Source organism: Pseudomonas sp. SB113, from assembly GCF_040754745.1.
Lineage (GTDB): Bacteria > Pseudomonadota > Gammaproteobacteria > Pseudomonadales > Pseudomonadaceae > Aquipseudomonas > Aquipseudomonas grimontii.
This window is the reverse complement of the sequence record NZ_JBFMHW010000021.1, coordinates 1-115,343: the sequence shown is the minus strand read 5'-3', so window position 1 is coordinate 115,343 and position 115,343 is coordinate 1. Positions and strand designations below refer to the sequence as shown.

Below are 115,343 nucleotides of genomic sequence, written 5' to 3'. Positions count from 1 at the left end.
CCTGATGTAAGGAAGCCCGATGCCTGATCCTGTTGCTGCCAGCTTGCGTCTAGCGCCCGAAGCGCTGACTCGCCCTTTCTCCGCTGAACAGTTCAGCTTCTCGACCACCAATGATTTGGAGCCCTTTCGCGGTGTGCTTGGCCAGGAACGCGCGGTTGAAGCGTTGCAGTTCGGTGTGGCCATGCCACGCCCCGGTTACAACGTGTTTGTCATGGGCGAGCCGGGTACCGGCCGCTTTTCATTCGTCAAACGCTACCTGAAGGCCGAAGGCAAACGCCTGCAGACCCCGGCGGACTGGGTCTATGTGAATAACTTTGACGAGCCTCGCGAACCCCGCGCCCTGGAATTGCCAGGCGGTGCCGCAGCGGCGTTCATTGCCGACATCAATGGCCTGGTCGACAACCTCGTCGCGACCTTCCCGGCGGTGTTCGAGCACCCGACTTATCAACAGCGCAAAAGTGCCATCGACCGCGCCTTCAACCAGCGTTACGACAAGGCCCTGGACGTGATCGAGCGTCTGGCGTTGGAAAAGGACGTGGCGCTGTACCGCGACAGCTCCAACATCGCCTTCACGCCGATGCTCGACGGCAAGGCGCTGGATGAGGCCGAGTTCTCGCAACTGCCGGAAGTGGATCGCGAGCGCTTCCATACGGATATTTCCGAGCTGGAAGAACGCCTCAACGAGGAGTTGGCCAGCCTGCCCCAATGGAAGCGCGAGTCCAACAACCAACTGCGTCAGTTCAACGAAGAAACCATCACCCTGGCCCTGCAGCCGTTGCTCGCACCGCTGTCGGAAAAATACGCCGAGAACGCCGGCGTCTGCGGTTACCTGCAGGCCATGCAGGTGTACCTGCTGAAAACCGTGGTGGAACAATTGGTGGACGACGCCAAGACCGACGCCCAGGCCCGCAAGCTGCTCGAAGAGCAATACTGCCCGAGCCTGGTGGTCGGCCATCCGGTCAACGGCGGCGCGCCGGTGGTATTCGAGCCGCACCCGACCTACGACAACCTGTTCGGCCGTATCGAATACAGCACCGACCAGGGCGCGCTGTACACCACCTATCGCCAGTTACGCCCGGGCGCTTTGCACCGTGCCAACGGCGGTTTCCTGATTCTCGAAGCCGAGAAGATGCTCAGCGAGCCGTTTGTCTGGGACGCCCTCAAGCGGTCCTTGCAGTCGCGCAAGCTGAAGATGGAATCGCCCCTGGGCGAACTGGGCCGCCTGGCCACCGTGACCCTCAACCCGCAGATGATCCCGTTGCAGGTCAAGGTCATCATCATCGGTTCGCGCCAGTTGTATTACGCGTTGCAGGATGCCGATCCGGACTTCCAGGAGATGTTCCGGGTATTGGTGGATTTCGACGAAGACATCCCGATGGTCGACGAGAGCCTGGAGCAGTTCGCCCAGTTGCTTAAAACCCGCACGTCGGAAGAAGGCATGGCGCCGCTGACCTCGGACGCGGTGGCGCGCCTGGCCACCTACAGCGCGCGGCTGGCGGAACACCAGGGGCGTTTGTCGGCGCGCATTGGAGACTTGTTCCAGCTGGTGAGCGAGGCGGACTTTATCCGTCACCTGGCAGGCGATGAAATGACCGATTCCGGCCATATCGAGCGTGCACTGAAGGCCAAGGCCACGCGTACCGGGCGTGTGTCGGCGCGGATTCTCGACGACATGCTCGCCGGGGTCATCCTGATCGACACCGCCGGCGCGGCAGTCGGCAAGTGCAACGGGCTGACGGTGCTGGAGGTGGGTGACTCGGCGTTCGGTGTGCCGGCACGGATTTCCGCCACGGTGTACCCGGGCGGCAGCGGCATTGTCGACATTGAGCGTGAAGTTAACCTCGGGCAGCCGATTCACTCCAAGGGCGTGATGATCCTCACCGGTTACCTGGGCAGCCGCTATGCCCAGGAATTCCCGCTGGCGATCTCGGCGAGTATCGCGTTGGAACAGTCCTACGGTTATGTGGACGGTGACAGCGCGTCCCTGGGCGAGGCGTGCACCTTGATTTCGGCCTTGTCGAAGACGCCACTCAAGCAGTGTTTTGCCATCACCGGATCGATCAACCAGTTTGGTGAAGTGCAGGCCGTGGGCGGGGTCAACGAGAAGATCGAAGGCTTCTTCCGCCTGTGCGAGGCCCGCGGTTTGACCGGTGAGCAAGGGGCGATCATTCCCCAGGCCAACGTTGCCACGTTGATGCTGGATGAGAAGGTGCTGCAGGCCGTGCGCGCCGGGCAATTCCACATCTATGCCGTGCGTCAGGCGGATGAGGCGTTGAGCCTGCTGGTGGGCGAGGATGCCGGTGAGCCGGACGCCGAGGGGCAGTTCCCGGAAGGCACCGTCAATGCCCGCGTGGTCGAGCGCTTGCGCGCGATTGCCGAGATGATCAGCGAGGAAGACCTGAAGGAAGCGGAGAAGGAGCTGGCGCAGCAGGCGCTGGCCGAAGCCAAGCCCACCTGAGTTCTGAGGCCAAACCGGATCAAACATGTGGGAGGGGGCTTGCTCCCGATTGCGACAGGTCAGTCATGTAGATGTCGACTGACACACTGCATCGGGAGTAAGCCCCCTCCCACATTTGGATCTGGTTGCGTCACTAAATTGACTTCCTTCTGAGGGACTAATGTCCGTTGGTCCCTACAGCCTTGGTTTGTCGTGTTTTTCTTCTATTCTGAGCGTAGGGATATCCACAGGAGTCGCTGGATAGAAACAGCCTCGCCATAGGCTGAGGTTGAACACCGATCTACCGAGGGTCGCCGCCATGCCGCGCAACCTCTGCCTCACCCGCCAGTGCTTCGGCCTGGTTACCCGAATCGAATGTTCCGTTCGCCCGCTTGCGGGGGATAACGGGATGTGGACCTTGTTGTTTGCCGCTGGAATGACCGGCGAACAGCCTTCCACGATCAAGTCCCAGGGCCCGTTTCATGGGCCCTTCGTGGCAGAAACCATTCTGCAATCGATCGTCGAAAGCCTGACCCTGCACGGCTATGAGCTGGCAGGTGACCCGCAGATCTGGTGCCTGCACATGCAGGCCCATCTCCGGCAGCTCAATGGCAGTCATGAGCAACTGGCGCTGTAGGCGCGTTTATTTGCTCTCGGGCTTGTCCAACTTGACCTCAAAGCCGTATTGCACGGTACTGAGGTCGGTGCGCTGGTAGCTTTCCAGGGCCGTCGGCTGGCCGTAGAAATAATGCACGTCAAACAATGCCGTGCCGTATTCCTCGGCACGGTGGCTGACGCCGAGGATTTCCTTGAGGTAGTTGCCGCTGGCGTCCTTGGCGTAGAAGCGCCAGCTGTCGGCGGGGAATTCCTTTTGGTCGACGATCAGCGCGTTGTCCTTGAGTGACAACCCTTTGGGCAGCTTGGCCACGTCTATCTCGGTTTTCTCGATCGTGGCCAGGAACAGCGGGATCGAACCCACCACAAACGCCGGGTTTTCCGGAAACAGGTTGAGGTCGTAGGTGAGGGTGCCCCGCGCCGGGTTCAGTTCGAAGGCTTCGGTCGGCAATTCGATAGGCTCGCCGCGTTCACCTTTCTCGTCGGCGGTGAAGAACGTCACCGGTGACTCGCTGCTGTTGCGCTCGCTGCCCACCAGGTCGTCATTGAAGGTGAAGGGGTGGTCGAACACGATATGGGCGGCGCTGGCATCTTCGACGGACTGGCTGATGGTGACGCTGTTCTTCAGTTGCTCCTCGGTCATTGTCGCGTCCTTGAGCCAGCTGGCGGCGCCGTCGTCATACACGGTGACCGGCATGGGCAAGGCTTGTACGGTCTTTTCCAGGCTGTTCTTGTCGAAGCGCAGGACCGGCAGGTCGAGCTCTTTGCGGGTGCGCGTGGCCGTGGAAAAATCCAGCACGTTGATCTGCAGGTTATCGATCAGGCCATTGAAATACACCTTGGCGTAATGGCTGCCCTGCTTGTGTTCGAAGGCTTTCTGCTCATCGACCAGTTGCTTTTCAAAGGCGTCGGACCAGGCCTTCTGTTTTTGCATCTCGGCCAGTTGCTTCTGGTAGAACTCGACTTGCGCGCTGCTTTCGTTGATCGAACCCGAGCGTGTGAGGAATTGCCCGGTGCTGTCCCGCGCCTGTACCAGCAAGGGGTTAGGCGATTCGTCACCCACTTCAGGTGCCAGCGGTTGGCTGTTGGTCAGTTCGATTTCGGCGTAGTTCTTTTCCAGAAGCAGCAGGTTGACGGTGATATTGCCTTCGGTGCGTTTGTGGCCCACGTCCTTTTTCGACAAATCGAAGGTCAGCACGTTGCCCGGCGCGATCACTTCCACTGCGCCTTTGAGGCGGACGGGTTGCGGCTGGCTTTTGTTTTCCGTCTCGATGCCATCGATGAAAGGGTAGGTGACCGTCAGGTCATCCGGGTTGGTCAGGTTGGAGCTGCTGGGGCTCAACTGGATGCCGGGATCGGTCTCCGACCATTCCGGCTGGAACGGCACGACCTTGTTGTTGCTCAAGGTCACGGACTGCCACTCCAGGCCGTGGGGGAAGGGGAACTGGTCTGGCACATTGAAGTTGAACGGGAAGACCGGCTGCAGATCGGTCAGGTAGTCGGAATGTGAGGCTTTGCGCAGCACGAACAGGCCATTGATGTAGGTGTCCACCAGCCCCTGAGGCGTGGGGTAGTGCTTGAGCAGGGCGAGGGTGTCTTCGCCGTATTCGGCTTCGATGGGCTTGGTGTCGAGCTTGACCCGTGCCCGTTCCAGCAGCAGCAGCGAACCGCCGAGGTCGGCAATGGCGTCGCGCAGTTTTGGGTCCTGGATGCTGTCGAGGGATTGTTCGAACTTTGCGGTTTTCTCTTCGAGGGTGGTCTGTTTCTGCTCATCGCTTGGGGAGCAGCCGCCGGCTAGCAACAATGCCGCGCACAGTCCAACGCCGGCCAAAGGGGATCGCACATCCATCATCTGAGTTTTTCCTGTCCGACGTCATCGAGCCGAGTTATTGGGCTCGACACTAGCAGAAAAATTATCTTACAGATGCCGCTCAGGTCAGTTTTCTCGTGGTTACAGGTGTCTTATAGCGGCTGGTATACTCGCCGCCATTTCTAGCCATGCTGTGTGAGATCCAATGGAACGCTTTATCGAAAATGCTATGTACGCCTCGCGCTGGCTGCTGGCGCCTATCTATTTCGGCCTGTCCCTCGGGTTGCTGGCGCTGGCGCTGAAATTTTTCCAGGAAGTGATTCACCTGCTGCCGAGCGTGTTCTCGATGGCCGAGTCGGAGTTGATCCTGGTGCTGCTGTCGTTGATCGACATGGCCCTGGTCGGCGGCTTGCTGGTGATGGTGATGATTTCCGGCTACGAGAACTTCGTCTCGCAGTTGGACATCGACGAAAGCAAGGAAAAGCTCAACTGGCTGGGCACCATGGACTCTTCGTCGCTGAAGATGAAAGTGGCGGCCTCCATCGTGGCGATTTCCTCCATCCACTTGCTGCGCATCTTCATGGACGCCAAGAACGTCGATCCGCAACACTTGATGTGGTACGTGATCATTCACATGACCTTCGTGATCTCGGCGTTCGCCATGGGTTACCTGGACAAGGTCACCAAGCACTGATGCCCCGCGCTGGCCTTACTGCTCGATGAAGTAGTAGGGCTGGCGGTTGATCGCCATCTCCTTGATCACCGTGACCTTGGTGGTCAAGTCGTTGGTATGGTCCAGCAGCGCAACGTTGCCGGGCTTGGCGGCGAGGTAGCTGTGCAGTTCGGGCTCCGTCTGCAGGATCCTCAGGTAACCCTTCATATAGAACACGCCGGCCCCCGCGATACGCTCGTTGGGCTGGAACAGCGCGACTTCCTTGCCTTGCGCCTGCAGTGCCTGGACCTGACTGATCACCGGTACGAATGACTGGCGCGCATCAGCTTTTGGCGCGAACCAGAATGCGGTCACCAGATAGCAGGCGATGAGCAGGCTGAAAACACCGCCGATCGCACGCCGGTGGTGGCGGTACAGCGCCGGCTTATGATCCTTGAGCCATTCCAGCAACACCCGGGCATATTCTGCGGCCAGTACGGCGGCGGCGGGGGTCAGTGCCATCAAGTAAACCGTGCGCTTGCTTGAGGCCAGCGTCAGCAGGGTGAATTGCGCCACCAGCCATACACTGAAAAACAGGCGATAGCGGTTACGCACCAGGCTTTTACGGAAATGCCACAGGCCCAGGTACACCAGGATGTTCCACGGCAGGAAGGCCTCGGGCAGCTTGGCGATGTAGTAGTAGAACGGTTCGTAATGCCCGGCCTCCACAAATGAGCCGCTGAAGCGCCCGACGCTGTTGGTCCACAGCACTTCGCCCACGGCCTGCATCCCGCCGCGCTGGAACAGGAAGCCCAGCCAGATCATCAGCGGCACCAATGCCAGTAGGGTGAACAGCGCTGGCTTGAGCCAGTCGGTGATGCGCAGGCGCTTGTCCATCAGGCTGGTGCTGGCCAGGTACACAAAGATCACGATGCCCGGCATTGCCAGGCCCAGTACGCCTTTGCTCAAGGTGGCGATCACCATGCCGGCGGTAAACAGCGCCCAGGCCCAGGCCGTCGAGCCTTGGCGCTCGGACTCAGGCCGCATCGCCTGGTAGAACGCCAGCAGTGCGGTGGTCACGCCCAGGCTGAGCAGTGAGTCTTCCCCCACGCCGCGCACATTGCTCCAGTAGCTGGCCATGGTCGCCAGGATCAGTGCCGCGCTGAAGGCCAATGTTTTCGGGCGCCCGAACCTGCGCAGCATTGCGTAGAACAGCATCACGCTGAACAGACCGGCAAATGCCGAGGCCAGGCGGACCGCCCCAGGCGTGCCGCCAAACAGGCGAATCGCTCCGGCGTCCAGCCACAGGCTCAGGGGTGGTTTTTCCAGGAAGGGTTCACGAAACAGTTGCGGTACGACCCAGTCATTGTCCAGGTGCATGGCCATGGCGATCCCCGCGACGCGGGCCTCGGTGGAGCCTTGCAGTTGATGGTTTCCCAGGGCAAAGAAGAACAACAGACCAGCAAGCAGGAGCAGCAGGGGAACGGGACGCGTCATGGAGTCTGGCTACCGAGGCAGGCGGCCGTTCGGGGGAACGGCTCGCAATCGGTGAGTATAGGGAGACGATTCTTAATATTTCATGAATGGGAGTGGGTTATGTCGCTGGGCCAGGAGGTTGACGTCCCCCTGGCTTCGCGTGAGGTATTACGAGGCTTTGACTTTGAACCGGCTCAGGCCCTGTTGCATCGAGTTGGCCCGCTCCGACAGGTTCTTGGCCGCCTCCGCGCATTGTTGGGAATTGACCTGATTCTGCTGGGTGACTTCGTCGATCTGCTCCAGGCCGATGCTCGCCTGCTGCAGGCCGGAAGCCTGTTCGCTGGAGGCTTGGTAGATCAACGACACCAGGCTGGACACCGTGCTGGTGCCGGTGACGATATTTCTCAACGAGTCGGCCGTGCGGCCGGCGATGATCATGCCGCGTTGCGTCTTGGTCGAAGAGTCGGCAATCAGCGCGGCGGTTTGCTGGGCGGCTTCGGCGCTGCGGGCGGCGAGGCTCCTGACTTCATCGGCGACCACCGCAAAACCGCGACCCAGTTCGCCGGCACGTGCCGCCTCGATGGCCGCGTTCAGCGCCAGCAGGTTGGTTTGAGCGGCGATGTTGTCGATGGTGGTGATAATGGCGGTGATGTCTTTGCCTGAGTTGTCGATTTCCGCCATGGCCGCGATCAATTCACTCATCAGCTTGTCGCTTTCCCCGGCGTCGGCGCGCGAGGCCTGGGATTGCTCGTCGGCCTTTTTCGCATTGGCGGCGTTGTCGGTGGTTTGCGCCGCCATCTGGGTCATCACTGCACTGATTTCGGTGATGGACGATGCAGAATTCGACGCGCCGTCGGACAGCGACTGGCTCAATTCGGTGACCTGCGCGGAGCTGCCGGTGATTTGCGTGGCGCTGGCCTGCACCTGGGAAATCAAGCTGTTCAGGTTGCCGACCATTTTTTCCAGCGACTTGCCCAGGGTGTCGTTGGGCGAGGACAGGCGTACTTCCAGATCCAGATCCCCTTCGGAAATGCGCTCGGCCACGCGCACCTGGCGTTGCAGGCTTTCCGACATATCATTCAAGGCAAAGGACAGCTGGCCGACTTCATCTTCGGATTTTTGCACCAGCCGACGAGAGAAATCACCCAGGCTGATGTTGGCGGCCAGGGCGGCGGCTTCACGAATCGGGCCGACGATTTTCGCCGTGGCGAACCACAGCGCCAGCAATGCCAGCAGGGAGATGCCCACGCCGACCGAGACTTGCCAGATGCTGCTCTTGACGCCGCGTGACTGCAGTTCCTGCTCCAGGGCCATGGCCTGGCTCATGACCACCGCCTTGGGCAGGTGGATCACGATCGCCCAGGGCTTGCCGGTGCGACCCAGGTTGATCGGCATCTGCACTTCGATTTCCTGGGAGTCCGGGTTGAGCCGGCTGTCTCCCTGGCCCTTCTGCACATTGGCCAACACTTTTTCCCACGTGCCGGGCAGCAAGGCTTTCAGTGACTGGCCGATGAGTTCCGGGTGTTTACTGTCGGCCACCACCAACCCCTGATTGCTCAGGATCGACACGGAGCCTTTGCCGCTATACAGGTCGGCGGACATTTGCTCGCTGAGTTTCTGGATAAACGAGATGTCGAAGTCAGCACCGACCACGCCGTAGAACTTGCCATTGGCGGTGATGGGGACCGATAGCGTGGTCAGCCACACATTTTTGCCTTGCACCACGTAGGGAAGCGGGTCCAGTACGCTTTCCTTCTGGGTGTCCCGTGGGCCTGAATACCAGCCGCCCTTCAACACGCCATTGGGGTGGCGGGCATCGGAGTCGTACTCAACCAGCGGCTGCACGGCGATATGGCCATCTGAACTGCGTGTCCAGTAGGGGGTGAAGCGGCCCGTCAACGGATTGTTACCGCCCTCGTTGATACGAAAGGCTTGATCCTGGCCGTCCAGCGCATCCGGTTCCCAGCATGAATAGGTGCCGTTGAAGTCGGGGTTGTCCTTGAGCACGCTGAGCAGCATCGTATTGATCTGCTCACGGCCCAGGGTCAGCGGGCTCTGGGCACTTTTACTCGCCCCCAGCGTATTGGCCATTGTGCGTGCCGAATCCAGAGCGTTTTGCAGTTTCGCCTGGATGGCATTGGCACGCGACTCGGCGAGGTTTTGCACTTCGCGGATGGTGGCGCTTTCAACCAGGGTTGAAACTTCAGTGCCCACATAGGTTTGATTGGCCGATGAGGAGTACAGGCCATATAAGACCAGGCTTGCACACGAGATAAACAGGCAGAGTCCGGCGGTGAAGCAAATTCGAGTCTGCAATGAGTTGAATTTCATGATATTTCCTGCCCATGCTAATAATCGCCAACATCATCGAATGTCGACATTCCGGTACTTTTTTTGCACAAGGCATAATGTTTATCATTGGCTGCTTAGGCATATACATGCGGTACAGCGCTGGGGATTGCTTAATGCTCTTTGGGCATCTCTTCATCAAGCCATAAACGTTCGGTATTTTTAAAACCGTAACGCTGTGACGGTACCCGCGCGACAATTCGGTCGGGTTGGGCGGGATCACTCAGGTCTATTATTTTCGGTGTTACATAGATATTTAGAACGGGCAGGAAGAACACTTTGATTTTTGGCGTCAATAAAGAGTCGGGATGTTGTTCTATCACTACGCCGATACTGCCACTTTTCAATTGAACGATGGAGCCGACCGGGTAAATACCCACGGACTTTAAAAAGGCGCGGAATACTTCGTCATCAAAATGCCCGTCCCATGTGGACATTTGCTGGATGGCGACGGCGGGGTCCCAGCCTTGGTTGTAGGAGCGGTCCGAGGTGACTGCATCGTAGACGTCGCACACCGCAGCCATCCGGGCCACCAGGCTGATCTGGTCCCCCACCAACTGATGGGGGTAGCCGGTGCCGTCGACTTTTTCGTGGTGATGCAGGCACACATCCACAACCATTTCGCACATCTGCGAGGCTGACAGCAGGGTTTTTTCCCCCTCCAGTGGATGGGTGCGCACCAGCTGCAATTCGTCACTGCTCAGGCGGCCCGGCTTGTTGAGAACGGCGCCCGGTATGGCCATTTTGCCGATGTCGTGCAGCAGCCCGGCCATCCCGACGCGCCGAATCATTGCGGGGGACAGGCCTAATTGATTACCCAGGGCAATCATCAACGCACACACGGCGACCGAATGCATGTAGGTGTAGTCGTCGATGCTTTTCAGGCGTGCCAGGCTGATAAGGGCGTTGGGATGGCGGGCGATCGAGCTGGAAATGTCGTCCACCAGTGCGCTGACGTTTTCAAGCTCCAGGGCCCGGCCCATGCGGGCATGCCCAAACATTTCGACAACGGCGGTCTTGGCGCGGCTACAGATTTCCTGTGCGGCGACCAATTCGTCTTGCATGGATGTGGGGATGATGGGGATGGCTGGCGCAACTGTTTGGGCGGGAGTGGCCGGCTCAGCACCGCAGCCCAAGGCGCACGGCCCCTCTGAAGGTGCGCCGTCCCGCCAGAAGGGCTTTGCCTCACCGTCAGGCGCCTGAAGATTGAGTTCATTGCACTTCAACATGGTATGCCCTCTGTTGATGTTCTTCTTATACGTTTCTCATCAGCCTCCTTGGCTTGAGCTGTTTCGTTTTGCCTTTCAGATAGGGATCGCGGCCTTGATTCGCGCGACTACGCGACCTGCCAGGTCATCCGGGCGAAACTTCGCCAGGAAGTCATCGGCCCCGACTTTCTTGACCATGGCCTGGTTGAAACCGCCCGACAGGGAGGTGTGCAGCACGATATGCAACTTGGCCATGCGCGGATCGCTGCGGATTTCGGCGGTCAGGGTATAACCGTCCATTTCCGGCATTTCGATGTCTGAAATCATCATCAGAAACTCCTCTTGCGGGTTGCGCCCCTCGTCGAGCATGGCCCGAAGGTAATCCAGCGCCTGGCGCCCATCGTTCAAGGCGACCACCTCGACGCCTACCGTCTCCAGGCAGCGGGTCACCTGTTTACGTGCCACCATCGAGTCGTCCACGGTCAGCACACGCAGGTGCCTGGCCTGTTGGGTGACCGTGTCATCCACCACGCCAATGGATATTTCTTCGGATGAGGGCGAGATTTCCGTCAGCACCTTTTCCACATCGATGATTTCGACCAGGCGATCATCGGTACGGGTAACGGCCGTCAGGTAATTGTTGTCACCGCTGCCCTTGGGGGGCGGATGAATGTCTTCCCAGTTCAAATTGACGATGTGCTCAACCGCATAGACCAGGAAGCCTTGAACGCGGTTGTTGTACTCCGTAAGTATAATAAAGGCGCTTTCTTTATCCGTGATGCCGGGCAGCCCTGTTGCCATCGCGAGGTCTAGAATAGGGATGCAAGCGCCGCGTATATTGGCAACGCCACAGATGTTGTTATTAGACTTTGGTAGTAGAGATAACTTGGGGCAGCGAATAACTTCCCTGACTTTAAAGACGTTGATGCCATACAGCTGTTGGTCGTTGAAGCGGAATAGCAATAATTCCAGCCTGTTCTGGCCGACCAGTTGTGTACGACTGTTAACGGATGCCATTACACCTGCCATACGCACCCCTTTAGTTTGATTGAACAGCGTTGATGTCGTAATGACATTAGCATATGTGTGGGAATGTAAAATATATGTGAAGGCAAAATAATTTTGAGGTTTATCGTTAAAGCAATGGCAGCGCGGATGATTAGCTATTCAGGCGGATGTTTGAAATTAGTTAGTTGGCTAACTTGCTAGTTTGAGTGTTGAGAATGATTAAGGTTGGAAAGCCGTTTGCTGAGGAGCAGCGGCTTGGGGAAGTTAGCGTTGTGGCGAGGTGCGCGCCAGTTCAGCAAGATCGCGACATCTTGCAGGAAACTCCGAAGGCTCGTGCTGCGCCTCCCAATCCCACAAACAACCCTACCGACCCCGGCGCGGCCTGCTCACGTGCCTACCTGTATGAGCGGCCATCCTCGACTTAACGGCTCGACGCCTGGGTTGCACGCGGCTCACGGCGTCAATCTGTGAACGAACATTCAATCATGCATGAGCCACGGCCGCAGCTCCTTGATATTGCTGACCACGATCTGCTGGGCTTCCGGGTTGGTCGCCTGGTTTCTCGGGTCTACCTGATAGCGGCGCAATACGTACTTCACCAGTGCTTTGCGGCTGGCGACCACCAACTGCCCATCCGTCATGCCGAAGTCGATCTCGATGATTGCCTGTTGCGCAGCGTTCAAGCGGCCATCGGGGGTAAAGATGATGGGTACTTCGGTATTCCAGTCTTCGTCCAGCTCCCGGGTGTTCTGTGATGCGTCAAGCAGGTCCGGCTCACCTCGCAGGCGACTCAGCACAAAATCCCGGTACTGGCGGTTCTTCTCGCAATAGGCGCGCACATGCCAGCGCATGCCGGTGTACACCAGGGTGTGCGGGGCAATCAGGCGGACTTCCACGTTTGGGGTGTTGAGCGAAACGTACTCGGTTTCCAGGCGCAAACCGTCGCGACAGGCTGCGAGCAATGGGCGCAAGACTTCGGGCCGAATTGGCCGGTCCGGCACTTCGAGTACCTTGGTATGCGCATAGGCCAGGGCCAGCCCGTCGATGTGCGGCGCCCGTTCGTTGTTCTGGTAAAGCAGGTGCAGGTAGGCGCTGGCGCTGTCATCAATGAACAGCGGTTTGAACTGTTTGCTGGGGACGTAGCCTTTGCGCTGCTTGTCATATGTCAAGTTTCGGGGCGCATGTTCGTTGATGTAGGTGTTGATGTCCTTGGAGGCTTGCTGGCGACTGATGCCGAAGCTCTGGATCAAGTGGCCCGTGGTCAGCCGGCCTTCCCACCAGGCGACTGTCTCGATCAAGCGATAGCGAAGTGCCAGGTCCCAGCGCACTTGCTCGATGGATTGCTTGCGTTTCATACCCGCTCCATGTGTGTGAATACTTTACCTGTATAAGTCTACATTCTAGACCTGTCGTGAATCACTACATATCGTGTCTCTGTCAGCGGAATTCATCGAAGACAGTAAAGGACGTAAACATGAGTATGTCGGAAGTGGTTTCGACGGGGGCACTGGTGGTGATGGGCGTCATCCTGCTGGTGTTGATACAGCACTGTTTAAAGTTGAGCGAGCTTTGGAAAATGGTCGCCCATTATCAGAAGGATTTGCGTTGGGCACAGATCTGGGAGGTGGAAAACCGCGAGCTGCGCTCGGCGTTGCGGGCGGAGCGGGAGCATGTCGCGCAGTTGCAGCGAAAGCTGGAATTGCTGCAAGCGCTGATTCCGATCGCAGAATAGTTCGCGGCATTATTATCAGGAGAACACATCCATGCCGATAAAACCCAGACCCTTCACGTTTGTGTGTGAAGACTGCAATTGGAAGAAAACCATCGCACCGCGCAGCGATGCATTGATGCCCGGCGATTGGTTGGCCACCTGTCCGAAGTGTGGCAACACAGCTCTGAAAATGCGCGCGGCAGGGTGGTTTGAAACGGTGGCGGCGCAGTTCAGGGCGCCGCCCCTCTGACCGGCTAAAGTTTTCCCACGCGCTGCGGATAAGTTAGGGATAAATAGGCCGCTGATTGCGGCTTGCATGAACGGACTCCAGGGGATGGTTGATGGAAAGCGAGATTGATATCAATGGGGACAGCGATCTGCTGCAGATGCTTATCGATGCAGATCCAGTCGATGTAATCGTGCTGGTCGATTTCCTGACCGACTCTGGCAAGGGACGGCTGGCGATGGCCAGCGAGGTACGCGAAGCACTGGAGTCGGCAAAGAAGAAGAACAAGTTCTCCAGGGGTGTGTTGCTCCTGCTGATTCGCGAGCTGCAACATTTTGGCGGTAATAGCTTCGTCAACCTGTTCCGCCGCAACGGTGTGCCCTATGCTGAGATCGTCGCCGATGTGCTCAGCCATGTGGGCGGTACTGGTGGCAAGAATGAACCGGTTGCGAGCATGGAGCTCAAGGTGTTGGAGAAGCTGCTGTCCGATGCCTGGGAGAAAATGTCGGCCCAGGAACAGGCCGACTTTTCCAAGGGCTTTCAAAATGAAACGGGCCCCTTGGGCGTGTCATACGCTGCTATTCAAGCCGCCATACGCCGCGGTGGCCCTGCTGCCATACAGGCTGCTCTTCTGGCCACCGGTGCGTTCGCCCGGCTGGCAATGGGGGGCGCATTGGCCACCGGCACCAGCCTGATAGCGGGTCGAGCAGCGGGGTTGGCCTTCGGCCCGATTGGCGTAGCGCTGTCGGGTATCGCCGGCGCTCACACCCTGACGAGTCAGGCCTATCGGGTGACGGTGCCTTGCGTTGTGCAGATCGCCTACATTCGGCAAAAAAGCGCGTTGGTTACTTGCCCGTCCTGTGAGGTTCCCACCCCTAAAACCAGTAAATTCTGCAGCGAATGCGGGGCAGGCCTGGCGCAATGAACCCTCTCATTTGAATCTGGAGCCTGTCATGGAAAACACCCTCACGCTGCCGAGCTCTGGAAGCAACGACCGGCCAACCTGGTTGATCGGTAAGTCCGCCGAAAAGCCGTTGATGAGCGTTACGTTGGCGGCGCAGCAGATCATTCCTGCCGGCGTTGAAAAGGTTGATGCCGCTCGTTTGGGCATCGACCGTTTGGGCCCGTTGCTGCAAACACTCCCCAATCTGATCGTCGCGAACGATGTTGCCCAGTCCCGATACATGCAAGTGGTGATCGACGGTCCTCTCGCGGCGGCCGCAGATGGCCACGGCTTTCGAGCCTTCTCGATACAAGGCGGACATATCAAGGAACATGCGAGGTTGTTTGAGCCTGAAAAGCTTCAGCAACTGGTCAGTTCTGCAGCAATGTTCCAGATCGCGTCTGCTGTGGTGGCTCAAAAGCACCTGGCCGACATCAGCGCCAAGTTGAGCGAGATTCAGGCGGGCGTCGAGGGTATCTCGACGTTCTTGGTCGAGGGGCGCAAGTCCATTGTCAAAGGCGCTCTGAATTACCTGACGCAGGTTGCACCGCTGGTTCTGGCCGGTGAGTTGAGCCCGGCGATCAGGCAGAAGCTGGAGGACATCGAGTTGGATCTGGGCTCGATCCACAATCAGTTGGAAGGCGAACTGGTCACACTGGCCAAGGAAGCGACGGAGCATAAAGCGCCCGGCATGTTTGAAACCACGGCTGGATTGACCGCTGCATTGAAAGTGATGCAGAGCAAATCGGACGCCCGCGCAGAAGAGTGGAAACTGTGTATGGGAACCCGGTTAGCGGCGTGCCGATTGCTGGCCTCATTTCCTGGCGAAAGCGCTCTGGTTCAGCGACGTCAAACGACGCTGAGCCGTGTGACGAGTCAGTTTCTGGGAGAGAACGGGCACTTGTCCGGCTTCAAGGACGCCGTAGAGACGCGGGCGAAAAATCTTTCTTCTTATCTGGATTCTCAATCCACGATCCAGGCGAATCGCTTGTCGTTAAGAGAGTGGGAGGAGGAGACGCTACCGTTGTTTATGGCAGGTGCAATCAGCGAGATCGGACAGATGCAGCAATTGCTGGTTGAACAGCAATCGCCGGTCGTGTTGACGGTAGAGATGCGGGGCAATGAGTTTATCGGCGCCTATCAGCCCCGTACCGCTTAGCCTTCCTGATCACCGGTGTGCCACGTCGCCGACAGGGAGTGTCTGTCGGCGGTGCGGCGGCCGATTCAAATGCGCTTGTTCGAATCCCGGCGATTCACAAACTGCACTTCTACGCGCCGATTGTGTTCGTCCGCCGGATCAAGCTCTGGCAGCGGTTGCGAATCCCCATAGCCGGCAACGATGACGCGCTTGGCCTGGCCTGGTTCAAGGAGTTCGATGATCAACTTGCGCGCCTCTCTGGCCCTTGCGGCAGACAGTGTGAAGTTGTCGTCGTAGACCGTGCAGAACTTGACGAAGTCAGTCACCGGGCGTGCGACCTGTGTATTGTCGGTATGCCCCTCCACCAGTATCTGGGCGTCACCCGAACTGCCAAAGAAGGTGGCGATGCGTGGGCTGACGAGGCGAAGTTCGCGCTTGGCCTCATCCGTCAGGCATGCGCTGCCCCGGGCGAACATCTTGTCCCCCAGGGTCATCTTGTTACCGGCGAGGTCGAACGAAACCAACCCGGAGTCGCCCTGTGCATCCAGGGCGGCTTTCATCTCCTGCAATAGACCGGTGACCTTTTCCTGCTCGGTCACCCCCGCTTGGTTTTGCTCTTCCTGGCGCTTGAGTTCGGCAAATTGATTCTGCAATACCGACATTACCAACAGCAGCATCACCACGGCCATTACGCCTGCCATCAGGTCAGAGATGGATACCCACTCGCTTGGTTTCTCTTTCATGAGGGCGCTCAGGCTTTCACGGCTTTTCGGGCCGTGACTGATTTATTGATGCTGTTGGCAACACCCGTCAACTGATTCACGGATTGCAGTAGGGGTTGCAGGTCCACAGGCGCGCGCGTGACAACGCTCGCCAGAGCGTCGAGGGACTCGGGGACCTTGATCAGCATTTCCGAGACTTTGCCGTAACGTTGATCCAGCGAGACCATGCGCTGGCCGCTTTCGGATACGGCTTTAAGGCCGCTGAGAATGTCCTTGGACAGTTTCTGCACCACGCCCTGGATCGCCAGGATGTTCGTATTCAGGTTCTCACTCACCATCTCGAACTCCAACGTGGTCTTTTCCTGCGCGATAGCAGTTTTCTGCATGTTGGTGGCGACTTCTTCCATGGCCTGGCTGACGGTGCCGGACATGCTGTCGATAGCCTTGGAAATATTCCCGGTCGCCTGTCCCAGGCTGGTGGTCATGTTGACCAGGTTGGTGCCGAAGTCGTGGTTCATGGTCTTGATGTTCGAACCCAGGTCAGTCTTGACGGCCTCCATCACGTCACCCAGTTTTGTGGTGGCGCTTTCCAGTTGCGCGCCCATGCCGTGCAGGTTGTCGCTGAAGTCCTTGTTCATGGTGGCCAGCGTGCTGTTCAAATCCGCTTTGACGCCATTCATGACCTCTGCCATCTGACCCTTCAAGGCACTCACCACGACTTGCAGTTCAGCAGCGGACTGGCCCACCTTGCCGGCCGCGTCGCCCATCGTTTCTCCTGCCGTTTGCAACGCTTGCAGGTTGTCGCGGCTGTTGTCGGTAAACGTGGTCATCGCCTGTTCAGTGCGTTTGCCTGACGTGGCGATTTGGCTGAGAACATCTTGCGTGTCGCGATGCACCTGCAAACTCTCGGTGTGGCGTTGCAGCAGCGTACCGATGCCCTCGGTGACGTTGGCAATACGAGTGTCGAGCCCCGCAAAACCTGTTTGCAGATGTTGCTTGTTGCTGTCGGCCAAAGCGCTCAGGGCTAGTTCGGTGCGTTGAGCTGTGTCTGCGGCTTCGCGGACGATCGCCTGCCCTTCGCGGGCGATCTGCTGGCTGTTGCTCTCACTTTGCAGTAAGGCGTTGATGCCGTTCGCCAGACCACTGATGTGGGTACTGACGCTGTCGAAGCCGGTTTGCAATAACTGCCGTTGTTCGGCGTCAGTGCCGTGGCGCCGATTGGCCTGTTGCTGCATCAGTTCACTGAAGGTGTCGACCTGTTTGCCGAGCGCGCCGGTCATGTACTTGGCCGCACTGGATATGCAGTTTTGGAGGAAGGCGTCGTGAGCGGCGCGGGCGCTGTCGCGTTGCTGCTCAGAGGTCGACATTTGCGTCTTGACTTGTGTGATGCACCAAGCCAGGCGGCGACCCTCATAGCCCAGGAGCAAGTCCCATACCTTCAGTAAAATGAAGGCCATGATGCCCCAGGTGGAGGTTTTGAACTTGGTCCCCAGCCCTTGCATCATCGCGGTCATGTCCTGCATCGCGCCGCCCATGGCGCCCACGGAGGCATTGCCGCTTTTCTGCAAAATAGTCGATGCGTGATCGAGTGCCATGCCCAGACCCAGGAAGGTGCCCAGCAAGCCGACCACCAAGAGCATCCCGGGCATGATGCCGGCGATTTTCTCGGCAGTGGTCGAGACGGCTTCACTCAGGTCGTGGATCGAACCATGATCCGCGCGCAGCCCCGAGGCGCCCAACTTGCCCCCTTGCCACTTCTTTTCCCAGTGGTGCTCGTTCGCTCGCAGAGCCACCATCAATCCCGTCAGGAGGGTTGCACCGGTGATGAACAGGAAGAAGAACATCTGCAAGGGTTCAAACCGAGGCAGTAAAAAACTCACTAATTCGTTATTCACACGCCTACCTCAACTTCTTGAAGAGCGGCTTCGGTCCGAGCAAGGCAGTCATTTTCGAAAATGTTACCGAAGTCGATCAGCAGCGCTTGTTCGCTTTCGCTCAGGGAGGCCCATTTCAGGTTTTGTTGAGCGCATCGGGCGATCAGTGAACCGACTTCCTCGCTGCGGTCGAGCAGATACTCCTGGTCGTCGGCAATCAACTGTTGCTCATCTTTTTCCAGCAGCTGGAGAAAGCCTTCCGATGCATACACGTAGTAGCGTTTTTCTCGAATGCTGACGTCGAGGTTTTCAAGTCGCTGGGTGTCTCGACTCACAATGCGCTCAAGGTCGTTGAGGACGACTTGTTCTTCTGCGCTCAATGCTTCGGTGCGGCTGGCCATGGACATCCGTTTGGCCAGCACTTTGTCGCGGGCCAGGTCCTGGTTGAGTTTTTGCCACTGGACCTCAAGGCGGCGCAGATCTGCGCCCCATGCGAGGGTCATCTCCTCGAAGACGAACGGCACGACTGGCTTGCCGAAGTGCAGGGTGGTGAGTTCGTTCAGGGTTTGAGTTTGTTCGAGGGTGAGGGTCGGTGTCTCATCGAGCAAGCTGGTAGAGATGTCCATCAGCGCGATCATGTCGGCATCGACGTCGGTCAGGTTTTCGATGGACGTCATGCGCCTTTCGTAGAAATTCAGCAGCTTTTGGGCGGCACGCACACGCAGGTAGTGGTTGAAATCAGCAAACTGCTCGCTGTTGACCACACGCTGGATCTTGGCCTTGGTCAACATGTAAGCGTTGATGAGTTCAGCGATTTTCACTACGCCGCGCTCGGCGGCGGGCACCTGCGGGGCGCCCTCCTTGAATACTTGCGCCCGGGCTTCGGCTTCTTTGATCTCAATATCGTTCAGCACCTTCTCCCGGATATTCCTGGCGGATTGTATGACCCAGTCGATGGCCTGTTTGAGCTTGGTCATCAACGGATGGCTTTCAATGTTTTCGAGGAAACCCAGGACCTTCTCCAGACCCAGCGCCATCCACTTGACGATCGGCCATGGCGCGAGGTTCGCCAGCGTCGTCAGGGCAACACGTGCATGCGCCAGATAAGGCTTTACCGATTGCCAGATGTTTTTCACATCGCCGACAAACGTTTCCGCCTTGTCGGCCAGCCAATTGACCGTAGCAACGGCTTTCTCCTTCACCGTTTCGTAAATAGAGGACGCGGTTGATTTGACCCAGTTCCATAGACCCATGATTCGCTCCTCAGCGCACGCCCAATAACGTGCGGGCTGCTTCCAATGTTGGTGTGTTGGTTTTGCCGCCATGTGCCTGCATCTGTGCCATGGCACTGCCGACCTGTTTGATGGCGTCCTGCAAATGTGCTTGCGCCAGCGCAGGCTGATCCGGGATACGGACTGCCTTGGCCAGCGCCAGGCGCATGCAGGTACGCATCTCGCGCCCTGACAGCCCTGCCGACAGGTGCGTTGCTGAATTCAGTAGCGTCTCCCGCGCGTCAGCCAGCGGAATACCGGGCACCAACAGCTTCGCCCAGATAGCCAGCCGCTCCGGCTCGCCCGGCAGTTCGAAACCAACGTGTTGAGAGATACGGCTGACGAAGGCAGCGTCGTAGTTTTTCGCAAAGTTAGTCGCAAAGATGACCACGCCTTCGTGCCGCTCCAACTCAATCAGCAGGGTCGAGCGCATGGCGTTCACTTCGTTATCGATACCTTGGGTGACAGAGGACAAACGCTTGCCCAGCAAGGTGTCGGCTTCATCAAAAAACAACACCGCGTCTTCGGCTTGGGCACTGCGGAACACGCTTGCAATGTTCTTGGCGGTATCGCCCATGAACTTGCTTTCCAGGTCGGCGATGCTCACCAGCATGATCTTCTTGCCCAGGCTGCCGGCAAACGCCTCGGCGGTGAGGGTTTTTCCTGTGCCGGGAGGGCCATAGAAGTTGAGGATCGTACCCTTGCCGGCCGGGTCTGCGGCGGCGAAACCCCATTCGATATAAATCGTGCGGTAGTGCTCGATCTTTGCAACAGCCTCCGCCAACTGCTGTTTGAGCTCGGTGGACATCACAACATCGCGCTCCAGCGTAAAACGCGGTTCGACACACCGAAATTCCGTCTTGGCGGGCGTAGCCGCTGGCGCTGGCTCGGCATCCAGACCTTCAAGAAAGCTGGGGCGTATCTTGTTGCGCAGATAATCATTCGCTGCCATAGGTTCGAGCCTTTGATCGATCAGGAATATTGGGGGCGGATAGGTGTTCCAGGCGCGGAAGGCGTGCCGAACAACCGGGCGACATAATGCGTGGCAACCAGCTGTGCTTGAGTGCTGAAGGGTGGGGAAGGGCGTTTGGCTAAGGGCAAGAGACACGTCCGTGTGTGAGATAGGGCTGCACTCCGTTATCGGCGTGGGGTGGGTAAGCTTTAGCAAGGCCACCTGGGGAACTTCAAGAATAGACGGACCGACGTGGAAATCTTTTCAGTGAATAAATCCGCTATCTGACGTTTTTTTTTGTTTTCCTTAATAAATAAGGCGGTGCTTAATTGTCGCCTTAAAAATCTATATAAACTAATTAAAATAGATGAATATTTAATTTGTCTGGGGGTGTTTAGTATCTAATCTATAAGCTCAAATGCGGAGGGGTATTATGTTCATCTTTATGAAGTCAATGATCGTTGGGCTGTGCATAGCCGCTCCAGTTGGTCCAATAGGCTTTTTATGTATACAGCGGAGCCTTATGCGTGGCTGGCGGTCAGGCTTTGCAACGGGATTAGGAGCAGCAACCGCCGACGCAATGTATGGTTTTATAGGCGCGCTAGGGATCACCGCAATTATCACAACATTGATTACGTTAAAACCCTGGTTGTGCATTTTCGGCGGACTTTTCCTGGCATACATCGGCTACCAGACGATAAGGTCGAAGGAGCCCGCCACCGCTTTGTCAGGCGAAAAGGCCGGTATTATGAAGGCTTATTCGACGACCTTGCTGTTGACCTTATCGAACCCGATGACTATTTTGTCGTTCATCGCCCTATTCGCGTCAATGAGCGATGGCATGGTCGGCGACCAAGGCCAATATTCTATGTGGTCAATGGTGACCGGTATATTTCTAGGCTCCGCGGTGTGGTGGCTTGGGTTAAGCGGTTTTTCTTCTGCATTCAAGACGAGGATGTCCGAGTCAAAACTCAAGCTGATCAACTACTTTTCCGGCTCTACCATAACCGTTCTTGCTGCGTATCAAGTGGTGGTCGGTATCATGCTTGTCATAGAAGTATAAGTTTCATGTGAAGCTGTCCATGATTGTATATTGCAGTTATTCATTATTTAAGTAATAGCTGCGGAAGAGCTGAAAGTGTAGTCGGTTTTGTTTAGCAGGGAGTATGCGCTGGAAAATAGGCAGGTGTACCCTGTTTTTAATGCGTTATTTTTTTGTTGATGATATAGGATTCTCGTTAAAGTACTCATCTGTTTCAGGGCGCGCCTTCATGGATCGTATAGACATAAAAATCTTGAGTGTGGTGCAGGATTCGGGGCGAATCTCCATTACCGAATTGTCAAAGCACGCAGGTCTTTCCATCCCCGCCACAACGGACCGGCTGCGAAAGCTCGAAGATGCCGGAGTCATTTCTGGCTATGGTGCTCAGGTTGATCCAGCGAAGCTCGGGTTTGGAATATCGGCAGTTGTCGGCATGACGACCTTTAAGCCATCAAAAAATAAGTTGATCGCAACCCTCAACGACATACCTGAAGTCGTTGAGTGCCTGCACGTCACCGGTGATGACTCGTACCTTATCAGGATCTATGCCAAGTCAATGTCAGACCTTGAGAGCATTATCGGGAAGGTTAATAACTACGGCGAAACGCGCACCAGCATCGTCTTATCGGTTCCTATCGAAAGAAGAAAACTGGTATTTTTCGACAAATAGGGACCGGATTCAGAGGAGATACTTCCCCTGCCGGATTGAGTGAAAAAGTGAGTCTTTTGATGTGATTCGTCGACTGTTGGACTTGGGACGAGTCAAGGACACGCCGTATTGGGGGCTGGGGGGTACGTTCACGATTACTCAGCAGTGAACAGGGGGGGAGATTACCGATGGCCAGCTCAGCTTTGCGAATATGGTGTGCAGTCAGTGTGCTGTGTATGGCTTCTTTCACGATGGTGACGTCCGAGTTCGCCCCCATTGGTTTGTTGTCGCAGATATCATCCGACCTGGGTCAAGCCCCATCTACCGTCGGGCTGACGGTGACGTTGTACGCATGGATCGGGGCTGCCAGCGGCTTGCTATCCAGTTGGCTGAATCGCTGGATCTCCCGCAAGACGCTGCTGATCGCGTTGATGCTCATGCTGGCCGTATCCAACGGACTGGCGGCGTTATCCGCCGAGTTTTCGATGCTGCTTGGCGCCCGCGCCGTCGGCGCATTGGCTCACGGCGTGTTCTGGGCAATCGTGGCCGCCAGTGCCGCGCATATTGTGCCGCTGCATCGCATGGGGCTAGCCACCTCGATTGTGTTGGGCGGTATTACGATCGCCACGGTCATGGGGGTTCCGTTGATCAATCTGGTGGGCCAATACGATGGTTGGCGCACAGCCTTTATGTGCCTGGCGTTGATGTGTGTCGCCAGCGCCGGTGCGATAGCACTGGTGCTTCCCCCCCTGCAGATTGATTCGCTTGCCAAGGGGGTTGGCTTTTCAACGGTGTTGCGGCGCAAGGATCTGTTGATCACTTATGTGATCACCGGGCTGACAGCGGCGGCTCATTTTGGTGCCTACACCTTCGTTGAACCTTTTATTGGACAGGTGCCCGGTATCACTTCATATCTAATTGCCGTGCTGCTGTTCGCCTTCGGTGCCGCCGGGTTTCTGGGCAACCTGCTGAGTGCGCTCTTTATTGATCGCTACTTGAACGCTTTCATTCTGATAGCGTTGATTTCGATGGCATTGGCCTTGGCCACCTTGGGCATTTATGGTCCTCTGCTGGGTATCACGCCGGTGGTTATCTTGCTGGTGATCTGGGGTGTGGCCATTTCCGCTTTATTTACCGGCCTGCAGACCTGGGTCTTGAGGATTGCCGGTGATCACACCGTACCGGCCACGGCAATCCATACAGCTGTGCTGAATAGCGCGATCGGGCTGGGTGTGATGATCGGCGCAGGAGCGCTGAATGTGGCCGGGTTCAATGGGGCGATGCTATCGGCCAGTGTGGTGATTGTCCCGGCCATCATCCTGATGATTTCCGCCGGCGTTCGCGCTCGGACAGAGCCCGCTTTCTTGTAACGTGGGAGGTCTTGGACTTCTTTGGTTCAGTTGCAAAGGCTTAGGCGGATCGCTGCGCCTTCACGGCCTCTCCGTCTTGAGCTGACGGTCGGAGAGGCGGGGACACCCTTTGGAATATCCTGGCGGCTGGAACTCAAAAAAACTCTGCGGAGCCAAGTAGTGCTGAAGCTCCTGTATTTGCTGGATTTCAGGCACGAAAAAAGACGTCCGTGGGCGTCTTTAGATGATGAAGTGCCGGGGTAATCTGAATTGACATCCTATGGCATTGATTATTTAAGATAAATTTATTTTTTATTTTTGATTGGAATACCAACTGGAATACCCCACGAGATATCCACGCTCTGGCCTGGCGCTTGTAATCGATTTTACGCCTTTGCTTCTCATCTTTGATTTGGGGGTGATCTTCCTGCGGCTCTCGGGATACAGGTTGCGCTTGATAGGAGGCTGAAGGTGGTGAACGGCAGAACCCGGCCAATAGTAGCCGGTCAGCGATCAGGCTCTAAATAATTTTTCGCCTATGAGGTAAGATCTGCGTCCCTACAGAAAACACGTAACCATCGCGTCTTAGAGAGTTAATTTAAATGGATTTATTCAAGCTTGAAGTTGAAGAGAGAAATTTACACCCAGATGTCAAAAATATAATCGATCAGGCCTGTTACGCACAGGCCAGAGATAATATAAATGAATGGTCTGCCGGTCTCAGTCAGCGCAGAAAAGAGTGGAAAAAATTTGTTAAAGAATTTCAGTTGTCATTCAACTCCAGCTTTTGGGAATTATATCTAAATAAAGCTTTCGCTGATCTTGGGTTTAAGGTTGACTACTCAAAGGAAAGCCCGGATTTTTGTTTAATTCATTCGTCGGGTAGGATTTTAAATATTGAGGCGGTCACCTCTAATCATAGATCTAATGGAGCGATCGAATATCACAGTGCAAAAGGGCGAGTTGCTGAAAATAGATTGGATGATGAACGATTCTATGATCTAAGTGCAATAAAGCTGGTGGGCAAAATAAGGGATAAGCGCGAATTATTCTTGGCAGGAAAAAAGAAGCACCCATATTCGTCACTAGATCACGTCAAGGGCAATCCATTTGTGTTAGCGGTAGCTCCTTTTGATACTCACTTGTCATTTTCTCAAAATAATATCGCAATTAATCGTGCACTATACGGTGTCGACAGCAAAACAGGTAATGGCAGACCGGTCATTCATCGAGCACTAAACGAAAATAGTAAGCCAGTCGAGTTCGGAATATTCACAAACGATAGCTACAAGGAAATTAGCGCGATAATTTTCTCAACCGTAGGAATGTTTAGCAAAGCTCTAATAGGTACGAATGTTGATGGCTTTGTGAAGTCCACAAGATACCGAGAAATGGGTGTCGTAGAGTTTATGGTAAAAGAGGGTTTGGACAGGATAGGTAAGCATCATGTAGAAATTGAATCCGGTCACGATATATTTTCCCATAGATACTTTAACGGCCATTTAGTCTGTGGTTCAGACGTTACGCTATGCAAGCCCTCGAATCACCGAGAAACTCATCTAGATGGTCTACACCTATACTACAATCCGTTCGCAGAGACACCATTGCCTAAAGACTTATTTTTAGCAAAAGAGATAACTCAGAATGATTTCGACCCTTTAAGTATGTCAATGACATCAAAACATAGTGATAAATCATTGGTGTCTCGGCAATTTATTACTTCAATCGATGCAGACGCCGTCTGATTTAAACTGGCACAATTTTCTTCAGGGTTTTAGCCGCGAGGGAGAAGGTGATATCGATCAGCAAGACGTAGAAGGTGGATTAATAACTCAGTTCCCCTTGTAGCTTCCGGCCAAAAGCGGACAGTCTGCATAATCAATATTTCCCATTTTTTTCTTAAGCAAATCCCCCGATCTGTCGCGAATCAACCGCGGCTGGCGAGGGGGGCTACTGAAGCTATTGCTTACCAATGAAGTGCAACGTGCCCAATTCGGCCGGTCAACGATCCTTGCTGATCTCAGTGAGAAGGCTGGAGAAAATAGACAAGGTTATGAGCGCGGCTGTCATGCCAAAATGATAGCGTTGATATAGTAAGTAGACATCCTACAACTTTTGATTAAAAGTTTATTGGCTTAAATTAATGTACGAGCGTGTCTTCTTCGATCCACAAGGAAAGATAATATGTTAGCAAGTAGTAAGCAGTACACAGAAAATATTGAGCTTGCGCCAAGTGACTGGTTGTTCTGGAAGGATGAAGACTTTAATAATTGGAGGCGACAGCATGACTTCCCTAGGATTGTCGCATTCTTGTTTGATAGTTTACCTTATTTTTCCTTATGGCTTTCTGAACAGGTTGGATTGACTGAAGCAGATTTGTTGTTTCACGGCCCGTCCAGATTCATAAAATCCTACGGAGAAAATGCAACGTATATCGAACACGACGTGGGAGTCTCAATTTTTAAAGAATTCCCCGCCAATGAAGTTGTAAGATATGAGTTTTTTGGAAAAAACGAATCTGGAAATACAGCTCGCTTTAAGATTTTGAGACAGGTTTTTTTTATAAGCTATATTGATTGGGCCTATTCCAGGATGGAATGGGCTTTTCCTAACAAGCTAAAAGACATCAGGGGTATCGCTCTGTTCTTTACGCCTTCAGGAAGAACATCAAAATCCTCAGACTATTTGAACAGTAATTCAAACATACAACTCAACATACCATTATTCATGCCAAGCTTTACCGCGGACTCATTAAAGTTAATGCCTTTTGTAAAGGCTCCACCGAGGCTCGAACTGCTCAAGCTTGGTGGAGGCGGAGTAGAAATAGCAGACGGTGTAGTGGGAGAAAAGAATCTCGAATTTACAAACATTGACAACCTGACGCTTATCTCTCCAATCATCACCAGCTTTCAAATTATCGCATTTTCCACATTGAGAAACTTCAAAGTTTTTGGTTCGATTCACGCGATAACGTTTCATCAATGTTCAGTTGAAATTACCGTAAAAAACGGCGGTTTATCTTCCTGTCAGTTTGAGCATGGCGATCACAAGATTGAGCTGAGCAACTCAAAGCTTGACATGTCTTCGATAAGGTCGCGGCGACTTGATCTGAAGCTGTCTGCTACCGAGCTTTTAGATTGTCGCTTAGAATATTCTGATATATTCAATTCCTCACCCAATGAAAAGAAAAACTTCCACAAGTCTGCAAAAATGATTTTTTCACACTTAGGGTATCCTGATTTGGCTGGAAAGCATTTTTTGACAGAGAAGAAATCAGACCGAAAACACAGGTGGGAAACTTTCTCAAGTGCTAAGTCTACCACCGGAATAGGGGGCAGATTATATGCGCTGATTGGTTACTTATGGATGTCTATACAAGAATTATATTGGGGGTATGGGGAGAGACCTTTTAATATAATACTATTTTCAATAGCTATTATTTCTATAACTTCGTCACTCGGTTATTTCAAGCAAGACTCTAGCACCTATAGCGATGCGTTAAGATCGATTACATTTTCCTTTCAGTCTTATACGAATGTCTCGATACTGGAAATAAATCAGGCCAGTGAAGCACTTAATATGATCGGGGCAGCCATGTCATTTTTTGGTTTGATATCAGTAGGCCTGCTGGTGGCTTCGTTGGCATCTAAGGCAAAAAACTATAACTAATGGAATATACAGAAAGAGGACAGATCTAGTGGGCACTTTCCGCTATTGGCCGACTCCCGCCTGGCGTGGCAGACAGAAATCGGCCAGGAGCGGACGTCGAGCATCTACAAAAGCGAATGCTATTTACTTCCTGCTCGAATGCATAGGCCAGCGCCTAAGCTGTCGCCCTGATGGAGCTACAGGGGCTGGTGCGGCACCTAACCCATACAGTTGTGTGCGGAACCAGTAGCTCACCGATGGCAGTCGTTAGCCTAGTAGTTTGAGTGATAGTTAAAAATTAGCTTTTCGTCTTTTTCGATCGCCAACCCACTAGCCAAAAACAGCGGTCTCAACCGATCTTGAAGCTCTGAGTCGACAAATTTTTCGATAAAATCTAATGGGAAATCACCAAGGGTTATCATTTCTTTTTTATAGAAGGATAGCCAGGATTTTTTCAATGCGCTCAAAACAGTATCTGCGGTGGTTATGGAGAACCGGCGATTAACAGGGTCTCCAGAAAATTCAAACGTATGCTTGAAGGAATATCCAGTTTCGTCACCTCCACTTTCCTTGCAGCGGGAGCACCTGCATTCACCTTCTCCAAATGCATCTTCTAAATATTTGTTGAATTGCCTGACTGGGGACGGGATGATTTCCGCGCGAGTATATTTTTTTATGGTTAAGTTACATAGCAGTAGGGAGGCTTGAATCTTAAGGTCCGGATTTTGAGCGGGCTTCAATAAGAATTCTATATAGTCTTTTCCTTTCGCGTTACCACCATAGCATGGGTGCGTGATAAGGGTTTGCAGCGCTTTGTCGCAGGCATCTTTAAAATCTGTTCTAACAAACATTATTACAGAAGCGTGTATGTCATTAGGAGTTGTGTAGCCGCAAACCTGTGATATCGCGTCGAACAGTACCATCGGACCATCCCAGAATTTGCACTCCGAAACTAATAAATTTCCAATTTCCTCTGATCCTTGAGGGTGGCTGATTACAATATCGCAATGCCCCAAAAAAGCATGGGTTTCAGCGGTGGCATTGAATCCTTTTTCTCGTAGCTCTGAGACAAGATGAGATCTTAAATTGGTTTCGCTAGCATTCACGTGAAGTTGGGCGTTCTGCTCCCAGTGCTTCACGCGTGTTCGAATGACCTGCATAGGGTCAAGCATACGCAGCGGTTGATAATTTGAAAGCCCTTTAAGTTCATTGATGAATTGCTGCGCTCGCTGTATGTCCGCCCACTGTTGCTCATACTGCCTGAGCATGTATTTGACAGTGTAGTTTGTTGGGTACTTACTATTTGCTTCATCCTCTGCGTGCTTGCGTATATTTTTGTAGTAGCCTTCTTCTGGCGTGGCGGATATCACCTGTGAAATGTATTCATCAAGTAGTACCGAGGAGTTTTTGAGGTCATTGGTGTTCAAACCACCAGCCAAGTAATGAGCACAGCTGCAACCTTCTTCATAAAGTTTTGCAATCTTGAAGTTCATACCTGCATCGAATTGAAATTCATGATGACTTTTAAGATACTTCCACTCTCTTTCGTGCGCCTGAAACCTCACCTCGAGAGTTTGTAGGTCATTCAAAATACTTTCCAGAGTCCTCACGTGATCTCCAATTCAGCGATAGGTCTTTCAGTTAACTTACGAAGCGTATTATGATGTTTCGATTTTTACACATGCGGTTTAGTTTTCGGTAGAGTTATGGGTGCTCAATCTGAGGGCGACAAATAAATCTATCTGGATTGCTCTTAAATCATTCAGTTATACTTATATCAATAATGGCGGCTGGCCTTTATCGCGATCAAGGTCGAATCATATACAATTTCCCCAGGGAAGCCAACTCACTACGAGATTTGACTATGGGGGCTATGTTTCGGGTCGCATTTGACCGGCGGTTTCTGGCCGACTTTTGTCGGTCGTCACAGCTCAGCCTCGGCCGTTCAGATCGCACAAGAGACTGCCGCTATTATTAGCGACAGTCTCAACTGATCTACTCAACTGACTTAGATAGCGCTTTGAATTTTTTTCCCTTTCAGTTGGATGGTCAGGTGAGGGGCACCGGACACGCTACCCTGCAATTCAAGGGTTCCATTTTCGTAGTTGACGTGTCCCTTTGCGTCAAGGGTGTAATTATCAACCCCAACCACATTTGTATTACCATCGCGCCACTTTCTCACAATGAATTGAGATTCAAACGAGCCCGATTCGGTAGGTACTTTCCCTTGATATAAGTAGTGAGGATCACCTCCATTTACTGTGCCATCTTTTACAACCACCAACCCATCACCGTAGTCACCAGTGCTTGCGCGAAAATCAACGTGAAAAATTCCATTTGTCATAACGAAACCTCAGTGGTCTAGGATCACTGAGCGTAGTCGTACCCTGAAAAATACTGAGAAGGTATTTTGTAACAGCGTGAATCGTACTTCTTTGCTGGGAGCATCCGACTGACTGCTATTGGCCGACTCTGTTGAAAAAGTCGGTTTGCACAAAACGCTCGAATACTGATGGGTGAAAACACCTGTTTTGCACGTCGTTACGAGAAATCCGAGTCCTGAACCTACTGCGAAAAATTCAGATTTCAATCTCAGGCGCGTATTTTTCTGCCGTGGAATTCGAAGCCGACTTTTTCAACAGAATCGGCCGATTGCTGCCCTTCAGGTGTTTTAATATTGCCCTTCAAGAAGCTTGCTTGGGCCAAGCTTGAGGCGTCTATGGCCGAGGACTTATGAACGCTTTATCAATGCAGCAACGAGTTCGAGGAAAAGATCATGAGCAGTGGCAAAAACGAACACAAAATCACTCTGCCCCCCGGCTCTCGATTGCGGCGACAGGCTGGTCCGTATGACTTAGATACCGGCCGTCCGTGTTACGCCGTCCAGGTAATCGCGCCGGATGAGCAGGCGAGACGCCAGGTCGAGGACAACTCACAGATCATGGGCGCTCCTGGCAAGCACTTTTATGTGTGGGATATCAAGAACGGCTCGACTTGGCCTGTTTTCCTGACCCTGACAGTGGATGGAGTGACGGTAGGCAAGGACAACGACTGACAAACTGTTCGAGGAAACCGAAGCATGGAGCCCCGTCATACGCTGATAGCTTTAGGTTTGATTATCGCCGCGATAATTGCGGCGAATACTTCAGCCTGCAATCCACCGGCACATACAGCATCCTCGACGCAGCAAGCGAAGCAGATCTGCGATGAAGTTTACGATGACAGCGAGGACGCTAGCGGATACGGCGATTGCGTCAACTCAGCAAAACGAAGTCTCGAAAATACTAATTGACGGAAAAAGGAAACTCCGCATTGAAATATCTCATCGTTTTAAGCGTCACCGTGCTCTTGGCCGGCTGTGGTCAGGAATCCAAGCCAGCAACTGTACTTCACCTTGCTCCGATCACACCCGGCGCCATTCCCGAAAAGATCGGCGGCTGCGGGGAAGGTTGTAAGAAACTGGACAAGTTTGCTAAGTGGCAACCGCTGCTCGCTCCGCTGGTTGAAATGCACCGCAGGCAGGAGAAGTGCTCCTCAGTTGAGTATGCGATGCCCGATACCGACTCTGACCCAGTGGACCCGAAGTTTTATGTACAGTGCAAAGAAGTGAGAAGCGGCCAGCTTTACAACACCTTCTACACTCGGACACAGATCGAGATGGGCACGCCGGCTACGAGTGATCCGGTTTCCCGTGCGTATGCGGAACCTCGTTGTGCAGGCCAATTGGCTGAGAAACTTCCCGGCGCTACAATTGCCAACCAAGGCTTTTACGAAGCTCCGAACGGCTCAGTACGTCTAACCTATGACTTAAAATTAAATGGCGTCGACAAGAAGGCGGCTTGTCTAGCTAGCCACGAGTCTGTTGAGTTCAACGTCGTCCGGTAGCTCAGTAATCAAGGAAAAATGACTCTCGCAATAAACGTGATTCTTGGCCTATCTCCGCAGCTGCAGGCACTGATTGACCAGGTGAAAGCCGAGGAAATTCGCTCAGTCCCCTCAAAGGGACGTGTCATGTAAAGTTGAGCCGTAAGACAAGAATTTTAAGGCCGTTAGAGGCGCTACATGGGGTCTGGAGATATTCCGATGAATTTTTTGAAAGTAATATTGGCTGTCACTTTTTTTGCTGCTGCTCCCTCATGGGCTGGAGATTTGACTGGACCTCAAAATAATGCAGTCAGATCAGCGAAGCAGTATCTCAGCATGACGGGCTTCTCACGGAATGGGCTTATTCATCAGCTTTCATCTGATGCTGGAGAGGGTTTCGACGTTTCTGACGCTACGATAGCAGTGGACAGCATGAATATTGATTGGAATCAGCAGGCGGTTAGGTCTGCGAAGCAGTATCTCAATATGATGGGCTTCTCGTGCAAAGGCCTCATTAAGCAACTTTCCTCGAGTGCTGGAGAAAAATACACTGTGGACCAAGCAACCTACGGGGCAAAACATGCAGATGGTTGCTGAAAAACGGCGTGATGAGTTCGCTCCGGTAATAAAGGAGGGTGTTCGTTGCGCAGAGACTTGGCTTGAGGGCTCATCATTACCGTTATGGTGGGCGCTGTCTCAGAACCGAAAACGTCATCGTCCAGGTGATCCGCAAGAGGCATTTGAAGCAGGTTTTTGCTGCGGTTGCAGCAGACGCTGATCATGCGACGTGAGGCAGTCACCTCCCAATCATCCAGCTTTGATGCCTGAGTCTGTAATTGATATTTGAGATTTGCTTTTCTCGCCAAAACCCTCCGATCAAGCGATCTTTGATCGCGCCGATCAGAGGGTTCACTCGCTTTTTCTCTCCGCCGCCGCGCTCTACCCCTCCATGTTCAAACTTCATGAACGCCACGCCTGCTTTCACTCGTCAGTAATTGCCCGCGATTTCCATCAAGCGCAGCGCCATTCAATGTGCGCGAATATTTTCGTTGGGCATGGATGTATGTGTGGCGACAGCGGCGACGCCGGCGACAACCCACGTAGAACGTGGTCTGGAGCATTGCGACAAAAGCGGCGACAGTCGCCACTTATTGCACGCGTTGACTATTACGCTTGACCGCTATTTCGAGTGAGTATAAAAATTGGCGCACGGATAGCGGTCGTTGACAGCACCTGCCCAGGTAGCCAGAACCTTAAAGGCTACGCCATTAGCGTGGTGGTTCTCCCAAAGTGCGATTAGCGTCCGGCGGCTCGCACGGTCACTCCCCAGGAGTGATGGATGCCTAATCGACTGTTCTGCCCACTGCGGCAGACGATGGACTTTCCTCGCTGCGCTGCAGCAACTTCATCTCTCGGCACACTTAGCTGCGCCAATCCGCGCCCGTCTCTTTCTCCTGGAAAGAGACGGGCGCTCGTACCGCTGCTGCAAGCCACGTCGTACAAGGCATTGCCGCAACTCTCCTCGTGACAATCGGCCTGACAAATCCGATTCGTCGCCATCCGCAATAACACAGGCACCAGTGCCGCAGCCCATGGAAAGGCTGCACCTGACTGACAGTCAGGCATGCCCCAGGTGCCGATGTTGTTGCCTTCTCCCGCTCAGGATCTCCAGGTGCCGAACTCGTCAGTCGGCACAGCCTCCACCCGCCCGCATCTTCGGATGCGTCTAAGGAGGCCAGATTCATGGGGTCATGCCCTTGCTCCCGGTCGTAAGGAGCCGTTCGTTCCACGTCAGTGAACACCTCACAGGCCGCAGGGGCCTTGATCCCTGATAACACTCAACAGCCGTGGCGGGACTACGTGAGGACAACCAGCAATGAACGAGGAGAGGGCCCATGCAGCAGTTAGATCCGAAGCTTGAGCTACCGCGACCACCTCGACCGCTGATTGAGTCGAATCCCGTGGCCCAGCCTTATCCAGTGCAGGCACTGGGTGGGATTCTTGGGCCTGCGGTAGAACGAATGGCCGGGGTCATCGGCGTGCCCCAGGCATTGGCCGCGCAATCAGTGTTGGCTGCCTCGGCGCTGGCCACTCAAGGTCATGCGGGCTTACAGCTCGACGGGAGAAATTATCCCCTGTCGCTGTACCTGATCACGGTGGCCGCGTCAGGTGATCGCAAGACCGCCGCAGACCGATGTGCGTTGCTGCCGGCACGGCAATGGGAGCGTGAACAGTGGCAGCGCTACCGCGAACAACTCGCCCTGTACCGTGCCGCACAGCGGCAGGCGCCGCTTATCAAGCCTGCCGATCTCTCCCCCGCAAACAGCGTACCGCTCGAGGCGGGGCCTTCCGCCCCTAGGCTGATCACCACGGATCCGACTATCGAGGCCCTGATCAAGGGACTCTGCCATGACTTGCCGAGCATGGGCCTGTTCTGTGACGAGGGCGGACAATTCCTCGGCAGCAGCACCATGAGTCGGGACAACCGTTTGAAAGCGGTCACGACCTTATCGTCACTCTGGGACGGTAGCCCGATTGATCGTGCTCGCTCTATGGCAGGCGAAAGCCTACGAGCATATGACCGACGCCTGAGCCTGCACCTGATGCTGCAACCGTATCTAGCCACGCAGTTACTCAGTGACCCGTTGCTGCAGGGGCAAGGCATTCTAGGGCGCTGCTTGATGACCTGGCCAACCAGTCTAGCCGGGCAACGTAGCTACCAGGCTGTCGACTTGTCCAAAGACGCCGCCCTCAAGCGCTATCATCACCGCCTTTCGGCTCTGTTTTATCAGCCTTGGTCACTTTCCGCTGACGGAGCCTTGCAGCTGTCAAAGCTGAGTCTCAGTCCGCTGGCGCGTCGTCGCTGGATTGACTTGCATGATGCTATCGAAGCTCAGCTGGGGGAGTTTGGCGAGCTGGCCAGCGTACGGCCCAGCGGATCAAAGGCCGCAGATAACCTGCTGCGTGTCGCCGGCATTCTTGCAGTTGTGGAGGAGAGCAGCGTCGTGGAGGTCGACCATATCCAACGGGCCTCCGCTTTAGTCGGCTACTACCTCAACGAGATCCAGCGCCTGACTGAGCAGGAGCCGGTGTGTCGAGTAAAAGAGGAGGCAGACCGGCTGCTGCGATGGCTACAGGTCAAAGATTGGAAGCGTTTCAGTATTCGTGAATTGAATCGCAACGGTCCCCGCTTTGCCCGCAAGAGCAGTCGTCATGCCGCCAAGCTGCTGGTCGAGTTGATTGATCATCAGTGGTTGATCACTGATGGCCACACCTTCGAGGTGCGCCATGTTTAATCTTGATGAAGCGCTGCGCAACCATCTGGCTCAGCGTCAAAAGGAGCCCAAAGCGCGATTTGTCGCCGCTACTGTCGCCACTTTGTCGCCACGCTCAAAACAAGGCAGGACAAGGGTTGTCGCCGCTGTCGCCAGTGTCGCCATCACCCATAAAGCTATCGCCTCTACGACAGCCATTATTCAATGGTTGAAAGAGGAGGGTGCGCATCTTTACGTCACCGACAACACGCTGTGTTTTCGCCCGACTGATTGGGCTCAGTTCGCGATTGTAAGTGCGCACTGGCGAGCCCTTTTGCATGATCTCGCGGCAGTCGATCAGGAACAGAAAAATGGCTCGGGTCGGTAAGCGAGTGGGGCGCAATTTCGGCTTCGGTCGCCAGCTCAGCTATGCCGGACCGCAAGCCTTGAAAGACCTGTTTGGCGACGGCCATTTTGCTACCGTTAAAGCCCATAGTGATCGCTGGCAGGCGTTCGTGCATTGGTGTCGATCCGATGAAGGACCGAGGGTCAACGACGCGCGCCAGATAGACCGCGAGATCCTCATGCGGTACGCCGTCCACGTGCGGGAGCAGGTTGATCAGGGCAACGTCGGCATTGCCACCGCGCAGAACCGACTGTCCAGCGTGAACCGAACGATGGCCGCGCTACGCGGTGATCAGTACGTCAAAATCCCGAGTCCGAGTAAGGCGCTGGGCTTGCAGCGCTCAAGCGTGCGTAGTGAGGCTCCGCAAGGCCAAGACCGTGCGCAGGTCGAGTTGATCGCGCGGGCGCTGTCAGATCGTCAGCAATCGAGGGTAAGTGCCATTTTGCTCCTCGCCCGTGAGACTGGTATGCGCCTGCGCGAAGCGATCCTGGCCGATCTGCCCCGACTGCAACGTGAGGTTCGGCAACTGGGCAAGATCAACATCCAGGATGGCACCAAAGGTGGTCGATCAGGGGCCTCGGCACCGCGCTGGATTACGGCAACGGATCAAGTTCGCGATGCCCTGGGTTGGGCCAGCGCGACCTTACCGAATGGCAGCCGGAATTTGTTGGCGCCCGACGAAAGCTATAAAGACTTTATGCAGGCAGTTGTGCGACCGGCACGGGACATCCTGCATGAGTATGGATTGAAAGGTTTTCATGACCTGCGGGCGGCCTACGCCTGTGAGCGCTATGAGCAGCTAATCGGCTTTCCTGCACCCGTTAATGGTGGCCGTGTTCATCAAGAGGATCGAGCACTTGATCAACGAGCCCGTAAGCAGATCAGCCACGAGTTGGGACATAACCGCATCGATGTGGTGAGTGCCTACATCGGAGGTCGGCGATGACGTCTGAGTTCGACATAGCGTTGTTTCTGAGCCCTGTGCTCAAAGGTGCGCATGCCACGCGGCAGCGGCACATCAGGCAAGCAGAAAGGATGCACGAGGTGATTCGTGAACGCTGGGGTTGCGCGACTCCCTGGTCCTGGAGAGAAAAGCACGTGAGATGGTTTCTGGAGCACTACCTGCGATGCTCAGCTCCAGCTACCGTCTACTACTACGAGTTAACAGCAGGGTTGATCCGCCTTAGAAAGGCAAAAGCCGTGGTTGCCTGATAGACCTTTAAGCGTGAGCCCCTGAGTATGGGAATGCGGAGCCTTCCCATACTCAGGGGCTTGGCCGAAGAAGCGCTGGCAAGCTCCACTACACGGATGGCATGAACTGTCGCCGTGATGTCAGCGTATCGGCACCACCTTGCGGTCCCTGGTTTGATTGATGGCCGACGCTGACAGGCTGCCGGTAGCCGCTTTCTGGATATGTTCACTCCACCAGGCCATCATCGGGCGCCGACGTTCGATGTAATCCGCCCGGTTGTAGGCGCTCCGAACTTCGTCCTTGTCGACATGCGCCAGCGCGACTTCGATCAGTTCCGGATCCCATCCATGCTCGTTCAGGATTGTGCTGGCCATGGAGCGCATGCCGTGGCTGACCAAGCGGTCCTGGAAACCCATCCGCTTCAACGCCATGTTGGCTGTTTGGCTATTCGCGTGGGTGCGCGGGTTTCTATCTGACGGGAACACATATTCCCTGTGGCCGCTATGGGGTTTAAGCGTCTCCAATAATGAGAGTGCATGTTCGGTCAACGGGATTGTATGCGGACGCCGCTTTTTCATTCGCTCCGGAGGGATGGTCCAGATGCGTTTGTCGAAGTCGATATCTGCCCATCGGGTGGTCGCCGCTTCGGAGGGGCGGGTCATGGTGTGCAGCTGCCATTCGATCAGGCAGCGGGTCGTCCGCTTGATGCTGGCGTTCGCGATTTCCATCATGAGCTCGGGAAGCTCATCAGCTGGTAGCGCGGCCATGTTCTCTTTTTTGGGTTTCTTGAAGACCGCTCGAATGCCGCTGAGAGGGTTAGCAAAGATCATTCCGGAATTGACCCCGTAGGTCATGATCTCGTTAAGGCGCTGACTCACTCGCTTAACTGTCTCGAGGCTGCCTTTGGCTTCAATCGGACGAAGGAGCTTGATGACCATTGGGGCGCTGACTTCCGAGAGAGGCGTTGATTTCATGCTCGGAAAAACATGCAGTGTCAGGGAGCGCCAAATGTCTTCGGCATACGCCGGCGTGACGGAATCCTTCTTCAGCTCGAACCAGGCGGTGGCCACGTTCTCGAAGGTGTGTTCCGTTTCCGCTCGTTTGGCTTCCTGAAGCTCATTGCGCTGAGCTTTTGGGTCGATGCCCTGTGCAAGCAGCTCTCTGGCCTCAACGGTTTTCTTTCTGGCTTGTGCAAGAGAAACCTCAGGATAAGAGCCGAGCGCCATGTTGATTCGATTTTTGGTGACGGGGTGCCGGTAGTTGAAATTCCATTGCATCGAGCGATTGACCCTGACTCGTAGCTGGAGCCCGTCGCCATCGGTGAGGACGTAATCCTTGTCTTTCGGTTTGACCGCCTTGAGCTGGCGGTCGGAGAGGCGGGTGGTTTGAGCGCACATGAGAAGTACTCCATGACACCTTTTGGTATTCCCAAGATTAGCGCCGGGTAGCCGGGAATACCATTGGGAATACCAAACCGTCTGGAACTCAAAAAACCTGGAGAGCCCCCCGCAGCCCTGAAACCCCCCGTATTCACTGGATTTCAGGCACAAAAAAAGACGTCCGTGGACGTCTTTAGATGATGAAGTGGTGGAGCCGGGGGGATTTGAACCCCCGTCCGCCAGTACTCCGCTGTCGGTACTACATGCGTAGCCGTTTCTATTAAGTTAACCCTCAGCGACCCGAAGGGCAGGGTGCTTTGGGCGAGTTGTGTAAGTTTTAGCCGCTTCGTCCACAACGTACTGCACGGCGATTCTGTTCTATATGACAATCACTTTGGGTTTACAGACATCCCCTGGTGATTGCTGGACCCGAAGGTACCAGAAGCTCAGGCTCTAAGGCTGCTTACGCAGCGATGGAGTTGTCCCAGCTTGGATTGGCGTCATTGGCAACTATAAGTAGTTGCAACAGTGGATTTACGAGTTCTGTTACCAACTCGGCATGCACCTAAAGTTTCGCGACCGGCGTCGAATCCTAAACGGCCCCGTGCTTGTAACTCGTTGTTTCATAGTGAGTGACAAGCCTGTGCAGTGTACGCCAAACCGTCACGGAAGGCCAACCCGAAGGTTGGCCCTGTCGTTTACTGGCCGCCTTTATCGAGGTTCTGTAGGTCTTGCAGGGCCTTGGAGGTGATTTCGATGCACTTCTTGTCATCACCGGCCGCGTGGGCCGCCTTGGCCTGGGAGACGGCCGTGTCGATTTCGCCGCTTTTGCCACTGGTGTCGGTGGCGAGCAGCGCTTTACCGTTGTTGATTTTGTCCAGGTTGATCTTGCACAGATCGGGCTCGCCAGCAGCGAAAGCAGGGGACGCCAGCATCGCAGCGGTAATGAACAAGCCAGCAAGAGCGGAACGCTTCATAGGGTATCTCCTTGCGCAAAAAGGCTCGACGCTGCTGGCGTTCAAGGGCTGCCAGCGACATCACTGATGGGCCTCGTTTGCCGAGGCCTATGCAGATGACTACACCGGTGCGCAGGGGTTCTGTTTTTTTTGCGGGATTAGTGGGCGCGAGCCTGGGTCACGCGATCCACGAGGTACACCAATCCGTGATAGTCGATGCCGCCATGCTGGCTCAGGCCTATCTCGCAGGTGCGGCTGGTGGAGATCCCTTCACTGCAAAACTGCACTGCATCCTTGAGGGAGCGCAGCGAGTGGGCGTTGAGTTCCGGCGTGGTGAAACCCTTGTCGCCGGCAAACCCGCAGCAGTGGATGCCTTCCGGGATCACCACGGTTTTCGCGCAACGACGGGCCAGGTCGATCAGCGCCTGGCTTTCCCCCAAGTGTTGCGTGCTGCAGGTGATGTGTACAGCGATCGGCGCCTCTTGCGGTGTGAAATCGAGACGGTCCATCAGGTGCGTACGGATGAAACGTACGGGGTCGTAGAGGTCCAGGCGCGTTTCGTCGAGGTCTTGCACCAGGCGTAGGGTGCAGGGGCTGGTGTCGCAATAAATTGGGTCCAGGCCGCCGCGGCTGGCATGGAGCAGGGCGCCGATCAGCTCCTGGCGTTTGTGTTCTGCCTGTTCGGCATAGCCTTTGGAAGCGAAAGGCTGACCGCAGCACAGGCTGTCCTGATTGTCGGGAAACACGACCTGGTAACCGGCTTTTTCCAGCAGGCCCTGGGTTTTTTCGTACAGCGACATCTGCTCTTTATCACCGGCCGCCGGCCCCATGGCGCGTGAGACGCAGGCCGCGAGGTAGACCACGCGTGGCCGCTCATCCGTCACCACCGGGCTGAAGCGAATGGCTTTTTCCGGTTGTGGCATGGCGTTGCTCCACTGCGGGATTTGCCCCTTGGAGAGCTTGGTCACGGTGGCCGACAGTTTCGCCAGGCGAGGCGCCCCCAGCAGCATGCGTGCGCCATTGGCTACATGCAGGGTAAAGCGCGCGCCTTGCAGGGCGGTGGCGAAATGGGTGGCCAGCCACTCGGCGGTTTTCGTACGGTTGGCGTCACGGCTTCGCAGTTTTTTCACGAGGTCGCCGGTATTGATTCCTACTGGGCAGCGCTGAGCGCATAAGCCCGTAGCGGCGCACGTGTCGATGCCCTGGTAGTGGTAGGCCGCTTCCAATTCGGTGGTGTCGACACCGGCGCGTTTTTTCGCCTGTATATCTCGCCAGATCACGATGCGCTGGCGCGGGCTCAACGTCAGGCCTTTCGATGGGCACACCGGTTCACAGAAGCCGCACTCAATGCACTTATCCACAAGCTCGTCGGCCGCCGGCAGGGGTTTGAGGTGCTTGAGGTGAATCTGCGGGTCTTCGCTGAGCACTACGTCCGGGTTGAGAATGCCGTTGGGGTCGAGCAGGCGTTTGAGTTGCCACATCAGTTGATAGGCATCGCTGCCCCATTCCAGCTCGACGAACGGTGCCATATTACGACCGGTGCCGTGCTCGGCTTTCAGTGAACCGCCGAACTCCACGGCCACCAATTGCGCGACGTCATCCATGAACGCTTGATAGCGTGTGACTTCATCCGCGCTGTTGAAGCCTTGGGTGAACACAAAGTGCAGATTACCTTCGAGGGCATGTCCGAAAAGGATGGCTTCGTCGTAGTGATGCTTGTCGAACAGTTCGATCAAGCGGTTCACGCCAATGGCCAGTTGCTCGACCGGGAAGGTGACGTCTTCGATGATTACCGTGGTGCCGGTTTTGCGTACAGCACCTACGGCGGGAAAGGTGTCCTTGCGGATTGCCCACAGGCGTGCGTTTTCCACCGGGTCTTCGGTGAAGTCGACCTGTTTCTCTACTGGGAAACCGTCCAGCGACGCCATGATCAGCGCCAGTTGCTCATGCAGCAATGACGGCGACGCGGCACGGGATTCAATCAGCAGGGCGCAGGCATTTTCTGACAAGTGCTGTACGAATGCGGGCATGCCCGGTTTGTTCTGCACGGAGCGCATGCTGCGTCGGTCCAGCAGCTCTACGGCCGATACCGGTTGGGTTTTCAGGACGGTGACTGCGTTGCAGCAGGTCTCCACATCCGGAAACACAATTAACGCCGACGCCTTGTTGGGATGATCGATCACGGTGTCGTAGGTGACTGCGCTGATAAATCCGAGCGTACCTTCGGAACCCACCAATAAATGGCTGAGAATATCCAGCGGATCATCAAAGTCCACCAGGGCGTTGAGTGACAGGCCGGTGGTATTTTTCAGACGGTATTTGTGGCGTATTTTGGCTGCCAATTCGGCGTTTGCCCGCGTCTCACGACCGAGTGTCGCCAAGCGCTCGAGCAGTGCGCCGTGCTGTTCACGAAACGCGGTAACGCTGGTTGTGTCTTCTGTATCGAGGCGACTGCCATCAGCCAGGACCAGACGAATTCCGGCCAGGGTGTGGTAGGTGTTCTGCGCCGTACCGCAGCACATGCCACTGGCGTTGTTGGCGACGATTCCGCCGATCTTGCAGGCATTGATCGACGCCGGGTCTGGGCCGATCTTGCGTCCGAATGGCGCCAGCCAGGCGTTAGCCTGTGCGCCGATCACACCGGGTTGCAGGCGGATCTGAGTGCCTTGCCCGCGAATCTCACGGCCGTTCCAATTGTCCCCCAGCACGATCAGCACCGAGTCGCTTATCGCCTGCCCGGACAGGCTGGTGCCGGCTGCGCGGAAGGTTACCGGCACACGTTCACGCTGGGCCAGTTTCAGCAGCGCCACCACTTCGTCTTCCGACTCGACGCGGATCACCAGTTGTGGGACCAATCGGTAAAAGCTGGCGTCGGTACCGAATGCGAGGGTGGAAAGTGGATCGTCGAAACGCCGACTTTTTGGGATCAACTGTGCGACGTCAGCAAGGAAAGCGGCAGGCAGACTCATTGGTCCTCCAGGATCAGCACCCCCTGGGCGCCGTATTGACACGATTGCGCAAAGCCGACACCGAGGTTACAGCCCGGCGTCGGTTATTACCCTATTGCTTGCGGCTTTAGTGCACGAGCATGCCGGTAAACCAGTAAGCCTGGGCCAGGGTGATCAGCCCGACGATCGTGGCGAAGAACAGGCTGTGCTTGAGCGTGAAGCGGAACAGGTCGGATTCCTTGCCCACCAATCCGGTAGCCGCGCAGGCCACGGCGATCGATTGCGGCGAGATCATTTTGCCGGTCACGCCGCCGCTAGTGTTTGCAGCTACCAGAAGCGTGTCATTGACGCCGATCTGGTGCGCCGTGGTGGCTTGCAGCGAGCTGAACAGGGCATTGGACGAAGTGTCGGAGCCTGTCAGGAAAACCCCCAGCCAGCCGAGGAAAGGCGAGAAGAACGGGAAGGCTGCGCCGGTGCCGGCCAATACCAGTGCCATGGTCGAAGACATGCCGGAGTAATTGGTGACGAAGGCGAATGCCAGCACCATGCCGATGGACAGGATCGGCCAACGCAGTTCGTAGAAAGTCTCTTTTAAAGTGGTAAGACCAATCTTGATGTTGATCTTCAGTACCAGCATCGAAATCAGTGCGGAGAAGAAAATCGCGGTGCCAGTCGCCGAGATCGGGTCCAGCTTGAATATTGCCGGAACTGCAGTCGGGTTGGTCACAATTGGTGCAACCTTGATCACCATTTGATCCAGGTGCGGGATCGCGAAGTTGAATACCCAGCTGTACATCGAACCGCCAGCGGCGAACATCGCCTTGAACGGTTTGAGAGTCCAGATGGTGACCAGCACGGTGAGGATCAGGAACGGTGACCAGGCCTTGAAGATCTGCCCCAGGCTGTAAGGCGAGGCAACGGTGCTGCGCGGCAGGCCGAAACCGCCGGCACTGGCGGTAATCGCTACGTCGGACGTGGCGCCGGCAATCTGCGCACCCGCAGTGCGTTTGGGTTGCCAGACTTTCAGGAACAGGGTCAGGGAGATCAGGCTGGCTAAGGCAGAGGTGATGTCCGGCAGTTCCGGGCCGATGAAATTGGACGTGAAGTATTGGGTAATGGCAAAGCTCAAGCCTGCGACCAGCGCAGCCGGCCAGGTTTCGCGAACACCACGCAGGCCATCCATCATGAATATCAGCCAGAACGGTACGAACAGCGACAGCAGTGGCAACTGCCGGCCGGTCATGGCGCCGATCTTGAAGGCATCGATACCGGTCACCTGCCCGGCAACGATGATCGGAATCCCCAGGGCGCCGAAGGCGACGGGGGCGGTGTTGGCAATCAGGCACAGGCCGGCCGCGTACAGCGGGTTGAAGCCCAGGCCTACCAGCAGTGCGGCAGTAATCGCCACGGGCGCGCCGAAACCGGCAGCACCTTCCAGGAATGCGCCGAAGCAGAAACCGATCAGCAGTACCTGTAGGCGTTGGTCATCGGTGATCGACAGGACAGAGCTGCGGATGATCTCGAACTGGCCGCTCTTGACGGTGAGTTTGTAGAGAAACACCGCCGCGACAATGATCCAGGCGATAGGCCACAGGCCATAGGCAAAACCGTAACCGGCGGCGGCCAGCGCCATGTCCACCGGCATGTGAAAGGCAAAGATCGCCACCAGTATCGATAAAGCCAGGGTGATGCTGCCGGCCACGTGGCCTTTGAGGCGAAACACGGCCAGAGCCAGGAAGAAGAACACGATCGGAATGACGGCGGCCAATGCGGACAGGCCGAGGCTGCCGAGCGGGCTGTAGAGCTGTTGCCAGGTTTGCATATGGGGTGGCCCCTAATTGTTGTTGGTCAGGCACTTTTCAGTCGACTTGGATAATTGGTAATACCAATTTACAATCGCTGGAGGCTAGGTTAAAAGTCTTCGGGGGATGTGTCAATTTGCCGCTCGCGAAACTTTGGTCGTAGCTCGGCAGGCGAGGTGGCCTGATTGGGTGAATCGAAGCGGTTCTGATAGGTGCTGGAAGGGCGGTGATAGGCCAGAATAGAGGCCCCGGCGAGTGGTCGGGATGGTGGAGAGTGAGTTATGGGGTTTGATCAGGTGCGTCAGCGCCGTTTGTCTGACGATATTGTCGAGCAGCTTGAGGGGATGATCCTCGAGGGCACGCTGAAGTCGGGTGAACGCTTGCCGGCCGAGCGCGCTTTGGCTGAGCAGTTTGGTGTGTCGCGTCCGTCGTTGCGGGAGGCGATTCAGAAACTGGCGGCCAAGGGCTTGTTGGTGAGCCGTCAGGGTGGGGGCAATTATGTTGCCGAGTCACTGGGCTCGACGTTCAGCGATCCGCTGTTGCACCTGTTGGAAAACAATCCCGAGGCCCAGCGTGACCTGCTGGAGTTTCGCCAGACCCTTGAAGCGTCCTGTGCTTATTACGCAGCATTGCGCGCGACTGAGGTCGACCGTGAGCGGCTGACCGCTGCATTCGAGGCGTTGCAGGATTGCTACGCCCGCGTTGATGAAGTGAGCCGGGTCGAGGAGGGTGCTGCGGATGCAAGGTTCCACCTGGCCATTGCGGAGGCCAGCCATAACGCGGTGTTGCTGCACACCATTCGCGGCTTGTTCGACCTGCTCAAGCGTAACGTGGTGACCAACATTGGTGGCATGTATCAGCAACGTACGGAGACGCGCGACATGCTGATCAGTCAGCACCGGGAACTGTACCTGGCGATTATCGAGGGGCGGGCCGAGCAGGCGCGGGAAGTCTCGACTCGTCACCTGGAATACGTGCAGGAAGTGTTGGAGGAAGTGCGTCAAGAGGTTCAGCGCGTGGCGCGTGCGGAGCGACGCAAGGGGATGTAGCCGAGGGAAGTCCCGAGGCTACATCGACACAAGGATTATTCTTCCTTGCCCTTGTTGCGAACGGCGCGATGCAGTTCGCGGTTGGAATCGCGTTCGCGTTCAGTATCACGCTTATCGTATTCCTTCTTGCCCTTGCCCAGTGCAATCTCGCACTTGACCAGATGCTTGCTCCAATACCAGGACAGGCAGATACAGGCGTAGCCTTTCTGCTGTACGGCTGCGGCGAGCTTTTCCAGTTCACGGGCATTGAGCAATAGTTTGCGCGTGCGCACCGGATCGGCAATCACGTGGGTGCTCGCGGTGGTCAGCGGGGTGATATGACTGCCGAGCAGCCATGCCTCGCCATCCTTGAGCAATACGTAGCTGTCGACCAGTTGCAACTTGCTGGCACGCAGACTCTTTACTTCCCAGCCGGCCAGGACCAGACCAGCCTCGAACCGATGTTCGATGAAGTAATCGTGTCGCGCTTTTTTATTTTGCGCGATGGTCCCTGTGGGGTGTTTCTTTTGTTTAGCCATAGGGGCGGCATTATAGGGAGTTGCGAGCGTGTCGGCTACGGTCAACCTGCGTGCTTGAGCGTGTTGGTCGAATCCCGGACAATACGGGCAGTTCTTTGGTTTTTTTCTTTCGCGGATCGGACTGTTCTTTCGCGATGTTTGCCGCTCAGCTGTGGAAATCACGCACACATGACGACGCATATTCAACGTTCGGCCCTGCTGCCCTATCCGGCGCAGGCGCTCTATGACCTGGTCAACGACGTGGCGCGTTACCCGGAATTCCTGCCTTGGTGTTCAACTGCCGAGGTGCTGGAAAGCAGTGATGAACATATGGTTGCCAGTTTGGGGGTGGCGAAAGGCGGACTCAGTCAGCACTTTGTTACGCGTAATGTGCTGGTGCCGGGCAAGTCCATTGAAATGAATCTGCAGGAAGGGCCGTTTACCCAACTGCATGGTGTCTGGGTTTTCAAGGCGCTTACCGAAAAGGCCTGCAAGATCAGCCTGGACCTGTCGTTTGATTACGCTGGGCCGATTGTGCGGGCGACATTGGGGCCGTTGTTCAATCAGGCGGCCAATACCCTGGTGGATGCATTCTGCCAACGAGCCAAGCAGCAGCATGGTTGAGATTGAGGTGGTATATGCCGCCGAGGATCGCCAGGTTTTGCTGGCGTTGACGGTGGCTTCGGGAACCAGTTTGCGCGCGGCGGTGCAGTTGTCAGGCATGGCTGCGCAGTTTCCTGAACTGTATCTGGCTGATTGCCCTTTGGGGGTATTCGGTAAGGTCGTTACGGATGCTGAGGTGCGCCCTGTGCAATCGGGCGATCGCATTGAAATCTATCGGCCCTTGCTGTTAGACCCTAAAGAAGTGCGCAGGCTGCGTGCGGCCAAGGCGGCGCTGGCAAAGCGGCAGAATCCATAATCTGGCTAAACGACAGGTAACAAAAAGCCCGGCATGCCGGGCTTTTTTATGTGTGCGCCAGGCATGGCGCGTTGCGCGAAGCGCAACCAGCTTGGCTGTGGTGGCCTCGCTGGTGACTTGGAGGTGAAAGTCCTCTACACACCCGGCAAGGGGAAGTGTTAGCCAGAGGCAAGGGTGTCGCGGGCGACTGCGAATCTGAAGGAAGCCCGAGGCAAAATGCTGGCCTGACGAACAGGAAGCGGATAGAGGCGGCGTAGCGGGGTAAGACGGCACAAATCGTTAAAGCCCAATACTTGCGCGGAACGCTACGACGTATATCCGACAGGCATAAGCAGGAAGGTCGCGCGAATTACCCTGGGAGATCTGCAGGTTTGCCACTGTGCTACCGAGCGTCGAGAGGCGGCGGGATGAACCTGCAGAAGTCAGCCGAGGCCGTAGTAAGTGGCGAAAAAAAAAACCACGCCACCAAGGGCCGAACAGGTTATGCCGCCAGTAGGCGTCAGAGTCTCGTCGAATGTCGATAAAGCAGAAATCTCTCAACACGAGAGCTGTAACCCCAAGTCCCGGACGGAATCCGAGGCTTGCGGCTGGCAGTGCGCAGACATCGGCGGCGTCTGTGACGTGGACGAACGCGGAGCCGGACACGCTGATGGAGCGGGTGCTTGCACCCGCCAACCTCAAGCGTGCGTATCAACGCGTAGTCAGCAACAAGGGCGCACCGGGTGCCGATGGCATGACGGTCGACCAGTTGGCGGGCTATGTGAAACAGTATTGGCCGATCCTCAAAGCTCGGTTGCTGGCCGGTGAGTATCACCCGCAAGGTGTACGCGCTGTCGAAATCCCCAAACCCAAGGGTGGAACACGCCAATTGGGTATTCCCAATGTCGTGGATCGCCTGATCCAGCAGGCGCTGCTGCAACAGCTCACGCCGATCTTCGACTCTCTGTTCTCGGACTACAGCTACGGCTTTCGTCCGGGCAGAAGCGCCCATCAAGCCATCGAAACAGCTCGCGACCATGTGGCGGCGGGTCACCGCTGGTGCGTGGAACTTGATCTTGAGAAGTTCTTTGATCGAGTGAATCACGACGTGTTGATGGCCAAAGTTGAGCGTCATGTCGAAGACAAACGCGTACTCAGACTGATCCGCCGCTACCTTGAAGCGGGAGTTATGTCGGGCGGTATCGCCAGCCGACGGCAGGAAGGGACGCCGCAAGGCGGCCCGCTCTCGCCGTTGCTGTCGAACATCCTGCTCAACGAACTGGACTGCGAATTGGAGCGGCGGGGCCATCGCTTTGTGCGCTATGCCGATGATGCGAACATTTATGTACGCAGTCGTCGTGCTGGCGATCGAGTGCTGGCTGGGGTCGAACGCTTCCTGAGTCAGCGACTGAAACTGACGCTGAATCGGGAAAAGAGCCACGTGGCACGGCCTTGGGTTTGCGATTACCTGGGCTACGGGATGAGCAGGCATCACCAGCCGAGGCTAAGAGTGGCGACGATGAGCTTGGGCCGTTTGCGGGATCGACTCAGAGTCCTCCTGCGCGGAGCGCGTGGTTGCAAGATGGTCAGGACTATCGAGCGAATAAACCCTGTTTTGCGCGGTTGGGCGGGCTACTTCAAGCTGAGTCAGGGCAAAAGGGCCCTCGAAAAGTTAGACGGTTGGGTGCGGCACAAACTTCGGTGTGTCTTGTGGCGCCAATGGAAACGGCCCTCTACGAGGGCGCGTAACCTAATACGCTTGGGGCTCACTGAAGATCGCGCCTGTAAATCTGCCTTTAACGGTCGAGGCCCATGGTGGAACTCGGCAGCGCCACACATGAATCAGGCGCTGCCGAGGAAGGGGTGGGACCAGCTTGGCTTGGTCTCGATACTGGATACGATAAACCGGTTTAACCGCATAACCTGAACCGCCGTATACGGAACCGTACGTACGGTGGTGTGAGAGGACGGCGGATGTAAATCCGCCTCCTACTCGATGCGCCGCAACGTTACTGCGGGCTGGTGTCCAGAGGCTGAGGCGTCGGGACGGGGACTGTTTCGACCCCGTCGACGTCTTTCTGGATCTTGTCGAGCAAGGAGCCTGGTTTGGCCGGCACTTCGGACTTCGGTTTCTCGCTTCCCTGCACAGGTGCAGTCACGTTCGTGCCGTTATCGTTGCCGAGCAGTGCTTGATCCCGGCTTACGCCTGGCATGAAATCACCCGACAGGCTGACAAGCTGGTCATTACCATTGAAAATGACGCTGACGCGCTCCTGTTGGCGTTCACCGCCACCAGGCTGCAGGCTGTAGAGATAATCCCAGCGATCGGCGTGGAAAGTGTCGGTCAGCAGGGGGTTGCCCATAATAAACCGTACTTGCCGTCGGGTCATTCCCGGGCGTAACTGGTCTATCATGTCCTGCGTGACGACATTGCCCTGCTGGATGTCGATTTTGTAAACCCCGGGGAATGAACAACCGGCGAGTGCGAGCAGTCCCACAAAGGTGAAACTGGTTAGCAAGAGCTTGGTGTTTTGCATCGGTGGGCGACTTCCACTATCTTGGCTGGGACAACGTAAACGCCGATCATACCCGTATTAAGAGAAGCTGCGAAGCAGCATCCGCGAGAAAGCTAACCATGGTTGAAAATAGCGAACTACGCAAAGCCGGTCTTAAAGTGACTCTGCCACGAGTCAAGATTCTACAAATGCTCGATTCTGCTGAGCAGCGCCACATGAGTGCCGAGGATGTTTACAAGGCGCTGATGGAGTCTAACGAGGACGTCGGCCTGGCCACGGTTTACCGTGTACTGACCCAGTTTGAAGCCGCAGGGCTGGTGGTTCGTCATAATTTCGACGGCGGTCACGCAGTGTTCGAATTGGCTGACGGTGGTCATCACGATCACATGGTTGACCTGGATACCAATGAGGTTATCGAGTTCACCAGCCCGGAGATCGAAGCGCTGCAGCATAAGATTGCTGAGGAGCATGGATTCGATTTGGTTGACCACAATCTCGTGTTGTACATCCGTAAGAAAAAGTAAAAAAGACGCAGAATTGCTCAGCGAAACGATCGAAGGCGACCCTAGGGTCGCCTTCGTGCTTTCTATAATAAGGAAAAGTCCGGCTCAAGCCTTGGCGGCTACGACCATTTTCTTCGCGTGCGCCAAAGACTCTTTGGTCAAGTCGATCCCTCCGAGCATCCGTGCCACTTCTTCCACGCGCTCCGACTTGTTCAGTTTGGATACCGCTGTGCGTGTCGCATCGCTGCCTCTCACCTTGTGCACAAACAAGTGTTGATGCCCCTGGGCCGCGACTTGTGGCAAGTGAGTGACGGTCAGTACCTGGCCGCGATCCCCCAGGCGGCGCAGTAGCTGACCAACGATTTCCGCGGTGGGGCCACCGATACCTACGTCTACTTCATCGAACACCAGCGTCGGTACCCGGGAGGTTTGCGCGGTAATTACTTGGATGGCCAGGCTTATTCGCGACAGCTCACCACCAGACGCCACTTTTGCCAGTGCCTTGAGCGGTTGCCCAGGGTTGGCGCTGACCAGTAGCTCTACCTGTTCCAGGCCGTAGGGCTGCAGCTCATTGCTGGCGTTGGTGCGCAACTCGATGGTAAAGCGTCCGCCCGGCATGCCCAGGCGTTGAATTTCCTGCTCGACGGCGCCAGCCAGGCTGGTGGCTGCCTGTTGACGCAGATCGCTCAGTTCGCGGGCCTTCTCCTGATAGTGGCGGGCAAAAGAGCCGAGCTCTTCGCCTAGTCGCTCAATGGATTCATCATTCGCGTTCAGGGTCTCGATTTCATCCAGCAGTTTCTGCTGCATTGTTGCCACTTCGGTGGGCTGGATTCGATGTTTGCGCGCCAGCGTATAGATGGTGTCCAGGCGCTCTTCTATTTCCTGCAGGCGCGCCGGGTCGGCGTCGAAATGATCAAGAAAGCGATTGAGTTCGCCTACGGCTTCTTCTACTTGGATTTGCGCACTGGTCAGTAGGGTGGTGGCTTCACTCAGTGAGCCTGAAGCGCTGTTAACACTGGATAGTCGATTGAGGCTGGCCGTGAGTGCATTGAGCACATTACCGGAGTCGCTCTCGCTGCATTGCTCCACCACCTGGCGGCAGATACCCAGCAGGGTTTCGGCGTTGGTGAGGTTCTTGTGTTCCTGTTCCAGTTGTTCCAACTCGGTTTCGCCAAGACCCAGGCTTTCGAGCTCTTCAAGCTGATAGCTGAGTAATTGATGGCGAGCGCGTTGCTCATCACCTGAATTGGACAGTCGCTCCAGCTCCTGTCGGGTCTGGCGCCAGCGCTGGGCAGCCAGTTGTACCTGTCGGGCAAGGTCCGTGGCGCCAGCGTATTCATCGAGCAGGCGGCGATGGGTGTCGGTTTTGAGCAGGGACTGGTGTTCATGCTGGCTATGGATGTCGATCAGCAGTTCACCCAGGGCCTTCAGGTCGCCAAGGGGGCAGGGTGTTCCATTGATATAGCCGCGCGAGCGCCCCTCGGCGGTGATGACTCGGCGCAGGATGCACGGGCCATCATTATTAAGGTCGCGCTCGGCCAGCCAGGCTTCGGCTTCGGGAATGTCTGCGAGGTCGAAGGTGGCCAGAATATCGGCCTTGTCCGCGCCGGGGCGCACCACGCCACTGTCGGCGCGGTCGCCCAGGGTCAGGCCCAGGGCGTCGAGCATGATCGACTTGCCGGCGCCGGTTTCGCCTGTGATTACGCTCATCCCTCGATCCAGTTCGAGATCCAGATGTTCAACGATGGCGTAGTTGTGTACAGACAGGTGCACGAGCATGACGGCCGCTCCCAGGCTTTAGGTCTGGTTATTTATACAGTGTTTTGTTCTGGGCTGACAATCCTGATGCTTAGCTCAATTTGCTCGGTCATCCAGGTTTTTTAGTGCAAAGGGGAATGATTGTGTCGAAGTTGATCTGGGGCAGGCGAAAGACTTTTGGTAACGCCTGCGCCCTTGAACCTGGAAATTGTGGCCCCATATACCGGAACAGAAGCGCGAGTTGAGTTCGCGCATGATTTTGAAAGGAGAAATCTATGGCTGACGAACAGACGCAGGATACGCAAACTCCAGACGCCAATTCGGCTGTCGGTGATGAACTGGCAACTCGTGTGCAAGTGCTCGAAGAGCAGTTGGCCGCTGCGCAGGATCAGTCTTTGCGTGTTGCCGCCGATCTGCAGAACGTCCGCCGCCGTGCCGAGCAGGATGTAGAAAAAGCTCACAAGTTCGGGCTGGAAAAATTCGCAGGCGACCTGCTGCCAATCATTGACAGCCTGGAGCGCGGCCTTGAGTTGTCCAACCCGGATGACGAAAACATTCGTCCGATGCGCGAAGGGATCGAACTGACCCTGAAAATGTTTCAGGACACCCTGAAGCGTTATCAGCTCGAAGCCATTGATCCGCAAGGCGGCGAACCGTTCAGCGCTGAGCATCACCAGGCCATGGCCATGCAAGAGAGCCACGACCTGGAACCCAACAGTGTGTTGAAAGTGTTCCAGAAGGGCTATCAGCTCAACGGTCGCCTGTTGCGCCCGGCAATGGTGGTAGTGAGCAAGGCTCCTGCACCCGTTGCACCTTCTATTGATGAGCAGGCTTGAAATCCGCCGCAAGGCCCCCATTTATAAGTCAAGCGTTTAAGTGCTACCGCAGTTTAGCCACCACTGCTGCGGCAACCAAATTCAAGTTTCGGGAGAGTAAATCATGGGCAAAATTATCGGTATTGACCTGGGGACCACCAACTCCTGCGTCTCCGTGCTGGAAAACGGCGTTGCAAAAGTAATCGAAAACGCCGAGGGCGCGCGTACCACGCCGTCGATCATCGCTTACGCCAACGATGGTGAAATCCTCGTTGGCCAGTCGGCCAAGCGTCAGGCTGTGACCAACCCGCATAACACCCTTTACGCGGTGAAGCGCCTGATCGGTCGCAAGTTCGACGAAGAAGTCGTACAGAAAGACATCAAGATGGTCCCTTACAAGATCGCCAAGGCTGACAACGGTGACGCCTGGGTTGAAGTAAATGGCCAGAAAATGTCGCCACCGCAAATCTCGGCTGAAATCTTGAAGAAGATGAAGAAGACTGCCGAAGATTACCTGGGTGAGACAGTGACTGAGGCGGTGATCACCGTTCCGGCCTACTTCAACGACAGCCAGCGCCAGGCGACCAAAGACGCCGGCCGCATCGCGGGCCTGGACGTAAAACGTATCATCAACGAACCAACCGCAGCTGCTCTGGCTTACGGTATGGACAAGGCCAAAGGCGATCACACCGTGATCGTTTATGACCTGGGTGGCGGTACCTTCGACGTTTCCGTGATCGAGATCGCTGAAGTAGACGGCGAGCACCAGTTCGAAGTGTTGGCCACCAACGGCGACACCTTCCTGGGTGGTGAGGACTTTGACATTCGTCTGATCGACTACCTCGTTGACGAATTCAAGAAAGAAAGCGGCATGAACCTCAAGGGTGACCCGCTGGCGATGCAGCGCCTGAAAGAAGCTGCTGAAAAAGCCAAGATCGAGCTGTCTTCCGCTCAGTCGACCGACGTTAACCTGCCGTACATCACTGCAGACGCCACCGGTCCTAAGCACTTGAACGTGAAGATCTCTCGCGCCAAGTTGGAAGCGCTGGTCGAAGACCTGGTTCAGCGCACTATCGAGCCCTGCCGCATTGCACTGAAAGACTCCGGTATCGACGTTGGCGCGATCAACGACGTGATCCTGGTAGGCGGTCAGACCCGTATGCCACTGGTTCAGAAATTGGTTACCGAGTTCTTCGGTAAAGAAGCACGTAAAGACGTGAATCCGGACGAAGCCGTTGCCATGGGTGCTGCCATCCAGGGCGCAGTATTGGCCGGTGACGTGAAGGACGTGTTGCTGCTGGACGTAAGCCCGCTGACCCTGGGTATTGAAACCATGGGTGGCGTGATGACTGCGCTGATCGAGAAAAACACCACGATTCCTACCAAGAAATCCCAAGTGTTCTCGACTGCCGATGACAACCAAGGCGCTGTAACCATTCACGTGCTGCAAGGTGAGCGTAAGCAGGCGGCTCAGAACAAGTCCCTGGGCAAGTTCGACCTGGCTGAGATTCCACCAGCACCACGTGGCGTGCCACAAATCGAAGTGACCTTCGATATCGACGCCAACGGCATTCTGCACGTAGGTGCGAAAGACAAGGCTACCGGCAAAGAGCAGAAGATCACCATCAAGGCCAACTCCGGCCTGTCTGACGAAGAAATTCAACAGATGATCCGTGATGCTGAAACCAATGCTGAAGCTGACAAGAAGTTCGAAGAGCTGGCAGGTGCCCGTAACCAGGGTGACGCACTGGTTCACTCGACGCGCAAAATGATCGCTGATGCTGGCGAGAAAGTGACCGCTGAAGAGAAGGCTGCAATCGAAGCTGCTGTGGTTGCCCTGGAAGCCGCTGTTAAAGGCGACGACAAGGCTGCCATTGAAGCCAAGGTTGAAGAACTGTCGAAAGTCTCCGCGCCAGTGGCTCAGAAAATGTACGCCGAACAGGCTCAGCCAGCTGATGGTGCTGCTCAAAAGGCAGAGCCTGAAGCCAAAGACGATGTTGTCGATGCCGAGTTCGAAGAAGTTACAGACAAGAAGTAAGTTGGTCGCCCGGTTGACCGCTATCAAGCGGTGACTGGTAGGATGTCGCCGCGCGGGAGCTTGCTCCCGCGTTGGCGTGTCTGGGGTATGCGAATTTTTACAGCATGCGACAGCGTTCGGATGTTGGCGGTGTGATCGGGGATGCTCCTGCTTTCCGAGCAATAAATACCGTGTTTTTGGCCGGGTCCCTGGCTAAAAAGTAGTAATGACCAGGATCGTTGAATTGACGTGAGTTGGGTCCGGGCCTGTATTGGGGCTCAACGAGTTTAGTCAGGCTCAGGAGGGTCTGGCTGAACGTCCTTAAGAGTGCAAAGACTTATGGCAAAGCGTGACTATTACGAAGTGTTGGGTGTGGAGCGCGGCTCCAGCGAGGCGGACCTGAAAAAGGCTTACCGTCGCCTGGCAATGAAGCACCACCCGGACCGTAATCCGGATAGCAAAGAATCCGAAGATATGTTCAAAGAGGCCAATGAGGCCTACGAGTGTCTGTCTGATCCCAACAAGCGTGCGGCCTACGACCAGTATGGGCATGCCGGTGTCGATTCGAGCATGGGTGGCGGCGGTGCCGGTTTTGGCGGTCAGAACTTCTCCGATATTTTCGGTGATGTATTCAGTGACTTCTTTGGTGGTGGCCGGGGTGGTCAGCGCGGTGGTGCCCAGCGTGGAAGTGACTTGCGTTACACCCTGGAGCTGAACCTGGAAGAAGCTGTACGCGGCACCAGCGTCAATATTCGTGTGCCGACGCTGGTTAACTGCAAGCCCTGCGATGGTTCGGGGGCCAAGAAAGGCTCCTCGCCGATTACTTGCCCGACGTGCGGCGGTATCGGCCAGGTCCGTATGCAGCAGGGTTTCTTCTCGGTGCAGCAGACCTGTCCGCGTTGCCATGGGCAGGGCAAGATCATTTCCGATCCGTGCGACGCCTGCCACGGCGAAGGCCGCGTCGAAGAGTACAAGACCCTGGCGGTGAAAGTGCCGGCGGGCGTGGACACCGGAGACCGTATTCGTCTGTCGGGCGAAGGTGAGGCCGGTACTCAGGGTGGTCCAACGGGCGACCTGTACGTGGTGATCAATGTGCGCGAGCACTCGATCTTCCAGCGCGACGGCAAGCACCTGTTCTGTGAAGTGCCGATCAGCTTTGTCGATGCGGCCTTGGGTGGCGAATTGGAGATTCCGACCCTGGACGGTCGGGTCAAGCTCAAGATTCCTGAAGGTACGCAGACCGGCAAGCAGTTCCGTATCCGCGGCAAAGGCGTAGCTCCGGTACGCGGTGGTGGTGCTGGCGACTTGATGTGTCGTGTGGCCGTGGAGACTCCGGTCAATCTGGGTCGCCGTCAGCGTGAACTGCTTGAGGAGTTCCGCAGTTCGCTGGAAGGGGATGACACTCATTCGCCGAAAACCACTGGCTTCTTCGAAGGCGTGAAGCGCTTCTTCGGCGACCTGTAAGGAAGGGAATATGCGACGTATAGCCGTAATGGGCGCTGCCGGGCGCATGGGCAAGACGCTGGTCGAGGCGGTGCAGCAGCGTTCTCCGGCCTCCGGGCTGACCGCGGCGATTGTTCGTCCCGGTAGCACGTTGATCGGTGCGGATGCTGGTGAGTTGGCTTCGCTTGGGCGTATCGGTGTTTCATTGTCAGGCAGCCTGGAGCAGGTGGCTGACGAATTCGATGTGCTGATTGACTTTACCTTGCCGGAGGTGATGCTGAAAAACCTCGCGTTCTGCCGCAAGGCGGGCAAGGCGATGGTGATCGGTACCACGGGCTTGACTGCTCCGCAGAAGCAGTTGTTGGAGGAGGCGGGTAAGGATATTCCTGTCGTCTTCGCTGCCAACTTCAGTGTCGGCGTGAACCTGTCGCTCAAGTTGCTGGACATGGCGGCGCGCGTGCTGGGGGATGAGGCGGATATCGAGATTATCGAGACTCATCACCGTCACAAGATCGATGCGCCGTCGGGGACCGCGCTGCGCATGGGTGAAGCTATTGCTGATGCGCTGGGGCGTGACCTGTCCAAAGTGGCGGTTTACGGTCGCGAAGGGCATACCGGTGCGCGTGCGCGTGACACCATTGGTTTTGCGACCGTACGTGGCGGTGATGTCGTAGGCGACCACACGGTGTTGTTCGCTACCGAGGGCGAGCGCCTGGAAATCACGCACAAGGCCTCCAGTCGCATGACATTCGCCAAGGGGGCAGTGCGTGCTGCGCTCTGGCTGGAAGGTCGCGAGCCTGGTCTGTACGACATGCGCGATGTGTTGGATCTGCACTAAGCAGTAGCTAAAACGGGGCCTCGGGATTATCCTAAGGCCCCGTTTTTACCCGCTAAGCGACGTCCTGTCGCATTCTCCTGCCTTTAAGGCTCATTAGCGGTGGACCAAAAAAGCCTTTTTCTGTAAGCTACAGCTTTAGTGTGTCCACTAAAAGCGCGCAGAATAATTCAGTGAAGAAGCGGGGTGACGTGTCCATACGTCACTCCGCTTTTTTACAACCTGCGATCGCCCTTTCAGGCTTTATTTACGGGAGGTCTTCTTGACTAAGCCAGCCATACTCGCCCTTGCTGATGGCAGCATTTTTCGCGGCGAAGCCATTGGAGCCGACGGTCAGACCGTTGGAGAGGTGGTGTTTAACACCGCCATGACCGGCTATCAGGAAATCCTTACCGATCCTTCCTACGCCCAACAGATCGTTACCCTGACCTATCCACACATTGGCAACACCGGTACGACGCCGGAAGACGTTGAGTCTGATCGTGTCTGGTCGGCGGGCCTGGTCATTCGTGATCTGCCACTGGTTGCGAGCAACTGGCGTAACACGATGTCGCTGTCCGATTACCTGAAAGCCAACAACGTTGTGGCGATCGCCGGTATCGATACGCGCCGCCTGACTCGCATCCTGCGCGAAAAGGGCTCGCAGAACGGCTGCATCATGGTCGGTGACAATATTTCCGAAGCGGCGGCGATTGCTGCAGCGCAAGGCTTCCCAGGCCTGAAAGGCATGGACCTGGCGAAAGTTGTCAGCACCAAGGAGCAGTACGAGTGGCGCTCCACTGTCTGGGACTTGAAGACCGACAGCCACGAGACTATCGAGGCGGCTGACCTGCCGTATCACGTGGTCGCATACGACTATGGGGTCAAGTACAACATCCTGCGCATGCTGGTCGAGCGTGGGTGCCGCGTCACCGTGGTGCCGGCGCAAACGCCTGCCAGCGATGTGCTGGCCCTGCAACCTGACGGTGTGTTCCTGTCCAACGGCCCGGGTGATCCGGAGCCTTGCGACTACGCCATCCAGGCAATCAAGGAAGTGCTGGAAACCGAGATTCCGGTATTTGGTATCTGCCTCGGTCACCAATTGCTGGCGCTGGCCTCCGGCGCCAAGACCCTGAAAATGGGTCATGGTCATCACGGTGCCAACCACCCTGTGCAGGATCTGGACACTGGCGTTGTGATGATCACCAGCCAGAACCACGGTTTTGCGGTGGATGAAGCGACCTTGCCGAGCAATGTTCGCGCGATTCACAAGTCTTTGTTCGACGGTTCCCTGCAGGGCATCGAGCGTACTGACAAGAGCGCGTTCAGCTTCCAGGGTCACCCTGAAGCAAGCCCGGGCCCGAACGACGTAGCGCCGCTGTTCGACCGTTTCATCAATGAGATGGCCAAGCGGCGCTGACTGAGTGGCCTGCGGGCGGCCGCTACCTCGGCGGCCCTCGCAGGCTCTTCGAAGATTGTTCAAGACGGCTTGCCGACTGACCTGCGGATTTGAGTGACAAACCCATGCCAAAACGTACAGACATAAAAAGCATCCTGATTCTCGGCGCTGGCCCGATCGTTATCGGCCAGGCCTGCGAATTCGACTACTCCGGCGCCCAGGCCTGTAAAGCCCTGCGCGAAGAGGGTTACCGCGTCATCCTGGTGAACTCCAACCCGGCCACCATCATGACCGATCCGGACATGGCCGACGCCACCTATATCGAACCGATCAAGTGGCAGACGGTTGCCAAGATCATCGAGAAAGAGCGTCCAGACGCACTACTGCCGACCATGGGCGGCCAGACTGCACTGAACTGCGCTCTGGACCTGGAGCGCGAAGGTGTCCTGGAAAAATTCGGCGTAGAGATGATCGGCGCCAACGCCGACACCATCGACAAGGCTGAAGACCGTTCGCGTTTCGACAAGGCCATGAAGTCCATCGGCCTTGACTGCCCGCGCTCCGGTATCGCCCACAGTATGGAGGAGGCCAACGCAGTTCTCGAAAAGCTGGGCTTCCCGTGCATTATCCGTCCGTCCTTCACCATGGGCGGCACCGGTGGTGGCATTGCTTACAACCGTGAAGAGTTCGAAGAAATCTGCGCGCGCGGCCTGGATCTGTCGCCGACCAAAGAGCTGCTGATCGACGAATCCCTGATCGGTTGGAAAGAGTATGAGATGGAGGTTGTCCGCGACAAAAAGGACAACTGCATCATCGTCTGCTCCATCGAAAACTTCGACCCGATGGGCGTACACACCGGTGACTCGATCACCGTTGCTCCGGCGCAGACCCTGACGGACAAGGAATACCAGATCATGCGTAACGCCTCGTTGGCGGTATTGCGTGAGATCGGCGTTGAAACCGGTGGTTCCAACGTTCAGTTCGGCATCTGCCCGGACACGGGCCGCATGGTCGTGATCGAGATGAACCCGCGTGTATCGCGTTCTTCGGCGCTGGCATCGAAAGCTACCGGCTTCCCGATTGCACGTATCGCTGCCAAGCTGGCCATCGGTTACACCTTGGATGAACTGCAAAACGAAATCACGGGCGGCGCTACGCCCGCGTCGTTCGAGCCGTCTATCGATTACGTTGTGACCAAGCTGCCGCGCTTTGCTTTCGAGAAATTCCCGAAAGCCGACGCGCGCCTGACCACCCAGATGAAGTCGGTCGGTGAAGTCATGGCCATCGGCCGGACCTTCCAGGAATCCCTGCAGAAAGCCCTGCGCGGCCTGGAAGTGGGCGTTTGCGGTCTGGACGAGAAGCTTGACCTGAGCAACCCGGAAAGCATGAGCATCCTCAAGCGCGAGCTGACCGTGCCGGGTGCCGAGCGCATCTGGTACGTGGCCGATGCTTTCCGTGCCGGCATGACCGTCGAAGAGATCTTCGGCATGAACATGATCGATCCGTGGTTCCTGGTGCAGATCGAAGATCTGATCAAGGAGGAAGAGAAGGTCAAGACCCTCGGTCTGTCGTCTATCGATCGCGACCTGATGTTCCGCCTCAAGCGCAAAGGCTTCTCTGACCAGCGTCTGGCCAAGCTGCTGGGTGTGACCGAGAAGAACCTGCGCACGCATCGCCACAAGCTGGATATCTTCCCGGTCTACAAGCGCGTTGACACTTGCGCCGCCGAGTTCGCCACCGACACTGCATACATGTACTCCACCTACGAGGAAGAGTGCGAAGCCGCGCCGTCGGGTCGCGACAAGATTATCATCCTGGGCGGCGGTCCTAACCGTATCGGCCAGGGCATCGAATTCGACTATTGCTGTGTACACGCCGCCCTTGCGCTGCGCGAAGACGGGTACGAGACCATCATGGTCAACTGCAACCCGGAAACTGTTTCCACTGACTACGACACTTCCGACCGTCTGTACTTCGAGCCGGTAACCCTCGAAGACGTGCTGGAAATCTGCCGCGTCGAGAAGCCAAAAGGCGTGATCGTCCAGTATGGCGGCCAAACCCCGCTGAAACTGGCGCGTGCCCTGGAAGCCGCAGGCGTGCCAATTATCGGCACTAGCCCTGACGCCATCGACCGTGCCGAAGACCGTGAGCGCTTCCAGCAAATGGTTGAGCGCCTGAACCTGCGTCAGCCGCCAAACGCTACCGTGCGCAGCGAAGATGAAGCCATTCGTGCAGCCAGCAAGATCGGCTACCCGCTGGTGGTGCGTCCGTCCTACGTGCTGGGTGGTCGGGCGATGGAAATCGTCTACGAAGAAGAAGAGCTCAAGCGTTACCTGCGTGATGCGGTGAAAGTGTCCAACGACAGCCCGGTGCTGCTGGATCACTTCCTCAACTGCGCCATCGAAATGGACGTGGATGCGGTTTGCGACGGTACCGACGTGGTCATCGGCGCGATCATGCAGCACATCGAACAGGCGGGCGTTCACTCAGGTGACTCCGCGTGCTCGCTGCCGCCGTACTCGTTGCCTGCACATATCCAGGACGAGATGCGCGAACAGGTCAAGAAAATGGCCTTGGAGTTGGGTGTTGTCGGCCTGATGAACGTACAGTTGGCGCTGCAAGGCGAAGACATCTACGTCATTGAAGTCAACCCGCGTGCTTCGCGTACCGTGCCGTTCGTTTCCAAGTGCATCGGCGTGTCCCTGGCCATGATCGCTGCGCGTGTGATGGCGGGTAAGACCCTGAAGGAAATTGGCTTCACCAAGGAAATCATTCCGAACTTCTACAGTGTGAAAGAGGCGGTGTTCCCATTTGCCAAATTCCCTGGCGTGGACCCGATCCTGGGCCCAGAGATGAAGTCCACCGGTGAAGTGATGGGTGTGGGCGATACCTTCGGCGAAGCGTTCGCCAAGGCCCAGATGGGCGCCAGCGAAGTGCTGCCGACTGGCGGTACTGCATTTATCAGCGTGCGTGATGACGACAAGCCACTGGTTGCAGGTGTGGCCCGTGATCTGATCAACTTGGGCTTTGAAGTCGTGGCCACTGCCGGGACCGCCAAGCTGATCGAGGCGGCTGGTCTGAAAGTGCGCCGCGTGAACAAGGTGACGGAAGGCCGTCCGCATGTGGTCGACATGATCAAGAATGACGAAGTCACGCTGATCATCAACACCACCGAAGGTCGCCAGTCGATCGCGGACTCCTACTCCATTCGCCGTAATGCCTTGCAGCACAAGATCTACTGCACTACCACCATTGCTGCTGGCGAAGCTATCTGCGAAGCGCTCAAGTTCGGTCCGGAAAAGACCGTGCGCCGCTTGCAGGATCTACACGCAGGATTGAAGGCATGATCAAATACCCAATGACCGTCCAGGGCGCCAAGGCCCTGGAAGAGGAGCACGCCCATCTGACCAAGGTCGTACGTCCAAAGCTGAGCCAGGACATCGGTACGGCCCGCGAGCTGGGTGACTTGAAGGAAAACGCTGAATACCACGCAGCTCGTGAGCAGCAGGGTATGGTCGAGGCGCGGATCCGTGACATCGAAGGCCGTATGCAGAATGCGGTGATCATCGATGTCACGACTATTCCGCACACCGGCAAGGTGATTTTCGGTACCACCGTGGAGATCGCCAACGTCGAGACCGACGAGAGCGTGGTCTACCACATCGTGGGAGAAGACGAGGCTGACTTCAAGCTCGGAAAAATCTCCGTCGGCTCACCACTGGCCCGTGCCTTGATCGCCAAGGAAGAGGGTGATGTGGTGTCTGTCAAAACGCCCGGCGGTGTGATCGAGTACGAGATTGTTGAAGTTCGTCACGTCTGAAAGGCGGCGCCCGCTTCGTGCGGGCGCCATGCTTTGGCAGCTTGCCCAGATGCTTTGGGTGGGTGGCCTGTGGTTGTTACATATTGGTGTATTGCCGGCGCTGGGCTTGATTGGCCTGGCTCCGTTGCTGATCGATGAAATCGATGGATTATTGAGTGCGCTGCTGGTGGGTTTCGCAGCGGCGTGCGTAGCGCTTCAGGCGTTGGTGCTGGTCAAGGCTGAAGGCTTGGAGAGTTTGTGGCGGGATATTCGCGGCCAACTGCTGTTGATGGCGCTGTATGCGTGTGCAATGTATTGCATTGTGCATGTCTGGCTGCCGGAAGCGTTGCGCTGGCAGCTATTCAGCTATCTTGTGCTAGGGTTCTCCGGCCTGGTGCTGGTTATACAGCCTGCTCCGGGATGGAGTGGCGGGGCGCGCGAAGCACGCCCGTGACCCTTTGTATTACTTGAAGCGGTGTACGTTCGACAGTTGCTTGTTGACGCTGAAGTTCTTGCGATACAGCAGCGCCATCTTGCCGATGACCTGAACCAGGTCCGCTTTGCCAACCTTGCACAGTTCTGCAATGGCGGCCAGGCGCGCTTCGCGGTCAAGGATGTTGACCTTGATCTTGATCAGTTCGTGATCGCCCAATGCGCGTTCAAGTTCGGCTAACACACCTTCAGTCAAACCGTTGTCTGCCACAATCAGAACTGGTTTCAGATGGTGGCCAATGGATTTGTACTGTTTCTTCTGCTCTTGAGTGAGCGGCATAATCTGACCCCTGCGTCTGATCTTGTAAAAAGCGGCGGCCAGTTTACCCGAGCGAGTCCGGGACCGCCCAGTTAATCACGACCCGTTTTATTTTCGAGGTGGCCCGTGGCCCGTTCCAAAACTAGCCTTAAGTGGCTGCAAGAGCATTTCAACGATCCTTACGTCAAAAAGGCGCAAAAGGATGGCTATCGTTCCCGGGCCAGCTACAAGCTGTTGGAGATCCAGGATAAGGACAAGTTGATTCGTCCAGGCATGAGCGTCATCGATCTAGGTGCAGCCCCTGGTGGCTGGTCCCAGGTGACCAGTCGTCTGATTGGCGGGCAAGGTCGCCTGATCGCTTCCGACATCCTGGAAATGGACAGCATCCCGGACGTGACCTTTGTTCATGGTGACTTTACCCAGGACACGGTGCTCGCCCAGATCCTTGAGGCTGTGGGAAATTCGCAGGTAGACCTTGTGATTTCCGACATGGCCCCCAATATGAGTGGATTACCGGCCGTTGATATGCCGCGGGCCATGTTCCTCTGCGAATTGGCGCTGGATTTGGCGGGTCGGGTGTTGCGTCCCGGTGGCGATTTCCTGGTGAAGGTGTTCCAGGGAGAGGGTTTTGACGAGTACCACAAGAACATCCGCAAATTGTTCGACAAGGTGCAGACGCGTAAGCCTGACTCTTCCCGAGACAGATCCAGGGAGCAATACCTGCTGTGCCGCGGCTTCCGTGGCGTCGAAGGCGCGGCGAGTGAAGAGCGTTTTTGAGAAATTCGAGGAGGGCGATAGGTTTTTTTATATCGCTTTCGTCACGAAGCTTTACGAATATTGTGTAGTCAAAGTTTCACAAAGGGTTACAGACGGCGCCTGCCAGAGTTGTAGGTAATGTAGTAAGTTAGGCCGGTGAATATCATGCGAAGCGCGCGCCAGTAGCGGAGCTTGCTTCAGAGGGTAGTTAATTGAACGATATGGCAAAGAATCTGATCCTGTGGTTGATCATCGCGGCTGTCCTCGTGACGGTGATGAACAACTTCTCCAGCCCTAACGAGCCGCAGACCCTCAACTATTCCGACTTCATCCAGCAAGTTAAGGATGGCAAGGTCGAGCGCGTAGCGGTTGATGGCTACGTGATCACCGGTAAACGCAACGACGGCGACAGCTTCAAGACCATTCGTCCGGCAATCCAGGACAACGGTCTGATCGGTGACCTGGTGGATAACCACGTGGTTGTCGAAGGCAAGCAGCCTGAGCAGCAGAGCATCTGGACTCAACTCCTGGTGGCAAGCTTCCCGATCCTGGTGATCATTGCCGTGTTCATGTTCTTCATGCGCCAGATGCAAGGCGGTGCGGGAGGCAAGGGTGGGCCGATGAGTTTCGGCAAGAGCAAGGCGCGCCTGCTCTCTGAAGATCAGGTGAAGACCACCCTGGCTGACGTGGCGGGTTGCGATGAAGCCAAGGAAGAAGTCGGCGAGTTGGTTGAGTTCTTGCGCGATCCAGGCAAATTCCAGCGCCTGGGTGGCCGTATTCCTCGCGGCGTGCTGATGGTCGGCCCTCCAGGCACCGGTAAAACCTTGCTGGCCAAGGCGATTGCCGGCGAAGCCAAGGTGCCGTTCTTCACCATTTCCGGTTCTGACTTCGTTGAAATGTTCGTCGGTGTCGGTGCGAGCCGCGTTCGCGACATGTTCGAGCAGGCCAAGAAGCATGCGCCATGCATCATCTTCATCGATGAAATCGACGCCGTTGGTCGCCATCGTGGTGCTGGCATGGGCGGTGGTCATGATGAGCGTGAGCAGACCCTCAACCAGTTGCTGGTCGAGATGGACGGTTTCGAGATGAATGACGGCATCATCGTCATCGCGGCAACCAACCGTCCGGACGTGCTGGATCCTGCGCTGTTGCGTCCAGGCCGCTTTGACCGTCAGGTTGTGGTTGGCTTGCCGGACATTCGTGGGCGCGAACAAATCCTGAAAGTGCACATGCGCAAAGTGCCGATGGGTGACGACGTTGCGCCGGCTGTGATTGCTCGTGGTACCCCGGGTTTTTCGGGTGCTGACTTGGCTAACCTGGTGAACGAGGCTTCGCTGTTTGCAGCCCGTACCGGCAAGCGCATCGTTGAAATGAAAGAGTTCGAGCTGGCGAAAGACAAGATCATGATGGGCGCTGAGCGCAAATCCATGGTCATGTCCGAAAAAGAGAAGCAGAACACTGCTTATCACGAAGCTGGTCACGCCATTGTGGGGCGTGTCGTGCCTGAGCATGATCCGGTGTACAAAGTCTCGATCATTCCTCGGGGTCGCGCATTGGGTGTCACCATGTTCCTGCCGGAAGAGGATCGTTACAGCCTTTCCAAGCGTGCGCTGATCAGTCAGATCTGCTCGCTGTACGGCGGTCGAATCGCTGAAGAAATGACCTTGGGCTTCGACGGTGTGACCACAGGGGCTTCCAACGACATCATGCGCGCCAGCCAGATTGCGCGAAACATGGTGACCAAGTGGGGCTTGTCGGAAAAACTCGGTCCTTTGATGTACGCCGAGGAAGAAGGTGAAGTATTCCTGGGTCGTGGTGGCGGTGGTCAAAACGCCAGTTTCTCCGGTGAGACCGCCAAGCTGATCGACTCTGAAGTGCGCAGTATCATTGACCAGTGCTATGGCACTGCCAAGCAGATCCTGACTGATAATCGCGACAAGCTTGATGCAATGGCTGATGCACTGATGAAGTACGAGACGATCGATGCAGACCAGATCGACGACATTATGGCTGGTCGAACGCCTCGTGAGCCTCGTGATTGGGAAGGTGGTTCAGGTACTTCGGGCACCCCGCCTGTCGTTCAGAATGAACGCCCTGAAACCCCAATCGGTGGCCCGGCAGCTGACCATTAAGGTTTGAAATGACTTTTGCTTCGTCCTCCCCCCGGCTGCCTTGCGGCAACCGGGTTCTTGATTTGGCCCATACGCATGTTATGGGCATTCTTAATGTAACCCCTGACTCCTTTTCCGATGGTGGCCGTTTCAGCCAGCTTGATGCTGCGTTGCGTCACGCAGAAGCCATGGTGGTGGCCGGCGCGACCTTGATTGATGTCGGTGGTGAATCGACTCGGCCTGGTGCTCGCGTTGTTTCTCCTCTGGAAGAGTTGGAGCGCGTGGCGCCAATTGTTGAGCGCATTGCTCGAGAGCTGGATGTGATCATTTCGGTTGATACCTCCACCCCGGCCGTGATGCGTGAGACTGCGCGATTAGGTGCCGGTTTGATCAACGATGTGCGGTCCCTGCGACGCGACGGTGCCCTGGATGCGGCTGCAGCTACCGGCTTGCCGGTGTGTCTGATGCATATGCTGGGTGAGCCCGGCAATATGCAGGACAGCCCGCACTATGATGACCTGGTTGGGGAGGTGAGCGGTTTTCTCTCCGAGCGGGTTGCTCAGTGCGCTGCGGTAGGTATTGCGCCGGAAAGGATCATCCTTGATCCGGGGTTTGGTTTCGCCAAGACCCTGCAACACAATTTGAGTTTGTTCAAACACATGGAGTCCTTGCATGCCCTTGGTCGGCCCCTGTTGGTCGGTGTTTCGCGCAAGAGCATGATAGGGCTGGCATTGAGCCGTCCGGTGGGTGAGCGGTTGTATGGCGGTCTTGCACTGGCGGCGCTCGCGGTGACCAAGGGTGCGCGCATCTTGCGTGTGCATGACGTTGCTGAGACCGTGGATGTGGTACGCATGATTGCAGCTGTGGAATCAGCCGAATAAGAATGATGGAGCACTTATGACTAAAAAATACTTTGGCACCGACGGTATCCGTGGTCGGGTCGGCGAGTTTCCGATTACTCCTGATTTCATGCTCAAGCTTGGATGGGCGGCGGGTATGGCGTTCCGCAGCATGGGCGCGTGCCGCATCCTGGTGGGCAAGGACACCCGAATTTCGGGGTACATGTTTGAATCAGCACTTGAGGCCGGCTTATCCGCTGCAGGCGCTGATGTGATGTTGCTGGGGCCAATGCCGACGCCGGCGATTGCATACCTGACGCGTACCTTTCACGCTGAGGCCGGTATTGTGATCAGTGCTTCGCACAATCCCCATGACGACAACGGCATCAAGTTCTTCTCCGGTCAGGGCACCAAGTTGCCAGACGAGATTGAGCTGATGATAGAAGAGCTGCTGGATGCGCCGATGACGGTGGTCGAGTCCAGTAAGCTGGGCAAGGTGTCGCGTATCAATGACGCGTCCGGTCGTTATATCGAGTTCTGCAAGAGCAGTGTGCCAACCAGTACCAACTTTGCCGGCCTGAAGATTGTTGTCGACTGCGCCCATGGTGCGACCTACAAAGTCGCACCAAGCGTATTCAAGGAGTTGGGCGCAGATGTGACAGTGCTTTCTGCTCAACCCAACGGATTGAACATCAACGAAAACTGCGGCTCCACCCATATGGAGCAGTTGCAAGCCGCTGTCCTGGCCGAGCATGCCGACCTCGGGATTGCCTTCGACGGTGATGGCGACCGCGTGCTGATGGTTGATCACACGGGTGCCGTGGTGGATGGTGATGACCTGTTGTTCATCATTGCCCGCGACCTGCATGAGCGTAACAAGCTGCAAGGCGGTGTCGTCGGTACGCTGATGAGTAACCTGGGGCTTGAACTGGCGTTGGCGGACCTGGGTATTCCTTTTGTTCGCGCCAACGTCGGTGACCGGTATGTGATCGCTGAGCTGCTGGAGCGTAACTGGCAGGTAGGTGGTGAGAACTCCGGGCACATCGTGTGCTTCCAGCACACTACCACCGGTGACGCGATTATTGCGGCGTTGCAGGTGCTGTTGGCTTTGCGTCGCCGCGAAGAGAGCCTGGCTCAGGCGCGTCAGGCCTTGCGTAAATGCCCACAAGTATTGCTTAACGTGCGTTTCGCAGGTGGGGAAAACCCGATCGAGCACCCTGCTGTCAAAGAGGCCTGCGAGCGCGCGACTCTAGCAATGGCTGGTCGCGGACGGGTATTGCTTCGCAAGTCCGGCACAGAGCCTTTGGTGCGCGTTATGGTCGAAGGTGACGACGAAATACAGGTTCGCGGCCATGCCGAGGACCTGGCAAAACTGGTAACTGAAGTTTGCGCCTGAATTCGGCTTGCCAGTAATGATGTGGTTGGGTAACATCTGCGCCCACTTTGACCGACGAGGTACAGCATGCGTCGCACTATGGTAGCTGGTAACTGGAAGATGCACGGTACCCGCGCCAGTGTCGCTGAGCTGATCAATGGCCTTCGTCACTTGGCCTTGCCTAGCGGTGTTGATATCGCGGTGTTCCCGCCTTGCTTGCATATCACCCAAGTGGTTGATGGCTTGAAAGGTAAGTCGATTCAGGTTGGCGCGCAGAATTCTGCAGTGGAAGCCATGCAAGGTGCGTTGACCGGTGAGATTGCACCGAGTCAGCTGGTTGATGCGGGTTGTTCCTATGTGCTTGTCGGGCACTCCGAGCGCCGTCAGATGATGGGCGAGCGTGATGGGACACTCAATCGCAAGTTCGCAGCAGCACAGGCTTGTGGCTTGATTCCGGTGTTGTGTATTGGGGAGACCCTTGAGCAGCGCGAATCGGGCAAGACTCTTGAAGTTGTCTCGCGTCAGCTTGGCAGCATCATCGAGGAGCTGGGTGTTGGTGCGTTCGCAAAGGCGGTAATTGCTTACGAGCCGGTCTGGGCCATTGGTACCGGGCTGACTGCTACACCGCAGCAGGCGCAGGATGTGCACGCAGCCATCCGTGCGCAGTTGGCGGCAGAGAATTCTGAAGTCGCACAAGGTGTGCGGCTTCTATACGGCGGCAGCGTGAAGGCGGCCAATGCGGTCGAACTGTTCGGCATGCCGGATATCGATGGGGGGCTCATTGGTGGAGCTTCCCTGAATGCAGATGAGTTCGGTGCGATTTGTCGCGCCGCGGGAAACTGAAAAAATGCTGGAAACAGTCGTAGTCGTTTTTCATCTGTTGGCTGCCCTGGGCGTAGTTGCCCTGGTTTTGTTGCAACAGGGTAAAGGTGCGGATGCTGGTGCGTCTTTCGGTGCAGGTGCTTCAAATACTGTGTTCGGAAGCCAAGGTTCCTCTACCTTTCTTAGTAAGTTTACTGCTATACTTGCCGCCGGTTTCTTCATAACCAGCTTAGGGTTAGGTTACTTTGCTAAAGAGAAAGCTCATGTGCTGACTCAAGTAGGTTTGCCAAACCCAGCAGTGTTGGAAGTACCAAAAGCAAAGCCGGCTTCTGATGATGTCCCGGTGCTTCAAGAGCAAAAGTCGGCTACTCCAGCGACTGACGTACCTCCAGCTCAAGAGCAGAAGTAAGAAGGGTTGTAAACGCTGTATTGCCGAGGTGGTGGAATTGGTAGACACGCAACCTTGAGGTGGTTGTGCCCATAGGGTGTAGGGGTTCGAGTCCCCTTCTCGGTACCAATTATCAGGAGAGCCCGCTGTTGCGGGCTTTCTTGTAGGTGGAAGGTTACATTGACCCTGTAAGGGATCGGTCGTATACTTCCGCCCCAGCTTTGTCGCGGGGTGGAGCAGTCTGGTAGCTCGTCGGGCTCATAACCCGAAGGTCGTCGGTTCAAATCCGGCCCCCGCAACCAGTTTTAGCGGAGCCCCTTTTAAGGGGCTTTTTGTTAGCTGGACACTTTCAACGCCGCTGTTCGACGGCGTTTCAAGGATGGGCGTTTCGCCCATTTTTTTATTTTGCACAGCATGCACATACATGCACGAGGGGGTTCAGGTGTCGAGCAAGCTAGAAGAGTTGCAGGCCTTGTTGGCCCCGGTGGTCGTGGCCCTAGGCTATGAATGCTGGGGTATTGAGTTTTCGGCTCAAGGTCGCCACTCAATGTTGCGCGTTTATATCGATAAAGAGGGCGGCGTGCTGGTGGACGATTGTGCCATTGTCAGCCGTCAGATCAGCGGTGTTCTGGATGTTGAAGATCCTATCTCCGTTGAGTACACCCTCGAAGTTTCCTCGCCAGGCATGGAACGCCCACTGTTCACTATTGATCAGTTTGCAAAATTTGCCGGTGAACAAGTGAAGATCAAGCTGCGATCCCCGTTCGAAGGGCGTCGTAACTTTCAGGGCCTTCTGCGCGGTGTAGAAGAACAGGATGTCGTGGTGCAGGTAGAAGACCATGAGTTCCTGTTGCCGATCGATATGATCGACAAGGCCAACATTATTCCCAGTTTTGACTGAGACGCGGATCCCGCGGATCCAATGGCTTGCGAAAGGCGAGGCGTACGATGAGCAAAGAAGTACTGCTGGTTGTTGAGTCGGTATCCAATGAAAAGGGCGTACCGGCAAACGTGATTTTTGAAGCGTTGGAGCTGGCATTGGCCACTGCTACCAAAAAGCGTTTTGAAGACGAAGTTGATCTGCGTGTGGAAATCAACCGCCACACCGGTGCCTATGAGACTTTCCGTCGCTGGACGGTCGTCGAAGAAGCCGATCTGGATGATCCGGCCATCGAAACCTGGCCGAGCAAGGTTGCTGAAACGCACCCAGGCGCCCAGGTCGGTGACGTCGTCGAAGAAAAGATCGAATCCATCGAGTTCGGCCGTATTGCTGCACAGACCGCCAAGCAGGTCATCGTGCAGAAGGTTCGCGAAGCCGAGCGCGCTCAAGTCGTTGACGCCTATCGCGAGCGCCTGGGCGAAATCATCTCCGGCACTGTGAAAAAAGTTACGCGTGACAATGTGATCGTCGACCTGGGCAATAACGCCGAAGCGTTGCTGGCCCGCGAAGACATCATCTCTCGCGAAACCTTCCGCGTTGGCGTGCGTTTGCGTGCGCTGCTCAAGGAAATCCGCACCGAGAACCGCGGCCCTCAGTTGATCCTGTCGCGTACCGCGCCGGAAATGCTGATTGAGCTGTTCCGTATCGAGGTGCCGGAAATCGCCGAAGGTCTGATCGAAGTCATGGCTGCGTCCCGCGACCCGGGTTCGCGCGCCAAGATCGCGGTCCGTTCCAAGGACAAACGCATCGACCCGCAAGGCGCTTGCATCGGTATGCGCGGTTCGCGTGTCCAGGCAGTGTCGGGCGAATTGGGCGGTGAGCGTGTGGACATCGTCCTGTGGGACGATAACCCGGCGCAGTTCGTGATCAACGCCATGTCGCCGGCTGAAGTGGCGGCAATTATCGTTGACGAAGATGCCCATGCAATGGACATCGCCGTTGGCGCAGACAATCTGGCTCAGGCCATTGGTCGTGGTGGTCAGAACGTGCGTCTGGCCAGCCAATTGACCGGCTGGACCCTGAACGTGATGACCGAATCGGACATCCAGGCTAAGCAGCAAGCTGAAACCGGTGACATCCTGCGCAACTTCATCGACGAGTTGGAAGTCGACGAAGACCTGGCACAGGTGCTGGTAGATGAAGGCTTTACCAGCCTGGAAGAGATTGCCTACGTACCGTTGGAAGAAATGCTCAACATCGACGGCTTTGACGAAGACACCGTCAACGAGCTTCGCGCTCGGGCCAAGGATCGTTTGTTGACTAAAGCCATCGCTACTGAGGAAAAGCTGGCAGACGCCCATCCGGCCGAAGACCTGCTCTCGCTTGAGGGTATGGACAAGGATTTGGCGATGGAACTGGCGGTGCGCGGCGTAATTACCCGCGAAGACCTGGCCGAGCAGTCTATTGACGATCTGCTCGACATCGACGGCATTGACGATGATCGTGCCGGCAAGTTGATCATGGCCGCCCGAGCCCATTGGTTCGAGTAATTAGGCGCGGCCTGAGGAGAGAAGTGCATGACGCAAGTCACGGTGAAACAACTGGCCGATGAGGTCAAAACACCGGTAGAGCGCCTGTTGCAGCAGATGCGTGAGGCAGGTCTGCCGCACACCGCCGCCGATGAAGGTGTGAGCGATAGTGAGAAGCAGTCTTTGCTGACTCACTTGAAGAGCAGCCACAAGGCGAAAGTGGAAGAACCGCGCAAGATTACATTGCAGCGCAAAACCACCAGCACCCTGCGTGTTGCGGGTAGCAAGAGCATCAGCGTTGAAGTACGTAAGAAGAAAGTCTTCGTACAGCGCAGCCCGGAAGAAATTGAAGCCGAGCGCAAACGCGAACTGGAAGAACGTCGCGCAGTAGAAAATGCTGCACGTCAGAAGGCTGAAGAAGAAGCCAAGCGTCGCGCCGAAGAAGAAGCGCGTCGCCAGCCTGCTGCTGCGCAAACTGCTTCCACTGAAGCGGTCGCCGCACCTAGCGCGCCTGCAGAAGCTGTGCGTGAGGCTGCTCCGGCGGCCGCTGCACCAGCGCCTGCTGCTGATGCCCGTAAGCGCGACGAACCTCGTCGTCCGGATAAACCGCGTGCCGACGATAACAGTCGTCGCGGTGGTGGTGGCGATGGCGAGCGCAAAAACGCTCCGCATCGTGCTTCGGTCAAAGAGAAAGCGCCTGCTCCACGTGTTGCCCCACGTACTACCGACGAAGAAAGCGATGGCTTCCGTCGTGGTGGTCGCGGCAAGGCCAAGCTGAAGAAACGCAATGCCCACGGTTTCCAGAGCCCAACCGGCCCTGTCGTGCGTGATGTGCAGATCGGCGAGACCATCACTGTTGGCGATCTTGCCAATCAGATGTCGGTCAAGGCTGCTGAAATCATCAAGTTCATGTTCAAACTGGGTACTCCAGCTACCATCAACCAGGTGCTTGATCAGGAAACTGCTCAACTGGTAGCCGAAGAACTGGGCCACAAAGTGACCCTGGTCAGCGACACCGCTCTGGAAGATTCCCTGGCAGAGTCCCTGAAGTTTGAAGGTGAGACCTTCTCCCGTGCGCCAGTCGTGACCGTAATGGGCCACGTTGACCATGGTAAGACTTCGCTGCTCGACTACATCCGTCGTGCCAAGGTAGCTGCTGGCGAAGCCGGTGGTATCACCCAGCACATCGGTGCGTACCACGTTGAAACCGAACGCGGCATGGTCACCTTCCTCGACACCCCTGGTCACGCCGCGTTTACCGCAATGCGTGCCCGTGGTGCCAAGGCGACTGACATCGTGATCCTGGTAGTTGCAGCGGACGACGGCGTGATGCCGCAGACCATTGAAGCTGTCCAGCATGCCAAGGCCGCTGGTGTTCCACTGGTTGTTGCCGTGAACAAGATCGACAAGCCGGGCGCAGATCTCGATCGCATCCGTAGCGAACTGTCGGTTCACGGCGTGACGTCTGAAGAGTGGGGCGGTGATACGCCGTTCGTTTCTGTCTCGGCGAAAGTCGGTACTGGTGTAGACGAACTGCTCGAAGCGGTCCTGCTGCAAGCTGAAGTCCTCGAACTGAAAGCAACCCCATCGGCCCCAGGTCGTGGTGTTGTGGTTGAATCGCGTCTCGACAAAGGTCGTGGCCCGGTGGCAACCGTGCTGGTTCAAGACGGTACCCTGCGTCAAGGCGACATGGTACTGGTCGGTTCGAACTATGGCCGTGTACGTGCCATGCTCGACGAGAACGGCAAGCCAATCAAGGAAGCGGGTCCTTCCATCCCGGTCGAGATCCTCGGCCTGGACGGTACTCCGGACGCTGGCGACGAGATGAGCGTGCTGTCTGACGAGAAGAAAGCCCGTGAAGTGGCTCTGTTCCGTCAAGGCAAGTTCCGCGAAGTCAAACTGGCTCGCGCTCACGCCGGCAAGCTGGAAAACATCTTCGAGAACATGGGGCAGGCAGAGAAGAAGACGCTTAACATCGTCCTCAAGTCTGACGTTCGTGGTTCCCTCGAAGCGTTGAACGGCGCCTTGAATGGCCTGGGTAACGACGAAGTGCAAGTGCGTGTTGTGGGTGGTGGTGTCGGTGGTATCACCGAGTCCGACGCCAACCTGGCACTGGCTTCCAACGCTGTACTGTTCGGCTTCAACGTGCGTGCCGATGCTGGCGCTCGCAAGATCGTCGAGCAGGAAGGCCTGGACATGCGTTACTACAACGTCATCTACGACATCATCGAAGACGTCAAGAAAGCCCTCACCGGCATGCTTGGCAGCGACGTCCGGGAGAACATCCTGGGTATTGCCGAAGTACGTGACGTGTTCCGCTCGCCGAAATTCGGTGCGATCGCCGGTTGCATGGTTATCGAAGGTACCGTGTACCGTAACCGTCCAATCCGTGTACTGCGTGAAGACATCGTTATCTTCGAAGGCGAGCTGGAATCCCTGCGCCGTTTCAAGGATGACGCTTCCGAAGTACGTGCCGGCATGGAATGCGGTATCGGCGTCAAGAGCTACAACGACGTCAAGGCTGGCGACAAGATCGAAGTCTACGAGAAGGTTCAGGTTGCTCGCAGCCTCTAACTCGCGCACTTCAGGAGCCACGTCGCGTGTGGGCATGCAAATGCCCCGCACAGCGTGCGGACTCTAAACGCAACGCCCGGTCTGGCTTTTGTCAGGCCGGGCGTTTGCCGCTTTCAGACCCCATGGGTTTCACCGTGTGGCAGTAACAGGTAACAAGACATGGCAAAAGAATACAGCCGTACCCAGCGTATCGGCGATCAGATGCAGCGTGAGCTGGCCCAACTGATCCGTCGCGAAGTCAAAGACCCTCGCGTTGGCCTGGTCACCATCACCGCTGTTGAAGTGAGCCGTGACGTGGGTCACGCGAAGATCTTCATCACCGTGATGGGGCAGGACAACAGCGAAGAAATCGCGCAAAGCATCAAGGTGCTCAACTCTGCCGCAGGCTTCCTGCGCATGCAGTTGGCCCGTGAAATGAAGCTGCGCAGCGTGCCCCAGTTGCACTTCCACTACGACGAAAGTGTCGTGCGTGGCGCGCACCTGTCGGCACTGATCGAGCGCGCCGTGGCTGAAGACAGCCAGCACCCATCCACACCTGAAGACGCCAAGGAGTAAGCGGTGGCTCAGGTCAAACGTATCCGTCGCAACGTCAGCGGCATCATTCTGCTCGACAAGCCGATTGGCTTTACCTCCAATGCCGCGTTGCAGAAGGTCCGCTGGTTGCTCAATGCCGAGAAAGCCGGACACACCGGCAGCCTCGATCCCCTGGCCACCGGCGTACTGCCGTTGTGCTTTGGCGAGGCCACCAAGTTCTCGCAATACCTGCTCGATTCCGACAAGGGTTACGAAACCCTGATGCAACTGGGCAAGACCACCACCACGGCAGACGCCGAAGGTGATGTTTTGCAGGTTCGCGACGTGACCGTTGGTCGTGCTGATATTGAAGCTGCCTTACCTGCTTTTCGTGGGCAAATCAGTCAGATACCGCCGATGTACTCGGCTCTCAAGCGTGATGGACAGCCCCTTTACAAGCTGGCACGTGCGGGCGAAGTAGTGGAGCGCGAACCGCGTTCTGTTACTATTGCGCGCTTGGAATTGCTCGCCTGTGAGGGTGACACCGCCCGGTTGGCCGTGGACTGCAGCAAAGGCACTTATATCCGTACCCTGGTGGAAGATATTGGTGAAAAGCTCGGTTGCGGCGCGTACGTTGCAGAGCTGCGACGTACCCAGGCCGGACCTTTCAGCCTGGCCCAGACGGTCACGCTGGAAGAGTTGGAAGCGGTACACGCAGAAGGCGGCAACGAAGCGGTTGATCGCTTCCTGATGCCGTCGGACAGTGGTTTGCTGGATTGGCCATTACTGCATTTTTCGGAACACAGCGCGTTCTACTGGCTTAACGGCCAGCCGGTACGCGCCCCGGATGCGCCGAAGTTCGGCATGGTGCGGGTACAGGATCATAACGGTCGCTTTATCGGTATCGGTGAAGTGAGCGAAGACGGGCGCATCGCGCCGCGTCGACTGATTCGGTCAGAATGACCGAACGAGTGTGGCTGTTAACAGGCACGGTCAACACTCATTTTTAGATACAGGGATTTGTCCCTGGCCTGTTGAAACTGCCCTTTGGGTGGTTTCCTGAAAAAAGGATTGCCTCATGGCTCTCGACGTTCAAGAAAAAGCACAAATCGTAGCTGACTACCAGCAAGCTGTTGGTGACACTGGTTCGCCAGAAGTGCAAGTTGCACTGCTGACCCACAACATCAACAAGCTGCAAGGTCACTTCAAGGCCAACGGTAAAGATCACCACTCCCGTCGTGGTCTGATCCGCATGGTAAACCAGCGCCGTAAGCTGCTGGACTACCTGAAAGGCAAGGATCTGGGTCGTTATCAGGCTCTGATCGGTCGCCTGGGTCTGCGTCGCTAATCAGCGATTGCGCTAGAGGTTGGTTGTCTGCCGTGTGTCAGTGGGATTCCCGCTGGCCCATGGTAGGCTCCCAGCCTCAAGTTTTATCTGGATACACGTTTTACCCCTGGACAAGGGTTGGGCCGATTCCCGACATTGCCCAAGAATTTCGCAAGAAGACAAGTTCCCCAAGAGCCACAAAGAAGGTAGGACACCGTGAACCCGGTTATCAAAAAATTCCAGTTCGGTCAGTCGACCGTTACCCTCGAGACAGGCCGTATCGCCCGTCAAGCCTCCGGCGCAGTGCTGGTTACCGTTGACGACGACGTTACCGTATTGGTGACCGTTGTTGGCGCCAAGCACGCTGACCCAAGCAAAGGCTTCTTCCCTCTTTCTGTTCACTACCAGGAAAAGACTTACGCTGCCGGTAAGATCCCTGGCGGTTTCTTCAAGCGCGAAGGCCGTCCTTCCGAGAAAGAAACCCTGACTTCCCGACTGATCGACCGTCCGATCCGTCCGCTGTTCCCAGAAGGCTTCATGAACGAAGTGCAGGTTGTCTGCACCGTCGTTTCCACCAGCAAGAAAACCGATCCTGACGTTGCTGCGATGATCGGTACTTCGGCTGCCCTGGCCATCTCCGGCATTCCTTTCGATGGTCCGATCGGCGCAGCCCGCGTTGCTTTCCACGAAAGCACCGGTTACCTGCTGAACCCGACTTACGAGCAACTGAAAGCGTCGAGCCTGGACATGGTCGTTGCAGGTACTTCGGAAGCCGTATTGATGGTTGAATCGGAAGCCAAAGAGCTGACCGAAGACCAGATGCTGGGCGCAGTACTGTTTGCTCACGACGAGTTCCAGGTTGTGATCAACGCTGTTAAAGAACTGGCTGCCGAAGCTGCCAAGCCTACCTGGGCCTGGGCTCCGCAAGCCGAAGCTACCGAACTGCTGGGCGCTATCCGCTCCGAGTTCGGCACAGCGATCTCCGACGCCTACACCATCACCGTCAAGGCCGACCGTTACGCTCGCCTGGGTGAGCTGAAGGACCAGGTTGTTGCCAAGCTGTCCGGCGAAGAAGGCCAGCCTTCTTCCAGCGAAGTCAAAGCAGCCTTCGGTGAAATCGAATACCGCACCGTTCGCGAAAACATCGTTAACGGCAAGCCACGTATCGACGGCCGCGACACTCGCACCGTTCGTCCGCTGAACATCGAAGTCGGCGTTCTGCCGAAGACTCACGGCTCGGCACTGTTCACCCGTGGTGAAACCCAGGCACTGGTAGTTGCGACCCTGGGTACTGCCCGTGACGCACAGCTGCTGGACACCCTGGAAGGCGAGAAAAAAGACCCCTTCATGCTGCACTACAACTTCCCTCCGTTCTCGGTGGGCGAGTGTGGTCGCATGGGCGGCGCTGGTCGTCGCGAAATCGGTCACGGCCGTCTGGCCCGTCGTTCGGTCCAGGCCATGCTGCCTGCTGCTGACGTGTTCCCGTACACCATCCGTGTGGTGTCGGAAATCACCGAGTCCAACGGTTCCAGCTCCATGGCTTCGGTCTGCGGTGCTTCCCTGGCTCTGATGGACGCTGGTGTGCCGATGAAGGCGCCGGTTGCCGGTATCGCCATGGGCCTGGTTAAAGAAGGCGAGAAGTTCGCCATCCTGACCGACATCCTGGGTGACGAAGACCACCTGGGCGACATGGACTTCAAAGTAGCCGGTACCGCCAAAGGTGTTACCGCGCTGCAGATGGACATCAAGATCAAGGGCATCACCGAAGAGATCATGGAAATCGCTCTGGGCCAAGCCTTGGACGCGCGCCTGAACATCCTCGGTCAGATGAACCAGATCATTGGTCAGTCCCGTACCGAACTGTCGGAAAATGCTCCGACCATGATCGCGATGAAAATCGACACCGACAAAATCCGTGATGTTATCGGTAAAGGCGGCGCGACCATTCGTGCGATCTGTGAAGAGACCAAGGCGTCGATCGACATCGAAGACGACGGCTCGATCAAGATTTTCGGCGAAACCAAGGAAGCTGCAGAAGCTGCACGTCAGCGCGTCCTGGGCATCACCGCTGAAGCTGAGATCGGCAAGATCTACGTCGGTAAGGTTGAGCGCATCGTCGACTTCGGCGCATTCGTCAACATCCTGCCAGGCAAAGACGGTCTGGTTCACATCTCCATGCTGAGCGACGCTCGCGTTGAGAAAGTGACCGACATTCTGAAAGAAGGTCAGGAAGTGGAAGTGCTGGTACTGGACGTGGACAACCGCGGCCGTATCAAGCTGTCCATCAAGGACGTAGCAGCAGCCAAGGCTTCGGGCGTTTAATTACCCCCAGGCTTCACGCTGAAAAAGAGGACTCTTCGGAGTCCTTTTTTACGCCTGCGGGAAAGTGTCGAAAAATCAGACGCTTAGTAAATCCCAAAAGCCGCAAGTTGCACGCAGGCAGGATCGCGTTCATGCAAGTTGCACGATTTCGAAATTTGGCTGTTTTTATAACTATATGATTTATAAGGATTTAATCCTCATTCGAGACTTGGCACACTGCCTGCAACAACCCTGTTAACGCTGCAGCATCAAGGTTCACACACTGCAGACTTTTAATAAAACAGGAGTTACTCGTATGAAGAAGTTCGCTCTCGCTACTGCTACCGCTCTGACCCTGGCCATGGGTGCTAACGTGGCCTTTGCTCAGACTTCCCAAGCTCCAATGACCCTGGCGGCCGGTGAAGCTACTAAGGCAAAAGAAAGCGTTTCGGATACTTGGATCACTACCAAAGTTAAATCCGATCTGCTGACCGAAAAAGGCATTCCTGGTTCGGACATCAAGGTTGAAACCAACAAAGGTGTGGTTTCCCTGTCTTCGACCGTAGCCATTTCGGATGCCCAGAAAGAAACTGCCGTAGCGATCACCAAGAAAATCAAAGGTGTAACCGCAGTTTCTGCTGACGGCCTGATGGCTGGCGGCGCTACCAAGGCAGACAACGTAGACAAAACCAAAGGCGCAGCTGCTGACGCCAAAGGCGCAACCTCCGATACCTGGATCACCACCAAAGTCAAAGCTGATCTGGTAACCGAGAAAGGCATTCCTGGCACCGACATCAAAGTCGAAACCAACAAGGGCGTAGTATCCCTGTCCTCTTCGGTCGCTGTGACCGAAGCACAGAAAACTACCGCGGTGAACATCACCAAGAAAATCAAAGGCGTTAAAGCTGTATCGGCCGATGGCCTGAAAGCAGAGTAACGCTCAATAGCTCGTCTGAACTAGCGGCGGCGGCGCGTGAGTTAGATATCCACTCAATGCACCTCTAAGTTTCATGCGACCGACCACACGGATGTGGTCATTACAGGCCCCGGCACTTCTGTGTCGGGGCCTGTTCTATTGTGGCGGGAAAGTAATGCGGCAGCGGCTTGTCGTTGGCGCCTATTCGGCGTCCAGATGCATCGGTGTTATCACGCGACCATCTTTCTCTGCCTGGCCCAGTTGCGCGTCAATGAAGTAGACACGGTCGTCCTCCAGCTGCGCCTTATCCACCAAGTAGTCCTTGATCGTGCTCGCACGGTCCTGGCCCAACTGGCGCAGCAGCACGTCACTGCCACTCCAGAACTTGATGACGCCGTCTTTCAGCTTGGCGGAGCGCTCATTGCTGCTCAGGTCCTTCCATTCTGCTGGAGGCTGTTGTTTCAAGCGGGTGCGGTAAATGCCTTCGAGCAAGGGTGCCTTTACGCTCTCAGGAACTTCCAGCAAGGAAGCTTGGGCTGGCACTTTGTCGCCACGGCGCTGCAGCATTTTGTAGTAGTTGTATTGGTATTCCCGCTCCAGGCGCTGGGCCGCCAGGAATGGACCGTCGCTGCTGGCTGCGGCCGTGCCTTCGATTTCCAGGCGGAGGGCAGGGCGTTCTTTCAGCGCCTTGGCCAAGATGTTCAGGGCGCCTTCGGCGTCTTTGTTCAATTCGCTGGAACCCGCCGCAAACGACACGCTGCCCAGGTCCTCCGCTCCACCTCCCGTGACCAACCCGCCAATAAACTTGAACGGCGCAGTGGCCGCTCGTACCACCAGATTGCGCAGGGTTTGCCACACAATTGGCATCACGCTGAATTGCGGGTTATTCAGGTCGCCGGATACGGGCAGTTCGATGGAGATCTTGCCGTCGCTGTCCTTGAGCAAGGCGATTGCCAGGCGAATCGGCAAGTCCACGGCATCGGCACTGTCGACTTTTTCGCCCAGTTGCAATTGCTCGACCACCACTTTGTTCTCAGCCTTCAACTGGCCCTTGGTGATCACGTAGTGCAGGTCAAGGTTGAGGCGGCCCTTGCGGATGCGGAAGCCGGCGAACTTGCCCGAGTAAGGCGTCAGCGTGGTCAACTCGACACGTTTGAAGCTGGTGGCGATGTCCAGCGCCGCCATCGGGTCAAACGGGTTCACGCTGCCTTTGATGGTGACCGGTGCATAACGGTCCACCTTGCCCTTGATGTCAACGCTCGCCGGCTTGGCCTGGCGACTGTCGATGGTGCCGATCTGCCCGTTGAGCTGTTGGATCGCAGTGGCGAAGTTGGGGGTGAGGCTGAAGTCAGCGAAGTTGGCCGAACCGTCGTTGATCGCAATCTGCCCGATATGGATACCCAGCGGCTTGTCTTTGCTAGCGGCGGGTTTGGCTGACGATTTGGCGCCACTGTCGGCCGGCTGTGGGATCAGTAAGTCGTCGACGTTGGTGGTGCGATCATCGTTGATCATGAACCGCGCATACGGTTGCAGCAGGTTGACCTTGTCGATCGACAGGCTGTCGCCGTGTTGGTAGTTCACGCCTTCGAGCACCAGGCGCTGCCATTTGAGGAAGTCGCGGGTCTTGAGGGTGTCGAGGGTATGCAACTGGTCGACCTGCGCGCGGCCGGTGATCTGCAGCGCCAGGGGATCGGTGCTTTTCAGGTTCACGTCCAGGTCGCTGCCAAGCATGCCGCTACGCAATTCCAGACGGATAAACGGGCTGATATAGGACTGGGCGACCCGCAGGTCGATGTCCTTGGTATTGACCTTCAACTTGGCGCTGACCGGGTTGAGGTTGACCGTGCCGGTTGCCTGGATCTTGCCCTGCTTGCCCAGGCCGGTGTCGACCTTCAGGGTAAAGGGGCTCTGGTTGAGGCTGTCGAAGTTCTGCACGTCGACGTTCAACGGGCCCAGCTCCAGCGCTACCGCAGGCTTAGCCTGACGGTCGGCCAAATGCACTTGGTAGTTGCGCAGTTGGACGTCCTTGAGCAGCACTTGCCATGGCTTGCTCGGGGCAACGGGCGCAGGCTTTGGCGAATCAGCCGTGGCGGGTGCTGTGGCAGGCTCCGGCGCCTTCGCCGGTTTGTTCGGCTGGCCGGCGAACAGTTTTTGCCAGTCCAGTTGCCCATCCGCTTCGCGAGCCGCCCAGGTCTCGAGCTTATTGCTGCGGATCTTGCCGACCACCACCTGCTGTTTGGCCAGGTCCACCGTGGTCTCGCTGACGTCCAAACGCTCCAGGCGCACCAACGGCCGGCCATCCGGGGCCTTGATGGCGAACGGTGCGATGCTGGCGGCGGTGTTGGTCAGGTTCAGCTCGGTTTCTTTGGCCAGGCTGAACCTGTACTCGGTACTGAAGTTGAGCACGCCGTCTTCAAGTACCAGGGGTAAGGCGTCACGCACATAAGGCCACCAGGCTTTCATCTTGCCACCGGTGACTTTGAGCGTACCCTCGGAGGTGATCGGCACCAGGCTGAAGTTGCCTTTCCAGTCGATCTGCCCACCTTCAGGGCCGGCGGCCACCAAGGTCATGTCCGCATTGTCTTCCGGCAGGGTGCTGAGGTTCTTCAGCTCGAAGTCGAGTGTGTCGTAGAGGAATTCGATAGGTTCGCTGGGGCGCAAGTCTTGAAAATGCACGTAACCGCCGGCCAGCTTGATGCTGTCGACACGCAGCGGGAACGGCTTGGCGTCGGGGTCGGCAGGGGTAGGCTCGCTTGGTGGCAACTTGAACAACTGCGCCAGATTCAACTGGCCTGACTTGTCGAACAACAACTCGGTCTTGGGCTTGTCCAGTTGCACATCCGCCAGGTGCAGGGCGCGGGTCCACAGGCTATCGACCTGCAGGTTGGCGTAAAGCCGTTCGAAACCTACCTGTTCCTTACCGGGTTCGCCGATCTTCAAGCCCCATACCGTTACTTCCAGGCTGAACGGGTTAAGTTCGATCCGTTCGATGCGTGCTGGCACCGTGGCGTAATTGGCCAACTGTTGGTTGGCAACGCGAAGAGCGATGCCAGGCAAAATCAGAAAACCCAGCAAGCTGTACAACGCAAGGGCAGTCAACAAGGCGCCAGCGGCGCGAATCAATCCTTTGGGCATGGGGCGGCGCCATCTATGTCAAACAGGAGTGCCTTGGAGTATGGCACGGGTTTTCGGTTCCGAAGAACCGGGCCTTTAGGATGCTTCTTACAGTTGCAGTATCAGAGTCTTCAGCGGTGGCTGTTGATCTTGTGAGGGAAAGTCCGCACCTGGCGTCATGATTTTCCAGTCCCGCACCGCACGCCCAGCCTTTTGTGCACAACGCAGCACCTGTTCACGCCAATCCTCCATGCTGACTTTTGCCAGGTTGTTACAGCAGATCAGCACGCCATTGTCGGCAGTAGCGAGCAGTGCAGGCTTGAGCAGGCTCTGATAGTCACGCAACAGGTCGACCGTACCGAAGGCACTCTTGGCCCAGGCCGGCGGGTCGAGCAACACCAAGTCATATTGACGCGGCTCCAGGCGCGGATAGCTCGGCAGTTTCTGCCCGCGACGCTGGGTGATCGGCAGCCCGGCCAGTTGGCGAATCGCTGGGAAGTAGTCCGATTGCACGAACTCCATGGGTGGAAGCTGTGGATTGAGCAGGCCGTTTTCACGCCCGACCGCCAGGTTGCCCTCGGCGAAGTCCAGGTTGCATACCTCGCGCGCGCCACCGGCAGCGGCGCTCAGGCCCACCCCACAGGTGTAGGCAAACAGGTTCAGTACGCTTTTGCCGGCGCTGTGGTCCTTGACCCAGCCGCGCGTATTGCGCAGGTCAAGGAACAGCAGCGGGTCCTGGCCGGCGTGGCGCCCGCGTAAACGGTAGTTGAGGCCCCATTCGTGGCCCACAAGGTCTTCCAGCGCGGCAGGTTCGGCGCGGTATACAGAATCTTCGCGATCGACCCGCGAGTTGCCGCGGGAGCGGTCGTTGTAAACCAGCAGCAACTCCAGGCCCATGTACTGGTTGATCAGTTGGTGCAGCTCCAGCAGGTCGGCGGTTTCCAGCGACTGATGGAAGCTTTGCACCAGTAACTGCGGGCCATAGCGGTCGATGGTCAGGCCGCCGGCGCCTTCCTGGCTGCCATGGAACAGCCGATAGCAGTCGGTGCCCTGGGCGTGCAGCTCGTTGATCAGGTCTTGGCGATGATCGAGGGCGGCGCGCAGCGCCTGATTCAAGGGAAACATGGAGCGCGCCTTGCTTAGGTAAATGGGGGAAATAAGGGCGCGGAGTTTAACAGCTATGGCGCCTTGCCTACATCAACCCCATCCGCCGGTGTGCACGCTGCACCGAACCATTGCGCATCGCCCAGCGCAACAACGGCGCGCTGCGCTTGACCCCAGCGCGGATCATCCGGCGTTGCAGCGGGCTCTGGTGCTGATCGAGCAGGGTGCTGGCCCAGTCTGGCAGCAGGTCGATCCCGGCTTGCATCATCAAGGCGCCAAAAGGTTTGGCCAACGTGCTGGGGGAGGGCGCGTTCAGCAACAGGCGCAGCACTTCGCGGCTGCGCTCGTCGCACAGTAATTGCGGGCGGATATTCTCAAGGTAATCGGAAATTTCCTGCCGTGAATGCGGCACATGCTGCGCGCCCAGCCGTTCTGCGACGACTGCGATCTCGCTGTAGTAACGATCCTGGTCACGGCCAGAGAGGTGCGGGTTGCAATAGCGCAAGTGGGCAGCAAGAAAGTTGCTCACCTCTGCCACATGTACCCAGGTCAGCAACTCTGGATCGCTGGCCGCGTAAGGCCGCCCGTCCGGGGCATGGCCAACCACCTGCAGGTGAATGGTGCGCACTTTTTCGATCAACCAATCGGCGTCCTTGCGCGAGCCGAACGTCGTACCGGAAATAAACTGCGAGGTACGGCGCAGGCGCCCAAGCATGTCCTGGCGAAAATTCGAATGGTCCCACACGCCGGCCAGTGCCAGTGGGTGCAAGGCTTGCAGCATCAAGGCGCTGATGCCGCCGATGAGCATGCTGCTGAAGTCGCCATGGACTTGCCAACTGACCGAGTCCGGTCCGAACAGGCCAGGATCGCCCTTGGGGTTTTCCAGGTCCAGTTGGCCCAGTGACAAGCCGGTGAGGCTCATCAGCTGGGTTTCGATACGGGTACGGATAAATTCCATGGCGACTCGGGTTTTCCTATCGGTTCAGGCGTTTGTCGATCAGGCCGTCGACGACGCTGGGGTCGGCCAGGGTCGAGGTATCACCCAGGCTGTCCAGTTCATTGCAGGCGATCTTGCGCAAAATCCGGCGCATGATCTTGCCGGATCGGGTTTTCGGCAGGGCCGGTGCCCATTGGATCAGTTCCGGCTTGGCAAAGCTGCCGATTTCCTTGCTGACCAGTTCCAGCAGGTGTTTTTTCAGCGCATCGCTGGGTTCGACGCCATTCATGGGGGTGACGAAGGCGTAGATGCCCAGGCCCTTGACGTCGTGGGGGTAGCCCACCACGGCGGCTTCGGCCACTTGGTCATGCAGTACCAGCGCACTCTCTACCTCGGCGGTGCCGATACGGTGGCCGGACACGTTGATCACATCGTCGATACGCCCGGTGATCCAGTAGTCGCCGTCCTCATCGCGGCGCGCGCCGTCACCGGTGAAATAGTAGCCGGGGTAGGGTTTGAAATAGGTGTCGACCATGCGCTGCGGGTCGCCGTAGACGCTGCGAATCTGCCCCGGCCAGCTGGCCTTGATCGCCAGTACGCCGCTGCCGGCACCGCTGATGACCTTGCCTTGTTCATCCAGCAGCACGGGCTGTACACCAAACATCGGCTGGGTGGCGCAACCCGGTTTGATGCGCTGCGCGCTGACCAACGGGCTGAGCATGATGCCGCCGGTCTCGGTCTGCCACCAGGTATCGACAATAGGGCAACGCTGTTCGCCCACCGCGTTGAAGTACCAGTCCCAGGCTTCCGGGTTGATCGGCTCACCGACGCTGCCCAGCAGGCGCAGGCTGGCGCGGGAGGTCGTCTCCAGCGGGCCGTGGCCCTCGCGCATCAATGCGCGCAAGGCGGTGGGGGCGGTGTAGAAGATATTCACCTGATGTTTATCGATGACCTGCCAGAAGCGCGAACTGTCCGGGTAGCTCGGCACACCTTCGAACATCAGCGAGGTGGCGCCATTGGCCAGCGGCCCGTACACGATGTAACTATGACCGGTGACCCAACCCACATCGGCGGTGCACCAGAACACCTCACCGTCGCGGTAATCGAGTACGTACTTGAAGGTCATTGCCGCCTGGAGCAGGTAGCCGCCCGTGGTGTGCAGCACGCCCTTGGGTTTACCGGTGCTGCCGGAGGTGTAGAGGATAAACAGCGGGTCTTCGGCATCCATCGGTTCGGGAGGGCAATCGTCGCTCGCCGCATCCAGTACCTGTTGATACCTGAGGTCGCGGCCTTCGCTCCAATTCACTTGGGCGCCGGTGCGTTGTACGACCAGCACCGTGCTGACGTTGGGGCAACTGGCCAGGGCCTTGTCGACATTCTGTTTCAACGCCACCGGCTTACCACCGCGCACGCCTTCATCGGCAGTGATCACGGTGCGGCAGTCGGCGTCCAGAATGCGGTCGCGCAGGGCGTCCGGTGAGAACCCGCCAAAGACCACCGAGTGCACCGCGCCAATCCGCGTGCAAGCCAGCATTGCGTAGGCCGCTTCCGGGATCATCGGCATGTAGATACACACCCGATCGCCTTTTTTCACACCACGGCTTTTCAGCACATTGGCCAGGCGGCAGACGTTTTGGTGCAGTTGGCGGTAGGTGATTTTGGAAGATTTTGCAGGATCATCACCTTCCCAGATGAAGGCCGGCTGATCGGCGCGTTGCGCGAGGTGACGGTCGATGCAGTTGTAGCTGACGTTTAACTGGCCACCGGCAAACCATTGGGCGGCACCGGTCTTGATGTCTGACTGCTGGACGGTGTGCCACGGTGTTATCCAGTCGAGAAAGCCCTTGGCCTGTTCGGCCCAGAACGTGTCCGGCTGTTCGATGGATTGGCGATAGAGGCGCTGGTAGTCCTCTTGACTGAGTTGCGCAGCCCGGCGGACGGCATCGGCGGTGGGAAACGTGCTGATATCGAACATGAGCGATCCTTATTCTTGTTTTTGCGACAAGTCATAAAGATGCACCCTGTATGGAGAGGGTTCAAGGCCAACGTCCAAACGGACGTTGGCCTTGCGGTACCTGCATCAGCCGCGGTGACGACCGCGGAAGTAGTTGATCAGGCCCTGGGTCGAAGCGTCTTCGGCCAAGGTTTCTTCGGCACCGGTGAGGCGATTGTAAACGCCCTTGCCCAGCTCCTTGCCCAGCTCCACGCCCCATTGGTCAAAGGCGTTGATGCCCCAGATCACGCTTTGCACGAACACTTTATGTTCATACATGGCAACCAGGGCGCCCAAGCGACGCGGGCTGATGCGTTCAACCACCAGGGTGTTGCTCGGACGGTTGCCCGGGATCACCTTGTGCGGTGCCAGCTTCTGCACTTCGTCTTCCGGGATGCCCTTGTCGCGCAGCTCGGCTTCGGCTTCGCTGCGGGTCTTGCCGAGCATCAGTGCCTGGCTCTGGGACAGGCAGTTGGCGTACAGCCACTGATGGTGGTCGGACACCGGGTTGAAGCTGACGATCGGCACGATGAAGTCGGCGGGGATCAGTTGGGTGCCCTGGTGCAGCAACTGGTGGTAAGCATGTTGACCGTTGCAGCCGACGCCACCCCAGATCACCGGGCCTGTATCGGTGGACACCGGCTTGCCGTCCTGGCGAACGCTCTTGCCGTTGGACTCCATGTCCAGCTGTTGCAAGTGCTTGGTGATGTTACGCAGGTAGTGGTCATACGGCAGGATCGCATGGCTCTGCGCACCCCAGAAGTTGCCGTACCAAACGCCCAGCAGGCCCAGCAGCACCGGCATGTTCTGTTCGAACGGCGCGTTCTGGAAATGCTGGTCCATGGTGTAGGCACCGGACAGCAGTTCCTTGAAGTTGGACATGCCGATGGCCAGGGCGATTGGCAAGCCGATGGCCGACCACAACGAATAACGGCCGCCGACCCAGTCCCACATCGGGAAGATGTTTTCTTCGCGGATACCGAAGGCCACCGCTGCCGCGTTGTTGCTCGACACGGCGATGAAGTGGCGATACAGCTCAGCTTCCGAGCCACCCTGGGCCAGGTACCAGGCGCGGGCGGCCTGGGCGTTTTTCAGGGTTTCCAGGGTGTTGAAGGATTTCGACGAGACAATAAACAGCGTGGTCTCGGCGCGCAGCTTCATGGTCAGCTCGTGGAACTCGCTGCCATCAATGTTCGCCAGGTAGTGGCAGCGCACGCCTTTATGGGCGTAGGACAACAGCGCTTCAGAGACCAGCTCCGGGCCGAGGAACGAGCCACCGATGCCGATGTTCACCACGTCGGTGATCGGCTTCTCGGTGTAGCCACGCCACAGGCCGTCGTGGATGCGACCGACCAGGTCGGTGATCTGGTTCAGCACCTTGTGCACGTCCGGCATGATATTCACGCCGTTTACCGACAGCTTGTCGCCCACCGGGCGGCGCAGTGCGGTGTGCAGGGCAGGGCGGCCTTCGGAGGAGTTGACCGGCTCGCCGGCGTACAGTGCGTCGATCGCGCCTTTGAGGTTCACTTCCTTGGCAAGGCCCACCAGCAGGTCACGGGTTTCGCTGGTGATCAGGTTTTTCGAGTAATCGAGGAAAAGTCCGCAGCTGCTCAAGGTGAACTGGGAAAAGCGCTGGGGATCGGCATTGAACGCTTCGCGCATGCTGAAATCCTGCATGGCTTGGCGATGTTGATTGAGCGCTTGCCAGGCGGGCAGAGCGGTAACGTCATGAGGGGTGCGGTAGTACGCCATCGCTGCGGGTTTCCTTTTATTACGGGGACTGCCTTTAGGACACTTCAAAGCCCGGAACATCCAGTCTTATCTCAAGGATTGGGTTCCAGACAGCGCTAACCATAGCGCAGGGCGATTACATTAAACCTAGCGTGTCGATATGTCTTGGCTTTGTCTGCGCTGTGGCCGGTACTTTTTTATACCGGCACAGCGATCAGGGCAATCGGCGGGGTGTTCAGAGAGGTCAGTTGAGGTTCAGATGCAGGTTGTCGATCAGGCGGGTCGTGCCTAGAAAGGCGGCCACCAGAATCACAATATCCCGATCCTCGGCCGTGGCGGTCCGCAGGTGCACGCCCTGGCGCACTTCGAGGTAATCCAGGCGCAACCCGGCGGCCTCTATCTGCTGCACCTGTTCGGCGCGCAGTCTGGCGAAGTCGTGATCACCGCTTCTGATGGCTGCGGCAATCTGGTTGAGGCTGCGGTACAGCACCGGTGCGATCGCACGTTCTTCTTCGCTGAGAAAGCCATTACGCGACGACAGCGCCAGGCCATCATCGGCGCGCACGGTGGGCTCGCCAATGATCTGGATCGGCATGTTCAGGTCATGGACCATGGCGCGAATCACGGCCAGTTGCTGGTAGTCCTTCTGGCCAAATACGGCAATGTCCGGCTGGACCATGTTGAACAATTTGCTGACCACGGTCGCCACACCTTCGAAATGCCCGGGACGGCTGGCGCCGCACAAACCTTCGGACAATTGCGGGACGCTGACGCGGGTCTGGCCGGTCATGCCGCCGGGGTACATCTCCTCGACGGTCGGAGCGAACAGCAGGTTGCAGCCGGCCTGCAGGAGTTTTTCCTGGTCGGCGGCCAAGGTGCGAGGGTACTTGTCCAGGTCTTCGCCGGCGCCAAATTGCAGCGGGTTGACGAAAATACTCGCAACGACAAAGTCCGCCTGCTGCACAGCCTTGCTGACCAGGCTGGCATGCCCGCTGTGCAGGTTACCCATGGTGGGCACGAAGCCGATGCGTTTGCCTGCCTTGCGGGCGTGGGCGACGGCGGCTCTTAGTTCGCGTACGGTTTTTACGGTGTTCATGCAGAGAATCCGTGTTCGGCGCCTGGGAAGGTCACGCCTTTGACTTCGGCCACGTAAGCACTCAATGCGGCGTGGATGCTGTCCTGGCCAGTCATGAAATTCTTCACGAACTTCGGCACGCGGCCGGTCATCGACAGGCCGAGCATGTCGTGCAGCACCAGCACCTGGCCGTCGGTGGCCGAGCCCGCGCCAATACCGATCACCGGCACTTTAACGGCCTGGGTGATTTCTGCTGCGAGTTCGCTGGGCACGCATTCGAGCAGGATCATCGCAACGCCCGCCTGTTCCAGGGCGATGGCATCGGCACGCATCTGGCGCGCCTGGGCTTCGTTGCGGCCTTGTACCTTATAGCCGCCGAGGATGTTCACGGACTGTGGCGTAAGGCCCATATGTGCACAGACTGGCACCCCGCGCTCAGCCAGCAGGCGAATCGACTCGGCGAGCCACACGGCGCCCTCGACTTTGACCATGTGTGCACCGGCACGCATCAGTTTCCCGGCGTTCAGGAAGGTCTGCTCGACCGTGGCGTAATCCATGAACGGCAGGTCGGCGATGATGAACGCGCCGTCATTACCGCGCTTGACGCTGGCGGTGTGGTAGGCCAGTTCATCGGTGGTGACGGGCAGGGTGCTGTCATTCCCTTGAAGGACCATGCCCAGGGAGTCACCTACCAGTAACACTTCAACCCCGGCCTGGCAGCTGGCGTGGGCGAAGGTGGCGTCATAGCAGGTCAGCATGGTGATTTTTTCACCTTTGAGCTTGAGGCTCTGCAAGGTGGTCAGGGTAATGTCTGGCATGAAAAGGGTCCTCGTTCAGGCGCTTGGAAACAGCGAGTTACGCGCGTGAGTCTTCGTTTATACAGGCGCACTGTCTTGAGAGCAGTGCTTATAAGGCCTGGATTGCGCCCTTCAGCGCCGGGTTGGCGGCAGCGGGACGCCTATAGTCGTGAGGAGGACACGGGAAGTCAATTGGATGTGTTACCGCATTGTTACGATGGCGGTGTTACCGCTGTTACTGACGCGATTCAGCAACGGGGAGCCGTTCCAGGCCGACAAACGGGCAGGCTTCAAGCAGGGTGCTGAGGCGTTTGCCATCCGGCAATTGCAAGGCGGCAGGCGCCAGTTCGGCCAGTGGGTACAACACAAACGCACGCAGGTGCATCTGGTAGTGGGGCACTTTCAGGCGCGGCTCGTCGATCAGGTGATCGCCAAACAGCAGAATGTCCAGGTCAAGCGTGCGCGGGCCCCAACGCTCCAGACGCTCGCGGCCTTGGTCGTTTTCGATGGCTTGCAGCGCATCCAGCAGATCTAGTGGCGCAAGGCTGCTGTCCAGGGCGGCAACCGCGTTGGTGTAGCGCGGTTGGCCCGGGAGCAGGGAGTCACTTTGGTAAAAGGCGGACACACCCGCGACGCAAGTGCCTGGCAATTGCGCCAGCGCTTCGATAGCGCTGCGCAATTGCTGGTCCGGGGCGGCCAAGTTGCTGCCCATGCCGATGTAGATGCGTTCCACGTTTATTCGCCCGCAGCGCCCGAGGCATCGGCAGCACTGCGTTTACGCTTGGTGCCACTACGACGACGCTTCTTCGGCCCAGCGCCTTCAGCATCACTCTTGCTGCCGAGGTCGCGAATCATGTCGCGGCGCTGGCTGTCATTGGCATCCTGATAGTCGGTCCACCATTCGCCGAGGCCGTCGGTCTGTTCACCGGCGCTTTCGCGCAGCAGCAGGAAATCGTAGCCGGCGCGGAAGCGTGGGTTGTCCAGCAGCAGGTCGGCGCGCTTGCCGCTGCGGCGGGGCAGGCGTTCCTGCATGTCCCAGATCTCGCGGATCGGCAGGGTGAAACGTTTCGGGATAGCGATGCGCTGGCACTGTTCGGCGATCAGCTCGTGAGCGGCTTCCTGCATGGCCGGGATCGGCGGCATGCCACGGTCCTGCAGGCGCAGTACGCGCTTGGGCAGGGCCGGCCACAACAGGGCGGCAAACAGGAACGCCGGTGTTACCGGTTTGTTCTGCTTGATGCGCAGGTCGGTGTTGATCAACGCTTCGCTGATCAGCGTGTGGGTATAGGTCGGGTTGTGTTCCAGTGCTTCGGCGCTGGCCGGGAACAGTGGGTCGAACAATTGCAGGTCGACCAGCATTTCGAAGGTGTCGGCGGCGTAGCCCGAGAGGAACAGCTTGAGCACTTCTTCGAACAGGCGCGCGGACGGGATTTCCTGCAGCATAGGTGCCAGCTCGCGGATCGGTGCGGCGGTGTGTTTCTCGATACCGAAGTTGAGCTTGGCGGCGAAGCGCACGGCCCGCAGCATGCGTACCGGGTCTTCCTGATAGCGCTGCGTGGGGTCGCCGATCAGGCGGATCAGGTTATTGCGGATGTCGTGTACGCCATTGGCGTAATCGAGGATGCGTTCGCTGACCGGATCGTAATAGAGGGCATTGATGGTGAAGTCGCGGCGCTGCGCGTCCTCTTCCAGGGTGCCGTAGACATTGTCGCGCAGGATGCGCCCGCTCTCGTTGCGGGAAGACTGATTAGTGTCTTCCTCTTCATCGTTTTGCGGGTGGCCGGCACGGAAGGTCGCGACCTCGATGATTTCGCGACCAAAGTGGATATGCACCAGCTTGAAGCGGCGGCCGATGATTCGCGCATTGCGAAATTCGGCACGCACTTGCTCAGGCGTGGCGCTGGTGGCGACGTCGAAATCCTTCGGCGTGATATTGAGCAGCATGTCGCGTACACAACCGCCCACCAGATAAGCCTGGTAACCGGCGTTCTGCAAACGTTCGACGATATTCACCGCATAACGGCTGAACTGGGCGCGTTGCAGCGAATGCTGGCTGCTGTTGAGCACTTCAGGCGTGCTGCGTTTGTGTTGCGTACGACGCAAGGGAGAACGGAATGACTGGAACAACTTCTTCAGCATGGGATGCACTGTTTGAAGGAATGTTCGGCCATAACGAAGAATGACCGCATGATGGGCCGGGATTCTAGCATTTAGTCAGGGGATGGTGTAGGAACAAGCTACAGGCATTGCGCCATAAGCGTTTGAACGTCAAATTCCAGAAACTACAAGGGGAGCCGAAGCTCCCCCAGAAGTAGTTGCGTGCTCTATTTTTATTATTGGTTTCGGGCTTCTTGTTTTTGTTGATCGCCCTCGCCATGAAGCTTCACCTTCATGACACTCCCAATCGGGAGTCAAGAGCAAACGGATTGCTTTGGTCGCTGTGTTGCTGATCTACGATCCAACCAGTTCAGGCTCTGCCTTAGGGCAGTTTTTGTTGTTCTCGGCCTGGTTGCGGGGCAAGCCCCAAATGCAACGCCTCTCCAAAAGAATCAGTTAGCTGCGCCTCCGCCGTGTTGTTTTTGTTATGCGTGAGTCGATTCGTCTTATTTTTATTGTCTTGTACAAAGCTTGTTATTGTTTTTGTACTAAGCATATAGCAGGGTGCGTGCCAACTTTTTCGTCGCCCAGCAAAACCGGGGGGTTGAGGTCGTTTTGGGTTTTTGACGGGCCAAAAAAAGCCGGGGCTTCGTTACCGTAAGCCCCGGCTTTTGTTACGTGACAAATCAGCGGTAACAGTTTTTTCACATCGGTGGGTGTTACCTGTGGGGGCGCACCCTCAGCTTTCGCTGGCCACACCGGTCTTGCGCCGTGGAATGCCCAGGCGCTGGCGCCGTTCCCACAGGCACTTACGGCTCACGCCCAGTTTGCGTGCCAGCTCGGTCTCGGTCATGTGGTCCTGATGCTCAAGGACGAAATGCTGGAAGTAGTCTTCCAGTGACAAATCTTCCGTTGGCTCATGGCTGGTATTGCTACCGCCGCCCTGTGTCGGGGCCAGGCCGATGAAGTCGTCATCCTCCAAGTCACTGAGTTCAATATCGATACCCAGCAGCTCGGCGGAAATTTCCGGGCTTTCCGACAGGATCACCGCACGTTCGACCGCATTCTCCAGCTCCCGCACGTTACCTGGCCACGAGTAATGCCGAATCGCTTGCTCGGCGTCCGGCGCGAACTTCAGGTCGGTACGGTTGATGCGCGCACTTTGGCGCAGCAGGAACGCGCTGGCGATCTCATTGACGTCGGCGCCGCGCTCACGCAGGGCCGGCAATTTGAGCGCGATCACGTGCAGGCGGTAATACAAGTCTTCACGGAACTGACCGATCTTGGCCAGGCTCTTCAGGTCGCGGTGGGTGGCTGCGATCAGGCGTACATCAACCTTCTGCGATTGCACCGAGCCTACACGGCGAATCTCACCTTCCTGCAGCACACGCAGCAGTCGCGCTTGGGCTTCCAGCGGCAACTCGCCGATTTCATCAAGGAACAGCGTACCGCCGTCCGCCGCTTCCACCAGGCCCGCACGCCCGGCACTGGCGCCGGTAAATGCGCCTTTCTCGTGGCCGAACAGTTCGGACTCGATCAGGGATTCGGGGATCGCTGCACAGTTCACCGAAATCATCGGCGCCTTGGCGCGCTTGGACAGGTTGTGCAGGGCACGGGCCACCAGTTCTTTGCCGGTGCCTGACTCGCCCTGGATCAATACATTGGAGTCGGTCGGCGCGACTTTACGGATCTTGCTGTACAGGTCCTGCATCGGTGGGCAGGAGCCAATGATGCCGATCTCGCCGTTGCTATTGTCGACGCCCGGTTTGTCGGCGCCGTTGGTCGCTTTGCCGGCGGGGCGTTGTTCGGCAGGCGCGCTGCTGGCTGACTGGCGGTCACGCAGGATGCGGGCCACGGCCTGGAGCATTTCATCGTGGTCAAACGGCTTGGCGATGTAGTCCACCGCGCCCATCTTCATGGAATCAACCGCCGAGCGCAGGCTGGCGTAGCTGGTCATGATCAGCACCGGAGTGCCCTGGCCAAGCTTGATCAACTCGGTGCCCGGCGCGCCCGGCAGGCGCAGGTCACTGACAATCAGGTCGAACGTGGGGATGCTGAAACGCTCTTGTGCTTCCTGCACCGAGCCGGCTTCGCTGACTTGGTACTGATTACGTTCAAGCAGGCGACGCAAGGCAGAGCGGATAATTGTTTCGTCTTCGACGATCAAAATGTGCGGCATTGATTCAATTCTCTCGACGGTCTCAGTTCACAGCGGACGTCGCTTCGACATGACGCGGCAAGGTCACCCGAATACGGGTGCCGCGTTGGCTTTCGGTGTCAGCCGGGCTGTCGATGGTGATTTGTCCATAATGCTCTTCAACGATGGAATAGACCAGTGCAAGGCCCAGACCGGTACCTTCACCTGGGTCCTTGGTAGTGAAGAAGGGTTCGAACAATCGGTCCATGATGTTCTGTGGAATGCCGCTGCCTTCATCTTCGACGATCAGATCGACGGTATGTTCGAAAGCCTCGGTCTTGACGCGTACCGCACCACCGGCAGGTGTTGCATCGCGGGCGTTGGACAGCAGGTTGATCAGCACTTGCGCCAGGCGTTGTGAGTCGCCGTCGACCCAATGGTCGGGGTCGCACAAGTTGAAGAACTGTACTTCGAAATTGCGCCGGTTCAAGGCGAGCAGCCCAATGGCATCCTGGGCCACTTCGGCCAGGCACACCGCCTCATCCAGATTCTGATGGCCGCCGGCATGGGCGAAGCTCATCAGCGACTGCACGATGCGCGAGACGCGCTTGGTCTGTTCGAGGATCTGCCCGCTGATTTCGATGATTTCGCCGTCCTCCTCACGCTCTTCCCGCAGGTTTTGCGCGAGGCAGGCGATACCGGTGATCGGGTTGCCGATTTCGTGGGCCACGCCCGCTGCCAGGCGACCAATGCTGGCCAGGCGCTCGGAGTGCACCAGCTTGTCTTCCAGCATCTGGGTTTCAGTCAGGTCTTCGACCAGCAGCACCAGGCCGCTGTTACCGGGTGCCAGCGGTTCATCGATCGCGGCTTTGTGCAGGTTGAGCCAGCGCGTCTGGCCGTCGAGCGCCAGGTGCTGCTTGTGCAAATGCTCGTCAGGCAAATTGATAAAGCCCTGGAGCAGTTCTTTCCACGGATCGCCCAGGGTATTCAGGCGCGAGCCCACCACCCGTTGCGCAGCGATGCCGGTGAGTTCTTCCATGGCCTTGTTCCACATCAGGATCTCCTGATCCTTGGCCAGCGAACACACGCCCATCGGCAGTTCCTGCAGGGTCTGGCGGTGGTAGCGGCGCAAGGCGTCGAGTTCGGCCGCCAGGCCGGTGAGGCGTGAGTGGTAATCCTCCAGCCGGCTTTCGATGAAATGGATGTCCTCTGTCACGTAGTTTTCGCCGCCGGCCTTGTAGGGCAGAAAGGTTTCCACCATGTCCTGGGACACGCTGGGGCCCATCAGGCCGGACAGGTTGGCTTCGATGCGGTCACGCAGACGACGCAGCGCGTACGGGCGGCGCTCGTCAAAGGGCAGGTACAGGTCGCGCAGCGCCTGCTCGACTTCCTTCTGAGCCGCCTTGGCGCCGAGGGGCTTGGCCAGTTGCGTGGCGAACTCCTGGGGCGAGGCCGCGTGCAGCTCGCGGCGTTGCGGGCGACGCACGTTATCCACCGCGCACGCCTCGGCGGCGCTGGTCTCTTCCGGGCTGGCATTGGTGAACAGCGAGATCAGGGTGAACATCAGTACGTTGGCGGCCAGCGAGGCAATCGCCGCCATGTGCCAACTGGTGTCGTCCAGCACGTAGATCATGTTCAGCAGCGGAATGTAGAAACCCTGCAGGTTACCGACCAATGGCAGCAGCATCGTGACGATCCATACCAGGATCCCGGCCAGCAGCCCGGCGATAAAGCCACGGCGATTGGCGGTCGGCCAGTACAGCACCGACAGCACCCCCGGCAGGAATTGCAAGGTGGCGACAAATGCGACGATGCCCAGGTTGGCCAGGTCTTGCCCGGCGCCGAGCAACAGGTAGAACCCGTAGCCGGCCATGATGATTGCGACGATCAGCGCGCGGCGTGTCCATTTCAGCCAGCGGTAGATATTGCCCTCGGCGGGCGGCTGGTACAGCGGCAGCACCAGGTGATTGAGGGCCATGCCCGAAAGGGCCAGCGTCGTGACGATAATCAGCCCGCTGGCAGCAGACAAACCGCCGACGTAAGCCAGCAGCGCCAACGCCGGGCTATTGGCGGCGATACCGATACCCAGGGTGAAATACTCGGGGTTGGTGGTGGCTCCCAGTTTCAGGCCGGCCCACAGGATCAGCGGCACCGCGAGGCTCATCAACAGCAGGAACAGCGGCAAGCCCCAGCTGGCGCTGACCAGCGAGCGCGGGTTGAGGTTCTCGGTGAAGGTCATGTGGTACATGTGCGGCATGACGATCGCCGAGGCGAAGAACACCAGCAACAGCGTGCGCCATGGGCCTTCCTGCAACGGGGTGTGCAGGGCGGCGAGGGCGGTCTGGTTTTGCAACAGCCACAGTTCCAGCTGTTGTGGGCCGTCGAATACGCCATAGAGCGCGTAGAGGCCGACGCCGCCGATGGCGATCAGCTTGATCACCGATTCGAACGCGATCGCAAATACCAGCCCTTCGTGTTTCTCGCGGGTGGCGATGTGGCGTGAGCCGAAGAAAATCGTAAACAGGCTGATCAGCGCGCAGAAGGCCAGGGCGACCCGGTGTTGCACCGGCTCGCGGGTGAGAATGCTGATGGAGTCGGCCACCGCCTGGATTTGCAGGGCCAGCAAGGGCAGCACGCCGATCAGCATGAATACCGTGGTCAATGCCCCGGCCCACGTGCTGCGGAAGCGGAAGGCGAACAGGTCGGCCAGGGACGACAGCTGATAGGTGCGGGTAATTTTCAGGATCGGGTACAGCAGCACCGGTGCCAGCAGGAACGCGCCGGACACACCCAGGTAACTGGAGAGAAAGCCGTAGCCGTATTGATAGGCCAGGCCAACGGTGCCATAGAAGGCCCAGGCGCTGGCGTACACGCCGAGGGACAAGGTGTAGGTCAACGGATGGCGAATGATCGCCCGCGGAATCATTCCGCGCTCACTGATCCAGGCGACGCCGAACAGTGCTGCCAGGTAGGCGGCGCTGATCAGCAGCATCTGGGTGAGGCTAAAGCTCATCGGCATCTTTTTGGCTCTGCAGGATGAAGGTCACGACGATCAGGATCAGCCACAGCAGATAGGGGCGATACCAGGCGCCCGTGGCGTCGATCCACCAATCCATGATGGCGGGGGAAAACAGGTAGATCCCGACGACCAGCAGCAGGACCAATCGATAGATGTACATGTTGGCCTCTGATTAAAAAACTGCGGCGATGGTAACGGATGGCTGGCAGGCTGCAAGCGCCTTCAGCTTAATTGCGCTTCGGCCAGCGTCAGTGTGCGCGGGATCTTGCTGGCATCCCAGTGCGCAATGCCCCAATCCAGCAACTCCCGTGGGCTGGCGTGAAGCAGTTCGTCGCCAGGCTGCTGGCCAAGGGCGCGCAGGGCTCTCAATAGCAACGGCGTGGCCTGGTCGGGATTCAGCGGCGGGGAGCGATAGGATTTGCCCAGCTTGTTACCGTCCGGCTGGACGATCAACGGTACGTGCAGATAGCGCGGTTGGCGCAGGCCCAGTAACTCTTGTAGGTACAACTGGCGTGGCGTGGAGTCGAGCAGGTCGGCGCCGCGCACGATATCGGTAACCCCTTGCCAGGCGTCGTCGAGCACCACCGCCAGTTGGTAGGCGTAGAGGCCATCGCGGCGACGGATGACGAAGTCGCCGACATCACGGCCAAGGTGTTGCCGGAACTCTCCCTGTACACGGTCAGTAAAGTGGTACTCCAGCTCGGGAACACGCAGGCGGATGGCGGCGTCCTGCTGGTCGTGACCGGCATTTCGGCACAGGCCTGGGTAAATCCCGTCGTAGGGCTCCAATTGTTTACGTGAACAGGTGCAGGCGTAGGCCAGGCCGTGGTTGAACATATCGTTCAGTACTTTGGCGTAGGCGTCATGCCGCTCGCTTTGTCGGACCCGTTCGCCATCCCACTCAAAGCCGTAGCTCTCCAGGGCGTGCAGGATTGCCGCCTGGGCGCCGGGCTCTTCGCGGGGAGGGTCGAGGTCTTCCATGCGCATCAGCCAGCGGCCTTGATTGGCGCGGGCGTCGAGGTAGGAGGCGAGGGCGGCGACCAGGGAACCAAAGTGCAAATGGCCGCTGGGCGTAGGGGCGAAACGCCCGATATAGGTAGAGGCAGTCATGGGCCGGATACTACTGGAAAATCGGTAAATCCCAGAAACAAAAATGGGGCGTTTGCACGCCCCATTCGTTCAGCACGGCTTGATTACTTGCCGACCTGTTTTTCCTTGATTTCAGCCAAGGTCTTGCAGTCTACGCACAGGTCCGCAGTAGGGCGGGCTTCCAGGCGACGAATACCGATCTCGACGCCGCAGGATTCGCACCAGCCGTATTCTTCGTCTTCGATCAGTTGCAATGTCTTGTCGATTTTCTTGATCAGCTTGCGCTCGCGATCACGGGCGCGCAGTTCGAGGGCGAATTCTTCTTCCTGGCTGGCACGGTCTGCCGGGTCCGGGAAGTTGGCTGCTTCGTCCTTCATATGGTCAACCGTGCGGTCGACTTCCTGCATCAAGTCCTGCTTCCACTGCTTCAGGATTTTGGAGAAGTGCTCGCGCATGGGCTTGCCCATGTATTCCTCACCCTTCGATTCAACGTAGGGTTGGAAGCCGCTGATGTTCTGCTTTGCTTGGGTGGACATGAATAGACCGCCTCTCACTCTTCTAATCCATTGCGCAGGATTGCAACTTCACCGACACCTGCCGGCCCTGCGGCTGCAAGCGGGCGAACTTACCAGATAGATTCAGGGTGCGCCACTCCCGGTTGTCGAGGCCCGTCACGCAGGGGTTGCAAACTGCAGTCGCCCGTTGTTGCTGGGTATGTATCGTCTCGAATGTTGATTTTAGTCGTTTTGCAAGCGCTTGCCGGGTTCATCTTGGACGGCCAGGCAGGCAATAGAGCATGTTTTACCGCGAGGGTTCGGTAGAATCCTGATTTTGTCCTCACCGTTGAAGGAAGGCTAATGGCTCAGCCCTACAGTGCGCGCAGTCGCGCCATCGAACCTTTTCATGTCATGGCGTTGCTGGCGCGAGCCAATGAGCTGCAAGCGGCGGGCCATGATGTGATCCACCTGGAAATCGGCGAGCCTGATTTCACCACCGCCGAGCCGATAATCCAGGCCGGCCAGGCGGCGTTGGCCAATGGCAAAACCCGTTATACCGCGGCTCGTGGCCTGCCGGAATTGCGTGAAGCCATCAGCGGTTTCTACCAGCAACGCTACGGATTGAACGTAGATCCCGAACGTATTCTAATCACCCCTGGTGGCTCCGGCGCATTGTTGTTGGCCAGCAGCCTGCTGGTGGATCCAGGCAAGCATTGGCTGCTGGCAGACCCGGGTTACCCGTGTAACCGGCACTTCCTGCGACTGGTGGAAGGCGCCGCGCAACTGGTGCCGGTGGGCCCTGAAGTGCGTTATCAACTGACCGCTGACCTTGTAGCCAAGCACTGGGGTCAGGACAGCGTAGGCGCTTTGGTTGCCTCTCCAGCGAATCCCACCGGTACGATCCTCACGCGCGATGAATTAGCCGGGCTTTCCGACGCAATCAAGGTGCGTAACGGCCATCTGGTGGTGGATGAGATCTATCACGGCCTGACCTACGGCACGGACGCCGCCAGCGTGCTGGAGGTCGACGATGAGGCCTTCGTCCTGAATAGTTTTTCGAAGTATTTCGGCATGACCGGCTGGCGCCTGGGGTGGCTGGTCGCCCCGCCCGCTGCGGTCGGCGAACTGGAGAAGCTGGCGCAAAACCTCTATATCAGCGCGCCCAGCATGGCCCAGTATGCGGCGCTCGCCTGCTTTACCCCGCAAACCCTGAGCATCCTGGAGGAGCGCCGTGCCGAATTTGGCCGTCGTCGCGACTTCCTGTTGCCCGCCTTGCGCGAGTTGGGCTTCGGGATTGCCGTAGAACCGGAAGGGGCGTTCTATTTGTATGCCGATATCAGTGCGTTCGGCGGAGATGCCTTCGCGTTTTGTCGCCATTTCCTCGAAACCGAGCATGTTGCATTTACACCCGGTCTGGATTTTGGTCGCTATCAAGCGGGCCATCATGTGCGCTTTGCCTACACGCAAAACCTTGATCGACTACAGGAGGCGGTGGAACGAATCCAGCGTGGCCTACGGAGCTGGCAAGGCTGATGCGCTTTTATCCTCCCCTCGAAGAAGGCCGACTGATTCGCCGCTATAAGCGCTTTCTCACCGATATCGAAACCGTTACCGGCGAGTTGTTGACTATTCACTGCCCAAACACCGGTTCGATGCTCAATTGCATGGTGGAGGGCGGGCAGGTCTGGTTCAGTCGCTCCAATGACCCTAAGCGCAAGTTGCCCGGCACCTGGGAAATTGCCGAAACGCCCCAAGGCCGCTTGGCGTGCGTTAACACGGCGCGCGCCAACCAGTTGGTCGAGGAGGCTTTAGGCGCTGGTGTGATCACCGAACTCAACGGTTTCACCGCGTTGAAGCGTGAGGTGCCTTACGGCCAGGAGAAAAGCCGTATCGACTTTCGCCTGGAATATCCACACGGCGCGGCTTATGTAGAAGTCAAAAGCGTCACGTTGGGGTTTGATGGCACCAGGGTTGCCGCCTTCCCCGATGCAGTGACCCAACGTGGTGCCAAGCACCTGCGGGAGTTGGCGCATCTGGCGCGTGAAGGGGTGCGGGCGGTGCAGTTGTATTGCGTCAACCTTTCGGGGATTGACGCTGTGCGCCCAGCGCTGGAAATCGATGCCGCTTATGGTGCGGCCTTGCGCGAGGCTAAAGCTGCCGGGGTAGAAGTGTTGGCGTATGGGGTGCGCGTGACGTCCGAGGAGATTTGCGTGGATCGTCGATTAGACGTGCTGCTCGACTAGAGCTCCACCCACAGGCCCTGCTCGTCTTCGCGACCGCGCAGGGTCTTGAGGCTTTTACCTGCGCATGGGCCGGCAATGCACTCGCCGCTTTCGATCAGGAACAGCGCGCCGTGGGTGGCGCACTGGATCAGGCTGGCGCTGTCGTCAAGGAACTGATCGGGTTGCCATTCCAACGGGATGCCGCGATGGGGGCAGCGGTTGATATAGAAGTAGGCAATGCCGTCCCGGCGAACCGCCAGCAACGGGGTGCCATCAATCGTAAAACCGAGGCTGCTGTTGGGCGCGAGCGTGTCCGAGAGGCAGAGAAACTTCATTTCAATCCTTAAGTGCCTTGACGTTCAAATGCAAACAATTATCAAATGCCGGCTTCGCCCGTTAGCTGACTGGGTGCTCAGTTCGATGCCCGGCAGGGGTTATCTGTCACATCGATGAGTGCTCGAAAGGCCCTGCCCTTGGAAGGAAACCCTGTTATGCGCCTGAGTGCCAGCGCTATTGCGCTTGTTGTCGGACTGCTGGTCAACCATGGGGCGCAAGCCTCTGAACTGCCACAACGTTGGGTGAGTGCCGGTGGGGCGCTGTCGGAATGGGTCTCGGCGTTGGGCGGTGAGCCGAAGTTGGTTGGCGTGGATACCACCAGTCAGCATCCTGAATCGCTCAAGGCGTTACCAACTATTGGCTATCAGCGGCAATTGTCGGCCGAAGGCATTCTCAGCCTGCGCCCACAGGTGCTGGTGGGTACTGAAGAGATGGGGCCGCCGCCGGTGCTGGCGCAGATTCGCAGCGCGGGGGTCCAGGTGGAGATGTTCTCGGCGCAGCCGGATTTACCGACCTTGAAGGGTAATCTTCAGCACTTGGGTAAGTTGCTGGGAGATGAGGCTAAGGCCAGTGAATTGTTTGCCGGATATGAACAGGCGCTTGATCAGCAGAAAAACAGGGTCGCCAAGGCGCGGGCCTCGCAGAAGGCACCTGGCGTGTTGCTGCTGATCGGTCATGCTGGCGGCAAGCCGCTGATTGCCGGTAAGGACACGGCGGGCGATTGGGTGTTGCAGCAGGCGGGCGGGCATAACCTGGCCACGCACAGCGGTTACAAGCCGTTTTCGGTGGAGTCGTTGGCAGGGCTGAGCCCGGATGTGCTGGTGTTTGCCGACCGCGCCCTTACGGGGGACGCGGCGCGCGCGGCGTTGTTCAAGGAGAATCCGATCCTGGCTTCGACGCCGGCGGCCAAGGGTGGCCGCGTGTTCGAGCTTGACCCGACCCTGCTGGTTGGCGGGCTCGGGCCTCGTCTGCCGCAAAGTCTTGTGAAACTATCGGCCGGCTTTTTTCCGCCACAGGCTAAATCCACCCCATGACCACTTTGGTTAAACCGAAAACGCTGTTCATCGGCCTGGCGCTGTTATGCCTGTTGGCGACCTGGCTCTCATTGGCATTGGGGCCGGTGAGCTTGCCGTTGCTGGATACGCTCAAGGCGGCATTGCGCCTGATGGGCGTGCCGATAGAGGCGCAAGGCCTGGAGCAGGCTGAGTTGATCCTGGGGCAGATTCGCTTACCGCGTACGTTGCTCGGTTTGGCGGTTGGCGGCGTATTGGCGTTGTCGGGCGTGGCCATGCAAGGGTTGTTTCGCAACCCGTTGGCCGATCCGGGGTTGGTCGGGGTTTCCAGCGGGGCGGCATTGGGGGCGGCAATTGCGATTGTCGGCGGTTCGTTTTTCGGCGGGTTGCCGGATGCATTCGGGCCTTATCTGCTGTCGCTATGCGCGTTTCTTGGCGGACTGGGCGTGACTGCGCTGGTCTACCGACTGGGGCGTCGTAACGGTCAGACCAATGTGGCGACGATGCTGCTCGCCGGCATTGCCCTCACTGCACTGGCAAGCTCGGCGGTGGGTCTGTTCACCTACCTGGCGGACGACACCACCCTGCGTACCTTGACGTTCTGGAACCTTGGCAGTCTCAACGGCGCGAGCTATTCGCGGTTATGGCCCTTATTGCTGGTCAGTGCCGGTGTGGCGCTCTGGTTGCCGCGCCGGGCCAAGGCGCTGAATGCGCTGTTGCTCGGCGAGTCCGAGGCCAGTCACCTGGGGATTGATGTTGAAGGGCTCAAGCGCGAGTTGGTGTTCTGTACCGCATTAGGTGTAGGCGCTGCGGTGGCGGCGGCGGGCATGATTGGTTTTGTCGGGCTGGTGGTGCCGCATCTGGTCAGGTTGCTGGCTGGGCCTGATCACCGCGTGCTGTTGCCGGCTTCGATATTGGCGGGCGCGAGTTTGTTGCTGTTTGCCGATTTGGTCGCGCGACTGGCCTTGGCGCCGGCTGAATTGCCGATTGGCATCGTGACTGCGTTTATTGGCGCGCCGTTTTTTCTTTACCTGTTGTTACGGGGGCGTGCCTGATGCTGCGTGTTGAAGACCTACAGATCCGGCGTGGCCGCAAGGTCGTGCTGGCGGAGGTCACCCTGGAGTTGCTGCCGGGTGAAGTGCTCGGTGTGCTGGGCCCCAATGGCGCGGGTAAGAGTACGTTGCTGGGCGCGTTGTGCGGTGAGTTACATCCCGATCAGGGCAAGGTGTGGCTGGGGCAGCAGGCGTTGAAAGACTGGAGCGGTCCGCAGCGCGCGCAGCGGCTGGCGGTGTTGCCACAAACCTCGACCCTGGACTTCGCGTTCCGTGTCGAAGAGGTGGTCGGCATGGGCCGTTTGCCCCATCAGACGGGGCGCGTGCGCGATGATGAAATTATCCACGCAGCCTTGCAGGCGGCGGATGTCGCACACTTGAGTGGTCGCAGTTACTTGGCGCTTTCTGGTGGCGAGCGTCAACGTGTGCACTTGGCGCGGGTGCTGGCGCAACTATGGCCAGGTGAGGCGGGGCAGACGTTGCTGCTGGATGAACCGACATCGATGCTGGATCCCCTGCATCAACACACGACCCTGCAAGCGATTCGCACCTTTGCCGATCGTGGTGCGGCGGTGCTGGTGATCCTCCATGACCTGAACCTTGCAGCGCGCTACTGTGATCGCATTTTGCTGCTGGAGCAGGGCCGTCCCCGCGCGTTGGATACACCGGCGCAGGTGCTGCGGCCCGAGCCGCTTAAGGCGGTGTTTGGTTTGGACGTATTGGTACAGCCGCACCCGGAGCGTGGGCATCCGTTAATCATTGCACGCTGAGGTGTGCTTTTTCACAGGCAAAAAAAGACCCGGCAAAAGCCGGGTCAAATAACCGTGATTAGCCTGATGAGGAGATAATCTGAGAGTCCGAACCAATGGTCTTTCAGTTATCGGCTGATCTCGCGACCAGTTGTGATAATCATAACGATTCTCATTTGAGAGTCAACAATTGTTTTTGAACGATCTCCGGTTTTCCTCAAACGCCCGTTCGAAGTGTCCATGAACATTGGGTCTTGCAGGACGATCTAATTCTTCTGGCGCGTTGAAATAGCATCCAGTTGGCGGTTCAACGCTTCCTTGCGCTCGACTGGAATGTCGTTCCAGTGCACGTCCATCAGTGCCCCTTCGATCGCATAAAGCAAAACTTTCGATGCGCGGAACCCACGAGTCCTTACGGCTCGATACGCATCGACCGCTCCCAGGCGACGCAAGTCGGATGCACTGTGGATGCCCACCGCATGCAGCCACTGCGCTGACGTCTTGCCGAGGTTTTTCAGGTGTTGCAGCTCATCGTTCATCAAGCCTCCTTGCGACGGCCGAATGGTGCGGTGGGTATCGTGACCAGGCAAGCCTGAACAGGAGTGTAGCGCTCAGTAGGAAAAGCGTAGTTCTTTGGTCCGAAACGGCCCAAAAGCTTATAAGAATGACGCGGGGATTTTGACGGCGGGGCTGGGGTGAAGCGCCCGCTACGCGTTGCGCGTAGGCGGGCTTGGGTCGAGTGTTACTTGGTACGGTAGCGCAGGCGCGTGCCGAAATTGACCGACATGAGGATCTCATCGGCAGTCAATTCAGGCGGGAAGTAGGTGCCCGAAATCTGCGCATGGGCGAGGCTGGCGCCTTCCAGCGAGCAGTCGCGCAAATCCAGGCCGCGCAAGTCGGCGGAGCGAAAATACGCGTCGGTGAAGTCCACGCCGGTGGCGTTCAGGTCGCGCAAGTCCAGCCCACGGAAGTCGCCGCCGCGCATGTCGATAATGCCGTCTGCTGGGCGTGCCTGATTGAAGCCACGAATATCGTCTTTATGCAGGAGTGCGTAGAGCGGTGTATCTAGAAGCTTGGGTTGACTCATGAAAACGACTCCTGTTGGATTTATGACGCCATTATAGTGCCACTATTTCTTGGGCGTGCGTCCAAAGTAGATGACACGCCCAAGAAATTTTTCTTACAGGCCTGGCAGGCGCTGGCGAATTTGTGCGACCAACGCATCGAGGGTCCCGCTTTGATTGGTCTCGACGCGTTTACTCAGTAACAGTTCTTCGGCAGTCAATGGGTCGCGGTTGGCCTGCTGTTCTTCGATAACGGTCAGCGTCGCGTCGGACGGATCGTTTTTGTCGGCCTGACGTTGTGCCAACCAACTGGTGATAACGGCTTGTGGCGCGTTGCAGTCCAGGATCAGGAACGGCGCACCGGTGGCTTCGGCAACCTTGGCCGCTGCGTCGCGTTGTTCGCGTTTCAGGAAGGTGGCGTCCAGTACTACCGGGAAGCCGGCGCGCAGCACGGTATCAGCGATCTCATTCAAGCGCGCGTAGGTCTTGGCGCTGGCGTCGGATGCATAGATACCGGCCTGTGGCGTATTTTCGACCAGCTGTTCGCCGAACATGCGCTTGCGCTCCACGTCCGAGCGCAGGCGCACAGCGCCCAATGCTTCCACCAGGCGCATGGCAACGTGGCTTTTGCCGACTGCCGAGACACCGTGGGTAATTGCCAGGAAACGCGATGGAATGGTGCTGTAGCTTTCCGCCAGGTTGGCGTAGTTGCGGTATTGGCGCAGGGTCGTGGCGCGTTGCACCGGGCTTGCTTCGCTCGGCATGCTGAACAGCGCCACTTTGGCACGTACCAGGGCGCGGTAGGCTTTGTAGAAGTTCAGCACTTCAAGGCCCTGATAATCACCGGTCAGTTCCAGGTACTGGCTGATAAAACGGCGAGCCAGGGACTTGAGGTCGCGGTCTTCCAGGTCCATGGCCAGGAAAGCGGTGTCGGCGTACACATCGGTGAAGCGAAACGGTTCGTTGAACTCGATACAGTCGAAGATCACCACGTTGCCGTCGATCAAGGTGGCATTGCCGAGGTGGATGTCACCGTGGCACTCGCGGGTGAAACCGTCGAGCTTACGCTGTGCCAGCAGCGGTTTCAGGCGCTCGAAACTGCTTTCGGCCCAGGCTTGCAGGGCTTCCAGTTGAGTCAGGTCGGCCTTGTCGCTGAGGAATGGACGGATCTGCTCGAAGTTCTGCCGTACCGGCGCCATCACTTCGTCCGGGGTGCCAGCTGCGTGGTCTTGCGGCACTTTTGGTGCGGTGAGGTGAAAGTGCGCGATCTGCCTGGCCATTTCATCAATGTGCGTGGCGGTCAGTTCGCCATTGGCTTGCAGGGTGCTGAGCAGTTGGCTTTGCGGGAACTGACGCATCTTCAGTGCGTATTCGATCACCGGGCCGTCGCCACCCAATTGCGGGGCTTCGGCAGTGCCAGTAATCGGCAACACTTCCAGATACAGATCTGTTGTCAGGCGTTGGTTGAGGCGCAGTTCTTCGTTGCAGAAGTGCCCGCGTTTCTCCAGGTCGGTGAAGTCCAGGAACCCGAAGTTCATCGGTTTCTTCAACTTATAGGCGTAGGGGCCGGTCAATACGACCCAAGAAATATGCGTTTCGATGACCTGGAACGCTTCAACCGGATGAGGGTACAAGGCCGGATTTTGCAGGGCTGCGATCAGTGACTGGCTCACGGGCGATCCTTCAGAGTCGGGGGGAAATCATGGCGCGCATTATGGCTGCTACGGGCGGTCATGCAAACCGCTGTCCGGCTCATGTTGATCATCAATAAAGTGCGTATAATCCGCCGCCATGACTCGAACCCGATCTCCCCGTTCCCGTAAAAAACCCCCTTCCCGCGGCCTGCGCCCGTGGCTTGGCTGGGCGCTCAAGCTCGGCCTGGTAGGCCTTGTGGTGCTCGCTGGCTTTGCGGTGTACCTCGATGCTGTGGTCCAGGAAAAGTTCTCTGGCAAGCGCTGGACTATCCCGGCCAAGGTGTATGCACGCCCGCTGGAATTGTTCACTGGCCAGAAGCTGAGCAAGGACGACTTCCTCACCGAACTCGACGCCCTGGGTTATCGACGCGAACCCGTGAGCAATGGTCCGGGGGCCGCTGCGGTCAGCGGCAACACCGTCGACCTCAATACCCGCGGCTTTCAGTTCTATGAAGGGCTGGAGAAAGCCCAGCCTGTGCGCGTGCGCTTCTCCGGCGACTATGTGGCCGAACTGTCTTCCCTCAACGGCTCGAAGTTGCCGGTAGTGCGCCTTGAACCGCTGATGATCGGCGGGATTTATCCGAAGAACCTTGAAGATCGCATCCTGATCAAGCTTGATCAGGTGCCGCCGTATCTACTGGAAACGTTGGTGGCTGTAGAGGACCGTGACTTTTATAGTCACTGGGGCGTTTCGCCGAAGTCGATTGCCCGTGCCATCTGGGTAAATACGTCCGGCGGCAAGATGACCCAGGGCGGCAGTACGCTGACCCAGCAGTTGGTGAAGAACTTCTACCTGACCAACGAGCGCAGCCTGACCCGTAAGCTCACCGAAGCCATGATGGCGATGCTGCTTGAACTGCACTACAGCAAGCAGGAGATCCTTGAGGCGTACCTCAACGAGGTCTTCGTCGGCCAGGATGGCCAGCGCGCGGTGCACGGCTTCGGCTTGGCCAGCCAGTTCTTCTTCGGTCAACCGCTGTCCGAGTTGAAGCTGCATCAAGTGGCCTTGTTGGTGGGCATGGTCAAGGGGCCTTCCTACTACAACCCGCGTCGCAATCCGGAGCGGGCGCTGGAGCGGCGTAACCTGGTGCTCGATGTGCTTGAACAGCAAGGTGTCGCCACGGCGGAACAAGTTGCTGCGGCGAAGAAAATGCCACTGGGTGTGACAACCCGCGGGAAGCTGGCGGACAGTTCGTTCCCAGGCTTTATCGATCTGGTAAAGCGCCAGTTGCGTGAAGACTATCGCGACGAAGACTTGACCGAAGAAGGCCTGCGGATCTTCACCAGCTTCGACCCGATTCTGCAGATGAAGGCAGAAGCGTCGGTCAACGACACGTTCAAGCGCCTGACGGGCCGTAAGGGCTCCGATGAAGTAGAAGCCGCAATGGTGGTGACCAACCCGGAAACCGGTGAAGTCCAGGCCATGATCGGCAGTCGCCAGGCCAGTTTCGCCGGTTTCAACCGCGCACTGGATGCCGTGCGGCCGATCGGCTCGCTGGTCAAGCCGGCGGTCTATCTGACGGCATTGGAAAAGCCGAGCAAATACACCCTCACCAGTTGGCTGTCGGATGACCCGCTGTCGGTCAAAGGGGGCGACGGCCAGGTTTGGACGCCGCAGAACTTTGATCGCCGCTCCCACGGCACGGTGTTCCTGTATCAGGGTTTGGCCCATTCCTACAACATTTCCACGTCTCGGCTCGGCTTGGAGGTTGGCGTGCCGAATGTCCTCAAGACACTGGCTCGCCTGGGCATCACCCGCGAATTCCCGGCCTTTCCCTCGATTCTTCTGGGTGCTGGCGCCATGACGCCGATTGAAGTGGCGACCATGTACCAGACCCTCGCCAACGGTGGCTTCAACACCCCGATGCGCGGGATCCGCAGTGTACTGACTGCAGAGGGTGAGCCGCTCAAGCGCTATCCGTTCCAGATTCAGCAACGTTTCGATGCGGGCTCCATCTATCTGATCCAGAACGCCATGCAGCGTGTGATGCGTGAAGGTACCGGTAGCTCGGTCTATAAGGTTTTGCCTTCCAACCTGACACTGGCGGGTAAGACCGGTACCAGTAACGACTCGCGTGACAGCTGGTTCGCAGGTTTCGGCCAGGATGTGCTCGCAGTGGTGTGGCTGGGTCGTGACGATAATGGCAAGACGCCGTTTACCGGTGCCACCGGCGCATTGCAGGTCTGGACCAGTTTCATGCGCAAGGCCGACCCGCTGCCGTTGAACATGCCGCAGCCGGATAACATCGTGCAGGCCTGGATTGATCCGCATACCGGCCAGGGCTCCGATGCCAACTGTCCGGGCGCGGTGCAGATGCCGTATATTCGCGGCAGCGAACCACCACCCGGTGCTGCGTGCGGTGGCGGTGCCCCTGCAGATGCGGAATCGGTGATGGATTGGGTCAAGGGCTGGATGAATTAAGCAAAGAGGGTTTCAAGTGAACAAGTGGTGGATTCCAGCTATTACAGCTCTGGCTTTGCTCGGCGGTTGCTCCAGCGTACAGCGCGGCTCTATTCCTGTGGTGGATTCGAGTACAGCTGTCTCCAATAATGACCGGATCTCGGCCAATGGCGGTTTCCGCCAAACCGTGACCAACCGTCCGGCCCAGGCCAAGCCTCAGGCCGTGCCGCAGGATTCGGGTGTGGTCGTGATGGTGCCGGGCGGCGGTGCTGCTACCGCGGCGCCAATCAGTGCCGAACCTTGGACGCCTGGGCCAAGCACCTCAGGGCCGATCGATTCCGCGCCGATGCAGACCGCGCCGATCAACCAGGGCACCTACAACATGCCGTCGACACCGAGTGGCATTCCATCGTCCTCCAGTGCTGGCGGTTTGTCAGCTGACGAGCAATTGGATGGCCCGGTGCTGGCGTTGCTGACCACTGCCCAGCAACAGCAGGCGGGTGGTGACTTGAATGGTGCATCGTCGAGCCTTGAGCGGGCCCAGCGTGTTGCGCCACGTGAACCGCAAGTGCTGTATCGCCTGGCACAAGTTCGTATGGCCCAGGGCGATGCGCCGCAGGCTGAGCAATTTGCCCGTCGTGGCCTGACCCTGGCCAACGGTCGTCCTGATCTGCAAGCCAGTCTGTGGGCCTTGATTGGTGATGCGCGCGCCGCACAAGGTGACGCGGCCGGCGCTGCCCAGGCTCGGCAAAAAGCCAAGGTCAGCCTCTGATGGATGCACGGTTTCCAGCGATTGCCGAACAGTTATTGTTGATTGAGCGCGAATTGCGCGTGCAGGGCTGGTGGGATGAGGTGTCCCCCAGCACCGAGGCGCTCAGCAGCGTCGAGCCGTTTGCGGTCGACACACTGGACTTCCACCAGTGGTTGCAATGGATCTTCCTGGTGCGCATGAAACAGATCCTCGAACAGGACCTGCCGTTGCCCAATGCTTCAGGCATTCTCGAAATGGCCGAGATGGTCTATGCCGATCGGCCGCGAGAGAGCCTTGGCTTGCGTAATGCGCTGAAAAAGTTCGATCAACTGATCGTCGACGCTCGTTAATTGCCTGGCTGCCGGTTTTTCCGGCAGTCTTGCGCACATTTCTACCGCTTGACGACATTCAGGCGAGTTTTATCCCTCATCAAAGCCCTTTCTTATACGTTCTCATGCGCTTAGTTGGAAAAAAGCGCAATTATTGCTTGACTTGAGAGGCCTGAAACAGAAGAATCCAAAGTCCGCTGTATCGGGACTGCCAGAAGCAGGCCCGCTCAGCAGATCATGAGGCGCACATCCGCGCCGACCTGTTACACCCGCAACGCGTTACCTCGCGCTGGGTGGGAAAAGCCCGCAACACTTGGGACGATCCCAATACTTGCTCAGTCAGTGCTGACGTAGTCGGCGACCACCGTCGCTCATGCTCTGTTGAGAAGTAAACCTATTAAGACCCGTCGGTTTTCAACGGACGGTATTCTGGCGTTTTAGAGGTGAACAACGTGGAGCTTTTATCTGGCGGTGAGATGCTCGTCCGCTTTTTGCGTGACGAAGGCGTCGACTATATCTACGGGTACCCAGGTGGTGCTCTGCTGCATGTTTACGACGCACTGTTCAAGGAACCGGCTGTTACCCACATCCTGGTTCGCCACGAACAAGCCGCGACCCATATGGCTGACGGTTATGCCCGTGCCACCGGTAAAGCCGGTGTGGTACTGGTAACGTCCGGCCCAGGCGCAACCAATGCCATTACTGGCATCGCGACTGCTTATATGGACTCCATCCCGATGGTGATCATTTCCGGCCAGGTGCCAAGCACCATGGTGGGGACCGATGCGTTCCAGGAAACCGACATGATCGGTATCTCCAGGCCGATCGTGAAACACAGCTTCATGATCAAGCATGCGTCGGAGATCCCGGACGTTATGAAAAAGGCCTTCTACCTCGCGCAGTCCGGTCGCCCGGGCCCTGTCGTGGTCGATATCCCGAAAGACATGACCAACCCGGCTGAGAAGTTCGAATACGTCTTCCCTAAAAAAGCCAAGCTGCGCTCCTACAGCCCGGCTGTTCGCGGGCACTCGGGGCAAATCCGCAAGGCGGCAGAAATGCTCCTGGCAGCCAAGCGGCCTGTGTTGTACTCGGGTGGTGGCGTGATTCTGGGCGGTGGTTCCGCACCGCTGACCGAACTGGCCAAGCTGCTCAACCTGCCGGTAACCAACACCCTGATGGGCCTTGGCGCATTTCCGGGTACGGACCGTCAGTTCGTGGGCATGCTGGGCATGCACGGTAGCTACACCGCCAACCTGACCATGCACCACGCCGATGTGATCCTGGCAGTGGGCGCGCGTTTTGATGACCGTGTGATCAACGGCGCGAGCAAGTTCTGCCCGAATGCCAAGATTATCCATATCGACATCGACCCGGCGTCCATCTCCAAGACCATCAAGGCCGACGTGCCGATCGTAGGTCCGGTTGAAAGTGTACTGACCGAAATGGTCGCTGCGCTCAAGGACATCGGGCAGACGCCGAACAAGGAATCCGTTGCCAGCTGGTGGAAGCAGATCGACGAATGGCGTGGTGATCGTGGCCTGTTCCCTTACGACAAGGGCGACGGCAGCATCATCAAGCCACAAACCGTGATCGAGACCCTTTGCGAAGTGACCAAGGGTGACGCCTTTGTGACCTCCGATGTGGGCCAACACCAGATGTTCGCCGCGCAGTACTACAAGTTCGACAAGCCTAACCGCTGGATCAACTCCGGTGGCCTGGGCACGATGGGCTTTGGTTTCCCGGCAGCCATGGGTGTGAAACTGAGTTTCCCGGACTCTGACGTCGCGTGCGTCACCGGTGAAGGCAGCATTCAGATGAATATCCAGGAACTGTCGACGTGCCTGCAGTACGGTCTTCCCGTGAAGATTGTCTGCTTGAACAACGGTGTGCTGGGCATGGTTCGTCAGTGGCAGGACATGAGCTACGGTAGCCGTCACTCCCATTCCTACATGGAATCGTTGCCGGATTTCATCAAGTTGGTTGAAGCCTATGGCCACGTTGGCATTCGCATCACTGATCTGAAAGATCTGAAGCCGAAGATGGAAGAAGCGTTCGCCATGAAGGACCGCCTGGTGTTCCTCGATATTCAGGTGGATACCAGCGAGCACGTCTACCCGATGCAGATCAAAGACGGCTCCATGCGCGATATGTGGCTGAACAAGACGGAGCGTACTTAATCATGCGGCACATTATCTCCCTGCTTCTGGAGAACGAACCCGGCGCTCTGTCTCGTGTTGTCGGCCTGTTTTCGCAACGCAACTACAATATCGAAAGCCTGACCGTGGCACCGACCGAAGACCCGACTTTGTCGCGCCTGACGTTGACCACCGTGGGTCACGATGAGGTGATCGAGCAAATCACCAAGAACCTCAACAAGCTGATCGAAGTGGTCAAGCTGGTCGATCTGTCGGAGAGTGCCCACATCGAGCGCGAGCTGATGTTGGTTAAAGTCAAGGCAACGGGTGCCCAGCGTGCCGAGATCAAGCGCACTACCGATATTTATCGCGGGCAGATCGTTGATGTGAGCGCCAGCGTTTATACCGTTCAACTGACCGGTACGAGCGACAAGCTGGACAGCTTCATCCAGTCGATCGGGACGGCCTCGATTCTGGAAACGGTACGCAGTGGTGTCACCGGGATTGCCCGTGGCGACAAAGTACTCAGCATCTAAACCAAATTAGTGAATGGCCTTACGGCCTGGATATATAGAGGAACCTCATGAAAGTTTATTACGATAAAGATTGTGACCTGTCGATCATCCAGGGCAAGAAAGTCGCCATCATCGGCTACGGCTCCCAGGGTCACGCGCAAGCTTGCAACCTGAAAGACTCCGGCGTTGACGTGACTGTTGGCCTGCGTAAAGGCTCGGCCACCGTTGCCAAAGCCGAAGCCCACGGCCTGAAAGTGACTGACGTTGCTTCCGCCGTTGCTGCTGCCGACCTGGTCATGATCCTGACCCCGGACGAGTTCCAGTCCGCGCTGTACAAGAACGAAATCGAACCGAACATCAAGAAGGGCGCCACCCTGGCCTTCTCCCACGGCTTTGCGATCCACTACAACCAGGTTGTGCCGCGCGCTGACCTCGACGTGATCATGATCGCGCCGAAAGCACCGGGCCACACCGTACGTTCCGAGTTCGTCAAAGGCGGCGGCATCCCTGACCTGATCGCGATCTACCAGGACGCTTCGGGCAACGCCAAGAACGTTGCACTGTCCTACGCCGCAGGCGTTGGTGGTGGTCGTACCGGCATCATCGAAACCACCTTCAAGGACGAGACCGAAACTGACCTGTTCGGCGAGCAAGCCGTTCTGTGCGGCGGTACCGTTGAGCTGGTTAAAGCCGGTTTCGAAACCCTGGTTGAAGCTGGCTACGCGCCGGAAATGGCCTACTTCGAATGCCTGCACGAACTGAAGTTGATCGTTGATCTCATGTACGAAGGCGGTATCGCCAACATGAACTACTCGATCTCCAACAACGCCGAATACGGCGAGTACGTGACTGGTCCGGAAGTCATCAACGCCGAGTCCCGCCAGGCTATGCGCAACGCCCTGAAACGTATTCAGGATGGCGAGTACGCGAAGATGTTCATCAGCGAAGGTGCTACCGGCTACCCTTCGATGACCGCCAAGCGTCGTAACAACGCTGCTCACGGTATCGAAGTCATCGGCGAGCAACTGCGCTCCATGATGCCGTGGATCGGTGCCAACAAGATCGTCGACAAAGCCAAAAACTAAGTCGTACGTATCAACAAAAAACGCGGCTTAGGCCGCGTTTTTTCGTTTGAGGGGCGGGTTCTGGTATAAAGCTGCATCGTTTGCGGGCGAACACTCGCCGCAAGTATTGGTCGAATTTTTTTCACACCGTTGCAAGGTAAAGTCCATGAGCGAACGTCCCGAAGAGCCAAGCCAGGCTTCTGACGCCGAAAGCCTGCTACCGATCGATGAACATGTCGAAGAAGGGCATGACGCTGAAGGCCGCAAGGTCCGGCATCGTGGCATCTATTTGCTGCCCAATCTGTTCACTACGGCAAACTTGTTTGCCGGGTTCTATTCCATCATCAACTCAATGAGTGCCCAAAGCGCCCTGGCGGCGGGTGATGCGGCGAGCGCCAGCAAGTATTTCGGCTTTGCTGCCATCGCAATCTTCGTGGCCATGGTGCTGGACGGCCTTGATGGTCGCGTGGCGCGCATGACCAACACCCAAAGCGCCTTCGGTGCCGAGTATGACTCACTATCGGACATGGTTGCCTTCGGTGTTGCGCCTGCACTGCTGGCCTTCGCCTGGGCGCTGGGTGATATGGGCAAGGTTGGCTGGATGGTCGCCTTCATCTATGTCGCGGGTGCGGCGTTGCGTCTGGCGCGCTTCAATACCCAGGTGGGTACTGCTGACAAACGTTACTTCATTGGTCTGGCCAGTCCGGCGGCAGCGGGCGTGGTGGCGGGTATCGTCTGGGCGTTCAGTGACTACGGCATCCAGGGTTCGAAAATGTCGTTCCTGGTGGCGTTGATGGTTGCTGCGGCCGGTATGCTGATGGTCAGCAACATCAAGTACAACAGCTTCAAGGAGCTTGATCTCAAAGGACGTGTGCCTTTCGTGGCGATCCTGGCAGTGGTGTTGGTGTTTGCAGTGGTCTTCAGTGACCCTCCTCGGATTCTGCTATTGGCCTTCCTGGTCTACGCCGCTTCGGGGCCGATTCAGTACTTGCTGCATATGCGTCGGGACAAAACGTTGCCTTAATGTAATTTCCCCCATACTCCGCAGTCTATTGGTGCATCAGTTCTCCAATGCTGCGGAGTTGCCATGTTAATCAAATTGCCCAAAGCGTCCGATTGCCAAGAGTCGGATGTCACGCCTGAATCCTTCTATCTTTCTCGCCGTAGCTTGCTCGGTGGTGCGCTTGCCGGCATTGCTGCCAGCAGCTTGCCGCGTTGGGCCGGTGCCGACGAGGTCGCGCGTTATCCCGATGTTGAGCCTGGCAAGGCGCCCAATTGGTTTGCCGAAAAATTGCCGGCAACGAAATGGCAGGCGGTGACGGTCAAGGATGAGTCCATCACCCCGTTCAAGGACGCAACCCACTACAACAACTTCTATGAGTTCGGTACAGACAAGGGTGATCCTGCGAAAAATGCAGGCTCGCTCCAGACCGAGCCCTGGAGTGTGGTGATTGATGGTGAGGTTGCAAAGCCGGGGCGTTATGCCCTTGAAGACTTCATGAAGCCCTATCAATTAGAAGAGCGGATCTATCGTTTGCGCTGTGTCGAGGCGTGGTCGATGGTCATTCCGTGGATGGGTTTTCCGATCACGGCCTTGCTCAAGCAGGTTGAGCCGACCTCCAAGGCCAAATACATCCGCTTTGAAACCCTCCAGGATGCCAAGAGCATGCCTGGGCAGCGTTCGAGTTTTGGCTTGATCGACTGGCCTTATGTAGAAGGCTTGCGCCTGGATGAAGCGATGAACCCTTTGGCGATTCTTGCCGTTGGCATGTATGGGCGCGAGTTGCCCAATCAGAACGGTGCACCGTTACGTCTGGTCGTGCCTTGGAAGTACGGTTTCAAGAGTGTGAAATCCATCGTGCGTATCAGTCTTGTGAGCGAGCAGCCAAAAACCACTTGGCAGAGTATCGCGGCGGATGAGTATGGCTTCTATGCGAATGTGAACCCTACGGTGGATCATCCCCGCTGGACCCAGGCGCGGGAGCGCCGTCTGCCAAGTGGCCTGTTCAGTCCCAATGTGCGTGAGACGCAGATGTTTAATGGCTACTCGGATGAGGTTGCCTCTTTATATACAGGCCTCGACCTGCGGAAGAACTACTGATGCGTTACCCCGTCTGGCGCATTGGCGTTTTTATAGCTGCGGCAGTGTGGCCACTGTTATGGCTATATGAGGCGTGGAGTTTTGCCTTGGGGCCAGATCCAGGCAAGGTGTTGGTTGATCGGCTTGGCCTGGGTACTTTGATCCTCTTGCTGATTACCCTCGGAATGACGCCGTTGCAGAAACTGAGCGGTTGGGCGGGGTGGATCGCGGTGCGCCGGCAGCTTGGATTGTGGTGCTTTGCTTATGTAGTGCTGCATTTGGCGGCCTATTGTGTGTTTGTCCTGGGGTTGGATTGGACGCAGTTGGGGGTAGAGTTGCGTAAGCGGCCTTACATTATTGTGGGGGCGCTAGGGTTCTTGTCTTTGTTGGTGTTGGCGGTTACGTCTAATCGCTATAGCCAGCGCCGACTGGGTAGTCGTTGGAAGAAGCTGCATCGCCTGGTGTATGTGATTCTCGGGCTTGGACTGCTGCATATGTTGTGGATCGTGCGGGCTGATCTGAAGGAATGGGCTATCTATGCTTCTATAGGTGCACTGCTTCTGGTGTTGCGTGTACCGCCAGTAGCGCGCCGAATCCCCCGACTTATTACTAAAAAAGCACCCTCTGCAACAAAAGCGTAATTAACGCTTGACCGCAGATTCTGGAAGTCTATAATTCGCCCCACTTCCGGCGCAGTCGAAACGTAAAACTCCTTGGTAAACAAAGAGTTATGCAGGATTAGACAGCGATTTGCTTCAGTTCATCGAAGCCCAGAAGAAGTTGATGGGGTCGTGTTGTTTGACGCTATTAACGATTCGATCTTCTCGGTCGAAAGCGCAGAAAAAGAGGTGTTGACAGCAGCGTGTAACGCTGTAGA

Annotated in this window: 98 protein-coding genes, 2 tRNA genes, 1 other RNA gene and 1 pseudogene; 61 read left to right on the top strand and 41 right to left on the bottom strand. The window is 57.2% G+C overall.

Going from position 1 to position 115,343, the window contains the following annotated elements:
* Nucleotides 1-19 precede the first annotated feature (19 nt).
* Entirely contained in the window at nt 20-2,458 is a 2,439-nt protein-coding gene (locus AB1462_RS24005; protein ID WP_090399666.1) for a Lon protease family protein, read from the top strand.
* 298 nt (nt 2,459-2,756) lie between these two features.
* Nucleotides 2,757-3,074 carry a hypothetical protein gene (locus tag AB1462_RS24000; protein WP_259194201.1) on the top strand — a complete coding sequence of 106 codons (318 nt, stop codon included), beginning with the start codon at nt 2,757-2,759 and terminating at the stop codon, nt 3,072-3,074.
* Nucleotides 3,075-3,080: 6 nt separating this feature from the next.
* Here AB1462_RS24000 and AB1462_RS23995 read toward each other — a convergent pair whose 3' ends face one another.
* Nucleotides 3,081-4,904 (bottom strand): hypothetical protein, encoded by a 1,824-nt coding sequence (locus AB1462_RS23995; protein WP_367248058.1) that lies wholly within the window; start codon nt 4,902-4,904, stop codon nt 3,081-3,083.
* Between the two features lie 163 nt (nt 4,905-5,067).
* Here AB1462_RS23995 and AB1462_RS23990 point away from each other — a divergent pair, with 163 nt between their 5' ends.
* Nucleotides 5,068-5,556, top strand: coding sequence for a TIGR00645 family protein (locus AB1462_RS23990; RefSeq protein WP_016976786.1), 489 nt, complete (start codon nt 5,068-5,070; stop codon nt 5,554-5,556).
* Nucleotides 5,557-5,571: 15 nt separating this feature from the next.
* On the opposite strand, the gene AB1462_RS23985 is transcribed toward AB1462_RS23990, so the two are convergent.
* From AB1462_RS23985 to AB1462_RS23965, 5 genes are all read right to left on the bottom strand, one after another.
* The gene (locus AB1462_RS23985; protein ID WP_259194203.1) at nt 5,572-7,011 is read right to left on the bottom strand and encodes a phospholipid carrier-dependent glycosyltransferase; all 1,440 of its coding nucleotides are present in this window, start codon (nt 7,009-7,011) and stop codon (nt 5,572-5,574) included.
* Between the two features lie 147 nt (nt 7,012-7,158).
* Nucleotides 7,159-9,321, bottom strand: coding sequence for a methyl-accepting chemotaxis protein (locus AB1462_RS23980; protein WP_090399675.1), 2,163 nt, complete (start codon nt 9,319-9,321; stop codon nt 7,159-7,161).
* A gap of 131 nt (nt 9,322-9,452) precedes the next feature.
* Complete coding sequence (locus AB1462_RS23975) at nt 9,453-10,568, bottom strand: HD-GYP domain-containing protein (RefSeq protein ID WP_090399676.1); 1,116 nt, start codon at nt 10,566-10,568, stop codon at nt 9,453-9,455.
* 75 nt (nt 10,569-10,643) lie between these two features.
* Nucleotides 10,644-11,576, bottom strand: a complete 933-nt coding sequence (locus AB1462_RS23970; protein WP_090399679.1) for a chemotaxis protein CheV — start codon at nt 11,574-11,576, stop codon at nt 10,644-10,646.
* Between the two features lie 458 nt (nt 11,577-12,034).
* A complete protein-coding gene (locus tag AB1462_RS23965; RefSeq protein ID WP_090399681.1) occupies nt 12,035-12,910 on the bottom strand; it encodes a WYL domain-containing protein in 876 nt (291 codons plus the stop codon).
* A gap of 119 nt (nt 12,911-13,029) precedes the next feature.
* Between AB1462_RS23965 and AB1462_RS23960 the strand changes: the two genes are divergently transcribed.
* Complete coding sequence (locus AB1462_RS23960) at nt 13,030-13,287, top strand: hypothetical protein (RefSeq protein ID WP_259194206.1); 258 nt, start codon at nt 13,030-13,032, stop codon at nt 13,285-13,287.
* 15 nt (nt 13,288-13,302) lie between these two features.
* Here AB1462_RS23960 and AB1462_RS23955 read toward each other — a convergent pair whose 3' ends face one another.
* Nucleotides 13,303-13,584 (bottom strand): hypothetical protein, encoded by a 282-nt coding sequence (locus AB1462_RS23955; RefSeq protein ID WP_159440106.1) that lies wholly within the window; start codon nt 13,582-13,584, stop codon nt 13,303-13,305.
* A gap of 23 nt (nt 13,585-13,607) precedes the next feature.
* Between AB1462_RS23955 and AB1462_RS23950 the strand changes: the two genes are divergently transcribed.
* Both AB1462_RS23950 and AB1462_RS23945 read left to right on the top strand, forming a co-directional pair.
* Nucleotides 13,608-14,417, top strand: coding sequence for a ubiquinol-cytochrome C chaperone family protein (locus AB1462_RS23950; protein WP_090399686.1), 810 nt, complete (start codon nt 13,608-13,610; stop codon nt 14,415-14,417).
* Between the two features lie 28 nt (nt 14,418-14,445).
* Nucleotides 14,446-15,594, top strand: a complete 1,149-nt coding sequence (locus tag AB1462_RS23945) for a hypothetical protein (protein ID WP_367248057.1) — start codon at nt 14,446-14,448, stop codon at nt 15,592-15,594.
* 65 nt (nt 15,595-15,659) lie between these two features.
* Here the strand turns inward: AB1462_RS23945 and AB1462_RS23940 are convergent, their stop codons facing one another.
* Genes AB1462_RS23940 through AB1462_RS23925 form a run of 4 tightly spaced genes read right to left on the bottom strand, consistent with a single transcriptional unit; the run spans nt 15,660 to nt 20,392 of the window.
* Nucleotides 15,660-16,316 carry an OmpA family protein gene (locus AB1462_RS23940; RefSeq protein WP_074847689.1) on the bottom strand — a complete coding sequence of 219 codons (657 nt, stop codon included), beginning with the start codon at nt 16,314-16,316 and terminating at the stop codon, nt 15,660-15,662.
* A gap of 8 nt (nt 16,317-16,324) precedes the next feature.
* A complete protein-coding gene (locus AB1462_RS23935; protein ID WP_367248056.1) occupies nt 16,325-18,190 on the bottom strand; it encodes a hypothetical protein in 1,866 nt (621 codons plus the stop codon).
* Nucleotides 18,187-19,494 carry a hypothetical protein gene (locus tag AB1462_RS23930; RefSeq protein ID WP_367248055.1) on the bottom strand — a complete coding sequence of 436 codons (1,308 nt, stop codon included), beginning with the start codon at nt 19,492-19,494 and terminating at the stop codon, nt 18,187-18,189. Before AB1462_RS23930 ends, AB1462_RS23935 begins: the two co-directional genes overlap by 4 nt.
* Nucleotides 19,433-20,392 (bottom strand): ATP-binding protein, encoded by a 960-nt coding sequence (locus tag AB1462_RS23925; RefSeq protein ID WP_367248054.1) that lies wholly within the window; start codon nt 20,390-20,392, stop codon nt 19,433-19,435. The genes AB1462_RS23930 and AB1462_RS23925 overlap by 62 nt, the downstream gene beginning before the upstream one ends.
* A 433-nt stretch (nt 20,393-20,825) precedes the next feature.
* Between AB1462_RS23925 and AB1462_RS23920 the strand changes: the two genes are divergently transcribed.
* From AB1462_RS23920 to AB1462_RS23900, 5 genes are all read left to right on the top strand, one after another.
* Nucleotides 20,826-21,455, top strand: coding sequence for a LysE/ArgO family amino acid transporter (locus tag AB1462_RS23920; protein WP_367248053.1), 630 nt, complete (start codon nt 20,826-20,828; stop codon nt 21,453-21,455).
* A gap of 208 nt (nt 21,456-21,663) precedes the next feature.
* A complete protein-coding gene (locus AB1462_RS23915; protein ID WP_367248052.1) occupies nt 21,664-22,104 on the top strand; it encodes an Lrp/AsnC family transcriptional regulator in 441 nt (146 codons plus the stop codon).
* Between the two features lie 215 nt (nt 22,105-22,319).
* Entirely contained in the window at nt 22,320-23,453 is a 1,134-nt protein-coding gene (locus AB1462_RS23910) for an MFS transporter (RefSeq protein WP_367248051.1), read from the top strand.
* A 581-nt stretch (nt 23,454-24,034) separates the two neighbouring features.
* A complete protein-coding gene (locus AB1462_RS23905) occupies nt 24,035-25,177 on the top strand; it encodes a hypothetical protein (RefSeq protein ID WP_367248050.1) in 1,143 nt (380 codons plus the stop codon).
* 439 nt (nt 25,178-25,616) lie between these two features.
* Nucleotides 25,617-27,101 (top strand): hypothetical protein, encoded by a 1,485-nt coding sequence (locus tag AB1462_RS23900; RefSeq protein WP_367248049.1) that lies wholly within the window; start codon nt 25,617-25,619, stop codon nt 27,099-27,101.
* A gap of 251 nt (nt 27,102-27,352) precedes the next feature.
* Here AB1462_RS23900 and AB1462_RS23895 read toward each other — a convergent pair whose 3' ends face one another.
* Nucleotides 27,353-28,669, bottom strand: coding sequence for a hypothetical protein (locus tag AB1462_RS23895; protein ID WP_367248048.1), 1,317 nt, complete (start codon nt 28,667-28,669; stop codon nt 27,353-27,355).
* Nucleotides 28,670-29,088: 419 nt separating this feature from the next.
* Nucleotides 29,089-29,424 carry a GrlR family regulatory protein gene (locus tag AB1462_RS23890; RefSeq protein ID WP_367248047.1) on the bottom strand — a complete coding sequence of 112 codons (336 nt, stop codon included), beginning with the start codon at nt 29,422-29,424 and terminating at the stop codon, nt 29,089-29,091.
* A gap of 432 nt (nt 29,425-29,856) precedes the next feature.
* Between AB1462_RS23890 and AB1462_RS23885 the strand changes: the two genes are divergently transcribed.
* The 3 genes from AB1462_RS23885 (at nt 29,857) to AB1462_RS23875 (ending at nt 31,541) form a co-directional block, all read left to right on the top strand.
* Nucleotides 29,857-30,135, top strand: coding sequence for a hypothetical protein (locus AB1462_RS23885; protein ID WP_367248046.1), 279 nt, complete (start codon nt 29,857-29,859; stop codon nt 30,133-30,135).
* 257 nt (nt 30,136-30,392) lie between these two features.
* The gene (locus AB1462_RS23880) at nt 30,393-30,965 is read left to right on the top strand and encodes a hypothetical protein (protein WP_367248045.1); all 573 of its coding nucleotides are present in this window, start codon (nt 30,393-30,395) and stop codon (nt 30,963-30,965) included.
* 198 nt (nt 30,966-31,163) lie between these two features.
* The gene (locus AB1462_RS23875) at nt 31,164-31,541 is read left to right on the top strand and encodes an Ltp family lipoprotein (protein ID WP_028237301.1); all 378 of its coding nucleotides are present in this window, start codon (nt 31,164-31,166) and stop codon (nt 31,539-31,541) included.
* Between the two features lie 199 nt (nt 31,542-31,740).
* Here the strand turns inward: AB1462_RS23875 and AB1462_RS23870 are convergent, their stop codons facing one another.
* Complete coding sequence (locus AB1462_RS23870) at nt 31,741-31,908, bottom strand: hypothetical protein (protein ID WP_367248044.1); 168 nt, start codon at nt 31,906-31,908, stop codon at nt 31,741-31,743.
* A 931-nt stretch (nt 31,909-32,839) separates the two neighbouring features.
* Between AB1462_RS23870 and AB1462_RS23865 the strand changes: the two genes are divergently transcribed.
* From AB1462_RS23865 to AB1462_RS23850, 4 genes are read left to right on the top strand one after another with little or no spacing between them, the layout of a single operon-like run.
* Nucleotides 32,840-34,240, top strand: coding sequence for a YfjI family protein (locus tag AB1462_RS23865; protein WP_367248043.1), 1,401 nt, complete (start codon nt 32,840-32,842; stop codon nt 34,238-34,240).
* Nucleotides 34,233-34,586 (top strand): hypothetical protein, encoded by a 354-nt coding sequence (locus AB1462_RS23860; protein WP_367248042.1) that lies wholly within the window; start codon nt 34,233-34,235, stop codon nt 34,584-34,586. Before AB1462_RS23865 ends, AB1462_RS23860 begins: the two co-directional genes overlap by 8 nt.
* On the top strand, nt 34,570-35,550 hold the full coding sequence (locus AB1462_RS23855) for an integrase domain-containing protein (RefSeq protein WP_367248041.1): 981 nt from the start codon (nt 34,570-34,572) through the stop codon (nt 35,548-35,550). Before AB1462_RS23860 ends, AB1462_RS23855 begins: the two co-directional genes overlap by 17 nt.
* A complete protein-coding gene (locus AB1462_RS23850) occupies nt 35,547-35,816 on the top strand; it encodes a hypothetical protein (protein WP_338648823.1) in 270 nt (89 codons plus the stop codon). Before AB1462_RS23855 ends, AB1462_RS23850 begins: the two co-directional genes overlap by 4 nt.
* Nucleotides 35,817-35,936: 120 nt before the next feature.
* Here the strand turns inward: AB1462_RS23850 and AB1462_RS23845 are convergent, their stop codons facing one another.
* From AB1462_RS23845 to AB1462_RS23825, 5 genes are all read right to left on the bottom strand, one after another.
* Nucleotides 35,937-37,193 carry an integrase domain-containing protein gene (locus tag AB1462_RS23845; protein WP_367248040.1) on the bottom strand — a complete coding sequence of 419 codons (1,257 nt, stop codon included), beginning with the start codon at nt 37,191-37,193 and terminating at the stop codon, nt 35,937-35,939.
* 188 nt (nt 37,194-37,381) lie between these two features.
* Nucleotides 37,382-37,779: a transfer-messenger RNA gene (gene ssrA, locus AB1462_RS23840) on the bottom strand.
* Nucleotides 37,780-37,873: 94 nt separating this feature from the next.
* On the bottom strand, nt 37,874-38,152 hold the full coding sequence (locus tag AB1462_RS23835) for a hypothetical protein (RefSeq protein ID WP_027605349.1): 279 nt from the start codon (nt 38,150-38,152) through the stop codon (nt 37,874-37,876).
* A gap of 137 nt (nt 38,153-38,289) precedes the next feature.
* Nucleotides 38,290-41,100, bottom strand: coding sequence for an FAD-binding and (Fe-S)-binding domain-containing protein (locus AB1462_RS23830; RefSeq protein ID WP_367248039.1), 2,811 nt, complete (start codon nt 41,098-41,100; stop codon nt 38,290-38,292).
* 106 nt (nt 41,101-41,206) lie between these two features.
* Nucleotides 41,207-42,901, bottom strand: coding sequence for a lactate permease LctP family transporter (locus tag AB1462_RS23825; protein ID WP_259194794.1), 1,695 nt, complete (start codon nt 42,899-42,901; stop codon nt 41,207-41,209).
* Between the two features lie 261 nt (nt 42,902-43,162).
* Between AB1462_RS23825 and AB1462_RS23820 the strand changes: the two genes are divergently transcribed.
* On the top strand, nt 43,163-43,930 hold the full coding sequence (locus AB1462_RS23820; protein WP_090399726.1) for an FCD domain-containing protein: 768 nt from the start codon (nt 43,163-43,165) through the stop codon (nt 43,928-43,930).
* Between the two features lie 35 nt (nt 43,931-43,965).
* On the opposite strand, the gene smpB is transcribed toward AB1462_RS23820, so the two are convergent.
* Nucleotides 43,966-44,448: an SsrA-binding protein SmpB gene (gene smpB / locus AB1462_RS23815; RefSeq protein WP_003176160.1), complete on the bottom strand. Its 483-nt coding sequence runs from the start codon at nt 44,446-44,448 to the stop codon at nt 43,966-43,968.
* Nucleotides 44,449-44,616: 168 nt separating this feature from the next.
* On the opposite strand from smpB, the gene AB1462_RS23810 reads away from it, so the two are divergent.
* The 3 genes and pseudogenes from AB1462_RS23810 (at nt 44,617) to ltrA (ending at nt 47,252) form a co-directional block, all read left to right on the top strand.
* The gene (locus AB1462_RS23810) at nt 44,617-45,051 is read left to right on the top strand and encodes a type II toxin-antitoxin system RatA family toxin (protein WP_090399728.1); all 435 of its coding nucleotides are present in this window, start codon (nt 44,617-44,619) and stop codon (nt 45,049-45,051) included.
* Nucleotides 45,044-45,346 carry an RnfH family protein gene (locus AB1462_RS23805; protein WP_090399730.1) on the top strand — a complete coding sequence of 101 codons (303 nt, stop codon included), beginning with the start codon at nt 45,044-45,046 and terminating at the stop codon, nt 45,344-45,346. The genes AB1462_RS23810 and AB1462_RS23805 overlap by 8 nt, the downstream gene beginning before the upstream one ends.
* A 483-nt stretch (nt 45,347-45,829) precedes the next feature.
* Nucleotides 45,830-47,252, top strand: a pseudogene (gene ltrA, locus AB1462_RS23800) (group II intron reverse transcriptase/maturase).
* A gap of 82 nt (nt 47,253-47,334) precedes the next feature.
* Here the strand turns inward: ltrA and AB1462_RS23795 are convergent.
* Nucleotides 47,335-47,862, bottom strand: coding sequence for an outer membrane protein assembly factor BamE (locus AB1462_RS23795; RefSeq protein ID WP_090399732.1), 528 nt, complete (start codon nt 47,860-47,862; stop codon nt 47,335-47,337).
* Nucleotides 47,863-47,960: 98 nt separating this feature from the next.
* Here AB1462_RS23795 and fur point away from each other — a divergent pair, with 98 nt between their 5' ends.
* Nucleotides 47,961-48,365: a ferric iron uptake transcriptional regulator gene (fur, locus tag AB1462_RS23790; protein ID WP_003194220.1), complete on the top strand. Its 405-nt coding sequence runs from the start codon at nt 47,961-47,963 to the stop codon at nt 48,363-48,365.
* An 84-nt stretch (nt 48,366-48,449) separates the two neighbouring features.
* On the opposite strand, the gene recN is transcribed toward fur, so the two are convergent.
* On the bottom strand, nt 48,450-50,123 hold the full coding sequence (gene recN / locus AB1462_RS23785) for a DNA repair protein RecN (protein ID WP_090399734.1): 1,674 nt from the start codon (nt 50,121-50,123) through the stop codon (nt 48,450-48,452).
* Between the two features lie 254 nt (nt 50,124-50,377).
* Here recN and grpE point away from each other — a divergent pair, with 254 nt between their 5' ends.
* The 8 genes from grpE (at nt 50,378) to AB1462_RS23745 (ending at nt 60,843) form a co-directional block, all read left to right on the top strand.
* Nucleotides 50,378-50,938 (top strand): nucleotide exchange factor GrpE, encoded by a 561-nt coding sequence (grpE, locus tag AB1462_RS23780; protein ID WP_053137824.1) that lies wholly within the window; start codon nt 50,378-50,380, stop codon nt 50,936-50,938.
* Between the two features lie 103 nt (nt 50,939-51,041).
* Complete coding sequence (gene dnaK / locus AB1462_RS23775) at nt 51,042-52,955, top strand: molecular chaperone DnaK (protein ID WP_053137821.1); 1,914 nt, start codon at nt 51,042-51,044, stop codon at nt 52,953-52,955.
* 318 nt (nt 52,956-53,273) lie between these two features.
* Nucleotides 53,274-54,398, top strand: a complete 1,125-nt coding sequence (dnaJ, locus tag AB1462_RS23770) for a molecular chaperone DnaJ (protein ID WP_367248038.1) — start codon at nt 53,274-53,276, stop codon at nt 54,396-54,398.
* Nucleotides 54,399-54,408: 10 nt separating this feature from the next.
* Nucleotides 54,409-55,215 (top strand): 4-hydroxy-tetrahydrodipicolinate reductase, encoded by an 807-nt coding sequence (gene dapB, locus AB1462_RS23765; protein ID WP_315337821.1) that lies wholly within the window; start codon nt 54,409-54,411, stop codon nt 55,213-55,215.
* A 259-nt stretch (nt 55,216-55,474) separates the two neighbouring features.
* The gene (gene carA, locus AB1462_RS23760; RefSeq protein ID WP_027605361.1) at nt 55,475-56,611 is read left to right on the top strand and encodes a glutamine-hydrolyzing carbamoyl-phosphate synthase small subunit; all 1,137 of its coding nucleotides are present in this window, start codon (nt 55,475-55,477) and stop codon (nt 56,609-56,611) included.
* 104 nt (nt 56,612-56,715) lie between these two features.
* Nucleotides 56,716-59,937, top strand: coding sequence for a carbamoyl-phosphate synthase large subunit (gene carB / locus AB1462_RS23755; protein WP_090399744.1), 3,222 nt, complete (start codon nt 56,716-56,718; stop codon nt 59,935-59,937).
* The gene (gene greA, locus AB1462_RS23750; RefSeq protein WP_090399746.1) at nt 59,934-60,410 is read left to right on the top strand and encodes a transcription elongation factor GreA; all 477 of its coding nucleotides are present in this window, start codon (nt 59,934-59,936) and stop codon (nt 60,408-60,410) included. Before carB ends, greA begins: the two co-directional genes overlap by 4 nt.
* Nucleotides 60,411-60,438: 28 nt before the next feature.
* Nucleotides 60,439-60,843, top strand: a complete 405-nt coding sequence (locus tag AB1462_RS23745; RefSeq protein WP_090399747.1) for an MFS transporter — start codon at nt 60,439-60,441, stop codon at nt 60,841-60,843.
* A gap of 9 nt (nt 60,844-60,852) precedes the next feature.
* Here the strand turns inward: AB1462_RS23745 and AB1462_RS23740 are convergent, their stop codons facing one another.
* Nucleotides 60,853-61,161 carry a YhbY family RNA-binding protein gene (locus tag AB1462_RS23740; RefSeq protein WP_017139256.1) on the bottom strand — a complete coding sequence of 103 codons (309 nt, stop codon included), beginning with the start codon at nt 61,159-61,161 and terminating at the stop codon, nt 60,853-60,855.
* 105 nt (nt 61,162-61,266) lie between these two features.
* Here AB1462_RS23740 and rlmE point away from each other — a divergent pair, with 105 nt between their 5' ends.
* The 16 genes from rlmE to AB1462_RS23660 all read left to right on the top strand — a co-directional run bounded on the left by rlmE (nt 61,267) and on the right by AB1462_RS23660 (nt 77,492).
* Nucleotides 61,267-61,917 (top strand): 23S rRNA (uridine(2552)-2'-O)-methyltransferase RlmE, encoded by a 651-nt coding sequence (gene rlmE, locus AB1462_RS23735; RefSeq protein WP_015885924.1) that lies wholly within the window; start codon nt 61,267-61,269, stop codon nt 61,915-61,917.
* A 200-nt stretch (nt 61,918-62,117) separates the two neighbouring features.
* Nucleotides 62,118-64,028 (top strand): ATP-dependent zinc metalloprotease FtsH, encoded by a 1,911-nt coding sequence (gene ftsH, locus AB1462_RS23730; protein ID WP_010562674.1) that lies wholly within the window; start codon nt 62,118-62,120, stop codon nt 64,026-64,028.
* A gap of 8 nt (nt 64,029-64,036) precedes the next feature.
* Nucleotides 64,037-64,888: a dihydropteroate synthase gene (gene folP, locus AB1462_RS23725; protein ID WP_259194796.1), complete on the top strand. Its 852-nt coding sequence runs from the start codon at nt 64,037-64,039 to the stop codon at nt 64,886-64,888.
* Nucleotides 64,889-64,904: 16 nt separating this feature from the next.
* Nucleotides 64,905-66,242 carry a phosphoglucosamine mutase gene (gene glmM / locus AB1462_RS23720; RefSeq protein WP_090399751.1) on the top strand — a complete coding sequence of 446 codons (1,338 nt, stop codon included), beginning with the start codon at nt 64,905-64,907 and terminating at the stop codon, nt 66,240-66,242.
* A 66-nt stretch (nt 66,243-66,308) separates the two neighbouring features.
* Complete coding sequence (gene tpiA, locus AB1462_RS23715; protein ID WP_015885920.1) at nt 66,309-67,064, top strand: triose-phosphate isomerase; 756 nt, start codon at nt 66,309-66,311, stop codon at nt 67,062-67,064.
* Nucleotides 67,065-67,068: 4 nt separating this feature from the next.
* The gene (gene secG / locus AB1462_RS23710; RefSeq protein WP_010206600.1) at nt 67,069-67,452 is read left to right on the top strand and encodes a preprotein translocase subunit SecG; all 384 of its coding nucleotides are present in this window, start codon (nt 67,069-67,071) and stop codon (nt 67,450-67,452) included.
* A gap of 22 nt (nt 67,453-67,474) precedes the next feature.
* A tRNA-Leu gene (locus AB1462_RS23705) sits at nt 67,475-67,560 on the top strand.
* A gap of 96 nt (nt 67,561-67,656) precedes the next feature.
* A tRNA-Met gene (locus AB1462_RS23700) sits at nt 67,657-67,733 on the top strand.
* Between the two features lie 140 nt (nt 67,734-67,873).
* Nucleotides 67,874-68,332 (top strand): ribosome maturation factor RimP, encoded by a 459-nt coding sequence (rimP, locus tag AB1462_RS23695; RefSeq protein WP_003235029.1) that lies wholly within the window; start codon nt 67,874-67,876, stop codon nt 68,330-68,332.
* 47 nt (nt 68,333-68,379) lie between these two features.
* Nucleotides 68,380-69,861 (top strand): transcription termination factor NusA, encoded by a 1,482-nt coding sequence (gene nusA / locus AB1462_RS23690; RefSeq protein ID WP_003212187.1) that lies wholly within the window; start codon nt 68,380-68,382, stop codon nt 69,859-69,861.
* Between the two features lie 27 nt (nt 69,862-69,888).
* Nucleotides 69,889-72,414, top strand: coding sequence for a translation initiation factor IF-2 (infB, locus tag AB1462_RS23685; RefSeq protein WP_090399753.1), 2,526 nt, complete (start codon nt 69,889-69,891; stop codon nt 72,412-72,414).
* 159 nt (nt 72,415-72,573) lie between these two features.
* Complete coding sequence (gene rbfA, locus AB1462_RS23680; protein ID WP_003176137.1) at nt 72,574-72,969, top strand: 30S ribosome-binding factor RbfA; 396 nt, start codon at nt 72,574-72,576, stop codon at nt 72,967-72,969.
* A 3-nt stretch (nt 72,970-72,972) separates the two neighbouring features.
* A complete protein-coding gene (gene truB / locus AB1462_RS23675) occupies nt 72,973-73,890 on the top strand; it encodes a tRNA pseudouridine(55) synthase TruB (RefSeq protein WP_014719950.1) in 918 nt (305 codons plus the stop codon).
* A 115-nt stretch (nt 73,891-74,005) separates the two neighbouring features.
* A complete protein-coding gene (rpsO, locus tag AB1462_RS23670) occupies nt 74,006-74,275 on the top strand; it encodes a 30S ribosomal protein S15 (RefSeq protein WP_003176135.1) in 270 nt (89 codons plus the stop codon).
* A 195-nt stretch (nt 74,276-74,470) separates the two neighbouring features.
* Entirely contained in the window at nt 74,471-76,576 is a 2,106-nt protein-coding gene (pnp, locus tag AB1462_RS23665) for a polyribonucleotide nucleotidyltransferase (RefSeq protein ID WP_367248037.1), read from the top strand.
* Between the two features lie 295 nt (nt 76,577-76,871).
* Nucleotides 76,872-77,492 (top strand): BON domain-containing protein, encoded by a 621-nt coding sequence (locus AB1462_RS23660; RefSeq protein ID WP_090399757.1) that lies wholly within the window; start codon nt 76,872-76,874, stop codon nt 77,490-77,492.
* Nucleotides 77,493-77,672: 180 nt separating this feature from the next.
* Here AB1462_RS23660 and AB1462_RS23655 read toward each other — a convergent pair whose 3' ends face one another.
* From AB1462_RS23655 to dksA, 14 genes are all read right to left on the bottom strand, one after another.
* On the bottom strand, nt 77,673-80,606 hold the full coding sequence (locus AB1462_RS23655) for a DUF748 domain-containing protein (RefSeq protein ID WP_367248035.1): 2,934 nt from the start codon (nt 80,604-80,606) through the stop codon (nt 77,673-77,675).
* 87 nt (nt 80,607-80,693) lie between these two features.
* Entirely contained in the window at nt 80,694-81,710 is a 1,017-nt protein-coding gene (locus tag AB1462_RS23650) for a class I SAM-dependent rRNA methyltransferase (protein WP_367248034.1), read from the bottom strand.
* Nucleotides 81,711-81,777: 67 nt separating this feature from the next.
* Nucleotides 81,778-82,647: an oxygenase MpaB family protein gene (locus AB1462_RS23645; protein ID WP_090399763.1), complete on the bottom strand. Its 870-nt coding sequence runs from the start codon at nt 82,645-82,647 to the stop codon at nt 81,778-81,780.
* A gap of 16 nt (nt 82,648-82,663) precedes the next feature.
* Nucleotides 82,664-84,601, bottom strand: a complete 1,938-nt coding sequence (gene acs, locus AB1462_RS23640) for an acetate--CoA ligase (RefSeq protein ID WP_367248033.1) — start codon at nt 84,599-84,601, stop codon at nt 82,664-82,666.
* Between the two features lie 105 nt (nt 84,602-84,706).
* Complete coding sequence (pgi, locus tag AB1462_RS23635; protein ID WP_090399768.1) at nt 84,707-86,371, bottom strand: glucose-6-phosphate isomerase; 1,665 nt, start codon at nt 86,369-86,371, stop codon at nt 84,707-84,709.
* Nucleotides 86,372-86,594: 223 nt separating this feature from the next.
* Nucleotides 86,595-87,446, bottom strand: a complete 852-nt coding sequence (gene panC / locus AB1462_RS23630) for a pantoate--beta-alanine ligase (protein WP_367248032.1) — start codon at nt 87,444-87,446, stop codon at nt 86,595-86,597.
* Complete coding sequence (gene panB, locus AB1462_RS23625) at nt 87,443-88,243, bottom strand: 3-methyl-2-oxobutanoate hydroxymethyltransferase (RefSeq protein WP_090399772.1); 801 nt, start codon at nt 88,241-88,243, stop codon at nt 87,443-87,445. The genes panC and panB overlap by 4 nt, the downstream gene beginning before the upstream one ends.
* 214 nt (nt 88,244-88,457) lie before the next feature.
* Nucleotides 88,458-88,955 (bottom strand): 2-amino-4-hydroxy-6-hydroxymethyldihydropteridine diphosphokinase, encoded by a 498-nt coding sequence (gene folK, locus AB1462_RS23620; RefSeq protein ID WP_259194801.1) that lies wholly within the window; start codon nt 88,953-88,955, stop codon nt 88,458-88,460.
* 2 nt (nt 88,956-88,957) lie between these two features.
* Nucleotides 88,958-90,361, bottom strand: coding sequence for a polynucleotide adenylyltransferase PcnB (locus AB1462_RS23615; RefSeq protein ID WP_367248031.1), 1,404 nt, complete (start codon nt 90,359-90,361; stop codon nt 88,958-88,960).
* Nucleotides 90,362-91,058: 697 nt separating this feature from the next.
* Nucleotides 91,059-92,498 (bottom strand): sigma-54 dependent transcriptional regulator, encoded by a 1,440-nt coding sequence (locus tag AB1462_RS23610; protein ID WP_090399777.1) that lies wholly within the window; start codon nt 92,496-92,498, stop codon nt 91,059-91,061.
* A 22-nt stretch (nt 92,499-92,520) separates the two neighbouring features.
* Complete coding sequence (locus tag AB1462_RS23605; RefSeq protein WP_027605383.1) at nt 92,521-95,475, bottom strand: sensor histidine kinase; 2,955 nt, start codon at nt 95,473-95,475, stop codon at nt 92,521-92,523.
* Nucleotides 95,459-95,635: a hypothetical protein gene (locus tag AB1462_RS23600; protein ID WP_003176118.1), complete on the bottom strand. Its 177-nt coding sequence runs from the start codon at nt 95,633-95,635 to the stop codon at nt 95,459-95,461. The genes AB1462_RS23605 and AB1462_RS23600 overlap by 17 nt, the downstream gene beginning before the upstream one ends.
* Before the next feature lie 62 nt (nt 95,636-95,697).
* Complete coding sequence (gene gluQRS, locus AB1462_RS23595) at nt 95,698-96,585, bottom strand: tRNA glutamyl-Q(34) synthetase GluQRS (RefSeq protein WP_259194802.1); 888 nt, start codon at nt 96,583-96,585, stop codon at nt 95,698-95,700.
* An 83-nt stretch (nt 96,586-96,668) separates the two neighbouring features.
* Entirely contained in the window at nt 96,669-97,100 is a 432-nt protein-coding gene (gene dksA, locus AB1462_RS23590; RefSeq protein ID WP_053137742.1) for an RNA polymerase-binding protein DksA, read from the bottom strand.
* A 321-nt stretch (nt 97,101-97,421) separates the two neighbouring features.
* On the opposite strand from dksA, the gene AB1462_RS23585 reads away from it, so the two are divergent.
* Together AB1462_RS23585 and sfsA are read left to right on the top strand one after the other, a co-directional pair.
* Nucleotides 97,422-98,594 (top strand): pyridoxal phosphate-dependent aminotransferase, encoded by a 1,173-nt coding sequence (locus AB1462_RS23585; protein WP_315338992.1) that lies wholly within the window; start codon nt 97,422-97,424, stop codon nt 98,592-98,594.
* Complete coding sequence (sfsA, locus tag AB1462_RS23580) at nt 98,594-99,304, top strand: DNA/RNA nuclease SfsA (protein ID WP_090399786.1); 711 nt, start codon at nt 98,594-98,596, stop codon at nt 99,302-99,304. Before AB1462_RS23585 ends, sfsA begins: the two co-directional genes overlap by 1 nt.
* On the opposite strand, the gene AB1462_RS23575 is transcribed toward sfsA, so the two are convergent.
* Complete coding sequence (locus AB1462_RS23575; protein ID WP_090399788.1) at nt 99,301-99,618, bottom strand: Rieske (2Fe-2S) protein; 318 nt, start codon at nt 99,616-99,618, stop codon at nt 99,301-99,303. The two genes, sfsA and AB1462_RS23575, sit on opposite strands and share 4 nt — an antisense overlap.
* A gap of 156 nt (nt 99,619-99,774) precedes the next feature.
* Here AB1462_RS23575 and AB1462_RS23570 point away from each other — a divergent pair, with 156 nt between their 5' ends.
* The 3 genes from AB1462_RS23570 to AB1462_RS23560 are packed head-to-tail and all read left to right on the top strand — an operon-like array spanning nt 99,775 to nt 102,454.
* A complete protein-coding gene (locus tag AB1462_RS23570; RefSeq protein ID WP_367248030.1) occupies nt 99,775-100,653 on the top strand; it encodes a hemin ABC transporter substrate-binding protein in 879 nt (292 codons plus the stop codon).
* A 50-nt stretch (nt 100,654-100,703) separates the two neighbouring features.
* Nucleotides 100,704-101,687 (top strand): iron ABC transporter permease, encoded by a 984-nt coding sequence (locus AB1462_RS23565; RefSeq protein ID WP_186731552.1) that lies wholly within the window; start codon nt 100,704-100,706, stop codon nt 101,685-101,687.
* Entirely contained in the window at nt 101,687-102,454 is a 768-nt protein-coding gene (locus tag AB1462_RS23560; protein WP_367248029.1) for a heme ABC transporter ATP-binding protein, read from the top strand. The genes AB1462_RS23565 and AB1462_RS23560 overlap by 1 nt, the downstream gene beginning before the upstream one ends.
* Before the next feature lie 245 nt (nt 102,455-102,699).
* On the opposite strand, the gene AB1462_RS23555 is transcribed toward AB1462_RS23560, so the two are convergent.
* From AB1462_RS23555 to AB1462_RS23545, 3 genes are all read right to left on the bottom strand, one after another.
* Nucleotides 102,700-102,972 (bottom strand): TfoX/Sxy family protein, encoded by a 273-nt coding sequence (locus tag AB1462_RS23555; protein ID WP_032884753.1) that lies wholly within the window; start codon nt 102,970-102,972, stop codon nt 102,700-102,702.
* Nucleotides 102,973-103,175: 203 nt separating this feature from the next.
* Nucleotides 103,176-103,520 carry a pentapeptide repeat-containing protein gene (locus AB1462_RS23550; RefSeq protein ID WP_090399796.1) on the bottom strand — a complete coding sequence of 115 codons (345 nt, stop codon included), beginning with the start codon at nt 103,518-103,520 and terminating at the stop codon, nt 103,176-103,178.
* Between the two features lie 93 nt (nt 103,521-103,613).
* A complete protein-coding gene (locus tag AB1462_RS23545) occupies nt 103,614-105,170 on the bottom strand; it encodes an AAA family ATPase (protein WP_367248028.1) in 1,557 nt (518 codons plus the stop codon).
* A 118-nt stretch (nt 105,171-105,288) separates the two neighbouring features.
* Between AB1462_RS23545 and mrcB the strand changes: the two genes are divergently transcribed.
* The 9 genes from mrcB to msrQ all read left to right on the top strand — a co-directional run bounded on the left by mrcB (nt 105,289) and on the right by msrQ (nt 115,107).
* Entirely contained in the window at nt 105,289-107,613 is a 2,325-nt protein-coding gene (mrcB, locus tag AB1462_RS23540; RefSeq protein WP_090399800.1) for a penicillin-binding protein 1B, read from the top strand.
* Nucleotides 107,614-107,629: 16 nt separating this feature from the next.
* A complete protein-coding gene (locus tag AB1462_RS23535) occupies nt 107,630-108,364 on the top strand; it encodes a M48 family metallopeptidase (RefSeq protein ID WP_090399802.1) in 735 nt (244 codons plus the stop codon).
* Nucleotides 108,364-108,693 carry a YqcC family protein gene (locus AB1462_RS23530; protein ID WP_090399804.1) on the top strand — a complete coding sequence of 110 codons (330 nt, stop codon included), beginning with the start codon at nt 108,364-108,366 and terminating at the stop codon, nt 108,691-108,693. The genes AB1462_RS23535 and AB1462_RS23530 overlap by 1 nt, the downstream gene beginning before the upstream one ends.
* Nucleotides 108,694-109,124: 431 nt before the next feature.
* On the top strand, nt 109,125-110,849 hold the full coding sequence (locus AB1462_RS23525; protein WP_090399826.1) for an acetolactate synthase 3 large subunit: 1,725 nt from the start codon (nt 109,125-109,127) through the stop codon (nt 110,847-110,849).
* A gap of 2 nt (nt 110,850-110,851) precedes the next feature.
* A complete protein-coding gene (gene ilvN / locus AB1462_RS23520) occupies nt 110,852-111,343 on the top strand; it encodes an acetolactate synthase small subunit (RefSeq protein ID WP_003176102.1) in 492 nt (163 codons plus the stop codon).
* Between the two features lie 47 nt (nt 111,344-111,390).
* Complete coding sequence (gene ilvC, locus AB1462_RS23515) at nt 111,391-112,407, top strand: ketol-acid reductoisomerase (RefSeq protein WP_003176099.1); 1,017 nt, start codon at nt 111,391-111,393, stop codon at nt 112,405-112,407.
* 145 nt (nt 112,408-112,552) lie between these two features.
* Complete coding sequence (gene pssA, locus AB1462_RS23510; protein ID WP_027605398.1) at nt 112,553-113,410, top strand: CDP-diacylglycerol--serine O-phosphatidyltransferase; 858 nt, start codon at nt 112,553-112,555, stop codon at nt 113,408-113,410.
* A gap of 63 nt (nt 113,411-113,473) precedes the next feature.
* Nucleotides 113,474-114,487 carry a protein-methionine-sulfoxide reductase catalytic subunit MsrP gene (gene msrP / locus AB1462_RS23505; protein ID WP_367248027.1) on the top strand — a complete coding sequence of 338 codons (1,014 nt, stop codon included), beginning with the start codon at nt 113,474-113,476 and terminating at the stop codon, nt 114,485-114,487.
* Nucleotides 114,487-115,107 carry a protein-methionine-sulfoxide reductase heme-binding subunit MsrQ gene (msrQ, locus tag AB1462_RS23500; RefSeq protein WP_259194808.1) on the top strand — a complete coding sequence of 207 codons (621 nt, stop codon included), beginning with the start codon at nt 114,487-114,489 and terminating at the stop codon, nt 115,105-115,107. Before msrP ends, msrQ begins: the two co-directional genes overlap by 1 nt.
* Nucleotides 115,108-115,343 lie beyond the last annotated feature (236 nt).

What these genes read in the sequence shown, in the direction of transcription:
- AB1462_RS24005 (WP_090399666.1), top strand. Translation starts at nt 20, where the DNA reads ATGCCTGATCCTGTTGCTGCCAGCTTGCGTCTAGCGCCCGAAGCGCTG.
- AB1462_RS24000 (WP_259194201.1), top strand. Translation starts at nt 2,757, where the DNA reads ATGCCGCGCAACCTCTGCCTCACCCGCCAGTGCTTCGGCCTGGTTACC.
- AB1462_RS23995 (WP_367248058.1), bottom strand. Translation starts at nt 4,904, where the DNA reads ATGATGGATGTGCGATCCCCTTTGGCCGGCGTTGGACTGTGCGCGGCA.
- AB1462_RS23990 (WP_016976786.1), top strand. Translation starts at nt 5,068, where the DNA reads ATGGAACGCTTTATCGAAAATGCTATGTACGCCTCGCGCTGGCTGCTG.
- AB1462_RS23985 (WP_259194203.1), bottom strand. Translation starts at nt 7,011, where the DNA reads ATGACGCGTCCCGTTCCCCTGCTGCTCCTGCTTGCTGGTCTGTTGTTC.
- AB1462_RS23980 (WP_090399675.1), bottom strand. Translation starts at nt 9,321, where the DNA reads ATGAAATTCAACTCATTGCAGACTCGAATTTGCTTCACCGCCGGACTC.
- AB1462_RS23975 (WP_090399676.1), bottom strand. Translation starts at nt 10,568, where the DNA reads ATGTTGAAGTGCAATGAACTCAATCTTCAGGCGCCTGACGGTGAGGCA.
- AB1462_RS23970 (WP_090399679.1), bottom strand. Translation starts at nt 11,576, where the DNA reads ATGGCAGGTGTAATGGCATCCGTTAACAGTCGTACACAACTGGTCGGC.
- AB1462_RS23965 (WP_090399681.1), bottom strand. Translation starts at nt 12,910, where the DNA reads ATGAAACGCAAGCAATCCATCGAGCAAGTGCGCTGGGACCTGGCACTT.
- AB1462_RS23960 (WP_259194206.1), top strand. Translation starts at nt 13,030, where the DNA reads ATGAGTATGTCGGAAGTGGTTTCGACGGGGGCACTGGTGGTGATGGGC.
- AB1462_RS23955 (WP_159440106.1), bottom strand. Translation starts at nt 13,584, where the DNA reads ATGCAAGCCGCAATCAGCGGCCTATTTATCCCTAACTTATCCGCAGCG.
- AB1462_RS23950 (WP_090399686.1), top strand. Translation starts at nt 13,608, where the DNA reads ATGGAAAGCGAGATTGATATCAATGGGGACAGCGATCTGCTGCAGATG.
- AB1462_RS23945 (WP_367248057.1), top strand. Translation starts at nt 14,446, where the DNA reads ATGGAAAACACCCTCACGCTGCCGAGCTCTGGAAGCAACGACCGGCCA.
- AB1462_RS23940 (WP_074847689.1), bottom strand. Translation starts at nt 16,316, where the DNA reads ATGAAAGAGAAACCAAGCGAGTGGGTATCCATCTCTGACCTGATGGCA.
- AB1462_RS23930 (WP_367248055.1), bottom strand. Translation starts at nt 19,494, where the DNA reads ATGGCGGCAAAACCAACACACCAACATTGGAAGCAGCCCGCACGTTAT.
- AB1462_RS23925 (WP_367248054.1), bottom strand. Translation starts at nt 20,392, where the DNA reads ATGGCAGCGAATGATTATCTGCGCAACAAGATACGCCCCAGCTTTCTT.
- AB1462_RS23920 (WP_367248053.1), top strand. Translation starts at nt 20,826, where the DNA reads ATGTTCATCTTTATGAAGTCAATGATCGTTGGGCTGTGCATAGCCGCT.
- AB1462_RS23915 (WP_367248052.1), top strand. Translation starts at nt 21,664, where the DNA reads ATGGATCGTATAGACATAAAAATCTTGAGTGTGGTGCAGGATTCGGGG.
- AB1462_RS23910 (WP_367248051.1), top strand. Translation starts at nt 22,320, where the DNA reads ATGGCTTCTTTCACGATGGTGACGTCCGAGTTCGCCCCCATTGGTTTG.
- AB1462_RS23905 (WP_367248050.1), top strand. Translation starts at nt 24,035, where the DNA reads ATGGATTTATTCAAGCTTGAAGTTGAAGAGAGAAATTTACACCCAGAT.
- AB1462_RS23900 (WP_367248049.1), top strand. Translation starts at nt 25,617, where the DNA reads ATGTTAGCAAGTAGTAAGCAGTACACAGAAAATATTGAGCTTGCGCCA.
- AB1462_RS23890 (WP_367248047.1), bottom strand. Translation starts at nt 29,424, where the DNA reads ATGACAAATGGAATTTTTCACGTTGATTTTCGCGCAAGCACTGGTGAC.
- AB1462_RS23885 (WP_367248046.1), top strand. Translation starts at nt 29,857, where the DNA reads ATGAGCAGTGGCAAAAACGAACACAAAATCACTCTGCCCCCCGGCTCT.
- AB1462_RS23875 (WP_028237301.1), top strand. Translation starts at nt 31,164, where the DNA reads ATGAATTTTTTGAAAGTAATATTGGCTGTCACTTTTTTTGCTGCTGCT.
- AB1462_RS23870 (WP_367248044.1), bottom strand. Translation starts at nt 31,908, where the DNA reads ATGAAGTTTGAACATGGAGGGGTAGAGCGCGGCGGCGGAGAGAAAAAG.
- AB1462_RS23865 (WP_367248043.1), top strand. Translation starts at nt 32,840, where the DNA reads ATGCAGCAGTTAGATCCGAAGCTTGAGCTACCGCGACCACCTCGACCG.
- AB1462_RS23860 (WP_367248042.1), top strand. Translation starts at nt 34,233, where the DNA reads ATGTTTAATCTTGATGAAGCGCTGCGCAACCATCTGGCTCAGCGTCAA.
- AB1462_RS23855 (WP_367248041.1), top strand. Translation starts at nt 34,570, where the DNA reads ATGGCTCGGGTCGGTAAGCGAGTGGGGCGCAATTTCGGCTTCGGTCGC.
- AB1462_RS23850 (WP_338648823.1), top strand. Translation starts at nt 35,547, where the DNA reads ATGACGTCTGAGTTCGACATAGCGTTGTTTCTGAGCCCTGTGCTCAAA.
- AB1462_RS23845 (WP_367248040.1), bottom strand. Translation starts at nt 37,193, where the DNA reads ATGTGCGCTCAAACCACCCGCCTCTCCGACCGCCAGCTCAAGGCGGTC.
- AB1462_RS23835 (WP_027605349.1), bottom strand. Translation starts at nt 38,152, where the DNA reads ATGAAGCGTTCCGCTCTTGCTGGCTTGTTCATTACCGCTGCGATGCTG.
- AB1462_RS23830 (WP_367248039.1), bottom strand. Translation starts at nt 41,100, where the DNA reads ATGAGTCTGCCTGCCGCTTTCCTTGCTGACGTCGCACAGTTGATCCCA.
- AB1462_RS23825 (WP_259194794.1), bottom strand. Translation starts at nt 42,901, where the DNA reads ATGCAAACCTGGCAACAGCTCTACAGCCCGCTCGGCAGCCTCGGCCTG.
- AB1462_RS23820 (WP_090399726.1), top strand. Translation starts at nt 43,163, where the DNA reads ATGGGGTTTGATCAGGTGCGTCAGCGCCGTTTGTCTGACGATATTGTC.
- smpB (WP_003176160.1), bottom strand. Translation starts at nt 44,448, where the DNA reads ATGGCTAAACAAAAGAAACACCCCACAGGGACCATCGCGCAAAATAAA.
- AB1462_RS23810 (WP_090399728.1), top strand. Translation starts at nt 44,617, where the DNA reads ATGACGACGCATATTCAACGTTCGGCCCTGCTGCCCTATCCGGCGCAG.
- AB1462_RS23805 (WP_090399730.1), top strand. Translation starts at nt 45,044, where the DNA reads ATGGTTGAGATTGAGGTGGTATATGCCGCCGAGGATCGCCAGGTTTTG.
- AB1462_RS23795 (WP_090399732.1), bottom strand. Translation starts at nt 47,862, where the DNA reads ATGCAAAACACCAAGCTCTTGCTAACCAGTTTCACCTTTGTGGGACTG.
- fur (WP_003194220.1), top strand. Translation starts at nt 47,961, where the DNA reads ATGGTTGAAAATAGCGAACTACGCAAAGCCGGTCTTAAAGTGACTCTG.
- recN (WP_090399734.1), bottom strand. Translation starts at nt 50,123, where the DNA reads ATGCTCGTGCACCTGTCTGTACACAACTACGCCATCGTTGAACATCTG.
- grpE (WP_053137824.1), top strand. Translation starts at nt 50,378, where the DNA reads ATGGCTGACGAACAGACGCAGGATACGCAAACTCCAGACGCCAATTCG.
- dnaK (WP_053137821.1), top strand. Translation starts at nt 51,042, where the DNA reads ATGGGCAAAATTATCGGTATTGACCTGGGGACCACCAACTCCTGCGTC.
- dnaJ (WP_367248038.1), top strand. Translation starts at nt 53,274, where the DNA reads ATGGCAAAGCGTGACTATTACGAAGTGTTGGGTGTGGAGCGCGGCTCC.
- dapB (WP_315337821.1), top strand. Translation starts at nt 54,409, where the DNA reads ATGCGACGTATAGCCGTAATGGGCGCTGCCGGGCGCATGGGCAAGACG.
- carB (WP_090399744.1), top strand. Translation starts at nt 56,716, where the DNA reads ATGCCAAAACGTACAGACATAAAAAGCATCCTGATTCTCGGCGCTGGC.
- greA (WP_090399746.1), top strand. Translation starts at nt 59,934, where the DNA reads ATGATCAAATACCCAATGACCGTCCAGGGCGCCAAGGCCCTGGAAGAG.
- AB1462_RS23745 (WP_090399747.1), top strand. Translation starts at nt 60,439, where the DNA reads ATGCTTTGGCAGCTTGCCCAGATGCTTTGGGTGGGTGGCCTGTGGTTG.
- AB1462_RS23740 (WP_017139256.1), bottom strand. Translation starts at nt 61,161, where the DNA reads ATGCCGCTCACTCAAGAGCAGAAGAAACAGTACAAATCCATTGGCCAC.
- ftsH (WP_010562674.1), top strand. Translation starts at nt 62,118, where the DNA reads ATGGCAAAGAATCTGATCCTGTGGTTGATCATCGCGGCTGTCCTCGTG.
- folP (WP_259194796.1), top strand. Translation starts at nt 64,037, where the DNA reads ATGACTTTTGCTTCGTCCTCCCCCCGGCTGCCTTGCGGCAACCGGGTT.
- glmM (WP_090399751.1), top strand. Translation starts at nt 64,905, where the DNA reads ATGACTAAAAAATACTTTGGCACCGACGGTATCCGTGGTCGGGTCGGC.
- tpiA (WP_015885920.1), top strand. Translation starts at nt 66,309, where the DNA reads ATGCGTCGCACTATGGTAGCTGGTAACTGGAAGATGCACGGTACCCGC.
- secG (WP_010206600.1), top strand. Translation starts at nt 67,069, where the DNA reads ATGCTGGAAACAGTCGTAGTCGTTTTTCATCTGTTGGCTGCCCTGGGC.
- nusA (WP_003212187.1), top strand. Translation starts at nt 68,380, where the DNA reads ATGAGCAAAGAAGTACTGCTGGTTGTTGAGTCGGTATCCAATGAAAAG.
- infB (WP_090399753.1), top strand. Translation starts at nt 69,889, where the DNA reads ATGACGCAAGTCACGGTGAAACAACTGGCCGATGAGGTCAAAACACCG.
- rbfA (WP_003176137.1), top strand. Translation starts at nt 72,574, where the DNA reads ATGGCAAAAGAATACAGCCGTACCCAGCGTATCGGCGATCAGATGCAG.
- rpsO (WP_003176135.1), top strand. Translation starts at nt 74,006, where the DNA reads ATGGCTCTCGACGTTCAAGAAAAAGCACAAATCGTAGCTGACTACCAG.
- AB1462_RS23660 (WP_090399757.1), top strand. Translation starts at nt 76,872, where the DNA reads ATGAAGAAGTTCGCTCTCGCTACTGCTACCGCTCTGACCCTGGCCATG.
- AB1462_RS23655 (WP_367248035.1), bottom strand. Translation starts at nt 80,606, where the DNA reads ATGCCCAAAGGATTGATTCGCGCCGCTGGCGCCTTGTTGACTGCCCTT.
- AB1462_RS23650 (WP_367248034.1), bottom strand. Translation starts at nt 81,710, where the DNA reads ATGTTTCCCTTGAATCAGGCGCTGCGCGCCGCCCTCGATCATCGCCAA.
- AB1462_RS23645 (WP_090399763.1), bottom strand. Translation starts at nt 82,647, where the DNA reads ATGGAATTTATCCGTACCCGTATCGAAACCCAGCTGATGAGCCTCACC.
- acs (WP_367248033.1), bottom strand. Translation starts at nt 84,601, where the DNA reads ATGTTCGATATCAGCACGTTTCCCACCGCCGATGCCGTCCGCCGGGCT.
- pgi (WP_090399768.1), bottom strand. Translation starts at nt 86,371, where the DNA reads ATGGCGTACTACCGCACCCCTCATGACGTTACCGCTCTGCCCGCCTGG.
- panC (WP_367248032.1), bottom strand. Translation starts at nt 87,446, where the DNA reads ATGAACACCGTAAAAACCGTACGCGAACTAAGAGCCGCCGTCGCCCAC.
- panB (WP_090399772.1), bottom strand. Translation starts at nt 88,243, where the DNA reads ATGCCAGACATTACCCTGACCACCTTGCAGAGCCTCAAGCTCAAAGGT.
- AB1462_RS23615 (WP_367248031.1), bottom strand. Translation starts at nt 90,361, where the DNA reads ATGCTGAAGAAGTTGTTCCAGTCATTCCGTTCTCCCTTGCGTCGTACG.
- AB1462_RS23610 (WP_090399777.1), bottom strand. Translation starts at nt 92,498, where the DNA reads ATGCCGCACATTTTGATCGTCGAAGACGAAACAATTATCCGCTCTGCC.
- AB1462_RS23605 (WP_027605383.1), bottom strand. Translation starts at nt 95,475, where the DNA reads ATGCCGATGAGCTTTAGCCTCACCCAGATGCTGCTGATCAGCGCCGCC.
- AB1462_RS23600 (WP_003176118.1), bottom strand. Translation starts at nt 95,635, where the DNA reads ATGTACATCTATCGATTGGTCCTGCTGCTGGTCGTCGGGATCTACCTG.
- gluQRS (WP_259194802.1), bottom strand. Translation starts at nt 96,585, where the DNA reads ATGACTGCCTCTACCTATATCGGGCGTTTCGCCCCTACGCCCAGCGGC.
- dksA (WP_053137742.1), bottom strand. Translation starts at nt 97,100, where the DNA reads ATGTCCACCCAAGCAAAGCAGAACATCAGCGGCTTCCAACCCTACGTT.
- AB1462_RS23585 (WP_315338992.1), top strand. Translation starts at nt 97,422, where the DNA reads ATGGCTCAGCCCTACAGTGCGCGCAGTCGCGCCATCGAACCTTTTCAT.
- sfsA (WP_090399786.1), top strand. Translation starts at nt 98,594, where the DNA reads ATGCGCTTTTATCCTCCCCTCGAAGAAGGCCGACTGATTCGCCGCTAT.
- AB1462_RS23575 (WP_090399788.1), bottom strand. Translation starts at nt 99,618, where the DNA reads ATGAAGTTTCTCTGCCTCTCGGACACGCTCGCGCCCAACAGCAGCCTC.
- AB1462_RS23570 (WP_367248030.1), top strand. Translation starts at nt 99,775, where the DNA reads ATGCGCCTGAGTGCCAGCGCTATTGCGCTTGTTGTCGGACTGCTGGTC.
- AB1462_RS23560 (WP_367248029.1), top strand. Translation starts at nt 101,687, where the DNA reads ATGCTGCGTGTTGAAGACCTACAGATCCGGCGTGGCCGCAAGGTCGTG.
- AB1462_RS23555 (WP_032884753.1), bottom strand. Translation starts at nt 102,972, where the DNA reads ATGAACGATGAGCTGCAACACCTGAAAAACCTCGGCAAGACGTCAGCG.
- AB1462_RS23550 (WP_090399796.1), bottom strand. Translation starts at nt 103,520, where the DNA reads ATGAGTCAACCCAAGCTTCTAGATACACCGCTCTACGCACTCCTGCAT.
- mrcB (WP_090399800.1), top strand. Translation starts at nt 105,289, where the DNA reads ATGACTCGAACCCGATCTCCCCGTTCCCGTAAAAAACCCCCTTCCCGC.
- AB1462_RS23530 (WP_090399804.1), top strand. Translation starts at nt 108,364, where the DNA reads ATGGATGCACGGTTTCCAGCGATTGCCGAACAGTTATTGTTGATTGAG.
- ilvN (WP_003176102.1), top strand. Translation starts at nt 110,852, where the DNA reads ATGCGGCACATTATCTCCCTGCTTCTGGAGAACGAACCCGGCGCTCTG.
- ilvC (WP_003176099.1), top strand. Translation starts at nt 111,391, where the DNA reads ATGAAAGTTTATTACGATAAAGATTGTGACCTGTCGATCATCCAGGGC.
- pssA (WP_027605398.1), top strand. Translation starts at nt 112,553, where the DNA reads ATGAGCGAACGTCCCGAAGAGCCAAGCCAGGCTTCTGACGCCGAAAGC.
- msrP (WP_367248027.1), top strand. Translation starts at nt 113,474, where the DNA reads ATGTTAATCAAATTGCCCAAAGCGTCCGATTGCCAAGAGTCGGATGTC.
- msrQ (WP_259194808.1), top strand. Translation starts at nt 114,487, where the DNA reads ATGCGTTACCCCGTCTGGCGCATTGGCGTTTTTATAGCTGCGGCAGTG.